Source organism: Parasutterella muris (assembly GCF_943193095.1).
In the GTDB taxonomy this organism is placed as follows: Bacteria; Pseudomonadota; Gammaproteobacteria; order Burkholderiales; family Burkholderiaceae_F; genus Parasutterella; species Parasutterella muris.
The window spans coordinates 1-92,143 of record NZ_CALPCV010000007.1; the positions used below are offsets into that span (position 1 = coordinate 1).

A 92,143-nucleotide genomic window follows, 5' to 3' on the forward strand; every position below is an offset into this window, starting at 1 on the left:
AAGCACTTTTCCTAATAAATTCATGCAATTATCAGAAATTTTCGCAGATATTATTCAGATTTTTTATTAATATCGTGCGTCGAACCTGGGTACTGACAGCGTCTATCGGCTGTACGTCAATAAAATTTCCTTTGGAATTGCTATACGTCAATCTATACGTCAATAAAAATTCCATTGGGAGCCGTTAATTGTCGGAAAGGTACAGCAGGGAAAAACCGCAAAGGCCTCGTACTTATTGGTCCGGGCAAAAAAATATCCGAGAGTCTTGGAGACTCTCGGATGGTAACTTGGTGGGGGCACAGGGATTCGAACCCGGGACCTACGGATTAAGAGTCCGCTGCTCTACCAACTGAGCTATACCCCCTATTTGGTGGGCTGTGCAGGACTCGAACCTGCGACCAATGGATTAAAAGTCCACTGCTCTACCAACTGAGCTAACAACCCTTTGTCGATCAAGACTTGCGTCTCAATCAATCGAGAAGTGAATACTACACACGTTTTTTTTAATCGTCAAATCAAGTGGACCCAATCCGAAACTGTTACCGTCGAGTAAGACATAAATTGTCGCACTAATTTTTAGAATAACTTCCAACAAGAAAATAATCTGAAATTGAAATCTGCCTTGTCAAATCTGATTTTTTCGCTACTATTACAGAACTTATGCGGCTTGAGCCGCCAAAATTTAGGAAGAATTAAATGGCTGAAAAGAAAAAAGTGAAACCGCCCGTAGAACAGATTGTTGATACGGATGCCCGCAAGAAAGCGCTCAAGGTCGCGTTGGATCAGATTACAAAGCAGTTTGGTAAGGACGCGATCCTAAATATGGGCGACGGTCCGGCCGAGCAGAACCTTGATGTCGTCTCCACCGGCTCTTTCACTCTGGATATGGCGCTTGGCGTCGGCGGTCTTCCCCGCGGACGTATTGTTGAGATTTACGGACCGGAATCTTCCGGTAAAACAACGCTGACGCTGCACATCCTTGCAGAAATGCAGAAACTTGGCGGAACCTGCGCGTTTATCGACGCCGAGCACGCTCTGGATATTAAATATGCTCAGGCGCTCGGCGTGCATATTGAAGATCTGCTCTTGTCTCAGCCGGACAGCGGAGAACAGGCTCTGGAAATCACAGATGCGTTGGTTCGTTCCGGAGCGGTTGACCTCGTCGTCATCGACTCTGTCGCAGCTCTTGTGCCCCGTTCTGAAATCGAAGGCGAAATGGGCGAAGCTCTCCCCGGTCTGCAGGCCAGACTGATGAGCCAGGCGCTGCGCAAGCTCACATCCAGTATTAAAAAATCCAACACACTCGTAGTCTTTATTAACCAGGTTCGTCAGAAGATCGGCATCACTTACGGTTCTCCCGAGACAACGACCGGCGGCAATGCGCTGAAGTTCTACGCCACGATCCGTATGGATATCCGCAGAATCGGCGGCATCAAGAAGGGCGACGAAGTACTCGGCAACGAGACACGCGTTAAAGTTGTGAAAAACAAAGTTGCGCCTCCCTTCAAACAGGCTGAGTTTGAAATCATCTACGGCGAAGGCATCTCCCGCGAAGGCGAAGTCATCGATCTCGGTACCGATATGGATATCTTCGGCAAGTCCGGCGCTTGGTACTCCTATCAGGGCAATAAGATTGGCCAAGGCAAGGCGGCTGCCAGAGAGTGGCTCAAAGAACATCCTGAAGAAATGAAGCTCATCGAAGATCAGATTCGCGCCAAGATCAGCGGTGAAAACGAAAAACATAAGAACGATCCGGTTACAGAGACTTCATCCGTGACCGAAGAGGTCTATGAAGACGCACCATGATGAGTGAGTCTGACGAGCGCAGACAGCAAATCAAATTCAAGGCGGTAGCGGCTCTTGCAGCAAAAGAGCGCTCTCGCCTTGGTCTTTTTAAGAAGCTGTCGGACCAATTTGAAGAGCCCGGAGATGCCGAACTGATTAATTCGGTACTCGATGAGCTTGAGAAACGTAAATATCTTTCAGACGAGCGCTTTGCAAAAAGCCAGGTCATGATCAAAAACTCACGCTTTGGCGATCAGAAGCTTCGCTGGGAACTTCGTAGACAAGGCGTGTCAAGCGAATTGGCTGATGAGGCAATTCGCGAAAACGAAGTGTCCGAACTGGATCGGGCAAGAGTTCTGTGGGAGCGCCGCTTTGGTGAGCCTCCTCAGGATCCGAAAGAAAGAGCCAGACAGGTTCGATTCCTCGCGTATCGGGGATTTTCTTTCAGAACAATCGAAAAGGTTCTTCGCTGTCGACTCGATGAAGAAGAGTAATGCCCGGCAATGCTTAGAGCGGCTCTGGGTTTATACTCGTAAGATTGCTTTAGGAACAATCTCACAATCTCTTTTTCATTTACGCCGATGAAAATTCATGAATATCAAGCGCGTCGTATTCTTCAGAATTTCGACGTGCCCGTTCCCGTTGCGGAAGTTGCCTCCAGTGCTGAAGAGGCAGAACAGATAGCTAAAGAAATCGGAGGCCGCGTTTGGGCTGTCAAGGCTCAGGTTCATGCGGGCGGCAGGGGAAAAGCGGGCGGCGTGAAGCTTGCCCGAAGCCTCGGGGACGTCTCCGCCCTGGCTTCCTCCTTAATCGGTTCCCGCCTTGTGACCAAACAAACCGGCGCGCACGGCGCTCCGGTCAGCAAGGTTCTGATTCAGGAAGGGCTTAATATCGCTCAGGAATTCTATGTTGGACTCCTGATTGACCGTCAGGCGCAAAAACCGATTCTCATCGCTTCTGCAGAGGGCGGAGTCGAGATCGAACGCGTTGCGGCCGAATCTCCTGAAAAAATTATCAACACCTATATCGATCCGGAAAGCGGACTGAGCAGAGAACAGGCGCTTGAAGTCGCCACTAAGCTCGGTGTGGAGCCGGCGGTTTGCCCGGAGTGCGCCGATGTTTTGGTGAAACTCTGGAACACGTTCAATTCAATGGACTGCTCGCTTCTGGAAATTAATCCGCTGATCGTAACTGCCGAACATAAGGTCTATCCGCTGGACGTGAAGATGACCTTTGATGACAACGCGCTGATGCGCCATCCGGAACTCGAAAGCCTGCACGATCCCGAACAGGAAGATCCGACGGAACTTACTGCGCATCAGGCCGGACTTCAGTACATTCAGCTTGACGGCAATATTGCGTGCTTGGTAAACGGCGCCGGCTTGGCCATGGCCACAATGGACACCATCAAGCTCTTCGGAGGCGAACCTGCCAACTTCCTTGATATTGGAGGCGGCGCCTCGGTTGAAAAGGTGACGGCCGCTTTCGAAATCATGCTCTCCCGCCCCGAAGTCAAGGTGATTTTGGTCAATATCTTCGGCGGCATTATGAAGTGCGACATTATCGCCGAGGGCATCGTTCAGGCCTGCCATAAAGTCAAACTGACGGTGCCGCTCGTCGTTCGCATGAAAGGAACGCACGAGGAACTTGGCAAACAGATTCTCAAAGACAGCGGACTGCCGATTCTTTCTGCCGAATCACTCGGCGAGGCAGCAAAACTTGCAGTAGAAAAGTCTCGGGAGTAAGCGATGAGTATTTTGGTTAATAAAGATTCCCGTGTGATTACTCAGGGTATGACCGGGAAAACCGGACAGTTCCATACACGTCTGTGCAGAGAGTACGGATTTGGCAAAGACTGCTTTGTGGGCGGCGTGAATCCGCGTAAAGCGGGCCAGGTATGGGAAGGTCTGCCGATTTTTGCCTCGGTGAAAGAGGCTAAAGAAGCTACCGGAGCAAACGTCTCCGTGATTTATGTTCCGCCCGCGGGCGCGGCTGCCGCAATTCAGGAAGCGAGCGACGCAGGAATCGAACTGATTATCTGCATCACGGAAGGAATTCCCGTTCTCGATATGGTCCGCGTTCGTGACCATATGAAGAAGACCGGCTCCAAATCACTGCTTCTCGGACCGAACTGCCCGGGCGTCATGACGCCGGGAGAAATTAATGTTGGCATTATGCCTGAGCACATCCATCGCAAGGGTCATATCGGTGTGGTTTCCCGCTCCGGAACTCTGACATACGAAGCGGTTGCGCAGCTTACCGCGCTCGGTTACGGACAGTCCACCGCCATCGGTATCGGCGGCGATCCGATTAACGGAATCAAGCACATCGACGCGCTCAAACTGTTCAATGACGATCCAGATACAGAGGCCGTGGTCATGATCGGAGAGATCGGCGGAAGCGACGAAGAGACCGCCGCAGAATGGGCGCGTGACAATATGAAGAAGCCCGTAGTGGGCTTTATTGCCGGTGTGACAGCGCCAGCGGGTAAGAGAATGGGGCATGCGGGCGCCATTATCTCGGGCGGCAGGGGAACAGCCGAAGGCAAACTCGCGGCGCTGGAAGCCTGCGGGATTCGTACGACGCGCAATCCCTCCGAGATCGGCGAGCTTCTTAAATCTGTGCTGACATCCGTCAAGGAGTAATTTATTTTGGAAACATTGATTGTCTGGTTTAACGAAATACACTGGGTCGCCGTTCTTCAGATCATTATGATTGACATCCTGCTTGGCGGAGACAACGCCGTGGTCATTGCATTGGCCTGCAGAGATTTGGATCCACATCTGAGACGGAAAGGGATTTTCTACGGCGCGGGCGGTGCGATTGCGCTTCGAGTGATTCTGATCGCGTTTGCCGTGACGATCATGACGATCCCATACCTGAAGTTCTGCGGCGGACTCCTTCTTCTTTGGATCGGTATCAAACTGATCGTTCCTCATGACGAAGGAGATCAGGAGGTACACGCAAGTAAAAAACTTTGGGGCGCGGTTAAGACAATTATTATCGCCGATCTGGTGATGAGTATCGACAATGTCATCGCGATCGCAGGCGCAGCCGAACAGGCACCAGGGCATCATCAGATGGCGCTGGTTATTTTCGGTCTGCTTGTCAGTGTTCCGTTTATTCTCGGCGGAAGCCAGTTTATCTTGAAAATTCTGGATCGCTTCCCGATCATTGTGTATGCGGGTGGCGCGCTGCTCGGCTGGATTGCCGGCACGCTGATGGTAGACGATCCGGGAATTTCTCCGCATTTCCCGAATCTGCCGGAGCTTCACATGGAGGGTGGAATCGCGGGAATTGTGTTCGTTCTCGGGGTTGCGCTGCTGATTAAGTTCTTCAAGAGTCGCAAGTCATCTTAAGGCATTTACTTAAAAAAAGAGGCGGTGATCTGTTCACCGCCTTTTCCTTTATGCGCAGGAGGAAATAATGGCGCCTCCGAGACAGACATCACCGTCATAAAGTACGGCGCTTTGTCCCGGTGTTACCGCCCACATGGGTTCTTCGGAAGCGAGCATCAGGCTTTCGCTGTCGGCCGATAAAATTTCACAGGCCTGATCCGGCATGCGGTAGCGCGTTTTCAGCCCGAGCTTTGTTCCGGCAAGCGGGGCTGAGCCGCTGATCCAGTTGGGACGAGTCGCCGTCAGCGTGTAAGACTTGAGCCAGGGATGATCATGTCCCTGAACAATGTAGAGCGTGTTATCCGGAATATCTTTGCGGGCAACAAACCAAGGTTCACCGTTTCCTTCTTTAGAGCCGCCTACGCCGATGCCTTTTCTCTGGCCGATGGTGTAGTAGGAAAGACCGATGTGTTCCCCGACGACCTTCCCGTCAGCGGTTTTCATCGGACCGGGTTTGTTGGCAAGATAGCGGTGCAGGAATTCGCGGAAAGGTCTCTCTCCGATAAAGCAGATACCCGTGCTGTCTTTTTTACGTGCGTTGGGCAGGCCGATTTCTTCAGCGATTCTGCGGACTTCCGTCTTGCAAAGCTCTCCTACCGGGAAAATGCTTTTGGAGAGCTGATACTGATTCAGACGATTAAGGAAGTAGCTTTGATCCTTGGCCGGATCAAGCCCCTTTAACAGTTTGAACAGACCGTTGTCTTCCGTAACACGTGCATAGTGGCCGGTCGCGATTTTGTCCGCGCCAAGCCGCAGAGCGTGGTCAAGGAAGGCCTTGAATTTGATTTCGGAGTTGCACAGCACGTCAGGATTCGGCGTGCGTCCTGCCTCGTACTCACTGAGGAACTCGGAAAACACGCGTTCCTTATATTCCTTGGCAAAGTTGACTGCTTCAATATCAATGCCGATCACATCGGCGACGGCCGTCGCATCAATCAGATCCTGACGGGAGGAACAGTATTCGCCGTCATCATCGTCTTCCCAGTTTTTCATGAAGAGGCCGATGACTTCATAGCCCTGCTGCTTGAGCAGGTACGCGCTGACCGCAGAGTCGACTCCGCCGGACAGCCCGACGACAACAGTTTTTGTGCTCACTTATAACTCCTTTTTGAGCTCCTAATTTTAGCCAACTCAAAGCGGTGTCGGACGATTTAGTTGTGACAGAACGGGTCAAAGAAAGGATTAAAAACAATTGATTGGGAAGCGATAGTTGACGCAGTAATAGAATGACGTATTGTTTAAGCCTGAGTCGTAAAGAAGGAGACCGCATGCCAGAATTTGTGTACACCGAAAACAAAAAATCACAGATTTTTTTAAATGATTTCGGCATTGAAATTCCCATCATCGGGCTTCCCGGCTTTGGCTGGGGAACTCCTGAGCTGACAGCCGCAGTCTCTAACGCCGGAGGTCTCGGTGTTTTAAATGTCGGATTCATGAATGAAGACGAGATTGAGAAATCGGTCGCAGCGGTTCGCAAACTGACCGATCGGCCCTTTGCAGCCATGCTGTTCCCGCCGAAAAAAACACTTTTGGACAGTCGGAAACTAAAGCTTCTGTATATGGCGCTTTCTCCGCTTCGCGAGGATTTGGGACTTGAGACAAGCGCTGAAACACTGCAGCTTCCTGATTTTGACCGGCAGTTCAAGAAAATTATTGACCTGAGAGTGCCTGCGGTCGGGCTTCGTTTGGGTGGTCTTCGCGAACCTTACATGGAGGAGCTGGAAAGGTGCTGTATGCCGGTCTTTGGACTTGCTTCAAATTTGCGCGACGCCAAAGTTCTGGTCTCTAGCGGGGTGAAGGCGGTCGTTGCGGTTTCGTGGGCTGAAGGCGGACTGCTTTCTTATGAAGAAGTTCCGGCTTACGGTGCGGAAGTGGATTCTCTTGCGTTGTGGCCTGAGTGCGCACGAGCCTTGAAAGTTCCGGTTATCGCGGCGGGCTCTGTAATGACCGAGGCGCATGCAGAGGCGGCAAAACTTTTTGGCTGCGCGGGCCTCATGCTCACAGATGCGCTGCTGTGCGCAGATGAGTCACCGCTTCCGGAAGCCTGGCGCACGAAGCTCCGCTACACAACGGACGCTTCAACTGAAATGTCCTCTGTTTATTTGGGACGTCCCTCCCGATTCCTTGCCAACGGTCTCTCTCGCACGATTCAGGAAAACGAACTTCCGGTTCTTGATTTCCCGTTCCAGTATTTTGCGCTCAGGGATATTTTTGATTCAGCGCTGAAGCAGAACCGAATTGATCTTGCTTATCTGGAAATCGGTCAGAACGCCTTCCGGGTCCAAAGCCTTCCGGTTCAGAGTATCGTAGAAGCTTTTACGGACTACTGGACACGTTAAATGAAGAAGAATCAGGCCCTGGTTGTTGTTGATGTGCAGAATGATTTTTTGGAGAAGGGAGCGCTTCCTGTCCCGGCTGCAAGTGAGGTTGTTCCCGTTATTAATAAGATTGCTCCACTGTTTGACACCGTAGTTTTTACTCAGGACTGGCATCCTCAAAACCATATTTCTTTTGCTTCTCAGCATGAGGGCGGCCGCGTTTATGAGCTCGTTGACGTATCTTACGGGAAACAGGTTTTATGGCCGGATCACTGCGTTCAGGAAACGGTCGGATCTGAGCTTGCCCCGGGACTCGATACAAGTAGGTGTGCCCTTAATATAAAAAAAGGAACCAATCCCGAGCTTGATAGCTATTCAGCCTTTATTGAAGCAGATCGAAGTACTCTCACAGGTCTTGCCGAGCAGCTGAAGGAGCGGGGAATTGACGAGGTGTTTGTCTGCGGTCTTGCGACGGATTTCTGTGTTTATTGGTCGGCTTTGGACGCGGTAAAGCTCGGTTTCAAGACGAATCTCGTGGAAGACGCCTGCCGCGGCATCGATATTGACGGCTCGATTCAAAAAGCGATCGAGGACATGAAAGCGCGCGGCATTCATATCCTCACATCCGCAGAGCTTAGCTGATCAGAAGAAGAGCTTCATCAGAAGCGGTGTCAGAGCCGGCGCGAGCAGCGCGGTTGTCAAGCCGGTTAATCCGATCGCGAGACTTGCGTAGGCGCCGGCGTCCGCATCGATCTGGAATGCTCTGGACGTGCCCATGCCGTGCGCTGAGAGCCCAAGCGCGAAGCCCTGAGCGGCTGCACCGTTAATATTTAGGAACTTGAAGAGCGGGCCCGCGGTGATAGAGCCGAGTACGCCGGTTAGAACCACAAGAGCGGCTGAAAGCGCAGGCAGACCGCCGAGCTTTTCTGCTACCGACATGGCGATCGGAGTGGTTACGCTCTTAGGCGCAAGACTGATGATCGTTTCCGGTGACGCGCCAAGTGCGCCTGCAATCAGTACGGTCGATACGATTGCTGTAAAAGCGCCCGCAAATAATCCGAGGATAACCGGAAGCCAGTTTTTAGCCAGCTGAATTCTTAGGTCGTACAGAGGAATAGCCAGTGCAACGGTCGTCGGCCCTAAAAGAAAATGAATAAACTGCGCACCTTGGAAATACGTCTGGTAGGGCGTTTTTGTCGCAAGCAGCAGCGAGACAACCAGAATGATCGACACCGCCACGGGATTGAGCAAAGAATTCCAATTGCTCCAGGCGTAAAGCTTCTGCGCAATCAGATAGGCAAGCAGCGTGACCGTGAGCCACAGCAGTGACGAGGTCGAAAGCGAAGCCCAGATTTCATTGACTTCATTCATGGCACGGCTCCTCAGATTTACGTATCCTGCGTTTCTCAAGCCAAATTCCGGAATATTTGATCACAAGTCCGGTAACCGCAATCGTAAGGATGGTGCTGAGCACCAGTGAGACACCAATCGGCAGCGCTTCATTTTTGATTCGCTCAAAGTGAAGGATGATGCCGACGCCGGCAGGGACAAAGAGTACGGCGAGGTAAGAAATCAGTACGAGCGAAATCGGTCGGGCATATGCGGCGAGTTTATCGTAGCTGATGAGTGCGATCAGAAGCAGGAACATTCCGAGAACAGGACCGGGTACGGGCAAATGGAAATACATTTCTGCCACATTCCCAAGAATCTGGAATATTAGAAGCAACACTAAACCGGCAATCATGATGAAAAAAATTATGGGTGAAAAGGAGGAGTCATAATTTATGACTAATTTTTTCAAAAAAAAGAAAAACGAGTACTTTTTTTCTCAAAATGGAAAATATGTTCGGTGTTAACTCGAATATAAAGAGATAGGGCGGTTCATTAGAATTTTTCAAAATCATTCGGCTAACAGCCGCTTTACTATCTAAGGAGTTCTAATGAGCGTACTTGAGTCTTATATGAAGGATCTTGCAGAATTGGTCAACTTGGACTGCGGATCCCACAACGTCGCCGGTGTTACCAAAGTCGCAGAAATCATGAAAAAGCACTTTGAATCGATCGGATTCAAAGCTGAGCTGGTTGATCTTGGTCCGGGAGCTGGAAACGGCATGTTCGCCTGCAATAAGCCTGACGCGGATCATTACGACGTTCTGTTCAATGCGCACATGGACACAGTCTTCCCTGACGGTGAAGCCGCAGCTCGTCCCCTTACCGTAAAAGGCGACAGAGCCTATGGTCCCGGCTGCAGCGACTGCAAGAGCGGTGTTCTGGCTATTTACTACGCACTCAAAGCCGCTCGTCCGGAAGATCTTGAAAGACTTTCCATCGCTGTTGCGCTGAATCCGGATGAAGAAACCGGTTCCCGTGCTTCGAGCGCCTGGCTCAGAGGCATTGCCGCCAAGTCTTCCCGCGCTCTGGTTTTTGAAGCCGCTCGCGAAGGCGGTCAGCTGGTTCGCTCCAGAAAGGGTTCTTCCAACTACGTTGTCACATTCAAGGGCGTTTCTTCTCACGCCGGCAATGCTCCGTATCGCGGTGCTAACGCCAATATCGCCGCCATGCGCTTTGCTCTGGCTGCCGCAGGCCTGGCTGATGTAGAAAAAGGCACAACAGTGAACCCCGGTGTTATCGAAGGCGGAAAAGCTCCGAACATTATTTCCGACTGCTGCGTCGTCAAACTGGACACCCGTTATTGGAACAATGAAGACGACAAGGCTCTTCATGAAGGTATCATGAAGCTTGCTGATGCGGTTTGGGCTCCGCGCGTAACTCAGACCATTGAACGCGTCAGCCACAGCAACTCCATGCCGCTTTCCGAAGCAACTAAGGAACTCGTTGCTCAGATCACTGAAGCCGCCAAGCTGGAAGGCTTTGACATTGACTGGGTTGACGCGGGCGGTGCTTCCGACGGCAACCACATGGCTGAAGCCGGTCTGCCCGTTATTGACGGATGCGGCCCTGCCGGCGGTGAATTCCACTGCGATCGCGAATTCCTTCGTATCGATACGATTGAAGAACGCATTCGCATGATCACTCGCTTCCTGACGCTGATCTAATCGATCTTTCTTCTCTGCCTGAGCTGCCGTTCTCTTTAAGAGCCGGCGGCTCTTTCGCATTTTCAGCGCCTAAATTTAGGATCGCGGCGGAATTCTCTCGGAAAGAGGCCGATAATGGCAGGAATCGAAAAGGAGCAGTTATGAAATTTGAACTGGAAAACGAAGAATATATTCGTCTTGGAGATCTTCTGAAAGCGGCCGGTGTGCTTCAGACGGGAGGCGAAGCCAAGCAGGTGATTCAAGCCGGAGAGGTAAAAGTGGACGGAGCCGTGCGTACGGAACGCGGCGCCAAAATCCGAGCCGGACAGATCGTGACTTACGCCGGCAAAGAGATTCAGGTTGAGGCTAAAGCCTAATCTTTTGCAATTCTCGGCGAAAACAAAAAAAGCCTCTTGCGAGGCTGGCAGCTGCTTTCGTTCCATCAGCAAACAGAACTCGGGCCACTCGGATCTTGTACTTTGCGCGTCAGGCAACAGCGACAGCTCTGACAATGCCGCAGCGCATTCTCAGAGCTTTTATGCTGCTTTGACTTTAATAATTACTTGCGCTTGTTCTGAGGCGCTGCAGGCGGACGTCCTTCAATATGACGGAATGTGATGCGTCCTTTGGTCATATCGTAGGGAGAAATTTCAAGAGAAACTTTATCGCCGGCGAGAATGCGAATGTGATGTTTGCGCATTTTACCGTTAGTGTAAGCGATAAGTTCATAGCCGTTGTCGAGTTGAACGCGATAGCGGGCGTCTGGGAGCACTTCTGTAACAGTTGCGCTGGCTTCAATCAGGTCTTCTTTTGCCATATAAATGTAAATGAGTTCCTTTGTTTTTTCAGAACTGAGTTTTAAACGCTGTGATTCTACCTTAGGCGGGGCGCAAGATTCTGATTAATTGCTAGATAACCGCCGATACTGGGTAACAAAAATCGATTTATGCCGCTTCAGATTGTTAAGAATGTGGCATCAGGATTGTGTTTAAGCGTAATTTGCTACAATCGGAACTTCGAAAAAATAACGAATCGCCCCGGGAAACGGCCGGGCCTTGGAGTCAGCCATGAAGAATATCCTGATTGTTTACTATTCTCGTATGGGCCATACTGCCCGTATCGTCCGCCGTATCGCTGAACAGCTTGAAGCAAAGGGCGATTCTGTCGAACTCATGCCGGTGGCCGAAGCGCTGCGCGAAGGTGTGGACTGGGACAAGCATGATTTTGTTCTCTGCGGTTTCCCGGTCGTTTACGGCACCTATCATCCGAACGTTTATGAGTTTGTCCGCAATAACTGCACGCGTCTTGACCACAAACCCAACGCAATGTTCAATGTGACGGTGGTCGCGCGCACGCCTTTTAAAGCAACGGTGGAAGGCAACCGCTACATGCAGAACTTCCTGAACCGCTCTCCGTGGCGCCCTCGTGATCTGAAGTGCTTTGCCGGCAAGATCGACTATCCCAACCTGAATTTCTTTGATAAGAAATGCATTCAGCTCATTATGAAGATCACAAACGGGCCGACCGATCCGTCCATGTGCATCGACTTTACCGATTGGGATGACGTCAAAGCTTATGCGGCTCATATCCACGAGCTTGCAAATCAAGCCTAAGGTCACGTTTTTTAGACTGTTTTTATCACAGCTAACCCGCTAAAATTAGCGGGTTAAGATTTTTTTGGGAAGAGCAAAAAATGACAGATGCTCAGCAATATCCGTGGCTGAGGAATTACCCGGAAGGGGTCCCGGCCGAGATTAATCCCGATATCTACGAGTCTCTTGTGGATTTCCAGGAAAAAATGTGTGAGGAGTACGCCACTGCTCCGGCGTTTTCAAATCTGGGCTCCAACATGAGCTATCGGGACTTTGGTGCGAAGGTCACGGCGCTTGCCGCGTATCTGCAGTCTCTCCCGGGCGTCGAGCAGGGCGACCGAGTCGCGCTGATGATGCCGAATTTGTTCCAGTATCCGGTGGCTTTATTTGCCGTACTGAAAGCCGGACTGATTGTTGTGAACGTCAATCCGCTCTACACAAGCCGTGAGCTTGGCGGAGTACTGAAGGATTCGGAAGCGAAAGTTCTGATCATCATCGAGAACTTTGCCAAGACCTTTGAGAGAATCCAGAAGGAAACTTCGGTCGAGCATGTGATCACGACTCAGGTTGGCGACCTGCTCCCGACTCCTAAGCGCATGCTGGTCAACTTCATGGTGAAGCGTGTCAAGAAGATGGTGCCAGAATTCCATCTCGAGCATGCGGTTACGTTTACCGAAGCGCTTGCAAAAGGCGCCTCTCTGGAATACAAGAAACCCAAGATTGATCGCTATGACATCGCGCTTCTGCAGTACACGGGCGGCACAACCGGCGTCTCTAAGGGCGCCATGCTGACACACCGCAATGTGCTGGCCAATCTGCAGCAGACCGGTATTTGGATTTCTTCCGACTTCAAGAAGGCAAGTGAAGTCGTGATGACAGCGCTTCCGCTTTACCATATCTTTTCACTTACAGCGATGTGCAGCTTCATGCAGTGGGGCGCCCGTATGGTGCTTATCACGAATCCCCGCGACATGAAGGGCCTCGTTAAAGAATGCGCAAAGCAGCACTTCACTGTTATTTGCGGCGTCAACACGCTCTTTAACGGACTGCTGAACACGCCGGGCTTTGATCAGGTTGATTTCTCCATGCTGAAGCTCACTGTCGGCGGCGGAACTCAGGTGCAGAAAACCGTGGCAGAGCGCTGGAAGAATGTGACAGGAGGAGCTATCAGCGAGGCTTACGGTTTAACGGAAGCTTCTCCGGGTGTGGCCGCAAATCCGCTGAACACCCCGTGGAACGGCTCAGTCGGCTTTCCGTTCCCCTCAACGATCGTGACCATCCGAGGCGAAGGATTTAAGGATCTCGGGCAGTGGACAACTCCGCAGGAGATTGAGGAGCACACCGGCGAAATCTGTGTCAAAGGTCCGCAGGTCATGCGCGGCTACTGGAATCGCCCAGAAGAAACGGCCGCCACGCTGCGCGACGGCTGGCTGCGTACCGGAGATATCGGCAATATGGACAGCAACGGCCGTATTACGATTACCGACCGTCAGAAGGACATGATTCTGGTTTCCGGATTCAATGTTTATCCGAATGAGGTCGAAGCGGTGCTGCAGAGCATGCCGGAAATTCTTGAGTGCGGCGTCGTGGGTGTGCCGAGCGAAAAATCCGGTGAAATGGTCAAGGCTGTGATCGTTAAGAAAGATCCGTCCCTGACGGCGGATCAGGTTAAAGCTTACTGCCGCCAAAACCTGACCGGTTACAAGATGCCGCGTGAAATCGTATTCGTGGAATCGATCCCGAAGACACCTGTCGGCAAGATTCTGCGCAGAGAACTTAAAGATATCGTGAATCCGAAGAGTGAATAAACTCTGATCGCGCACAAAAGAGGCCCGCTTCACCGCGGGTTTTCTTTTATTCGGAGTCTTTAATGAGCTGCAGGCCTACTGGTTCAGGATAAATTGCGAAGCGATAGGGTGTTTTTTTTCAAACGCGGCCTAGGCTAGAGAATAAAAATAAGGGTTTATGCGATGGGGGATTGAGCAATTTTTGCTCTCCTGATATTGTTTGATCTCAAATAGATTTGCAATGAAGTATGAACGGGCAATGAACATGGACGCTCGTTCATACCGCTTTTATCTTTACCCAAGGAGAATTCTATGTCCTGGACCGTGTGGGCGGCCGTCGTTGTGGTTATCGCAACGGTTTATGCCCTGATTAAACGATATGAAACACGTCTTGTCCTTCTGACATCCGGTTTCGTAATGGCTTTTATTTCACTTCAGCCGATGGTGGCTTTTAAGCAGTTTGATAAGTCGATGACCAACGGCAGTCTGATCATCGCTATCTGTTCAGCGCTCGGCTTTGCGGCTGTGATCTCACTGACAAAGTGCGACGTGCATTTAGTGAGTCTTCTGATGAAGCCGCTCAAAAGATTGGGTGTCTTTCTTCTGCCCTCATGCATGATCGTCACCAGCGTGATCTCGACAGCGATCCCTTCGATGGCAGGCCTTTCGGCGGCGGTCGGTCCGACCATGATTCCGATCATGATTCGCTCCGGTTTCAAACCGGCGATTGCCGCTGCGGCAGTCGGCGGCTGCATGATGCCCGCCTACCTCAACCCCGGTGTTTCTCACAATCCGTTCATCTCTAAACTTGCCTCGATGGAGATTATGCAGTTTATCGGCGCGCATGCGGTGACAACGGTCACGTTAGGCGCGATCAGTATTCTCATCATTACGATTACGTGCTTCGCTTACGGCGACTTTAAGAAAAACGACACCGCAGTTAAAGAAGCCGTGGAAGAGGCAAGCAATGAGATTGCCCGTCCGAATATTTTCTTTGCGATTGCTCCGCTGGTTCCGGTGGTTCTTCTTGTCTGCGCTTCGCTTTGGGCCCCTCAGCTCAAGATGTCGGTGGCGACCGCGATGCTGATCGGAACGTTCTACGCGCTTGCTGTCACACGTTCCAACCCTGAGGAAGTCACAAAGAAATTCTTTGCGGGCATGGGCAACGGTTACGCCAAGATTCTCGGCATCATTATCGCAGCGGGTGTATTTGCGGCAGGTTTACGTGCCGCTGGCGTCATTGACGTTTTTGTTCAGTATCTGACCCATACCAATGAAGTGGCGAAAATCGGCGGTGCCTTCGGCCCGTTTATTTTGGCCGTGCTGACCGGCTCCGGCGACGCAGCGGCGTTCGCTTTCAACGAAGCGGTGACTCCCCATGCTCCGACATTCGGTATGACGATTGACGGACTCGGGTATATCGCCATGATGGCGGCCGGTATCGGCAGACAGGCTTCTCCGCTTGCAGGCGGCATCATTCTTCTGTCCGGCATTGCCGGCGTCTCTCCGGTGGAGGTTGTGAAGCGCACGGCACCCGCGGCTGTCGTCATGGTTATTTGCCTCTACTTCTTGGTTTAAGGAGCTCTTGATTTATGAAGAATATTCCTCAGGTCAATGAGAAAGTTCTGGAATTCGTTCAAACAGTCGCCAAGGAGCCTGCAGTAGCGGACGCGCTGAAACTTATCGCCGATCAGACGGAAATAGCGATGCAGGAACAAATCGAGCTCTGCGAAATAGAAGCGCCGACTTTTCATGAAGAAAAGCGCGCGGCTTCTGTAGCGGAGCGTATGAAACGCTATGGACTGTCTAACGTTCATATTGACGAAATCGGCAATGTGATTGGGGTTCGCAAAGGCAGTGGAAACGGCCCTGTACTTGCGCTTGGAGCGCACATGGACAGCGTTTTCCCGGCCGGTACCGACGTTAAGGTTCGGCAGGAAGGCAATATTTACCGCGCGCCGGGAATCGGCGACAACTGCTCCGGACTGCGGGCGATTCTGCAGGTGCTTCGTGCGCTTGAAACTCAGAAGATCGAAACGGTCGGAGACATCTGGTTTGTCGGAACTGTGGGCGAGGAAGGAAACGGCGATATCCGCGGCTCTAAGCATTTATGTGCCAACAATAAGCTTGACGGCTTCATCGCAGTTGACAGCACCGACGTCGGCCGTGTTCTTTACGGCGCGGTTGGCTCTCATCGCTGGCGCCTTTCGATTGACGGCCCCGGAGGACATTCCTTTGCCGAATTCGGCAAAGCGCCGAGCGCGATTCACGCGGTGTGCCGTGCCGGCGACAAGGTCGCGGATATTCAGGTTCCTGCAGATCCGAAAACAACCTTCACTATCGGCACCATTAAAGGCGGAACAACCGTGAACACCATTGCCGCGCACTGTGAGGTTGATGTGGATATCCGCAGCGTCTCCAATGAGGAGCTTCTGCGCGTTGAAGCGGAAATTCTCAGCGCCTTTGAAGGAGCGGTTAAAGCGGAAAACGCTCGCTGGGGCGTGACCGATGAGACTAAGAAGCTCAGACTGACAAAAACTCAGATCGGTAATCGACCGGGCGGCATGCGTCCGCATGATTGTCCGGTTCTTCAGGCCGCACGCAGCGCTCAGAAAGTTCTGGGTATTGAACTGACTAATTACGGCATGTCTTCAACCGATGCGAATGCCCCTATGAGTCGGAATATTCCGGCCACATGTCTTTGCTCAGGCGGTAAGGGTATCGGAGCGCACACTGTCAACGAATATTTCGTTATGGAGCATGCGGAGCTTGGGCCGCAGCTGATTATGCTGGCTGCACTCTCGCTTGCTGGTACGAAGAACACAGAGCCGCTTTTGTAAGCAGTCACTTTTTTCCCAAGGCCCCCGCTCTCTTAATGCGGGGGTTTTTTGTCTGGTTGTAACGGAAGGAGGTTATAAGGATTGCATACTTACCTATGCTTAGGTCTATTGGGTCGAAGCTCCGTGCAGAGCAGGAAAGACAACGAACACAAGAGATAGGAAATACTTTTGTGTTCATTTATCGATACAAGAAAGCTATTTAATATCTAAGGGAAAACCCTTGAATATAAAAATAAAATACTTCTCTGAATGAATGTTCATTCAGAAAATCGTCTAGAATCTTTAAGTCTCATTAGTAAGCAAAAATAAATTGAGGATCCCATGATTTTTCAGAAGGTAAAAACCATAACGGTAGTCTCTGTTTTGGCGCTGGCCGCATTAACGGGATGCGACGACCAGAAGAAGGGCGGCGCCCCTGCCAACGCTATGGTCCCTCAGGTATCGGTGGTTGAAATTCAGCCTGATACAAGGGCGCAAACCACAATTCTTCAAGGAAGAACAGCTCCTTTCCTTGTTGCTGAAGTTCGTCCTCAGGTTTCAGGCATTCTGCAAAAGCGTCTGTTTAAAGAGGGCGAGGAAGTCAAAGAAGGCCAACCGCTTTATCAGATTGATCCGGCGGTTTATAAGGCTGCAGTCGAAAGCGCAAAAGCTGAAGTTGAAAGAGCCAAATCTTTGGTCATGCAGACTCGCAATAGTGCGAATCGCTATGCGCAGCTTGTTAAGACTGAAGCAGTGAGCAAACAGATGAACGAGGATGCTCAGGCAGCCTACAAGCAGGCGCAGGCTTCTTTGCTCGCTGCCCAGGCTCAGCTTAAGAATGCTGAGATTAACTTCGGCTATACCACGATCACTTCACCGATTACCGGAAAGATCGGTCGTTCTCTTGTGACGCCCGGCGCACTTTTGAGCGGCTATCAGGCCAACAACATGGCAGTCGTTCAGACGCTTGACCCGATTTATGTCGATGTCAATGAATCGAGCCGTGATCTTCTGAAGCTGAAGAAAGAGATTGCCGAGGGCCGCATCAAAGTGAATGAAGGTGCCATTCCCGTCTCTCTGACTCTTGAAGACGGAAGTGTCTATCCTCTTGAAGGCAAACTTGAACTTTCAGAAGTTTCTGTTGATGAAGGTACCGGAACAATCACACTCAGAGCGGTTTTTCCGAACCCTAATCAGACACTGCTCCCCGGTATGTATGTTCGCACGAAGCTTCCGCAGGGTCTGCGTGAAAATGCGATTTTTGTTCCGCAACGCGCAGTGCTTCGTGAATCCAACGGCTCTCCTTACGTCTATGTTGTTCAGGACGGAAAGATCGCCATTAAGAAAATTAAGACAATTAAGACTGAAGGTACTGACTGGCTTCTGGAAAGCGGACTGGAGCCCGGCGACAAGGTCGTCATAGAAGGCCTGCAGCGCATTCGCCCCGGAGTTCCGGTCAACATCGTTCCGACTATGGCCGAACAGGCAGCTCAGCAACAGAAGAAGTAACCGCAGGGTAGCAAGATGGCAAAGTTTTTTATTAATCGTCCGATTTTTGCTTGGGTGATTGCAATTGTGATCATGCTTGCCGGCACACTCTCGATTCTAAATTTGCCGGTTTCCATGTATCCGCAGATTGCTCCGCCTCAGGTGAGTATTTCCGCAACCTATCCGGGTGCATCTGCCAAGACTATTGAAGATACTGTCGTTCAGATTATTGAACAGAAGATGACCGGTCTTGACGGGTATCTGTACATGAGCTCAACCAGTGAGTCGAGCGGAAGAATCAATATTACGCTGACTTTCGCTGCCGGAACCAATCCCGATATGGCTCAGGTTCAGGTGCAGAACCGATTGGCGCAGGCACAGTCCTCGCTGCCGGAAGTGGTCCAGCGACTTGGTATTACCGTTATCAAGACGACCGCGAGCTTTCTGAAAGTTGTCGGTCTGACGTCTAAGAGCGGCAAGGTTTCTGAAGCCGAACTCGGCGACTATTTGGTCTCGCGAGTGCAGGAGCCGCTGAGTCGTGTTGAAGGTGTCGGTGAAGTTCAGGTGTTTGGTTCGGCCTTTGCGATGCGTATCTGGCTGAATCCGGAAAAGCTCTATGAATACGGATTGACACCGTCGGATGTGACAGCCGCGATTCAGGCACAAAACGTTCAGATTTCTTCCGGTCAGGTGGGCGGTCTGCCAGCTGCCAAAGGGACGGAACTGAACGCGACCATTACTTCGAGTTCGCTCCTAGAGACGCCTGAGCAGTTTGGCAATATTTTTCTGAAGACTCAGTCGAGTGGAGCTCAGGTATTCCTGAAGGATGTCGCCCGAATTGAAAAAGGCCCGCAGATGTACGAGGCGACAGCCTTTTTTAACGGTAAACCTTCTTCAGCTATCGCAATTAAGCTTGCTTCCGGCGCAAATGCTTTGAGAACTTCCGAGCTCGTCGACGAGAAGATGAAAGAGCTCTCGCAGTACTTCCCGCAGGACTACGAATACATTATTCCGTTTGACACTACTCCGTTCGTTCGTATCTCCATTAAGGGCGTGATTCAGACGCTGATGGAAGCGATTGTGCTGGTGGTTCTGGTTATGTATCTTTTCCTTCAGAACTTCCGCGCGACACTTATTCCGACGATTGCTGTGCCGGTGGTTGTACTTGGTACGTTCGGTGTACTCGGAGCTATGGGCTACTCGATCAACATGCTGACGATGTTCGCCATGGTGCTCGCGATCGGTCTGTTGGTAGATGATGCGATTGTTGTGGTGGAAAATGTTGAGCGTGTGATGGATGAAGAGCGTCTCTCGCCGCATGACGCAACAGAAAAATCAATGAAGCAGATCACGGGTGCGCTGGTCGGTATTGCGATGGTGCTTTCTGCCGTGTTCGTTCCGATGGCCTTCTTTGGAGGCTCTACCGGTGTCATTTACCGTCAATTCTCTGTCACGATCGTGGCGGCAATGGGTTTGTCTGTACTAGTTGCTCTGACGCTGACTCCGGCTCTGTGCGCGACAATTCTTCGTCCGATTAAGCACGATAAAAAACAAACAGGTTTCTTCGGCTGGTTCAATCGCGTGTTTAATTCCGGCGCGCAGTCCGCGACACATGCCGTCGGCTACATGACCAGCCGATGGAAGCGTTTCATTGTGATTTACGGTGTCATTATTGCGGGCGTGGTTTTTGGCTTTTTAAAGATTCCGACTGCATTTATGCCGGATGAGGATCAAGGTTCTTTGATGGTTCAGATTACGCTTCCGGAAGGATCGACTCGCGAACAGACTCTTCCGGTCATTGAGCGAATGCAGAATTACATGCTGACGCAAGAGAAGGAAAATGTGGAAAGCGTGATGACGGTCGCAGGCTTTAGTTTGGCCGGTATGGGCCAGAATTCTGCCATGGCCTTTGTCAAACTGAAGGACTGGAGCGAGCGTAAGCGTCCGGACCAGAAGGCTCAGGCTATTGCCGCACGTGCCAATCGTACGCTGATGAGCTGGAAAGACTCCTTCGCGTTTGGTTTTGCGCTTCCGCCGGTTCCCGAGCTTGGTATGGCTGACGGTTTTGACCTTTATTTGCAGGATCTGGGGGGCGCCGGTCATGCCGCTCTGATGGATGCCAGAAATCAGATGTTGGGTATGGCTCAGCAGAATCCGCTGCTCTATAACGTGCGTCCGAACGGTAAGGAAGATGCGCCGCAGTTACAGCTCAATATTGACTTCAGCAAAGCCGCGGCGCTTGGAGTGAGCGTTTCCGCTGTCAATAGCGCGCTTTCTACGGCTTGGGGTTCGACTTACGTTAATGACTTCTATGACAACGGCCGTATTAAGCAGGTTTATGTTCAGGGCGACGCCGATTATCGTCAGAGACCCGAGGATTTAGACAAGTGGTATGTGCGCAATGATCAGGGCAAGATGGTTCCGTTCTCCGCTTTCAGTTCTGCTGAGTGGAAGTTCGGTTCCTCCAAACTTGAACGTTTCAACGGGTTAGGTGCAGTGAACATCCAGGGCGCGCCCGCTGCAGGATTTACGACCGGTCAGGCAATGCTGGCGATGGAAGAGATCGCCAAGAGTCTGCCTTACGGATTCGGACTTGCCTGGAACGGCATTTCTTTCCAGGAACGTCAGGCCGGAGCTCAGGCCGGAGCGCTTTACGCACTGTCTATTTTGATCGTGTTCCTCTGCTTGGCCGCGCTTTATGAAAGCTGGTCAATTCCGATTGCGGTCATTATGGTGGTGCCGCTCGGTGTTATTGGAGCGCTTGGTATGACCGGCGCATTCGGAATGAATAACGATATTTACTTCCAGGTTGGTCTTTTGACAACAATCGGTTTGGTTAGTAAGAACGCGATTTTGATTGTGGAGTTTGCTAAAGAGCTCCATGAGAAAGGCATGTCGATCGTAGAGGCAGCAGCTCAGGCCGTTAAGCTCAGACTTCGACCGATTCTGATGACCTCTCTTGCGTTCGGTCTCGGCGTTCTTCCGCTTGCTAAAGCGGCTGGCGCAGGTTCAGGTGCGCAGAACGCGATCGGTATCGGTGTTCTCGGCGGTATGCTTACGGGTACTTTCCTGTGTATTTTCTTCGTACCGCTTTTCTACGTATTGATTATTAAACTGTTTGGCGACAAGACGCATAAACCTCAGACCGACGGAGAATCCAAATGAGAATCATAAAAGTTACAACATTGGCTTGCGCAGTTCTGCTTGCGTCGGGCTGTACGATGGCGCCCAAGTATGAGCGTCCCGAAGCGCCGGTTGCTCAAACGTTCCCGAGCGGAGATGCGTATGCCGATGTTGAAAAAACGGCTGCGCCGCTGCCGCTTTGGGAGGATTTCATTACTAATCCCAAGGCTCGCCAGGTTGTTCGCCTCGCGCTTGAAAACAACCGAGATCTTCGTGTTGCGCTGTTCAATGTTGAAAAGGCCTATGCCGCTTACGGCATTCAGCGCGCACAGCTTCTTCCGTCAGTTGCGGGCGGTTTAAACGAGACGGCGGGAAGAACTCCTCGTTCTGTTTCTGCGACTGGATCCGGCTATGTTTCTCACACCTATCAGGCCAATCTTTCATCCACCGCTTGGGAGCTTGATCTCTTCGGTCGAGTAAGGAGTCTCTCTGAAGCGGCATTACAGAGCTACTTTGCTGTAGAGGAAAACAGAAGTGCTGCACAAAATACGCTGATTGCCTCTGTGGCTAACGCTTGGATTAACCTTGGCGCGCAGAAGGAGCTTTTACGTCTGCAGAAGATTACGCTTGAGAGTCAGGAAAAGAGCTATAAGCTGATGGAGCAGAGTCACCGTCTAGGCGCAAGCTCGCTTCTTGAACTCGAGCAGGCCAAAACAACGGTTGCGACCGCAAGAGCAGCGGTCGCAAGCTACGAGCGCACAGTGGCTCAAGCGAGAAATGCATTGAATCTTCTCGTAGGCGCTGATGTGCCAGCGATGTTGGAGCCGGAAAAGCTCGAAGATGCGACGAACTTCGGAGCGATAGCTCCAGAAGGACTCTCAAGTGACATTCTTCTCAATCGACCAGATATTCGTGCGGCGGAAAATAATTTGAAAGCAGCAAATGCCAACATTGGCGCAGCTCGTGCAAACTTTTTTCCGAGAATTTCTCTGACGGCGGGCATCGGTTCCACGTCTCGTCATCTGAGTGATTTATTTGATGCCGGTACAGGTCTTTGGACATTTGCGCCTTCAATTTCACTTCCGATCTTTACGGGCGGAGCGAACTTGTCTACGTTGCGCCAGGCTGAAGCTCAGCAGAAGATCATGGTCGCGACTTACGAGCAGACCATTCAGCAGGCCTTTGCCGAAGTTAGTGACGCGCTTGCGACAGTAGGTACCGTGAAACAGCAGACTGCTGCGTTAAAAGATTTGGTGACGGCGACAGAACGCGCCTATACGCTATCTCAGAACCGTTACAAGAACGGTCTTGACGGATTCCTGACGGTTCTTGAAAGTCAGCGTCAGATGGTTGCAGCACAGACTAATTTCATCAGCGCTGAGTCTATGCGCCTGAGCAGCGGCATCAATCTTTACCGTGCGCTCGGAGGCGGAGCTGTTCGTGAAGAACAGACCGTCGCGGCAGCTTCTGTGAAGGGAGAGTCTTAATGGGCAGCCCTCTCAACTTAACACGTCAGGATGAGAAAAGACTGAAAATTCTCGCGGCTGCGGAGGAGACCTTTTTAGAAAAAGGTTTCCACGCTGCGAGCATGAGCGACATTGCTCGTAAAGCAGGCATCAGCACGCCGCATTTATATAACTTTTATGAGAATAAAGCGGCGATTGCGTTGTCAGTTCAGGAAAAGATGGCTGAAGAGACCTTCACGCTTTTGACCGGAGCAATGAATTCTGAACCGGAAGAGCAGGAAAAGTTTATCAAGCACCTGCTTGATCCTCGTCGAGCCTCGCTGACTCTGACGATGATGACGGAAGCGACTAGAAATCCTGTTGTCATGGAGCGTGTCGTTGAAAACGGCGAGAAACTCATGACTCAGCTTAGGGAGCACTATCACATTAAAGAGGATGACGAGGATCGACTTTTCCGTCTTGAGGTGTCGATGAGGCTGTTTCTTGGAATCAGCATTGGCAGCGTTTTTTGCGGAATCGTCGAAGGGGGAAAGCTTCGTAATATTCTTATGGAAATCAATCGTTGGCTCGTAGATAATAAATCTGAGACTAATTGTTTAAATGGTGAGGAGAAAACGAATGCTGTCTAGTCAGGAGCTCGTCCAATTTCGTCGTGATCTTCACTCCTATCCGGAGACCGGATGGTGTGAATTTGTGACAACTTTCAAGGTTGTCCAAAAATTGAGATCGTTTGGAATTGAACCTAAGTTTGGCCGTCAGATTATTAATCCGGAGTTTGTTGCAGGCCGCAATGAAAAGGCTGTAGAAGCGGCACAGAAGGCAGCGCTTGACAAAGGCGTTTCCGCAGAATTTCTGGAGCAGATGGGCGGTTATACAGGCGTACTTGCAACGATTGAAACTGGCCGTCCCGGCCCCGTACTTGCCGTTCGATTCGATATGGACTGTGTGGACGTACAGGAAGCTCTGGAAGCAGGCCATAGACCGTTTGATGAAGGCTGGGCCAGCACCAACCCGGGCCACATGCATTCCTGTGGGCATGATGGTCACACAACGATGGGTATCGGCCTTTGTTCTTGGCTTGTTGAGAACAAGGATAAGTTGTGCGGTACGATCAAGGTTCTTTTCCAGCCTGCGGAAGAGGGTGTAAGAGGTGCTCGGCCGGTTGCTGAATCAGGTGTCCTGGATGACGCGGATTACTTTTTCGGTAACCACTTGGGATTTAATCTGCCCACCGGCACGATTTCACCTGAGCCCGGACTTTTTCTAGCTTCTACCAAGCTGGATGCGGAGTTCGTTGGTTTAGCCGCACATTCAGGTGCGGACCCGCACAAAGGAAAGAATGCGCTTTTGGCTGCCGCAACTGCTGCATTAGCGGTACATGGTATCATTCGACCGGTTCAGGAAACAACTGCGCTGAACGTGGGGACGCTGCATGCTGGTCAAGGCCGCAACGTGGTTGCGCCGAATGCTTTTATGCAGCTTGAGGTTCGCGGGGAAACCGAAGAAGTCAACAGCTACATGCGTGAGGAAGCTATTCGCAAGATCAAAGCGAGCGCAGATATGTATGACTGCGAGGTGAAGATCGTTAAGGCCGGAGAAGCGACCGAATTTAAACCGGATCGTAAAGCCATTGATTTGGTTTACGAAGCGGCGATTCCGGTTGTCGGCGAAGAGATGATTAAGAAGATGGATCTGAAGCTTGGCAGCGAAGACTGTACGATTCTGCTTCGCAGAGTTCAGCAGAGGGGCGGAGTCGGTACGTTCATCATCTTTGGATGCGAGACCAAAGCAGGACATCATCAGAGGCTCTTTGACTTTGACGAGCGGGTTCTGGATATTGCAGTGTCCTTCTATAAGAATCTGGTACCGATGATTTGCGGTTTTAAATAGACTACTTATTTAAACCATAGCAAGAAGCCTTGTTCTTTGCGGAGCAAGGCTTCTTCTATATTCTCGTATTAGCGGTTGCGGTCCCTGCGGTCTTTAACCGCATGTGCGAGAGACTCAACTGCTTTAACCGTGTCGTCCCATCCAAGGCAGGCGTCCGTAATAGACTGACCGTAAACCAGTTCCTGTTCTTTGCCTTTGACGAGAGGCTGGTTGCCTTCGACAAGATTAGACTCGAGCATAACGCCCATGATGTGGCAGCTGCCGGAAGAAATTTGCCGGCAGATATCCTGTACGACGGCCAGCTGTTCCTTATGTTTCTTATGGCTGTTGGAGTGGCTTGCATCGATCATGACGGAGGGTCTCAGTCCTGCAGCCTGAAGTTTTTCGCAGCACTCGGACACGCTCTTTTCGTCGTAATTGGTTGTTTTACCGCCGCGAAGAATCACGTGGCAGTCTTCATTTCCGCCCGTAACGACAATAGCGGAGTGGCCTCCCTTGGTTACAGAAAGGAAAACATGCTCATGGGAAGCGGCATTAATCGCGTCGATAGCAATTTTCACGTTGCCATCGGTTCCGTTTTTGAATCCCACCGGGCAGGAAAGGCCGCTGGCGAGTTCGCGGTGTACTTGGCTTTCTGTTGTTCTTGCTCCGATCGCGCCCCAGGAGATTAAGTCAGCGATGTACTGAGGCGTGATCATGTCGAGGTATTCGGTGCCTGCGGGGACGCCGAGTTCGTTGATATCGAGCAGCAGCTCCCGCGCAACGCGCAGTCCGTGGTTGATGTGGTAGCTGCAGTCCAGGTCCGGGTCGTTGATCAGGCCTTTCCAACCGATTGTGGTTCTCGGTTTTTCGAAATATACGCGCATGATGATTTCGAGATCATCAGCAAACTGTCTGCGAAGGTCGACGAGTTTTTCTGTATATTCGACCGCCGCTTTCGGGTCATGGATTGAGCACGGACCAACGATGACTAGCAGGCGGTCGTCCAAGCCGTGAATGATTTCATGGCCCGCGGTACGGGCAAGGTGTACGGTTGTTGAAGCAAGCTGTCCGCAGGGAAATTCTCTGATCAGGTAAGAAGGTGGAGTAAGTTCTCTTATTTCTTTGATTCTGACGTCATCGGTATTGAAAGCCATTATTTATTCTCCGTTTATCCGCGATATCCGAGGTTGGCAATAAAAAACCGCCGGGACCTTTTGGTACGGCGGTTAAGTTTAAGTGACTCCTGATTATGCGTGCAGAGTATCCTTTTCCGCCGACAGCGAAAAATAAAAGCTAAAGTAATAAAAGAAAAACTGTGCTGCACGCATGATTCAGTATTCAATGATTGAAAAATGATTGATATAGATAAAATTTACTTCAAAAATTGCTGTTATGCGGAATTATTTGCAGACTTTTTTAAAGACATATCGTTTCCCCTACAGTCGGAGGAAACAGATTTATGACTAGAATAAATGCTTGGGGGGAGTTTTCTGTAGCGCTAATTGGCAGGATCAGGGAAGAAAATTAAGAGAGGGGTGAGTTACTGGTTTGGGTGAGATATCCTCGCTAACTTTATTTGTGAGTATGTGTTTTTTAGAAACGAATCATCAGGGACGGAAATCGAGAGATACCTTCGAGAATGAAATTTCTTATTGCGTGTTTATATGTAGCCTATAATTTTTAGTTGAAATATGAAGGTAGATTTTTATAATAAGTCATACAAAATAAAGAAACCTCGAGGATAAAATGTCTAGAATGCAACCCCCCCCCTATATAGGATCCCAACGGAAATATAACAACAATCCCCATAGCAATCATAGATTAGGCTTCGGTAGCTTTGGCCATTTTTTGTTGACTGGGAAAAAATCTCATCATTCTATACATCCCCTCGCAATAGCTGTACTTGCGACGTGTGGTTTGGCTGTCACTGCTCCGAATGTGATTGATCCAGTTTTTGCCGCGGACTGGGACGGTACTAATCCCGATGTGCTCCAAATCGTTACTCCCAATCTGGGTGACGTTCACTCCGTCGTCAAGGACGTCGGAACTACTGGGGATCGTTACGATTTGGACACTGGCAACCATAACTGGTTGTGGACAGTGCAGGGAACGGAGGTTGAGAATCCGCAACTTGAAATAATTGTCAAGGATGTTGTAACAGACACGCAGAATGAGAATAAATTCTCTGACACCTATGGTAAAACTAAGGCATTATGGATTACAGCAAGTTTACAAACGATTTTAACTGACACTAAATATGAGAATTATGGGCAGTACATGACGTTAGCAAACGCAACGTCGGCAGGGCCAAATTACAGTTCAACAACAAACAAATCTAGTGTAATTCTTAATTTTAAGAAAGGGTCTGCTATTCTGGCTAAAGTATATGGCGCTAGAAATGATCTTGGCGGAGGAACTTCGCTAGATGGTTACGATGTGGACGCGGGTAATGCGAACGATAACTCTGTTGTCGTGAATATGGCTGAGAGTTCGAAGTTCTATGCGAAATTAGTTTTTGGGGGTCGATCTTCCCAGCTTGATTGTGTTCAGAATGTAGTACATGCAGGGTTTGAGACAAATCGCAATTCCGTTCAAATCAATGGCACTATTGTAGAGGGGGGTGCGCGAACCCTAGAAACGAATAATGCATCTTTGGGTTTGGTCATTACGAAGGGAATTTTTGGTGCCGAGGGATACCAGGCAAATAACAATCGAGTAAATCTGAATAATGTTGCCGTAGTAGCAGGGATGGCAGATGCGCGTAAGCTGGGCTTGGTAGGCGGCCGTGGGCTCTATTACTACCGAATTAATTCAACTGATACCGGTGAATATAAAGAAGTCGTTTACGGATCAGATGAATTTTACAAAGATGATGGGGATAGGTCTGGTCAAAGGGTTTCTGCTATCGCGAATAACAACATAGTTACTATAAAAAATAGTTATTTAGGTTATTATGTTGACGCAAAAAACAACGATATGTCGTGGCACGATTATCCCGATGAAGAAGGCTCTGGCGTCGGTTTTAGTGTGTACGGAGGTTGGTCTACAGGTGTTGCAGCTGACAACATAGTTGCAGCAGAAGGCTCAGTAATTAATGGCAATGTCATTGGAGGCCTGGAATTTCAGGATCAGCTCAAGATTCAAGAAGAGGATGGTGTATATCAATTCAGAGATCTGCATACTAATCTGGTTTCATTGAAAGATACGACAATTAAAGCTGGAGCCATATACGGCACTACAACGGCGGAGGGTGAGTTACAACCAGATAGTGCCACAAGTTATTATCAGACGAACTCTCTTAATGAGAAGACAACACAGGCAGTCAATCGTAGGCGGGGTGCTGCGTATATTGCCGGAGATGTTGAAGCTGATTCCGCATATGTTCGGTATATCACTTTTGGACAGTATGTAGACACTAAGGCTTTGGATGGAACTTTTGATGTTTTCCGAAACTATTATCCTGGTTCAAACACTGAAGGGGTTGACGGAGTAGGAATTCCATTGGATGAAGATCCACTTGAAAAGGCAACTCGTCGTTTTGCAGAGGATGCGAAAGAAAGTATCCATCTTGGTCAACAGGTTGCTGGTTCCTACCTTATCAATAGGAAAGGATATCATTCCAGCTTAAAAGCGACTGATAGCTCTCAAAGTAATGTTACAGATAAGCTGCACAACTTCTGGGTAGGCGCTTACGCAAATTTATCAGATGGAATCTCTGGGGACGGGAAATCTTTTAATACAAAGGTAAGTCTGTTTAATAAAGATGACGGAAGCGTTAATCATGGTTATGTAGGCGGAGAATTATCTCTTCTGACTCATGACGACGGCATGTGGTATAGCTACGTCACCGATACTAGTGTTGGGGGTGAAGTTTCCAACCACAGACCGGCATTAATGCACCAGTTTAGGTATCACTACCAAGGTCTTGTACTTTATTTAGGTATGAACGATGGTAGTGGTGACGTCCCGGCGGTCCAAATTTCTTTTGATGAAATTGCTAACTTCAGGGAGAGTCAGGGACAAAACACCAACGCATTTGGAAACACTTTTGTCGGAATTATCAAAGATGGCATTGTGTATCAAAAAGTGTCAGTAGAAGATGGCGATAGCTCCGTCAAAGCGAGTGAAATGACGTTTGACGTCCCGTTTACAATCTATCAAAGCAAGCCAAAAGACAAAGCTTCGGAGGAGACAGTGCCTGTCGCTGTTGCAAAAGCTACTTATGGCTTCTATAAATATCTACATTTTGACGGGCACGACGGTGTACTCGATGACGGGACAATAGGTAAGGTTTCAGATCTGGGAACGGAAGCAGGTATCGGGCTAAAGTACTGGCTAAAGAGCCTGGATATTACTAAGGGCGAAAGTCTTGTTTTGAACGGTTGGAATAAAGAGGTTGATCCCAATGGTCTCGTTATTGAAAATTTCGAGTCAGGAGATACCTCAAAACCCAAGCAGGAACTCTTTACTTTATCAGCTGAACTTACTGGTGAGGGAGGTGTCACTATCGCAAAGGACTCTACGGTGATTATCGGTAGTCCTAATACTATTTACAATATTGATACTGAAAAAACAGACACTAAACCAAAAGTTCCCGGAGAGGGAAAAGCGCTTTATGAAGTCGTATACAAGACACCTCAGCCAAACTCCTACACAGGGGCTACGATAGTCTCAGAAGGTGCGATGCTGGTTCTCGGTATCGATGGAGCTTTAGGGAAAAATGATACTAAATATACCTCACAACTTCATATAGGCTCTCCTGAAGCAGGTACTAAACCTGCAAACGTATATCTGCAGGGGCATGTACAGACAGTAGGTGCCTTGCAGGTTCAAGCGGGATCAGTGCTTGACTTTAACCAAGCTGCTGCGATTTCATTTGGAGAAACTGATCCAGACGAATATCAGGCGAATATGGGCTCAACAGGCGGGGAACTTACAGTCAAGAATCAAGCTGGTAGTGTAGTGAGTAACGATAATATTGCCGGCAGTCTTAAGGGCAGTGCTTCTTCGAAACTGACATTTATCGACAGAGCATCTTATATTCGATCTAATAACCCAGATTTCAGTGGCACAGTTGAGCTGAAATCTTCGAGTATCTATCTTACTTCTCCGGAAGCTTTGATTGGCGCAGCCGTTCATGTAGATAAAGATTCTTCTTTGTATTTTGATATTACGAAGAATGTAGGCGCGCGAGCAAGTGCTTTAGGTGCCGCAGAGAAAGTCGTTGATGAAAATATTTATACGGCATCTATAAAGACAATTGCGAATAACGGATCTGTGTATTTGTCTCATCAGGTCAGAGGAGATGCTGCAATACCGTTGAATGTTTCGTTAAATAAGGTTCATATAGGTACTTACACCGGAGGATCAGATTCAAAATTGTTCTATCAAGGTTTTGTACAAGGGTTGATGAACTCTGATGTTGACGTAGTTTATGCGGATACGGCCTCTGGTAAGTCAACCGTTTACTTTACCAATGAACAGGGGGGATTTGGAGCGCTCAATAATTCGAGAGGAGAGTATGTTGGTAAAGACGGGATTCTGATTTTCGAGGTTAAGGATCCAGTTGCGAAAGTCACGCTTTCTTTTCCGGCGGAAAAAGGAGAAGTTCTCAGAGTGGTCGCCAGAGATAATGAAAAATTTGTATGGGGATATCATCTTGTGGAACAAGGAGAAGATGGTAACGACTGGTACCTGGTGAATAGCCACGAGGATCTAAAGCCTAAAGATGACCTGCGCCCCGAGGGCGGGGCCTATATGGCTAACTCTCAGTCTTGGGCGAAGATGCATATGCGTCTGCATGATCGATTCGGTCAGGCTTATTACCTTGATCCGTTCGATGGCAAGGAAAAACCAGCGGCGGCTTGGGTTCGTCAGGTCGGAAGTCATTCTCACTTTAAGTCCGGCGGCGGAGCAAGCAAGACACATGCCCGCACTGCAGTTACTCAGATCGGCTCGGACTTGATTCGCAATGAGATTAACGAGGACTGGAAGTACATTGGCGGCGTCTTTGCAGGCGGTCTGTATCACAGAGCTGATACGAGAACATTTGATGTTGCTAAATCACGATCAGACGGTTATGCGACCGGTATCTACGGAACCCTTTATACAGGCAACAGTCCGGATGATGGCTTTTATGTAGACACATGGCTGCTGTACGGTCGCTATGACAACAAGCTGTGGGGCGGGATGACGTCGACGTTTGATTACAAGTCTCATGGCTGGGTTTGGTCGGTGGAAAGTGGGTACACGATTCCTATTGGCGAATCCGGCACAAAGGATTTCAATAAGGTGATTTGGACCTTCCAGCCAGAAGTACAGTTGGTGTGGGACGGAGTTAAAGCCAAAGACGGCTATGATTCAACCGATACTAAGTACAAGCAGCTTGGTAAGGACAATGTGTCGATTAGAGTTGGCGCAAGAGTTCACGGTAATTACATGAACAAAGGTCTTGGATTCATCGAAGGGAACTGGATCCACAACACTAAGAAGACCGGTGTTCAGATGGGCAGCTCGAAGACTTACATGGACGGCGGCCGTGATCTGGGCGAATTCCGTATGGGTCTTGAAGGGCATATAACGCGTAATACGCTTGGTTGGGCGAGTGTCGGGGTTCAGGCCGGTAAAGCCGGATACCACAACGAAACCGCGCAAATTGGTATCAAGTACATGTTCTGATCTTTGGGAAGCTAAGGAGGATTCCTTCTCCTTCTCCCGGAACATCTAACGGAATCCATATCATGAAAAAAGAAAGCAAAATATTTGGAATTATCATTCTGTCAGCGGCTGTACTTGGTCTGAGCGCCTGTGCTTCTTATGATCATAAGGACTACCCGCGAGAGAGCTGGTTTGCGCAGCCGACTCAGGTTATCGAGGCAGATCAGTTTAAAAAGGCTGAAGAACCCCTGAAAGTCTCTCTGGTTGTTAACTACCTCTGGGAGGGACGCCCTATCGTGACAGAGCCCTTTGAGGAGCGTCCTGCTGACTGGCGTGAACAGTACGGATTGTGGTTCGCGGCAGAACGCTATTTAGAGGAAACTGGCCTCTTTAAGATCGTTAAGGAGGACGATAAGGAAAAACAGGGCGTGATGACGATTGACGTGACTCGCGCCATGAGTGGGAAGACGAAAGCGGCAGTTGCGGCTAAAAAAGCGGATCCGGATAACCATCCTGAGAAGATTGTCTACGAGTACGACATGACGATGAAGATGGACCTTTCGCTTGCGGACGGCAAGAAGTTTGAAGCTGTGCCCAAGACGGACCATATGTTTGTCGGCCACGAAGATTCGAAGGAAAAAGAATTAGGTCAGGATCCGAAACGCTTTACGTTCTCGTACTTTAACAACATGGACTTCCATACAGAGTTTGTCCGTCGTTTCTACAAACAGATGATTTTTGAAGGGGTTAAAAAGCTGGAAAACAAATTGCCTTGATGGAACAAGGCAGTTGAAAGATTTTATCTTTTGTAGTACTTAGACCATCCAAATGTGAAGTCATTCCTCAGTAGGCTTCGCTGGTCGGCTCCTCGTTTCTTTTAAAGATCGAGGAGCAATTTTTATTATAGAGACGAACGAAGCCAAGGGATAGAGCTTTTAGAACAGACGGATGATCGCAAATACAGTAGGAATCGTTCGGGCTTACCCGGTAAAACTGTAGATCCATCTGCCGAAGTTCTCTTTGAGTACGTCAGCTATAAAAAGAACTCCGGCGCCGTTTGAGGCGCCGAAGTGTTCGGAAAAATCTTCAGAAGGTTAAAGCCCGGATTCTTCGAGGAGCTGAAGGATTTACTTTTGACGTTTGCCGAAGAGACTGTCTGAGTGCTTCAGGCTCCTTTGTATGAAGAACCAATCCCCGATTTAGAAGTTGTGACTTAATCCGCTGCTGATTGTCCAGCTGTTGTAGTTATCCACCGAGCTGACCGCTTTCTTACCTCTGCCGTAGCCTGCGTACGTATAGAACAGCGTGCGCTTGCTGATCGGATATTCGTACGCAGTCGCAACGGACCAAAGACGATAATCGTCGTCTTCCGCGCCTTTAATCTTGCCGATGCCGTAGTTGCCCTGCAGCTTGGCTGTGCCGCCTGCGGCCGGAATGCCGATAGAAGCGGAGAAGCCGTGCTGGTTGGCACCGTCCTTGCCCATGCTGTCCGGTCTGACGTAGTCAGAAAGACGGGAAGAATGGTTGGCATACTGGTAAGCGCCGTAGAGCGTCGCCCATCCGAAATCGTAAGAACCGCCGACTGTGAAGACGTTGGAAGCTTTATAGCCCAAGGTCTTGTTGTCGTACATTTCCCAAATCGCGCTAAAGAGCGCTTTGCCGGCAGCATACTCATAGCCGACACCGTAGTAGTGATCGTTCCTGGACCATTTTTCACTGTCTCCTCCGATGCCGTTCGAGTACATCAGAGTGACAGTGGAGCCGTTGAAAGACGGAGTCTTGTAAACGGCCATATTGTCATAACGGTCGGAGAGAATGAATGTCCCGTAAATATTGCCGTTGTTGTAGTACGAGGTCCAGAGGGAAGAGCCGTGAAGGATGGTGTAGGTGCCGCAGTCAGAAGAAAGACCGCCGGTGCGGCCGAAAGCGGCTTCACCAAAAGGAGCAGTGATGGAAAGCGTGGACTGACGGGCAAATGCTTTGCTCAAATTCATCGCTTCGCCGCTGAAGGTCTTAAAGCCCTGCTCCAGGATAAAGCCGATGCTGTAGCCGCTGCCAAGATCTTCTGTTTCGCGGATGCCGAAGCGGGACCCCGCCCAGATGCCGTTGTCAAAGCCGATGCGTGTGTCGCCGCCTCTGACTTTGGAGACCGCAATCGCGCCGTCAATGACACCGTAAAGCGTGACATTGGACTGAGCGTAAGCTGCCGGAACTGAAAAGGCGCACAGCAGAGCAGACATGATGAGTGATTTTTTCATGATTTGTCTCCTCCCTGATCAGCGCTTTTCGCCCATGATGAGTTTCTTGCCGTTTTCAATGTCGGTCGTGTAGACGCGGTCGACATTGACGTACGGAACGATCGAGCGGTAGTCTTTATAGAGCTTTTCAGATCCTTTACCCATCTTGAAGTCGCCCTTCAGATTCTTTCTGAGGTCGATTGCTTGGGCGGCGTGAAGCAGTTCAAGACTGTAGATGTAGCCCATGTTGTCTGCGATCTTGCCGAGACGCTCTGCAACCAGAGGAAGATTGGTGTAAGTGTCTTCAATGTCGCCGGCGACCGGAGTACCGAGAACGGATACAGGGTTGCTGAGCGCGATGTTTTCAGAGTGCAGCGCGACAAACGGTTTCTGGATGGCGCCGAATGCGTGTCCTTTGTTGCTCGGGTCACTCAGAAAACGAGTCAGACCGGTGAAGTGGTCATCAGAGAGATGAATGGTTCTCTGAACACTGTTGTGAGACAGATGGCTCATTGCCATGCCAAGTCTCTGGGCAGCGATCGCGACCGGCAGCGGCTCGAAGTTGGCTGTCGGAATAATGGCGCCGGCAGCTTTCTTGTCACCGACGAAATACTGAGCAACCTGATCATGCTCAGCGTAGTCTTTGTCCGCATTCAGGATTGTGGCGGGATTGTCGTCGGAAGAGTTGATCTGAACAGCGAGTTCTCGGTCAAGATGGTTAAGTGCGTTTCTGGCTTCACGAATCGTGTATACGGTGGTTCTGAAGGAGAGCGGATCCTGCAGCGCGCGGGAAGCGTCTTTCTTCCAAAGGTAGGAACCTTCAAGATTAGTGCGGATTTTTTCCGCTTCTTTATCCAGTCCGTCAAAAGGATGTACTTTGACAGCCTGAGGGAGTACCGGAGCGATGTTGCCGTTAAGACCTTCAAGGCTCAGCGCAAAGACAGTCGGAGAAACGTCGATAACGCGTCTTGCGTCCTTGGCGGCTTTCATAATCTGCGCAGCCGCGGCCGCATTGGTAGAAAGAATGGCGAGCGCATCCTTGCCTTCCGGATCAAGCGGCTTGATGCCGGCTTTATCAAGCGCTTCCTTGCCGGAGACTTCTTTTCCGTTCACTTTGGCTTTCCACTCGCCCATCATGACCGCACCGATGTGCGAGGAGAGTGTGATGTCGGCTTCACCAACCGAACCGCGGGAAGGAATCTGAGGCGTAATGCCTTTATTCAGGAATTCTTTATAGAGTTCGGCGACATAAGGCTGAGCACCGGTCTGGCCGGCAAGCAGCGTGTTCAGGCGAATAACCATCTGCAGACGAGTCAGTTCATCCGACATCATCGGTCCGATGCCTGCAGAGTGACTTCTTAAAGCGTTGCGGTTAAAGGCCTTGGAGGCGTCAATAACCTCTTGGGAGAGTTCTCCATGAGAGTTAAAGAGCGGTTTGTCTTTGTTGAGACCGACGCCTACCGTCAGACCGTAGACCGGAGTACCGCGCTTGGCAGCCGCAAGTACAAGCTCATGGGCGTCTTTAAGACGCTGCATGGCTTCCGGAGCAATTGCAACAGTATCTTTGCCTTCAGCGATGGCCCAGGCTTGATCCTGAGTAAGGTGCGCACCGTCAAGAGTGACGACGCCTGCGTTGGCGGTAGCTGACATAACAAGGAGAGCAAGAAGAGAATATTTCATGATTGTACCTTTGAGACTGAGTTTGATTTTGTCGGTGACTACTTCTGCTGATACTTGAAGGAGTGGCAGTTGTTGCAGTAAGCCTGCTGTGCCGGTTTATGTTCGCTGTGGCAGGCAGTGCAGGAAATGCCGCTTCCGTAATGATGACTTGCATGCGGATTAGGTTCTCCGTTGGGTAGCTTGGCCGTTCTCTGTGCGAGAGCTTCATAGCTCTGATGACAGGTTAAGCAGGCCTTATTGTCCGGAGTGACAAAAGCGTTTCCATTGACGGCGTTTCCCCGTGTATGGCAGACGGCGCAGTCTTTAGCAGCGGCCTGATGCTGCGGTTTGAGCTGCTGAGCGCCGGCAAACGCACCGGACAGCGAGAAGGCGATAAGAAGAGCGGAGATGATTTTTTTCATGTTCGTTTCCTTGAGTTGAGTTCTTAGAGGTCAGCGGCAGGAGCTTTAGCAGCAGCGGCACCTGCGACGCGTCCGGTGACAAGACCGTCAGCGATGGCGCATCCGCCGAGACGGCTTGCACCGTGCGTTCCGCCTGTCACTTCACCTGCGGCATAAAGACCGGGGATCGGCTGCTGAGTGCGAACATTGATGACTTCAGCGTCCTTAGTGATACCGACACCGCCCATGCAGTAGTGCACTTTTGGCCAGACGCGGGCGGCATAGAACGGAGCCGTTTTAATTTCAATGGCGATATCAAGAGGACGGCCGCACTGGGCGTCTTTCTTAGCGCGGATATAACCGTTGAATTCTTCAACTTGCTTAATAAGCGCTTCTTTGGGAATTCCGTAGTGGTCGGCGAGTTCTCCGATCGTGTTGAATTTCTTGATCACGCCGTATTTGAGACCGTTGGGCAGTGTCTGGGCGAGTTTGGCGCCTTCGCTGTCTGTAAAACAGATCGGATAGACTGGTTTTCCGTTTTCATCCAGTTGCTGAAGGATTGCGTCTGCGCGGGCCTTGCGGTCGGCAAGCTCGTCCACAAAGCGGCGGCCGGTACGTTTATCAACCATGATGCCTTTCGGGAAGCCGGCAATAGTGTTGAACTGAGAGACCAGGCCGAAACCTCTTTCGTCGGGAGAAGACCATGGTCCGAGCTGAATCTGATCAAGCTGAACAGGCAGAGCGCCAAGTGCGAGCATGGCCTGAAGCACTTCACCGGTGGCGCCGGGATGGTTGGTCGATTCAAGGTTCGGCCCGAGCAGCGGGTCCTGCTGCATGCGGAAAGCGACGTTCTGAGAGAAGCCGCCCGCGGCTGCGATGATGCCGCGTCTAGCGCCGTAGACTTGGGCAATGCCGGAACTCGGTTTTTCATAATTGTGGCGCTCAAGCACTTTGACACCGATCACTCGGCCGTCTTTGTCCTGGACGAAATCCGTTACGGCGCAGTTTAAATGCATGTCCACGCCGAGTTTGCGCGCGGCTTCGACAAGCGGACGGGTAATGCCGCCGCCGGTACTTTCAATGGTCTGCATAATGCGCGGAACGCTGTGGCCGCCGAAATGCTGAACAAACGGCTTGTACTGCACTCCGTACTTCACGGTAAAGTCAAAAGCGGGACGTGTGCCGTAAACAATGTTCTTGAGAAGATCAACGTGACTTAGGCCGCGGCCGGACTTGATCATGTCCTGAAGCATCAGTTCGGGAGAGTCTTTAATGCCTTCTTTTGCCTGAAGGGGAGAACCTGCGACAGCGAATGCTCCTCCGTTAATGGCAGAGTTGCCGCCAAAAGCGGGCATTTTTTCGAGCAGCATGACGGAGCGTCCCTGCTCAACCGCTTCCAGAGCGGCGGCAAGACCGGCAAAGCCGCTTCCGATGACGATGACGTCGGCGACTTTGTTAAATTGCGGTTTGTTTCCCTGTGCGCGAAGCGGAGCGGCCATACAGGCAAGAGCGGAACCACCTAAAGCCGAAAGCTTGAGAAAAGAGCGGCGGGATTGTTGTTTCATATTTTCTCCAAGGATTAATGTATTGGGATTACTTGGGAATATGCAAACACCGTGCCAACTTTTTCGATGACATATAACCTATTGATAAATAAGAGATAAAGTTTATATCAGTATTTTCCGCATTTTGCATTCACGATATTTCGGAGAATAAAATTAACGAAATATCATAAAAAAACGAAATGTCGTGAAAGAAGATCTCTATCTCAAGTGCATTCTGTCGATGATTTCGACATTGGACGCCAACGTGTCGCTCAAGAACGTGTTTAACGAACTGAATCCGTATTTTCATGCGGACGGAGCGTTTATCAATGTTTTTGACCAGCAGAAGCGCGAGGTTGTGTTCGTAGCACATTGCCGTGAGGACGGAGAGACAGCTCCGCTCGGCTCTGTGAAGCCTCCGCCGGGGCTTGTTCCGCTTCGAGCGGACCGCTCCGCCTATATCGGAAGCGATATTGAAACCGATCCGTTTACCAAATATGTGGTGCAGGCAAAGGTCGGAACAGTGAAATCTTTTTTGATGCTGAGTCTCGATCAGGACGGAGCTCATTTGGGCGTCGTCTGCTTTTACAGCCGCTTCCTGGATAATTTCAGCGAGGAGCAGCGAGTGTTCCTGGCGCGCCTTCATGACATGTTCTGCTTGGTGACGAGCAATGCCCTGAACAAAATTCTCTTTTGCAACAATGCCGAGCTTGAGTACGAGAACAGTGCTCTTAAAACCTCAGAAGAGCAGGGCCGCAGGAACCTTATCCGAGCCTTCGAAGAAACCACGCCGGCTCTCTCGCCGCTCGCAGCAAAGATTCGGCAGATCGGGCCGACCGAGGTCACGGTGCTGATTCTCGGCGAGACCGGCACCGGTAAGGAAGTCATCGCGGATTTAGTGCACCGCTTGTCTAAACGCAGGAACGCCCCGTTTATTAAGGTTAACTGCGGCGCGATCGCTGAGACATTGATGGATGCCGAGTTCTTCGGTTACGAGAAAGGCGCTTTTACGGACGCTAAGGCGGCAAAAGCGGGAATTTTTGAGCAGGCAGACGGCGGTACGCTCTTTTTGGATGAAATCGGAGAACTCTCTCCAGCCTCTCAGGTTCGCCTGCTTCGCGTGCTTCAGCAGCGGGTGGTACGCCGGCTTGGTTCGGAAAAAGATAAGAAAGTGGACTTCCGCCTGATCGCAGCGACGAATCGAGATTTATCGGCGATGGCGCAGGAGGGATCTTTTCGACAGGACCTCCTCTATCGCCTGAATTTGTTTCCGCTCGAAGTGCCTCCGCTTCGGGAGCGCAGGGCAGATATCGCTCCGCTTTCCAAGCTGTTTCTCTCTCGGCTTGTCGGCAAATACGGTTTAACGCAAAAGCCGCTCCTTTCCGAGCAAAGCGTTCTGACAATGACTTCCTATGACTGGCCCGGAAATGTGCGTGAATTAGAAAACACGCTGGAGCGCTCGCTTCTGCTTTCTAATGATTCGCGAGAAATAGAGGTTGTGCTGTCTTCGGTGTCAGAGCCCGCTTTCAGGCGCGTGCCTGCCGACGGTATCGGCGGAGCGAGGACGCTTCCCGATTTTGAGACCATGCAGAAGGACTACTTTGTCCGATTGCTTCGGTCATGTTCCGGCCGTATTTCCGGTGAACATGGAGCAGCAAAAGCCGCAGGCCTTCACCCGAATACCTTGAGAAGCCGCCTGGAAAAACTCGGGATCGATTTTAAAAACGTCGGACACGAATAAAAAATCCCGGGTTTTAAACCCGGGATCGTAAAGCGTTTCGAGCGTTTAGACGTCCATAAAGAAGAAAATGATCGAGTGATAGAAGACCGGAGCGGAGAAGAAGAGCATCTCCATGCGGTCCAGAGCACCACGAGTCAGAACCATGCTGGTGTCAAGCCGTTTGGCGCCCAGCGAGCGTTTAATACTGGACATCACCAGGGCGCCAAGGGTCCCTGAAATAATAATAACGAGCGACATCAAAGGAGCCTGCCAGGCGCGGAACGGTGTCATCCAGAAAAGTGCTGAGCCCATGATCAGAGCTCCCACACTGCCGATAATGATGCCTTTGTAAGTCTTATACTGATTACTCCAGCTTGGTCTGCCGCCCCAGATCGCAGATGCCATGATTTGGAACAAGTCCGCAAAATACAGGACTAAGAGGAAATACAGCATCATAAGCGGTCCGCTCGAATTAAAGCGGGAGAGATTCAGTGTCGCGATTGCGGGCGCGTGACTCACACAGAAGATCGCGATCATAATGCCCCACTGTACTTTGGCGACACGGTCAAGGAAACGGTCCGTATCTTTAGCAAGCGCCATGACAACCGGAAGCAGAAGGAATAAATAAACCGGGATAAAGAGTGTGAAAAATCCGATTTCTTTGAAGCCCAGCAGCAGGTACTGCACCGGAATCGCGATGTAAAAGGCAATGATCAGAATCAGGTGGTCGAGCCTTCGCGTTGGAGTCAAGGAAATAAATTCCCGCAGCGCAAAGAACGATGCAAGCGCAAAGAAAAGCAAGAGCGCGGCGTCCCCAAGCCAGAAAGCAATAACAAATACGAAGATTAGCGGCCAGGACGCGCGAACGCGAGAGTTGACGACCTGAAGACTGTTGAGTCTTGCTTCATTGCCTTCGGCTTTTTTAACGAGCAGGTTGCCAATAACGGTGCCTGCCGCCGACAAGAAGATCAAGACCGCCAGGATCGTGAAATAAGCTTCATTGGTAGAAAATCCCCATCTCATTTTTATAACTCCCTGGCTAAGCTGATAACGGACGCTCTGGCCTTTTCTAGAAACTCTTCCTTGCCTTCGTCAGGCGAATGAGGCAAAGGCGCGCCAAAGCGCACGGAACATAAGGTCGGTACCGGAAGCAGGGCTCCCTTTGGCATCGAGCGGTGCAGATTTTCTAAGTAGACGGGAATCAGTTCCACCTCCGGGAACTCTCGCATCAGTCTCCAAATTCCGCTCTTAAAAGGTCCGGGAAGCGGCTGAGGTGTTCTTGTGCCTTCGGGGAAAATGATGAGGGAGGAGCCATCTGCAAGTGCTTGTCTCATTGGATCCAGCGGATCGCTGCCTTCTCTGCGCTTACGGTCCACCAGAACGACGTTGAGTTCGTCAACAGCGATGCGTCTTCGAATACCGGTTTCCCAATAATCTTTAGCGGCGACCGGACGGGTGAGCGGTCGCAGGGCCTGAGGAAGCGCCGACCAAATCACAATCGTGTCCAGGTGACTGGAATGATTGGCGAAATAGATTCGCTGTTTTTTCTCCGGTGAACAGCCGATCCACTGAGGATAAGCGCCGACGAGCAGACGTGTCATCCAGACCATCGGTGTCATGAATTTGAATGCGTGTTTCACTTGAGATCCAAAATAAAAGAGATATCCGTTAATTATGCCTCTATAACTACGGCTCGTGCAGAGCAAAAATACAGAGAAATACGGAATTTCGTATGGAAGAGAAGAGGTGGAGGATCCTGGATACAGCCTGCTATTTCTTGATTTTTAAAAGAAAAGGGACAATATTTTGCAGTGATTTGGAGATATTTGTCCGCCAACTTAGTTAGACTGATCGCTTCTTGTAAGCACTCATTTTCTGGAAAGAATCGGAATTTATGTTTCACCCGCTGCGCTCCAAGGCGGCTTGCGCCGTTTTCTTCTTTCTGCCGGGACTCTATTACGGCCTTATCGTTTCTCGTCTGCCGGCAATCAAGATGCATGTCGGTCTCAGTGATTCTCAGATCGGCCTCTGCCTCTTTATGTTCGGCTGCTTTGGTTTGCTCGGTCTGCTTTTCAGTCCCAAGCTGATCAGCCGCTTCTCCAGCCGGATGGTGCTTTGCGTCAATGCGGTTTTATGCTTCCTCGGTCTTTTAGGCATCGGCTTTGCGCAGACGGTCCCGCAGATTTTTGTCGCTTTCGGGATATGCGGATTCTCAGTCAGTCTGCTTGACGGAGCGATGAACACGCAGGGTGTTCTTTACGAGAAAGCGTCCAAGCGTCCCACTTTGAATCTGTTCCATGCTTTTTACAGTCTTGGAGCGGTATTTGCGTCTGCAGCCGGGTCTGTGTGTGCTGCGCTTGCCATCGGCAGCGGCATCAACTTTCTTGTCGCTTCTGCCGCGTTCGTGGTGCTGAGTCTTTCTCTCAGCGGCTATCTCCTTTCGGACCGTACAGCTTTAACCTCGGCCTCGACGGGTTCAAAGAAGCATCGTCTGCCTGCGGTTGTGATGATCTGCGCGGTTTGCTCTCTGCTCGCTTACGCGTCTGAAGGCACCGTAGGAGAGTGGGGCGGCCTGTACCTTACGGGCGACAAAGGCGCGGATCAGTCTGTAGCGGCGCTCGTGTACGGATTGTTTTCGATTGTGACCTTCTTTGCGCGTTTGGCGGGAGACCCGCTTCGCACGAAGTTTGGCGAAAACAATCTGATGCTATGCGGTCTTGCGCTGGCACTTGCCGCAATGGGTGTTGTCCTGAAAGCCGATTCCGCTTATACGGTACTTGCGGCATATGCGGTCATGGGACTTGGTTTCGCGCATGTGATTCCGACGCTTTTCAGCATCGCGGGTCGCAACGGCATAATTCCGGCTGCAAGCGCAACGGCGGCAGTCGCGTTTATGTCCTACGCCGGCCTTCTTTTTGTTCCGCCCTGCATCGGCTGGGTCGCGCAGCATTTCTCGCTGCACGCGGCGCTCTGCCTTGTGCCCGTGATGATCGCGGTCACTTTTATTCTCACGCTGAGACTCAGATCGCTCTCAGTCCGGAATTCCGAGCTTACGCCGTAGCGGTTCCGCCGACGGTCAGACCGTCAATACGCAGTGTCGGCATACCGACACCCGTCGGTACGTGCTGACCGTTCTTGCCGCAGACACCGTTGCCCTGATCAAGCTTCAGGTCCGAGCCGACCAAAACAATCTTGGTGAGCGCGTCCGCGCCGTTTCCGGTCAGAGTCGCGCCTTTGACCGGAGCCGTGAGCCTGCCTTTTTCAATGAGCCAGGCTTCACTCATGGAGAATACAAAATTGCCGTTGGTGATATCGACCTGGCCGCCGCCGAAATTAGACGCGTAAATGCCGTAGTCAACGCTTTCGATAATTTCCTGCGGATCGGTCTCGCCTTCGAGCATGTAGGTGTTGGTCATACGCGGCATCGGAAGATGCGCAAAGCTTTCTCTTCGGCCGTTTCCGGTAAGCGGAAGATTCATGAGACGGGCGCTCATTTCGTCATGCATAAAGCCGCGCAGCACACCTTCGTCGATCAGCGTCGTGCAGGCGGCGAGGTTGCCTTCGTCATCAATCGCCAGAGAGCCTCTGCGGCCAACAATGGTGCCGTCGTCAATTACTGTCACAAGCGGCGAAGCAACGCGCTCGCTCACTCGGCCGGTGAATACGCTCGTGCCCTTGCGAATGAAATCCGCTTCAAGTCCGTGTCCGACCGCTTCGTGAAGCAGTACACCCGGCCAGCCGCTTCCGAGCACCACCGGGAAGGAGCCCGCCGGAGCAGCGATCGCTTCGAGATTGCGCACCGCCGCGTCAACCGCCTGAGCGGCGTAATTGCCGAGAATCGAATCCGTGAAGTAGGACAGGCCGAATCGGCCTCCGCCGCCCGCAAATCCGGTCTGCGTGTTGTCGCCCTTGCGGACAATGACCTGAAGTCCCATACGCACAAGCGGACGAATATCGCCGATCAGCGTGCCGTCCATCTTGGCGATAAGAATCATGTCGTGCGAAGAGGCGACATGCGCGGTCACCTGCGTGATAAGCGGGCTTCTTGCGCGCGCAAACTGCTCAAGCCGCTTAACGAGCTCAATCTTCTCGGAGGTTTGCGCAAGTTCAATTGGGTTGATTGGCTCATAGAGATGACGTTCGGCTTCCTTGGGAGTGACTTTGACCGTCGTCTCACGCTCAGCAGAGGCGCCGATAGCCCGCACCGTCTTTATCGCCTCAAAAAGCGCTTCTTTACTGATGACATCCGAATACGCAAGTGCATGCTTTTCTCCCGAAACGGCTCTTACGCCGACACCGATATCCGTACTGTAGTCGCCCGTCTTGATGATGCTTTCCTCAAGCACATAAGACTCGGCAACGGTGCGCTGAAAATAGAAATCGGCGTAATCGATGTCAAAACCGGAAAAAAGCGCAAAGGCTTCTTTCAGCATGTTCTCATCAATTCCATTGGCGTAAAGCAGTTCTTTGACTGCGGTGGAAGTATTCTCAAAGCTCATATTCAACACGATGGTTTAAAGCGGGCAGGGACTCGCGGACCCGACGCAGAAAAAGCGGATCGACCGTAGAGCATAACACTCCGGTTTCGTGTCCGTTGAGCTGTCCGATGACCGTTCCCCATGGGTCAACCGCGGTGGAGTGGCCCCAGAACGCCCGACCGCATGAGGAGCGGCCGGCCTGAGCCGAAGCAAAGACATAACTGAGGTTTTCAATGGCGCGGGCGCGCAGCAGAACTTCCCAATGCACCTTGCCGGTTGTGGTCGTAAAGGCGGCCGGAAGAAGGAAACAATCCACGCCCGACTGCAGGCGGAAAAGCTGAGGGAATCTCAAGTCATAACAGACCGCAAGCCCGACTCGGACGTCGGTGCCGTTGTCAAGCGGAATCGTAAAGGAGACCGGCTTGTGTCCGGGCGTGTAGAGTTCGGACTCGTCGTAGCGCTCGTTTGTTCCTTCGTAAGAGAATAGATGCACTTTGTCGTAGCGGGCTGCTTCCTGACCAAACGCGTCGTAAACCAAAAGCGAGTTTGTCACATGATTGGGTTCCGGGCTCTTCAGGGGGAGGGTGCCGGCGGCAATCCAAATGCCTAAGCTGCGGGCAAGCGCGGACATCACGCTTTGAATCGGACCGTCCTGGTAAGTTTCAGCGTTTTTAAGCACCTCTTCACTGCTGCCGGTCACCAGAGAAAACAGTTCAGGTAAAACAACCAGATTGGCGCCCTCGCGCGCGGCCCTGCGGATCAGCATTTCTGCGGTCTGTAGGTTCGCCGCGGTATCTGGCCCTGAAGTCATCTGGCAAGTTGCGATGCGAAGCATAGTTAAATAAACCTAAATTTAAAACTTATGAGAGTCGACTTTGGTCACAATCGGATCAGCCCACGTGCCTGTGACGTTGTATTCAAAGGAGAAAAGCTTGCTGAGCGGATCCTTGAAGATCAGCTGCGCGAGGAAGCTGCCGATGCCTGCAATCGGATTGGCGATGGCGAGCGCGATCGAGGCGCCTGCGGCGTTGACATCCGGAAGGACCAGCAGATGGAGATTTTCCGTCTCCTTCTGTGTATTGATGGTGCCGTTCATGACCACAGTCGCGCTTCCGCCGACGAGCGTGAGTCCCTTGATGTTCATGAGGCCGTTGTTAATGTCCGCTTTGCCCTGAATCGTCGTGAAGTTAAAGCCGGAAGAGTAGAAATCGCGGAAATCAAGCGTCAGATAGCGTGTCAGCGACTGAAGCGAGAGCAGCGAGAGCAGCTTGGCCGCGGGGCCCGGCTGGATCTTCAGGATTTCTCCTCGGCGCAGATCGATATTGAGGGTGCCGTCGAAACTTTCCGTATTGAAGCCGAGCGGCGTGCCCTCCCAGGACAGATCGCCTTTGATGGAACCGCTTCCGGCGCTGATCAGGTTAGGCATGTCCAGTCTTGTCAGCATTCCGCCAAGACTCTTGATTTCATTGTCGAGCAGCAGATGCGTTTCGTTAAATCCGTCAAAGCGTTTGAGCCAGCTTCCGGAAGATTTCAGCGTCGCGGCCGGATTTGTGACGTTGAGCTTCTGAATCTGCCAGAGGTGTCCGTTGGCCGCAACTGTGTTGCGTGCGACGAGCTCAACGTGTCCGAGGCGTCTCTTGCCGTAAGTCAGATCTCCGATAACCGCATTAATGGCAGGCCATCCGCCTTGAATTTCAACCGGCTTGGTTTCTTCCGCAACGGTCTCAGCCGCGTCCGGAATATAAAGCTTGGAGAGGTTGGCGGTGAGATGAGGCTCAACTCCTTTGCCGCCCTTTCTCCAGTTAATCGCGCCCTGGATCTGATTGCTTCGAATTGAAGCCGAGAGCTGGCCGTTGACGCTCTTACCGATGATCGTCAGATTGTTCTGATTGAAGTTCTCCAGTTCAAGCTCTCCGATCGAGATGCGCGCCGACGCGATATCGGGCAGCTTGATGACCTTGTTCTTTTGATTGGCATTGCTTTCAGTTTTATCAAGCGCGTCAAAAACTTTGGTCCAGGCAGCCGCCGATAGGAACGACGTGTCAAAAGCGACGGCATAACCATGCTGCGGAAGAGACGGAAGGGACTTATTGCCGATGGCGCAGCGATCGATCTCTCCGTTTTTCAGGATAAATTCCGTGCTGAGGTAGTCATCGACCATGACGGAAACGTCGGTCAGACTTCCGGAGGAGTTAATCGTCAGATGAAGCGGGGAAGTCTGCGCGGCCGGTTTTGTCATCGGAGAGGGCAGTGCACTCTCAAGACCCTTGAGCGGGCTCTTGATATCAACGTTCACATCGCTGCCGTCGATTTTGATGTTCGCAGCGAAGGTCGCTGAGCCGCGGAAGTAATCTTTGGAAATGAGTGCGAGCTCTTCATTCGGAATGATCTGCGGAAGCGCTTTCGCAGGGACCGTTCCCGAGGCTTTGACTTCGATCGCGCCTTTGCTGTTGGTTACGATCGAAGCAGTAACCGGTTCGTCAAAACAGAGTGCTTTAATGTTCTGCGCATTCGCGCCTTTTTCAGAGAACTGAACCGTACCGGAAACCTGTGTCAGATCGGGAATCTGATAGTGACGGAAATTGATGCTGTCGTTTTCTGCCGTGAAGGCGCCGTTCACGGCGACGCTGCCCGGACCGTCAAGCGGGATTTTCAGTCCGAGCTGAAGAGTTCCGCTGCCGCTTCCCTCCGCCTTGCTGAAGAGCTCAGCGGTATAGCCGTTTACCGGCGAGGCTTTAACGTAAGCCAGATAGCTTGGGATGTCGCCCTTGGCGGACGCGTCCACATCCAGCCATACGGTATCGGCGCTGAAGGACGGAATATCCACCTTCGCGGAAATCAAAGAAGCGTTCTTGTAGGAGCCTTTATCGGCCGTGATATGCATTCCGTCGCCGACGAAGCGCACCACGCCTCCGACCTTGGTGAATACCGGCCAGATGCCGCCCGCTTTGTTCTGAGCGGACGGTTTGTCAAACTTGAGCGGATAAACGTCCAGCGTGACGTCGTCGGCATTGACCGTGACTTCAAATTTTTCGTTTTCCGAGCCTTCGAACGGGAAGTTGTGGAGCTGACCGAGGATACGCGCAGAGCCGCCGGTCGCTTTCCCTTTCAGCAGGCCGTAACGAAGCCAGTTGATCGTGTCGGTACCGACGATAAGCGGCATGTATTTCCACACGGCAGCCGCGTTGCCGCGATTGATACCGGCCGTGATATCCATAAAGCCGAAGGGGGATCCGTCTGTGCGGTAGGTGCCGTTTACTGTGACGGAAGCGTCCGCGTTTTCCAGCGTGACGTCTTTCAGGTTTATAGAGAAGCGATCCTGCGTGCTCCATTCAACCGTGCCGGTGAGATTGTCCAAACGGAAAGCGGCTGAAGAGAACAGTCCCGGGAACGCGAAATCCGCGCCCTTTGTCTGCAGAACCGCGGTCCCGACACCGTTCTTCATCGAGACGTCGGCCGTCATGTTCTGAAAGCCCGGAAGCCACAATGTATTGTTTTTGCCCTGGGCGCCGAAAGAGCTGAAATTAACAATCTTGAGCGAACCGTTGTATTCCTTCGGGGCGTCAGGAGAGCCCTGCCAGCTGATATCGACATTGCTCAGGTTTCCGGAGAGCCTGCGCGCTGCGATGAAGGACTTGAATTCTTTCGGAAGCGGCAGAGACGGCAGAAGAGCCGAGAGGCTCTTGAAGTCAACTTCGTCCGCCTTAAAAGAGCCGCCCGAGAATGAATTGTTTTCCGTACGATTGAGCTTAACCGCTAAATTCAGGGGCGGAAGCACTTCGCCGCTTTCAAGCTCGAATCCGAAATCTTCGGTAGAGACCGAGTAATCCTGCGGACTCATAGCGCCGGAGATTTTGCCTTTGACGTATTTTAGCTTCAGCGGCTCCATATCCGGAAGCTGCACGTCCACGTTGGAGAGCGCGCCGATAAACGAAGCCGAAGAGGGTTTCCATTTGGCGAGCGTGAGCCAGGCAGAGCCTGAGCCGATGCCGCGGTATTTGACCTGGAAGTCCGGGAACCATTTGGCAAGTTCGCCGAAGTTCAGATAATCCGTCTGCGCGAAAAATTCCGCATCCCAGTTGGCCAGAACAGCGGCATCCAGCAGCGGCGGCTTCAGCGTCGCTTTAACTGTGATGGGCGAACCGATAAAAGAGGGCGGCGTAAGCGTAAAGGCAAAGAGCTTCTCGCCGGAGCTGCTCTCAAACGCAGCGTTGAAATCTTTAATTTCCAGAGTGTTTCCGGAAGCGTCGTCCACTAATCTAATCGTGCCGTCCTTAATTTCCAGAAGACGCTGTTTTAAAAGAAGCTGAATATCTTTAGGAAGCTTTGCCGATGCGCTCTCAAGATCAGCCTCCCCTGAGAGAAGTTTGTTGAGATCAATGGTTTTTCCAAGAATCGAAAACTTCATCGGTCCCTTGCGTTCCACAGTGACAACCGGTTTGTCCAAAGTGACCGTTTCAAAAATCGGTTCCATGGAAGGGATGGAGCGCAAAGAGAGTTTTGCGCTGAGGGATTCGACTTCGATCGGGTTCTGCCCGGAGCCGCCCAGCTGAATATTTTTGAGCGTCACCTCAGGCTGAAGTCCGGACCAGCCCGCGTCAACACTTCCGAAAGTGACCGGAGCGGAGACGGTTTCAGAGATCTTGTTTTCGATTTGAGCCTTATGCCCCTCTATATAAGGAGCAAGAAAATATCGAGCGGCCAGCCATGCGCACCCTAATATTAGATAGACAATGACGATGAACCAGATGATCCATCGAAGCAGTTTTCTCAGAAAACTCTCGCTTTTCGGCGTGCCGGGCTCTTCTGCAGGAGCGGCGTTATTCGAAATATCACTCATTTGTCGGCTAGGCTCATTTTTCAGCTGTAGTTTCCTAGTATGCAGCAAAAACAACGATCCTTGAAACGATTCTGACAAGCTTATTGAAAAATTTTCCTGCGCACGCGGCCAAGCGGGACGGTACGGCGTTCATGATTCGGGATTGTTCTTAATCGCTCCTTCGCCTGCGCCGTCGACGTCATGTCTAAGATTAAAATATTCCTCACGTTACAGAACAAAAACAGGCGACTGCCCGCGGCTTGCGCACAGCGTTCCGGAGAGCAGCCGAAAGAGCGAAACAACTATGACAGCGAACCAATCCCAGAGCGCACTTTCTCCCCATTCCAGCCGAATCGGTATTGAAGAGGTTCCGAAGCTTTCTCAGTTTGTGAAACGGTCCCTTCAGGCGTTGTTTTCGGACGCCGAGAGCGCAGAAGCAGCAGAATTCCTAAAGCAGCTGACGTTAGAGACGTGGAATAAAGAAAAGATGTACGAGCGGCTAGCCTCAGCGGATACGCCCGAGACGCTCGCAAGCGGAGTACGCAGGCTTCGCCGTGAGGTGCTTCTGACGCTGGCGGCTAAGGATATGACAGGAGCTGCCGACTTCGAGGAGGTGGTTTCTGCGATGACGGCTCTCGCTGAAGCGGTGGTGGATCGAACCGTGAGTGTGCATGCGAAAGAGCTCGCAAAGCGATTCGGTGTACCTCATTCTCCGTTAGGTGTTCCGCAGGATCTTCTGGTTGTCGGCATGGGCAAGCTCGGAGGGGCTGAACTCAATGTTTCCAGCGATATCGATCTCATTTTCTTTTATGACGAAGACGGAGAGTGCCGAGCGACCGAGCAGTTCCCTTCGGCCCGCAAAATCATCAGCAATAAAGAATTCTATGAGCGGCTGGCAAAAAAGATCATTCCGGCGATCTCCGAACTCACTTGGGAAGGTTTTGCGTTTCGGGTGGACATGAGACTGAGACCGAACGGAGACTCCGGTCCGATCGTCGGCTCAAGCGAGATGCTGGAAGAGTACCTGATGATGCAGGGCAGGGAGTGGGAACGGTTTGCGTGGCTCAAGGGCCGCATTGTAAACGGTCCGGTGTTTGCGTCTCAGGAAGAATTTGATATCCAGAAAAAAAATCTCTGGGACATCGTGCGTCCGTTTGTTTACCGCAAATATTTGGATTTCGGCGCGATCAGCTCTCTTACGGATCTGCATGCGAAAATCCGTCTGGCCGCGCAAAAGCGGGAAGCGTCCGCGCTTACCGAAGGCAGAAATATCAAGCTTGGCCGCGGCGGGATTCGTGAAATTGAATTTATCGCGCAGACCTTTCAGGTGATCCGCGGCGGAAGAAATCCGTTTCTGAGAGAACGATCAACGCTGAAAGCGCTTTCTGCGCTCGCCTCTGAAGGCGTACTCGCGCCGGAAAAAGCAAAGCGGCTATCAGAAATCTATGTCTTTCTGCGCAATGTGGAGCATGCGCTGCAGTACGAGAACGATCAGCAGACGCAGCTTCTCCCGGAGGATGAGGCGCAGCAGGCCAAAATCGCCCGCATGCTCGGGCTAAAGCGCGGGGAGCTTTTGTCCTGCCTGAGCGAAAGTTCGGAGTACGTCGCCGCGCGTTTTGATGAAATCTTTCAGACCAAGGCCGAAGCGGTGTCCGAGGATTGGCCGCTCGGCTGGGAGTCCGGTTCCGTACAGGTGCTTCCCGCGGTGGCGGATCTTCTGCGAAGGAAAGGTTTTGCCGACTGCGAGGGACTCGCAGGCGCGGTTCTTAACCTGATGTCTCTGAGGCCGCTTCGCCTGATCAACGCGGGCGCAAGAGATCGAATGATTCTTCTTGTGAAAAAGACGTTGGACAAGCTCGGCGCGCTCGAGCTTAAGGAGGATGCGCTCATTAGTAAAGATCTTCTGCTTGAGCGCTACCTGCACTTTTTGGAAGTTATCGCGGGGCGCCCGACTTATGTCTCGCTTCTGCTTCAGTATCCGTCCGCGGCCGAGCGCCTGATCCATGTGCTTGGCGCCGGCAAGTGGGCAGCCGAGTATCTGAATCGCCATCCGCTGCTGCTTGATGAGCTTTGGGATGAGCGCCTCAGCCAGATTGACGACTACACACCGGTGGATTTCTCAGGCTATATCGAGAGAACCCGAGCGCGCCTTGCCGATATTGAAGAGGACGATCAGGAGACGCGGATGAATTTGATCCGCGAAGTGCATCATGCGCGGCTTTTCCGCTTGTTTCTCGCTGACTTGGCCGGCCGCCTGACCGTCGAGCGCCTGGCCGACCAGCTCTCAGCTCTGGCAGACGCGACGCTGGAACTTGCGATGGAAGAGAGCTGGAAGACCGTTCCGGGGCGCCATCTGGAGCGGCCGAATTTCGCGGTCATCGCCTATGGCAAACTCGGCGGCAAAGAGCTCGCTTATGCGAGCGATTTGGACTTGGTGTTCATTTACGAAGACGACGCGCCGGAGGCGGAAAAGATTTACGTTCGCTTTGCGCGCCGCCTGATTAATTGGCTTACTGTCACGACGAGCTCGGGCACGCTCTTTGATGTGGATCTGCGGCTGCGTCCGAACGGTGAATCCGGAATGCTGGTGAGCAGCCTTGAAAGCTTTAAAAAGTATGAGCGCAATGACGATGGTACAGGCGCTTGGCTTTGGGAGCATCAGGCGCTCACGAGAGCGCGCTTCAGTGCGGGAGATCCCGCGATCGGCGCAGAATTTGAAAAGCTGCGCGAAGAGATTCTGAGACGCGACAGAGATCCCTCCGTTACGGCCGAAGAAGTGCTGAAGATGCGCGAGCGCATGCATGAGGGACACGTCAATAAGACGGATCTTTTTGATCTGAAGCATGATGCGGGCGGCATGGTGGATGTTGAATTTATTGTTCAGTATCTGGTGCTTCGATATGCGGCCGAGTATCCGCAGCTCGTCAACAACTTCGGAAATATCAAACTGCTGGAAATGAGCGCTGAGGCAGGCCTCATTCCTAAGGAAGACGCTCTTGAAACCGTTAAGATTTATCGACGCTATCGAAAGGTGCAGCATGAATTCCGTCTGAATTCGCCGAGCCTTCCGGTACGGCGCCCCGCTCAGGAGTACGAGCAGGACGTTGAACGCGTGAAATCTCTTTGGCAAACGGTATTTGGAGATCGGGCCGCATCTGAGATAAGCGGCACGACAGAAGGTTAATGAGTCTTATTGAATCGGAATACAGAGCTCCATGGTGGCTGCCGGGAGGGCATCTGCAGACCATTGTGCCCGCGGAGTTTATGCCGTCCCCTAAAGTCGATTATCGGCGGGAAATATGGGATACGCCCGACGGAGATATCATCGCGGTGGATTTTTCCACACCGGAGCCTGCGGATATCGCCGCGCCTGTCATGGTGCACTTTCACGGACTTGAAGGCTCGTCTCAGAGCCATTACGCCCGAAAACTGATGGCGAAATGCGCAGCTGAAGGCGTCAGAGGCATGGTGGTCCACTATCGCGGCTGCGGCGGAATCAATAACCGAAAGCCGAGGGCGTACTTTGCGGGCGACGCCTGCGAACTCGACTGGATCTTTGCAAGAATCAAAGAGCGCTATCCGCTGTCTCGGATTTACTCTATGGCGGTTTCTCTCGGCGCAAATAATCTGCTTTTCTGGGCGGGAACCCGCGGCTCAAAAGCGGCCTCATATGTCGATCGAATGGTCGCGGTTTGCTCGCCCCTGGATTTGGTTCGCTCAAGTGAGGTCATTTCCAAGGGCTTCAGTCGGGTGTACGAACTCAATTTTGTGATCACGCTTAAACAGAAGGCGCTTCAGAAGGCGAAGGAGTATCCGGAGCTCTTTGACGCCGAACGCATCAGAAAAGTTAAACGGCTGAACGAGTACGACGATGTGGTTACCGCGCCGATGCACGGCTTCAAGAACGCACTGGATTACTGGACGAAATGCTCGAGTCTGCCGGTTCTGTCCTCAGTGACGATTCCGACGTTATTGCTGAACGCGCGCAACGATCCGATTGTCGGCTACGAAATCTTACCGAAAGTTTGCGATGTGCCCGCCTGTATGGCATTAGAATATCCGGACACTGGAGGTCACTGCGGTTTTCCGCAGCGGAAATATGAAGGCAGCTTCGGATATCTTTCGAAACGCACCTTCGATTTCTGTTTCAACGACCGTTAATTAACTTTATTTCCCCCGATCTGTGATGTCGGAAAGGAGAAAATATGCCGCTTCGCGTTTCAAAGAATTATTCCCTCGGACTGCTTTACTTCGTTCTTTTCATTTTGACGATTCCGGTCATGAACTGGGTCGTGATGAATGTCGGAACCGTCTGCACTCCGGACGGCCCGTGCCTTATTCCGGTTGCTCCGGGACTGATGGCGCCGAGCGGCGTTTTAATGGCGGGCATCGCGCTCGTTCTTCGTGACGGTCTTCAATCCAAACTCGGCGTTCGCTGGTCGCTCTACGCGATTATTCTCGGCGCCGGTCTTTCCGCGTTTTTTGCCGAGCCTTCACTTGTGATCGCCTCTGTCATGGCTTTCTTCTTTTCCGAGCTTGCCGACCTCGTGGTCTACACGCCGATGAGAAAGCGTTATCCGGCTTGGGCTATTATGGTAAGCGGCCTGGTCGGCTCTTTTGTCGACAGTGCGATCTTCCTTTCGCTTGCCTTCGGATCCATAGAATTTATTTTCGGACAGGTTCTCGGCAAGTTCTGGATGTCGCTCGCCGTCGCGCTTCTGATCGGCTTTATGCACTATCGCCGCAGCCGCGCTTCCGATCATCATCAGGAACTGCTTAACTAATACGCTATCGTGAATAAGACAAAAACTGCCGTTCTGCTCATTAACCTCGGTTCTCCGAGTGCTCCGACCGCTCAGGCGGTTCGCCCTTATCTGCGGCAGTTTTTATCGGATCGCCGTGTGGTTGAAGTAAATCCGATTCTCTGGAATCTGATACTGCGTCTTGCGATTCTCCCCTTTAGAAGCCCTGTCTCCGCTAAGCGCTACGAGTCCGTTTGGCTTCCCGAGGGCTCTCCTTTGATTGTGTACACCGAGCGCTTGGCGAAGAAACTTCAGAAGGCCTTTGATGAGGAAGGCAGCGCGGTCAAAGTCGCTTTTGCCATGCGTTATGGAGAGCCGGATCAGGATCGCATCTTCCGAGAGCTGCATGAGAAAGAGGGTTTTGACAATATTGTTGTTCTTCCGCTTTATCCGCAGTATTCCGCGACGACGACCGCTTCTGTCGCCGATATCCTCGGCGCGTCTCTTGCCAAAATGAGAAGCCAGCCGCACTGGCATCTGATTCGTGATTATCACGACAATCCCGAGTATGCGCGCGCGATCGCCGCTTCAATTAAAGCGCATTGGAAAACGAAGGGTGAGCTTGGAGAAAAGGATCGCCTCGTTCTTTCTTTTCACGGGATGCCGAAGCGTTACTGCGATTTAGGCGACCCTTATGACCGTCAGGTCAGAAAATCGGCTCAGATGATTATTGATGAGCTCGGTATTGCGCCGGAAGAAGCGGTCATCGCCTATCAGTCCCGATTCGGCAAAGAAGAGTGGCTTCAGCCGTATCTGACGCCGCAGCTTGAGCGTCTGGCTGCGGAAGGCGTTGAGCGGGTTGACATCCTCTGTCCGGGATTTTCCATTGACTGTCTGGAGACTTTGGAAGAGGTTTCAGACGAAGCTCGTCAGACGTTTTTATCCAAGGGTGGTAAAGAATATAACTACATCGAATGTCTTAACGATTCCTCGGATGCGGTATCACTCATTAAAAATCTTGTATCCAAACATCTCTAAAACCTGAATTTAGGTGGGTAGAAAACAGCGGTCGAATTGAATTTTCGGCCGTTTTTGCTTTTCCGGGCAACATACTTAAATCGGGGCATTCTTATTCACGTTTCTACCTATATTTTTCATAATGCTCGACAGAGAGGTTGAAAAAAGGTCGTGCGACCTCATATCAATCAATAAGGGGCGCAGAACGGCAAAGCGCTCTGATTCTCGAAAAGATAAGGAAAGCTTGATGCAAGAGAATGATTTGAAAAAGGAAATGAATCTCGGTGAAGACGCCGAGGTTCAGACAGCACAGGAGGAGACGCCGGAATTGCCGGATCAGAGTCTCTCGGATGAACTCGCAAAAGCCCAGGCGAAGGCCAATGAAAATTATGACCTTTATGTCAGAGCCGTCGCGGAAGCCGAAAATGTGCGTCGCCGTTCAGCCGAAGATGTGGCCAAAGCTCGCAAGTTCGGTATTGAGAAATTTGCAGAAGCTATGCTGCCCGTGGTCGACAGCATGGAAAAGGCGCTTGAAGCGTCAGCAAATGAAAGCGGCCCTCTCAAAGAGGGTCTGGAGATTACCTACCGTCAGCTGCTCAGCGCACTTGAACACAACGGAATGAAATGCGAGAACCCTGTGGGCCTCAAATTTGATCCGAATTCAATGCAGGCGATCACTATGGTGAATGATCCCTCGGTCCAGCCCGGATGTGTCGCTCAGGTATTCCAGCGCGGCTGGAAAATTGCCGATCGGGTTCTTCGTCCGGCAATGGTTGCGGTAGCTCAGTAGCCGGGCCTTGTTTTTTCAAGAATCGACTCAATATACATACTTAACAGCATGGCGGAATGATCCGCTTGCAAGAGAGGAAAATTTAAAATGGCAAAAATCATTGGTATTGACCTTGGAACAACAAACTCCGCGGTTGCGGTCGTTGAAGGCGACAAGGTTCGAGTAATTGAAAACAGCGAAGGCGCCCGCACAACTCCTTCCGTCGTCGCTTACCTTGAAAAAGAAGTTCTTGTCGGCGCTCCGGCAAAACGTCAGGCTGTGACCAACCCGGCCAACACGCTTTTCGCGATCAAACGTCTGATCGGCCGCCGCTATGACGATAAGGAAGTCCAGAAGGACATTTCCCTGATGCCGTACAAGATTATTAAGGCCGCTAACGGTGACGCCTGGGTTCAGGTTCTCGGCGACAAAGACCTCGCTCCGCAGCAGGTTTCCGCTGAAATTCTCCGCAAGATGAAGAAGACCGCTGAAGATTATCTCGGCGAAGAAGTCAAAGAAGCGGTTATTACAGTTCCTGCTTACTTCAATGACTCTCAGCGTCAGGCTACTAAGGACGCCGGCAAGATCGCAGGTTTGGACGTTCGCCGTATCATTAACGAACCGACTGCAGCTGCTCTGGCTTTCGGCCTTGACAAAGGCGGCAAAGGCGACCGAAAGATCGCTGTGTATGACCTCGGCGGCGGCACATTCGATATCTCCATCATCGACCTGGCTGACGTAGACGGTGAAAAACAGTTCGAAGTACTCTCCACCAACGGCGATACATTCCTTGGCGGCGAAGACTTTGACCAGAGAATCGTTGACTACATCATCAAAGAATTCAGGAAGGATACCGGTATTGATCTGAGCACCGACATTTTGGCTCTGCAGCGTCTGAAGAACGCCGCTGAAAAGGCCAAGATCGAACTGTCGAGCCGTCAGGAAACCGAAATCAACCTTCCTTACATCACAGCCGACGCTACCGGTCCGAAACACCTGAATATCACTCTGACTCGCTCTAAGCTCGAAAGCTTGGTTGAAGATCTGATTGAAAGAACCATCGAACCGTGCCGCAAGGCTCTGAAGGACGCAAACGCCACAACTTCCGATATTTCCGACGTTATTCTCGTTGGCGGCCAGACACGTATGCCGGCTGTTCAGGAAGCTGTAAAGAAGTTCTTCGGCAAGGATCCTCGCAAGGACGTTAACCCGGATGAAGCTGTCGCTATGGGCGCTGCGATTCAGGGTGCTGTTCTCTCGGGCGACCGCAGCGACGTTCTTCTGCTCGACGTCACACCGCTTACCCTCGGTATCGAAACTCTGGGCGGCGTGATGACTCCGATGATCAAACGCAACACAACGATCCCGACAAAACACTCTCAGGTGTTCTCTACAGCTGAAGACAATCAGCCTGCTGTGACCATTAAGGTTTACCAGGGTGAACGTGAAATGGCTGCAGACAACAAGTTGCTCGGTGAATTCAACCTTGAAGGCATCGCTCCGGCTCCGAGAGGACTGCCGCAGATCGAAGTGACATTCGATATTGACGCTAACGGTATTCTCCACGTTTCCGCTAAGGATAAGAACACCGGCAAAGAAAACCAGATCACCATTAAGGCGAACTCCGGTCTGACCGACGCTGACGTGGAAAGAATGGTTGCCGATGCTGAAGCCAACAAGGAAGAAGACCGCCGCCGCGCTGAACTGGCTCAGGCCCGCAACGCTGCCGACACCAGCATCCATCAGGTTCAGAAGACTCTGAAGGATCTGGGAGACAAGGTTGACGGTTCTGACCGCGCTGCCTGCGAATCCGCGATTAAAGACCTTGAGGACGCTCTGAAGGGCGAAGACAAGGATCTGATCACAAAACGCACAGACGCTCTGATGACCGCTGCCCAGAAGATTGGTGAAAAACTCAATCAGCAGCAGGCTCAGCCGGGCGCACAGCAGCAGGGTGCTCAGCAGTCTCAGAAGAAAGATGACGACGTCGTCGATGCTGACTTCAAAGAAGTCTAATCAGTCATCTGACGCTGATCAGTAAAAGAGCGTTAAGCTTTGACACAAAAATAGGGTCGCCTTTGAAAAAGGGCGGCCCTATTGAATAATTGATTTATTAAACTCTAGGGTTATCACTAGATTCACGAAACAACGAAAAGTATGGCTGAAGAGGAACTTGATTACTACGAGGTTCTTGGCGTAGAGCGGACTGCAACTCAGGAAGAGATTAAGAAGGGCTATCGCCGTATGGCGATGAAGTACCACCCTGACCGCAATAAGGGAGACAAGAGCGCTGAAGAAAAATTCAAGCAGGTTGGAGAAGCATATTCCGTACTCGGAGACGAGCAGAAGCGCGCTGCCTACGATCGCTATGGCCGTTCAGCCTTTGAGTCCGGCGGTGCCGGCGGATTTGGCGGAGGGTTCGGCTCCTTCGATCCGTCGCAGTTTGGTGAATTCAGTGATATTTTCGCGGAGATTTTCGGTGCTCGCGCGGGCGGCAGAGCCGGCGGCAACAAGCAGATGTTCCGAGGTGAGGATCTGGTTTATGACCTGGATATCACGCTTGAGCAGGCCTCCGAAGGTCTCAAGACAAAGATCAAGGTTCCCTCTTGGTCCAAGTGCGAAGCATGCGAGGGGACCGGAGCGGAAAAGGGCACGCATCCTGAAACCTGCCCGACCTGCCACGGAAGCGGCTTTGTTCGCGCCGGTCAGGGCTTCTTCCAGATTCAGCAGACTTGCCCGCGCTGTCACGGCACCGGCAAGATTATTCGCCACCCCTGCAAGGTTTGCGGGGGCACCGGTATGAAAGAAGAGAGAAAGGAAATTGAAATTTCGATTCCTGCAGGTGTGGACGACGGCAACCGTATGCGCATTTCCGGCCGCGGCGCGCCCGGACAGAACGGCGGCCCCGCTGGCGACCTTTATGTCCGCATCCATGTGAAGAGACACGATCTCTTTGAACGTGACGGACAGGACCTGCACATCGAGATGCCGATGAGCTTCACGATGGCGGCTTTGGGCGGCGAGCTTGAAGTGCCGACGCTCACCGGAAAAGTCAAACTCAGAATTCCGGAGGGCACTCAGACGGGACGCACATTCCGTCTGAAAGGACACGGCATTGTCGGCCTGCGTACCACAGACAAGGGCGACTTGTACGTGCACACCAATGTCGAAGTTCCGGTCAATATGACGGCAAAACAGAAGGAGCTGCTGCAGCAGTTTGAAGAATCATTGCTTGGCAGCAAGCGAAGCCATCATGCGCCGGAGAAACAGGGTTTCTTCGATAAACTCGGCAAACTCTTTCAATAAACGCTAGTGTTTCGGCTCTCTTAGGAGAGCCTTTTTTCTTATGTGCACTGATCAAAAACCGCTCTTGAAGGTCCTATATCAGGACGACTGCCTTGCGGTTGTCTCAAAGCCGGAGAAGCTGCTGACGCATCGCACGGAGATCGCCAACGGAGACCAATATTTCGCGCTGCAGCTTGCGCGGGATTTGTTTGGGAAACGGGTCTGGCCGCTCTACCGACTGGATCGGGGCACTTCCGGCGCCTTGATGTTCGCCTTTGATCCGCAGACTGTTTCAGCGCTCGCTCAGCAGACGCATGAGACGTTTCAGAAGCAGTATTTTGCGATTGTGCGAGGCACTTCCGAAAAAACAATGCTGATTGATCACGCGCTGAAGCCGCCCGTGGACCCGTATCTTCGTGTTCAGAAAACTGAAGCGCAGGAGGCGAAGACGCTTTTGACAACGCTTGCGAGCGCAGAAGTCCCGGTTTCAAGCGGCAAATACGAAACCACGCGGCTTTCATTGGTGAAACTTGAACTTTTGACCGGGCGGCGACATCAGATTCGACGTCATATGAAATTTATTGCGCATCCGATTATCGGTGATGCGACATACGGTAAAGGTCCTCTGAATCGCGCTCTTGCAGAGTATTTCGGAAGGGATCGACTGTATCTTCACTGCTGCGGGATTTCATTTCTGCACCCGCGGACCGGAACGCGTGTCAGCATTACCGATCGTCTTGACGGAGACTTTGCTGAAACGGTAAAACAGCTTAGGTGGGTAAACTACATTTAAACCATACTTAAAAATCTTTCTTCTTTATATTTATATTGACTCGTTTGATAGAATATTCGGCTGTTTTGAGATAACTCTGAGAGATTCTTTAATTTAACCGATAACAGTCGGATTTGAGCGAAGAAATGAGAATTAATCCCTATTTAGATATAAAAATAGGGAAATATTCTATTTTCGACGTTTGATTCGTTATACTGAATGAGCGATAGGGAGAATGATTTTATGAAACACAAGAAGGTAGTAACCGCCGTTCTGGTCAGCTCGCTTGCAGCCGTGACCCTGACATTTGCCGGCTTGTCCGAAGCTCGTTCTCTTCAGGAAATTAAAGCGTCGGGCGAACTGCGTGTCGGTTCAACCGGCGATTACAAACCGATGAGCTACCTCAACAAAGAAACCGGAAAATATGAAGGCTTTGACGCCGAGATGGCAGATTCTCTTGCCAAGTACCTTGGCGTGAAACTGGTCTATGTTCCGACAAGCTGGCGTACGCTGCAGGATGATACTCAGGCCGACAAATTTGACGTCGCGATGAGCGGTATTACTGTGACAGACGCGCGAAAGAAAGTCATGACTATGTCCGACGGTTATCTGACGTTTGGCAAGACAGTGCTTGTCACCAAGACGAAAGCCGACAAGATTCGCGGTCTGGATGACATCAATAAGCCGACGGTTCGCGTGATGTACAACCCAGGCGGAACGAATGAGAAGTTCGCCAAAGAAATGACACCGAAGGCCGAACTCATTATGTATGAGCATAATGCGGAGATTCCAGGCCTGGTCGGCGAAGGCAAAGCCGACGTCATGATTACCGAGACGATGGAAGCTCGTCGCTATGTCAAAGATAATCCCAAGCTTGCCGCACCTCTGGTTGACAAACCCTTTACCGAGAACCACTTCGGCGTTCTGATGAAACAGGGTTATCCGCACCTGGAAGCCAGCGTTAACGACTGGATGAAGAAGATCAAAGCAGACGGAACCATGGACAACTGGGAAAACAAGTACATCAAGTAAACTGCTTTGATTCATAAGCAAAAGGCGCCGAATCGGCGCCTTTTGCGTTAGTTCTTATTGACGTCTCTTTGAATTCTTGGCAACAAACCAGGTAAAGAAGACCGGGATGAAGATTGTCGCGATAAAGGTGGCCGCAATCATGCCGCCCAATACGCCGGTACCCATGGACTGACGGGCGGCAGCGCCCGCGCCTGTCGCCGTGGCAAGCGGAATCACGCCGAGAATGAAGGCGAGCGACGTCATCACAATCGGGCGTAAACGCAGCTTGGCGGCTTCCAGAGCTGCGTCTTTAAGCGCCAGACCTTCCTCAAGCTTCTGAGCCGCAAATTCCACAATCAGAATGGCGTTCTTCGCGGTCAGACCGACAAGGACCAGCAGACCGATCTGGAAGTAAATGTCGTTGGTGAATCCTCGGAAATAAATCGCGATTAAGGCGCCGAGAATAGCGTAAGGCACCGCAAGCACGACTGCGATCGGCAGCGACCAGCGTTCAAACTGCGCGGCAAGAATCAGGAACACGATAATCAGACCGAATGCAAAGGCGTAGGCCGATGTGGTACCGATGCGTTTTTCGTGGAAGGCCTGACCGGTCCAGTCGACGTAGTAGCCGTCCGGAAGTTCCTCCGCGCTTTGTTCAACCGCGCGGATCATGTCGCCCGTCGAATAGCCGTGCGCCGCGTTCGCGGTCATAGAGGCGGCAAGGAAGCCGTTTTCTCGTTTCAGAGACTCAGGTCCGGAAATACGGGTAATGTGGGTCAGAGAGGAGAGCGGCACCATTTTTCCGGAGTCGGAGCGAACATAGAGTTCACCGATGGATTCGGGTGTCATGCGGAACTGATCGTCCGCCTGAATAATGACTCGGAAAATCTTGCCGATACGCGTGAAGTCATTCACGTATTTACTGCCCATGAAGTATCCGATCGTGTTGTAGACGTCGGAAATCGCAACGCCCATGGCAAGTGCTTTGGCTTCGTCAACCGTGAGATAAAGCTGAGGTGCGTCTGCCTGGAACATGGCTCGGCTTGAAGAAATCTCCGGCAGGATTTCAAGCTTTTCCTTGAACTCCTGAGAGACCTGCTGCAGCTGGATCGGATCGTCCGATTCGCGGGACTGGATGTAAAAATCCAAGCCGCCCGAACGTCCTAAACCGCGGATCGGAGGCGGATTGACCGACTGACCGACAAGGTCGGTTCTCTTGTTGAGCAGTTTCTGGATTTTCTGTCGAACCTCTTCTGCAGTCTCGGTGCGCTCTTCCCAAGGCTTGAGCTGTACAACCATGGAAGCCGCGTTGGACTTGGTGTCGTTTGCGACCGTGTCATTGGCGACCAGAGCGGTTACGTTATCGACAGACTCCAGATCTCGAATTTCTTTATTTAACTCCGTAACCGCTTTGCCGGTGCGGACCAAAGAAGAGCCTTCGGGCAGCTGCATGGAAACACGAAGCAGACCTTGGTCTTCGCGCGGAACAAATGAGGTCGGGATAATATCCATGAGTTTCCAGCATCCCACAAGAACGACAGCCAGAAGTACTGCGGTAATCCAGCGGTTGTTCAGATTAAAGTGCACGCCCCGGATGAAGAATTCCCGGAAATGATCAAACCCAAGATTAAACAGCTTGAAGACCGCCATCTTCTTTTCATTCTTGCGCAGCAGAATGGCACAGAGGGCGGGAGTCAGCGTCAGGGCGACAAAGCCCGAAAGAATAACCGAGATACCGATGGTGACTGCAAACTGACGATAAAGTTCGCCCGCGATGCCGCCGAGGAAGGCGACCGGCGTAAATACCGTCGTCAGCACGAGTACGATTGCGATCAGCGCGCTGCCGACTTCTTTCATGGCTTTCTGAGACGCTTCATACGGATCAAGATCATCGTCTGACATGATTCGTTCGATGTTTTCAAGTACCACAATCGCATCGTCGACGACGATACCGATGGCGAGCGTCATTGCAAACAACGTCAGGGTATTGATCGAGAAGTTCAGAACCCAGAGACCCGCCATTGTGCCGATCAGCGATACGGGAACTGCCAGCATCGGAATGAGTGTCGCGCGCCAGCTCTGCAGGAAAACAAACACGACGATGAGCACCAGGAGTCCCGCCTCAAAGAGTGTATGAAGGACTTCATTCAGCGCGGCTTCAACAAATCGTGAGTTGTCGTCTGTGATGACATAGGCCAGGTCATCCGGAAAGTGCTGAGAGAGTTCGGTCAGACGTTTTTTTACATCAATCGCGGTCTGCATGGCGTTGGCGCCGGACTGCAGATAAACCGCGAATGTGATTGAAGGTCTTTCGTTCAGCTGGTTGTACGCTTCATAGCTGCGGTTGCCGACTTCCACGCGCGCAATATCTCGGATGCGTACGATACCGTCAGCGCCCTTGGATCGAACGGTAATATTGCCGAACTCGTCCGGTGTGAGAAGTTGTCCCTTGGTGCGGATGGTATAGACGAGCTGCTGTTCTTCAGGGGTCGGCGCAACACCGACTTTACCAGTCGCATACTGGTAGTTCTGTTCCTCAATCGCCTTTCTGACGTCGATTGCTGTGACGCCGAGTTTGGCCATTTTCTTCGGGTCAAGCCAGATACGCATCGCGCTCTGCGAGTTGCCGAAGACTTCCGCGTCTCCGACACCGTGCACGCGTTTAATCGCGTCAATAACGTTCTGATTGACGTAGTCGGCCAGCTGAATCGGTTTATATTTGCCGTTCGGAGAGTAAAACGGCACCAGCATCAGTGTCTCTTCGCTTCGTTTGCGAACGTTGACGCCGTTCTGACGAACCGAGTCGGGAAGCCTGCGTTCAGCGGACCGAACTCGGTTGTTGATTTCAAGCATCGCATCGTTCGGGTTGGTCCCCACTTCGAACGTGCAGGTAATGCGGACCATACCGTTGGAGCGGATGGCGGTTTCATAGTAGAGCAACCCGTCAATACCGGAGAGCTGATCTTCGATCGGAGCCGCGACCGTCTTTGCCAGAGTTTCGGCATCCGCGCCCTCATAAGAGGCGGTCACGAAAACAGTCGGCGGAGTAATTTCCGGATACTGCGAAATCGGAAGTGCACGCCAGGCTAAAAGACCCGCGATGACGATAAGGATGGATAAGACCGAAGCGAAGATGGGACGTTTGATACAAAATTGCGAAAGCATGAACTTCTCTCCGAGGGATTTTGAACGCGGGTTTTATTTTTTCTGAGCCGCTTCTTTTTTATTGACGGCGGCTTTATCTCGAAGTTTCTGTATCTGGTCAATAATTACTTCGTCTCCGTCATTCAGGCCGGATGTGATAATCCAGTCAGTACCCTGCCAGCGGCCAACCGTAACCGGTCTCTGACGCGCTTTTCCGTCACTGTAGACATAAACGCTGTAGGTGCCGTCCGAAAGCTGTCGAACCGCGCTCTGAGGAACGAGAAAGACGCCGTCCTGTTCACCGAGCGTGAGATGAACTGTGACGTATTGTCCCGGAAGTAAACCGCTGCTTTGCGGAATCACAGCGCTTAGAGAACGCGCACCGGTTTCCGGGTCGATCTGCGTGGCGGTGAATTCAATAACGGCCGGTGTCTCCTGCCCGTTTCTGTCATCAACGACAGAAACCGGAGAATAATCATTCACGGAGTATCCGTGCAGATCGTTGTCACTCAGAGAGAATCGAACTTTAAGCAAATTGTCCTGTGTGATATCGGTAAGCGCAGTGGAGTTAGCGCTTACTAACGCACCCGGATTCACTAAGGCTCGGCCTGCAATACCGTCGACAGGGGCCTTAACCTCTGTATATCCAAGCGTGATTTCCGCCTCTCTTTGTTTGGCCTGAGCCGCCTGCAGATTCGCTTTGCACAAAGCGAGTTCGCTGACAGCGTCGGTATATTCCTTCTCGCTGACCGCTTCCGATTTATGCAGCTTGGTGTAGCGGGCGGCTTCTCGAGAAGCCTTTGCTAGACTGACCTCAGCCTGAGCAACCGCGGCTTTTGCGCTTTGCAGCGCGGCATCAAAGGGTGCCGGATCAATCGTGAAGAGTTTGTCGCCTTTTTTTACGAGCGCGCCTTCCGTATAGTCTCTGGAAATAATCGGCCCGGTTACCTGAGGATAAACAATCACGGCCTGCTGACCTTCCGTCTGGCCGAAAAGATCGACGACATAGGGCTGGCTGCCTGAGACTGCCGTGAGCGTGGTCACGGTCAGCTGAGTCTGCTTAGGGGCACTCGCTTTTTTTTCTCCGCAGCCGCCGAGCGCGAACAGAACGGCTAGGGAACAAAGAATGATTGAGGTCGGCTTGAGAAAATGCATTTTTTATTTCGGATCCATCCTGATAGTTTAAAGATAACCGAAAGCCGTAGAACTTTGTACTGAAGCTCTCGGGATATCCCCAACAACATTCTGAAATATAAACATTATTTTTCAAAAAAATCGCTTATTCGACGACGTCGGCGTGGCGGATCTGTCCCGTCAGGCGGCTGAGAATCCAGAAAGCGATGGAGACGGCGGTGCAGATTGCAAGAGAGACGGACATTTTCACGAGTGAGCCGAAGAGCAGCGGAGCGATCAGACCTGAGATCACGGCAAAGACGACCGTCTGGCAGAACGCTACGAGCGAGCTTGCCAGACCAAGGGTCTTGGGACGCATGCTGAGTGACATGATCGTCATGCCCGGACGGGCAATGGACATGCCGAAAATGCACAGCGTGACTGGGAAGAACATGTAAGGTACGCCCAAATAGTCGTCCAGCCAAATCGAACAGGCCAGGTCGGCAGCTGCGCCGATGGTCATAAAGGTCAGACCGAGATTGACAATCAGGGGCGTCGAGAATTTACGCGCGAGTCGGCCCGAAAGCCAGCTGCCGAAAACCGTACCGGAAATCATTGGGATGAACAGCCAGCCGAACTGCGTGACCGGCATGCCGAGGATTTTGACAATGATGTTGCTTGCGCAGGCGATATAGGTTGCCTGACCGCCAAAGGAAAGTCCGGTGCTGAAAGCGGCAAACATGAAGGACTTGTCTTTTAACGTATCCCGATACTGTTCGGCAAGATTTTTGAAATTCACCGGCTGACGTTTCTCAGGCGGAAGGCTCTCAGGAAGTGCGCGCCAGGTCAGCAAGATCATAGAGGCGGCGTACAGCATTATGAACACGAAAACAAAACGCCAGCCTAAGTGGTCCGAGATAGCGCCGCCGAGAATCGGAGCGATCGCAGGCGCAAGCGAGAAAACCATCGCAATATTAGCCATGAGCTGCTGAGCGGTTGATCCGCCGTACAAGTCCCGCACGACGGCTTGTCCGATCACAATACCGGCTCCCGCGGTTAGTCCCTGCAGCCCTCGGGCAATCAGCAGACATTTGAAATTCGGCGCGCAGGCCGCAAAAAGAGACGAGCCGAAAAACAGCATGAGTCCGCCGATGATAATCGGCTTGCGGCCGAACATATCGGAGAGCGTTCCGTAGATGAGCGTCATGACCGCAAAGGTAATCAGATAGATGGAAAGCGTCTGCTGAACCAGCGCCTCCGGTGTGCCGAACTCGACTTCAATTTCCTGAAAGCTCGGCAGATAAGTGTCTGTAGCAAAAGGGCCGATCATACCGAGACCGGCCAGCGTAATAGTGACAAGCCAAATAGAGTTCTTTTTATTCATATGCGTGATTTGAGATTTATGGTGAGAATTGTAATCGTTACGGACAGGGATAAAAAAGACCCGAATAATTTCGGGTCTCTGTACTGCACGGGTTTAAATCAGCCTCTGATTAAGAAGATGCCGATGATGACCCAGAGGAGAAGGAAGATCGTGTCGATGGACATGAGAACGATCGGAGTCCAGCCGACTTCTTTCAGTTTGCCGAGCGAGGTCTTAAGGCCGAGGGCGGAAATTGAAATCAGAATAAAGAGTCTGGAGATTTCGCCCAGCGCGTTGGAAACTTTGACCGGAATAACGCCAAAGCAGTTCAAAGCGGCAAGTGCGATAAAGCCGAGCAGGAACATCGGAATATTCTTGTACCAGGGCTTTGCCTTTTCCTCTTCTTCACGGTGCTGTTTATTTGCGAAGATAAACATGAAGATAATCAGGATCGGGATCAAAAGCGCGACACGAATCATCTTCGTCAGACTCGCGATCTCAAGCGCGTCCGGTCCGATCATGGCGCCCGCACCGACCACCTGGGCGACGTCATGAATGGTGCCGCCGAGGAAAATACCCGCGTCCACATGATTGAATCCGCACCACTGGGAAATGAACGGATAAAGCACCATCGCAAGCGTTGAGAGCGCAGTCACGGTAACAACAATCGCAAGAAGCGCCTGTTCACGAAGCTGTTTTTTATCCAACGTCGCCGAAAGCGCAATCGCGGCGGAGGCGCCGCAAATCGCAGTAGCGGCAGCCGCTAAGGTACCTTCGGTAATCGGCCACTTGGAAAAGCGTGTGATAAACGCGCCGAAAAGCAGGGTGGCAAAGACGCCTCCGATAATCATACAGAGCAGCGCGGGCGAGAGAAGTCCGAGTTGGTCGGCGGTGATTTTGGCGCCGAGCAGACCGACACCCCAGCGCAAAATCGTGGTGGAGCTGAAATTGATGCCGGCAAGCGTTCTCTTATCCTCAGAAAGGAAATGAAAAGCCATACCGATCAAAAGCGCGAAAAGAACTGCAGGACCGCCGTAGTGCTCAGAGACAAACAGCGATGCAGCGCCGATGATGACGGCCATCAGGGTCCCGCGCCAACGGGTTTCCAACCAGGTTTTTAAATTTGTTTTTTCAGACATTCGCATAAATCCTTAGTCTTGCCCTCCAACCATTGCGCTGTTCTCTCGTCGAGGAAGGGAGACAAAGTGTCTCGAACAGTCTGATGGTAGGAGTTGAGCCAACGTACTTCTTCGGGTGAAAGAGCTCCGACATTGACAGCCCGGAGATCTATCGGGCAAAGGGTCAGAGTCCTGAACCTGAGGAAACGACCGAACTCATTTTCGGCGGTCAGCTCATTGGCAAGGAGGTTTTCTATGCGGATACCCCATTTTCCGGGACGGTAGAGTCCGGGCTCATCGCTCGTGACCATTCCCGGGAGCATGGCGCTGTATCTGGATATCAAGCTGTCCCCGACATTGATTCTCGGATAACTAATCCTTTGCGGTCCCTCGTGTACATTAAGGAAAAAACCTACACCGTGTCCTGTCCCATGCCCAAAATCGGCAGTATTTTGCCAAATCGGACGACGGGCGATCGCGTCAATTGCCTGTGAGGAAACGCCTTCGGGGAAAATTGTTGTTGCAAGACAAATAGTTGCACGCAAAACAGATGTGTAGTCTGCTTTCATCTGTTCGCCCGCTTCACCGACCAAAATGGTACGGGTGATATCAGTGGTTCCTTCAGCGAACTGAGCGCCCGAGTCAATCAAAAGGAAACCGCTGCCTTCGATTTTCGCACCTCTGCCCTCAGGCTGATAGTGCGGCAGAGCGGCATTGGGGCCGAATGCTGAAATCGTCTCGAAGCTGAGCGAAACAAAGCCCTCAAGCTCGCTTCGGAATTCATTTAACTTCTCAGCCGCGTCCGCTTCAGTCAGACCCTCATGGATGTGATCGTCAAGCCAGGCGTAAAAGCGCACGAGTGCAACGCCGTCTTTAATCATGGCTTTTTGAATCAGCTCAATCTCCTCGGGTGTCTTTTGGGCTTTAAGAAGTTCAATGGGATTGATATCCTCAATCACCCTGACGTGCTCCGGAAAGATTTCAAAGAGCGAAGCATTGAGTTCTTCAGGATCGGCTAAAACGGTACACGGATCAGAGTTCGAGAGAATTTTTTCGATTTCTTCAATCGCGCCCTGATAATTGCAGAGGGTTACGCCGTCCTGCTCGAGTTTTGTGCGCAGCTCCGGTTTGATTTTGTTCAGCGCGGCAAAGAGAAAGGCTTTTTGATCGCTTCCGATCAGCGCGTAGGAATAGAAGACCGGATTGCAGGGGACGTCAGAGCCTCTGAGATTAAAAACCCAAGCGATATCGTCGAGTTTGGACGTTAAAAGCCAATCGGCGTTTTTTTCTTTGAGGGCTTTTGCGGCAGCGGCAAGTTTCTGAGCGCGGTTTCTCGGAGAGACGGAGTGCTCGTAAATTTCCGTGCAGGCCGCCTGAGGCCGGTTATCCCAAATCACGGCCGCAGGATCCGAGTGCAGAATTGAAAGAAAGAGCTTCTTTTCTCTGAGTTCCGAGGATAATTTGTTCACAGCTGCTTTCGAGATGTTTTCTCCGAAGATGCCGATCACGCAGTCGCTTGCGCAGTTTTGAGCAAGCCAATCGGCGATCGCCTTTGCATAGGAGCAGTTCAGACGAACTAATTCGATTTCTGTCCCTTCGAGCTGCCTTTGCGCCTGCTCCCAATAGCGGGAGTCTGTCAAAAGCGCGCAGCGATCCGATGTGACCACAAGGGTGCCGGCGGAACCCGTAAATCCGGAGAGCCACTTGCGCAGCGCATAATGTTCGCCCACATACTCGGAAGCATGCGGGTCGGCTGTGGGAACGATCCAGCCGTTAAGCCCTAAGTTCTGAAAAAAAGAACGAAGTTTGCTGAGCCGCACGGCTGTCATGCTGTCCACTGCCGGATCCTCCTAAAACAATTAATAGACTTTGCGCATGGTCACGGTCAGCTGAGAGCCGCTTTCTTCACTATCGACTTCCTGATGACCGATACGGATGGTTTCCACTCTCCAGCCCGCGTCGCGAAGCTCGTTCATGGTCGCGACCACGTCCAGGTCGGGGCATTCAAATGAGAAACCGCCGAGCTTCATGCCGGCGGAGAACAACCCGGTTCCTTTGCAGACGGCCTGAGTTCTCAGCGGCGCGTCAATCAGAGGGTCGAGTCCATCTCTATCGGCTTTCGCTTCAAAAGGGGAGCGGTGCGACGGAGCAGAGGTACAGCCTGCGAGAATCGCCGCGGCAAGCGCCGCGGTGAGAAGAAGAATGCGTTTAACCATTTAATTTCTTATCCAAAAGACGACGGTGCATGGTTCTTAAAGCATGTTCCGTGGCCTCCCAGTCAATACACGCATCGGTCACGGACACGCCGTATTTCAGCTGACTCAGATCATCCGGAATCTTCTGATTGCCGGCAAAGAGGTTGCTTTCCAGCATAACGCCGCAAATCGCCCGGCTGCCGTTGATGACCTGTGTGATGACGTCGCGCAGCACGAAGGGCTGCAGGTCCGGATTCTTCATGCTGTTGGCGTGAGAGCAGTCGATAATGAGGCGCGATGCGACGCCCGCTTTCTTCAAAGCCTCTTCGGCAAGCATGACGCTCACCGTGTCAAAGTTCGGACGTCCGCCGCCGCCTCTGAGAACGAGGTGGCTGTAGCGATTGCCCTTAGTGCGGACGATGGAACTTCTGCCGTCTTCATAAATACCCAGGAAGAAATGGCCCTGACGACTCGCTTTGACCGCATTAATTGAGGAATCAAGCTGACCGTCGGTGCCGTTTTTAAAGCCGACCGGTGCGGAAAGCCCGCTCGCCATTTCTCTGTGCGTCTGACTTTCTGTGGTTCGCGCGCCGATAGCATACCAGCTGACCAGCTCGCCGAGGTACTGCGGACCGAACGGATCGAGCGCTTCAGTGGCGACCGGAAGACCCATTTCATTGATCTTGATCATCAGTTCGCGTGCCCGCAGCATGCCTTCGGCCATCTTGAACGAGTTGTCCATGTGCGGATCATTGATAAAGCCTTTCCATCCGGTGACGGTACGCGGCTTTTCAAAGTAGACGCGCATCACAGGCAGAATGGTTTCGGAAACATGCTCGGACAGCTTCAGAAGTCTCTCCGCATATTCGAGCGCGGCCTTCGGGTCGTGGATCGAGCACGGACCGGTAATGACAAGAAGCCGATCGTCGATATTGTCGAGAATCTTCTTAATGTCTGTTCTGCTTCTATTGACGGTTTCAGCTGCCGCCTCGGTCAAAGGAGCAAGACGCTTGATTTCTGCGGGAGAGGGCATCGGAGAAAATCCTTCAATATTGATGTCTTCTAAAGAAAATCCCGCTTGAATTTTTACTTCGTTCAGATCTGGAGTCTTCATAACCTATTGTTCGTCGATTTGTCTTTTAGCTGAACTTCAATTCTAAGAGGATAGGCACACCCTGCCCGAATTCTGAAGAAGGAATTGTTAAATTTGCTGTTTTCCTGACTTTCTCGGAGCGGACCTGCGAGAATTCTTTGCGGGACGACGCTTCTGGGACGCACGCTTAATCGCTTTTTTCTTGGGCGGCTCCTGCTGAGGTTCGTTCTCTTTCGAGTAGTCCATTCCGGGAAAATCGGTCAGGCGAAGCGGCTTCTTAATGAATTTCTCGATCGCTTTAAGGCGGTCAAGCTCTTCGGAGGACACAAGAGAGAAAGCCTGTCCGCTTTCTCCCGCGCGTCCGGTTCGGCCGATTCTGTGGACATAGTCTTCTGCCTGCTGAGGCAGCTCATAATTTACAACCTGAGGCAGCTTTTCAATATCGAGACCTCTGGCAGCGATATCGGTCGCGACCAGAATCGGCAGTTCGTGATTCTTGAATTCTTTCAGCGCGGTGGTTCTTGCCGCCTGAGACTTATCGCCGTGAATCGCGCGCGCCTTCAGGCCGTCTTTGGTGAGCTGCCGGCAGAGTTTATCTGCGCCGTACTTCGTGCGTGTGAAAACCAGCACCTGATCCAAGCCGTTGTCGACGATCAGATCGCGGAGCGCAGTATGCTTTTCTGATTTGGGAACGCGGTAGAGCGTCTGATGAACTGAGGCGGCATCCTGATTTCTTGCGATTTCAACTGATCTCGGCTCTTTCAGGAAGTCGCCTGCGAGTTTGCGGATTTCCAGAGAGAACGTTGCGGAAAACAGCAGTGTCTGACGATCTTGCGGGAGCGCTTTGACGATTCTCTTCAGATCCGGCAGAAACCCCATGTCGAGCATGCGATCCGCTTCATCAAGAATCAGTGTATGCGTCTGAGAGAGATCTGCCATTTTCTGGCTCATCAGATCAAGGAGTCGGCCCGGGGTAGCCACGAGAAAGTCGAGCCCTTTAGCGATAGCGGCTTTCTGCGGGTTGATGCCGACCCCGCCAAAGACAACGGCCGATCGAATGTTCATGTGCGCGCCGAGCTGGTCAATCGTCTCAAGCACCTGAGCGGCAAGCTCACGAGTCGGAGTGAGAATCAGAACTCGAGCAGACTTCTTTTGATACTTTGTGGGATTTTCCGCGATATCCTGAAGAAGCGGCAGAACAAACGCGGCGGTTTTCCCGGTTCCGGTCTGAGCTGCCGCAAGAAGATCGTGTCCGTCTCGGACTAAAGGGATCGCCTTAACTTGGATCGGCGTCGGTTTTGTGAAACCGCTGTCTTCGATCGCCCGGACAATCAGCGGATGGAAATTAAATGCTTTAAATGAGTCTGACAATTGAACACCTCCAAACGCATTAGAGTGTATCGCAGCGGGAGGGGCTCAAACTGAGGGAGACCCCGAGTTCGGGTAATAAGAAAGGTATAGATTGGTAAAACTAAATAACCGAAATCAATTGGAGGTTAGGTAAATGTTTGGTATTGATACGCAAGATCTGAAAGAACTGAAGATTGTGGACGTAAAAGTCGGTACCGGCGCTGTTGCGACACCCGGTGAACTGGTTCGCGTTCACTACACCGGCTGGCTGGAAGACGGAACAAAGTTTGATTCGAGCGTCGACCGCAATCAGCCGTTTGAATTTCCGCTCGGCGCCGGATATGTGATCCAGGGCTGGGATAAGGGCGTTGACGGAATGAGAGTCGGCGGAATCCGCCGTCTGTTTATTCCGGCCCAGTACGGATACGGCTCCAGAGGCGCCGGTGATGTGATTCCGCCGAATGCGACTCTGATTTTTGAAGTTCAGCTTCTTGGCGTCAAAGACAAAGGCAAATGGCAGCTGGCAGAAGACGTGATTGAGCCGGTTTCCGCTCCGAACGTCGCTAAGTAACCATTTACTTTCAACAAAAAATCCCGGTCGCGCGCCGGGATTTTTTTGTTAGGGCCTGATGAGCTAGATTTCTTCAGCCTTAAAGATAGTGCTCGGTGTGAGGATTTCCTTCTGAGCGTCAATGAGCGGCAGATCTAAGTCATTGTCAGGCGCGGCGCTGACCAGACCGTAAAGCGTACTGACAGCGCCTTCAAGGGCCGCTTTGGCGGAATGCGTGTTGAGATAAATACCGAAAGAAGAAGCGGCGAAGACATCTCCCTGGCCGTTGGGCACGGCCTTCTGAGAGATAAACGGCGTGCGCACCGTCCAGGCTTTGTCAGCCGTGACGGCAAGCGTCTCAATGAACCCCTGCGGAACGTCCTTGGTCAGCAGGCTGGTCACAAAAACGACTTTGCATCCTTTTTCAATAAACAGATTTCTTGCCGCTTCCACTGCATCCTGACGCGAAACAACGGGGCGTCCAAGCAGAAGCTCCAATTCAAACTGGTTCGGCGTAGTGATGTCTGCAAGTCCGTTCAGGAAATGCGCTTTCATGAATTCCGGAATTCCGGGACGAACAAACACGCCCGAGTCCGTGTCGCCCATCACAGGGTCGCACAGCCATATGGCGTTCGGATTCACTCGTTTGATCTCTTCGGCTAAATGAAGGACAACTTTGCCGATGCCTGCGTCACCTAAGTAGCCCGAGAGCAGTCCTTCGCATTTTGGCAGTACGCCAAGCTCTCTGACACCTTCAATGACTTCTTCAATCATTTCGGCGGTAAACACCTGACCTCTCGTCTGAGGATGACCGGTGTGATTGGAAAATTCGACCGTGTTGATGACGATCGGTGTAAATCCTCTCAGCTGCAGAGGGAAGACTGCGGCGGAATTTCCGACAAAGCCGAAGGCGACATGGGACTGAATGGTGAGTACAAAACGCGGCATCTTGAACAACTATGGAGTAATCGAATCTATAGGAATCATATAGACAATACCTAGGTTGTTTCGCATTTTCCGTACAATTTTCCGCAAGTTAGGCAAAGACGCCTAATGCACCCAACACGCCGCCCGCGGCGATCAGAAGGATGAGCGGAAACTTTGTGCGCCACACGATCAGTGTCACGACGGCTGCCCAGCAGACGGACTTCCAGTTGGTCAGATCTCCGCTGAGGAGCAGATAGGCGGTTGCAAAGAGCAGGCCGATGGCGACGGGTGCCATGCCGGACTTGTAGGCGCGGACAAGATAACTTGTCTTGTGTTCGCGCACGTAACGTCCGGCCGCAACCGCTATCAAAGAAAAAGGAATTGCTGTTCCGCTGAGCGTGGCAAGCGCGCCGAGAGGTCCGCACGCCGCCCATCCGAGTACGCCCGCGATCAGCATATTGGGGCCGGGAAGCGACTGCCCGAAAGCGACCGTCTTGGCAAACTGCTCCGGAGTGAGCAGCGCGGCAGTGTCGACAAGGTACGAATACATACCGGGAAGTGTGGCCATGAAGCCGCCGATCGCCATTATGGAGATGAGCGCAAAGTGAATGAACAGTCCAGCAAAAAGAGAGGCGGGAATCATTTGTGATGCTCCTCGACTTTAAGGAAACGGTACCAGGCCCAAAGCGAGAGCGGAATACCGAGAATCGGCAGAATGAAAAGCATGGAGATTTTCATGACGCCGACCGTGACGAATGTCAGTACAAGGCCGAGGATCCAGACAGGCGGTGTAATGATATTTTCCCGACAGTTATAGACGAGCTTGAGCGCGGCTCCCGCGACCATTCCGGCAGCGGAAGCGGCCATGCCGACAAGCGCCTGAGAGACAAGAGGGTTGTCGGAAAACTGCTGATAAAAAACGAAGACGCTCAGCATCAGCGTGCCGGGGACTGAGACCATGCCGAGAAAAGAGGCGAGCGCGCCTTTCCAGCCGAAATTGCGGTCACCGATCAGGATGGTCAGAATCATGATGTTCGGCCCGGGAAGTACCTGCGAGACGGTCAGCAGATCCAGGAACTGCGACTGGGTGAGCCATTTTTTCTGATCCACGAGAAACTGCTGAGCGATTGCAGTTGATCCGCCGAAGGCCTGAAGCGCCATCAGCGTGAAAGAGATATAGAGGTCCCAGCAGTTTTTGGGGCGGCAGATGAGACTGTCGGGACTAATGTCGGAAGCGGACATATCAATAGGACTGTTTGGAAGAGAGCCTATTATTATGGTTCGCGCTAAACACTAAAAAAGAATTTGACGTTTAAAAATATGGGAATCCTGCGGCCTGCAGCAGCTGTACAGTTTCCATTTGAGGCAGCCCCATGATGCCGGAATAACTTCCGCAGATCTTTTCTACAAACGCGCCGGCTTTGCCCTGTATGCCGTAGGCGCCGGCTTTATCCATCGGTTCTCCGGTTGCGATGTAGGCAAGAATCTCCGCTTTTGTCAGCGGTCTGAATGTGACGTATGAGCGGGAAAGCGCTTCAAGCTTCATGTCATGCGAGACCGCGATCGCAACGGCGGTCAGCACTTCATGGGTTTTACCGCTGAACGCGGATAGAAAATCGTACGCCTGCTGCGTGTTTTCCGGCTTACCGTAAATGATGCCGTCCATGACGACGGTAGTATCGGCAGCGAGCACCGGGTGTACCGGCAGGCCGAGCCGGCTGAGTTCCTTAAAGCCCCATACAGACTTTTCCGAAGCGATTCTCTGAACGTAGTGATCCGCGCTTTCGTGTTCCAGCACATTTTCATCCACCGAGTCCGGCTGATCGCTCAGAAGCGTTTCAAAGCGATAGCCCCAGCGGGTGAGCAGCTCCTTTCTGCGGGGAGACTTGGACGCTAAATAGAAGTACGTCACGATCGTTAAGCTCGATGATAGGGATGGTTATGCAGAAGCGACCAGCTGCGGTAGAGCTGCTCGAGCAGCAGAACCCGCGCCATGGCGTGCGGAAGCGTGAGAGAAGAAAGCCGCAGCATGTATGAGCACTCGGCTTTCAGATTTGGATCGATCCCGTCAGCGCCTCCGATAATGAAAGCGATAGGGCGTCCCTGATCTCCCCATTTATTAATTTGCTGCGCAAGTTTCTGACTGGTCAGGTCGTGACCTCGCTCGTCCATGATTACGATAATCGCGTCACGCGGAATCGACGCGCGGATTCTCTCGGCTTCGGCTTCCATTACCTTAGGAATGGATTTGGTGTTTCGGTCTTCCGCCTTTACGGTTTTCAATTCAACCTTCCAGTCCGAAGGGAAGCGATGCAGATAGTCTTCGGAGGCCTCGGAAGCCCAGGCGGGCATTTTCAGGCCGACGGCGATAACGGTGATTTTCATGGTTGGACGCGATTCGGACGAAATTAAGCCTGAGCGCTTTCTTCTTCGAGGAGCTTCATGCGAACGGGATTGCCGCCCCAGAGTTCCTCCAGGTTGTAATAAGCGCGCAGCGTCGGCTGCATGATGTGAACGATGGCGCTTCCGCAGTCAACAAGCACCCATTCTCCGGTTTCAAGACCTTCGATGCCGACTGCTTCGCCGCCGTTCTCCTTCACTTCCATGAACACATGATGGCCGAGGGCGCGGGTCTGACGGTTCGAGTTGGCCGTAGCGACAATAACACGGTCAAAGAGAGCTGTCTGCTTGGAGGTGTTGAAGACCTTGATGTCCTGAGCTTTAACGTCCTCTAAAGCGTTGACAATGACTCTCTGAAGTTTGCGAATATCCATATATAAGTAGCCTTTTCTATTGACGAGGTTTCGTGTTTGTCGGGCAGAAACTGCTCGTCTTATTAATTCTGAACATAAACGAGATATTCTAAACATAGACGGTCGAACGAAACGCCGGAATTGAAACAAAAACTAAAATTCTCTGAATAATCAGACAAGTACCCGGAAATTCGCATTGATATAATTTTCAGCCTAAACACCATAGCGCTCAGACCATGTTTTTACTTTTTCCTTCGCTTTTTCTGGCGATTTATTCTATATGCAGCGGCGTTCTGCCTCTGAAAGTCTCTTGGCTGTGGAAGGCTGTGCTTTCGCTCATCATTTTGGCGATCGCTCTGAAATATCAGGCCTACTCCATCGGAGGAGGAACGTTTTTTGAGCCCTTTGTTAAGGGTAAGGCACTGCTTATTTATGAAGCGCTTTACGGCGCCTTAGTTGTTTTGACGGCTCTTCTTTTCTTCAAAGACGTTTGCTCTCTTGCACTGTGGCTCTTGAAAAAGTGGGGCGTTTCGGTCGGTTTCAGCTTTAACAACAACACGATGCTTGCTGTGCTGATGGCCGTATCGGCAGCTGCGGGCTTTTGGGGTATGTGGGAAGCGATTCGCGTTCCCGATGTAAGAGCAGTCACACTTAAAGTTAAAGGGCTGCCGGCTGCCTGGAAGGGTACAAAGATCGTTCAGCTGAGCGATCTGCACATCGGACCCGTGCAGGGTGCTGAGTGGCTGAGCGAAGTGGTGAAGAAAACCAACGCACTTCACCCAGACATGGTACTGATTACCGGAGACTTTATCGACGGAAGCGTGCCGAAAACTCTTTTTAAGCTCGAGCCTTTAAAGGAGCTGAAAACCAAGTACGGTGTTTACGCGATCCCGGGCAACCATGAATACTATTCCGGTTACGCCAACTGGATGAAAGCACTGTCTCAGCTGGGGCTGAATATGCTTCAGAATCAGAGTGCGGTTTTGAAGAAAAACGAGGCGGCTCTGATTGTGGGAGGAACGACAGACCTGGGTGCCTCCCGATTCGGATTAGAGGGGCCTGATTTGAAAAAGACGTTTGCCGGCACACCCGAGAATGCGACTAGAATTTTGCTGACGCATCAGCCGAAAACGACCAGCGGCAGCAGCGAGCGCGTGGACTTGCAGCTTTCGGGACATACGCACGGCGGGCATATTTTCTTCATGTATCCGATCCTTGCCTACTTTAATGACGGTATGGGTTCCGGCGCATACCAAAGATCCGATAAATTGGTTTACGTCAATCGCGGAACCGGCTTATGGAACGGCTTTTCAATTCGTATCGGTGTTCCCTCGGAAATCACCGGCATAACTTTGGAGTAGTTCAGTCAAATAGAACGAAGAACAGACCCGCGTCAAGCGGGGCTCTTAGTTTTCGGCGCGGTAAAGGCCGTGTTCAAGAATGTATTGGTGAATTTGAGCGCTGAGCCCGGGAATCGGCCGATCGCGGGTCATTTCATTTGCGAGGGCTCTGCGGATTTGAGTGGAAGAGTAGGCGGCCGGTTCAAATTTTGCGACGCAGATTGAACCGGACGGCTCTTCGGAGCAGGCCGCGTCACTTGGCGGAACAATGGGAAATTTATCTCCGTAGGGATTCTCGCCCAAGCTGCCGTCCCGGGTGACAACAAATAAATTGGCCAGCAAAGGAAACTTTTGCCAGAGAATCCACGTCGTGAGGTTTTTCCACTGATCGCTGCCCATGACAAAAAAGATAGGAGTTTGCTCTCCGTATTCCCGTCTGAATGAGTAGAGCGTGTCAATGCTGTAGGAAGGGCCGCCTCGGGTCAGCTCTCTTGTGTCGGCGACCAGCTGATCTCTATAAGGTTCAAGCGCGGTCTCAAGCATGCGGAGCCGGTCTTCTTCGCCTGCTCTGGCGGTTTTTTGCCAGGGACGCGTCGGAACATAGAAGAGTTTGTCGAGCGAGAGCTCACGCACGGCATCGAGTCCCATTTCAACATGGGACTCATGAATCGGATCAAAGGTACCACCGAAAATTCCGATGCGCAAAGCTATTTATCCTTGAATTCAATTTCAACAGAGAACAGCTTAAGGATTTTCTGTTTGTCGTTGAGCTCGGCGCCTAAAAAACCGTAACGAAGATTAAAACGATCCTGAGCTTTGTTCGCAAACCAGAACTTCCAGGGAGAGTCTTCCTCAGAGGCGCTCATCTGAGGAAGATTTTCTTTCTTCATTGCTGCCGCTGAAAGCGTGGTCCCGATCCGCAGGGGGCCGAAAGAGACATCCTGAAAGTTTTCCGCAAGGGCCGGACAAAGCTCACCGTCTTCTGTTACTGCTTCAGCTCGGGCTTCGGAAATCTGTCCGCGGGGGCCGACAATCAGCCAGATATTCTGTCCGATATAAACCGGTTCTTGTTCTTCGTCCGCTTTCTTTCTGCGCTTTGGTTTCGGAGCGTACGGATCGCTCTGAAGAGGAGCCGAGTAGCAGAGATAGTCCGTTCTATCGGGCAGGTGGTGCAGTTCTCCGCCGAACACTTTGGTGACAACTGAGAGCGGCGTTTGATCGAGAATGACCGGGAAATCGCCGAAGTTAATGACCGCTGCGGGATTTTCTTCGAGCGTAAATGTAGGAGAGTTAAGGCCCTCCGGGTAATTGAAGGGCCTCGGCGTGTTGTCCTGCGGATAAGGGGCGGGCAGAGGCGATGTGGTCTGCGCGAAGCAGGCCGCAGCCGAGCCCGCGATCAATGAAGCAGCAAGGGCAAACGTTGCAAATTTCATAAAGATTAGAGCGCTCTGTGTCCGATGTCTTTGCGGTACTGCATTCCGTCGAAACGGATCTTTTCCGCGGCGCTGTAGGCTTTGTCCTTAGCGCTGCGAAGCGTATCGCCGAGACCGACGACGCAGAGTACGCGGCCGCCGCTTGTCAGCAGGTTGCCGTTTTCATCGAGTTTTGTGCCCGCATGGAACGTCATGCTGTCCTCGGTCGGCGCTTCGATGCCTGTGATGACATCGCCCTTGCGCGGAGATACCGGATAGCCGTGAGAGGCAAGTACGACTCCGAGCGCGCTGCGCGGATCCCACTCGGCAATGACTTTGTCGAGCGTGCCGTTAATGCCGGCTTCAACAAGCGCCGGGAAATCGCTCTTTAAGCGCGACATGATCGGCTGTGTTTCAGGATCACCGAAACGGCAGTTGAATTCAAGCGTTTTGACTGTCGGTTTACCGTCAGAATCGCGGTCAATCATGAGGCCGGCGTAAAGGAAGCCTGTAAAGACGGTGCCGTCTTCCTTCATACCTCGGACGGTCGGAAGAATGATCTGATCCATCACGAGTTGGTAGACTTCGTCGGTTACGACCGGTGCGGGAGAGTAGGCGCCCATGCCGCCGGTATTGGGGCCTTCGTCGGCGTCAAGCAGGCGTTTGTGGTCTTGGCTTGTCGCCATCGGAAGCACGTGCTCTCCGTCCACCATCACGATAAAGCTCGCTTCCTCGCCGGTGAGGTATTCCTCGATAACGATGCGGGCGCCGGCAGAACCGAGTTTGTTGTCCTGAAGCATGAAATCAACAGCTTCATGGGCATCCTCCTCAGTCATTGCGACAACGACGCCTTTTCCGGCGGCAAGGCCGTCGGCTTTAATGACGATCGGAGCGCCTTTTGCACGCACATACGCATGTGCGGCTTCCGCGTCTGTGAAGGTTTCATAATCAGCCGTCGGAATCCCGTGGTGTTTCATGAAAGCTTTGGCAAAATCCTTGGAGGATTCGAGCTGAGCGGCTTCTTTTGTCGGTCCGAAGATCGGCAGGTTTTTCTCTCTGAAGAGATTGACAACGCCTTTAGCCAAAGGAGCTTCCGGCCCGACGAGGGTGAAAGCGATGTCGTTGGAAGCGGCGAATTCTGCCAATTCCTTCAAGTCGGTGACTGCGAGGTTTTGGAGTTTTTTCGTCCGCGCGGTGCCGGCGTTGCCGGGCGCTACATAGACCGTCTCTACACGAGGCGATTGGGCAAGCCGCCATGCGAGTGCATGTTCTCGGCCGCCGCTGCCAATTACCAATAGCTTCATAAGGGATTCTCTCGGTTGATTATTGAGGGGTTTATTTATTCGATGACGGCGGTGGTGTACACCTGCTGAACGTCGTCCAGATCTTCAAGCGCGTCAAGCAGGCGCTGCATGCGTTCGCCTTCGTCGCCAGTAAGGACGGTTTCAGTGTCGCTGCGCCACGTGACTTCAGCTACTTCGGGTGTCCAGCCTTTATCTGCAAACGCTTTGTTCAGCGCTTCAAAAGCGGAAGGATCGCAGATGACCTCGATAGAGCCTTCATCTTCTTTGATTACGTCATCAGCTCCGGCGTCCAGAGCGACTTCCATGACTTCGTCTTCGCTCAGACCAGGCGCAAAAAGGAAGTAGCCGCAGTGCTTGAACATGAAAGAGACGCTGCCGTCTGTACCGAGATTGCCGCCGTTTTTGGAAAGGATATGGCGAACATCGGCAACGGTACGTGTACGGTTGTCGGTTGTGCAGTCAATGATGAGCGCAGCGCCGCCGACTCCGTATCCTTCGTAGCGAATTTCTTCGTAATTGGCGCCTTCGAGCTGGCCAGTACCCTTAAGGATGGCATTTTTAACGGTATCCTTCGGAACGTTGGCTCCGCGTGCCTTCAAAAGAGCAAGTCTGAGACGCGGATTCATGTCCGGGTCTCCGCCGCCCAAACGAGCGGCAACAATGATTTCACGAATTAATTTGGTCCAGATGTTGGAACGTTTTGCATCCTGACGGCCTTTTCTATGCTGAATATTGGCCCACTTGGAATGTCCTGACATTATTGAGTCCTTAAAGCTATAAAAGACAATCCTCCATTTTAGCAAATGGAGCCCTTATTCCTGTGTTTTTGCCGCTCGGGTCAGGCTCGAAACATCAGAAATTGAGTAACAAGCCGCGATGCAGCTCTCCTTTTGGAGAGAATTCATCTAACGAGCCCGCTAAAACCTGGTAGAGCCATTCATTGCGACCGGCATATCCCCGGCCTGCCTAAAGCACCGGTTTAGTCGGCGCCGCTTAGCCTGTTGTCTCTTCCAAGCAGGTTTGAATTTGCGCCGTACAGTTACGTCATCTGGTTAAGCAGCGATTTTTCGGCCGGATACTGAATGTTTGTGTACTGAAGTCTGTCCCGATTAAAGGCTATATCTATCGTCCGATGTCCTTTTAATCGATACTCTGCGGGCCGGTTTGTCGAATGAAGCTATCGGCCGAAAGTGTCTGCGAAGACGTGCAGGAAAAGATGTGAGTTTTGCGACGCCCAAGATGGTTTAGCTAATTTCAATGACCATATAGGAATTAACCCTGACTAATAATGCAAAATCCTGTTACTAGTGTCATGATTCACATTCGGTTACGTTTACTTAGCCGTGTCAGGAGAAATCAATGAAGAAATATGAATTTGCCTACGGAAAAGGCAAGAAAGAGATCGAGCTTGACGAGTCTCTCGTTCTCAAAGAAGTTAGAACTAATGATTTTGAAACCATTAAGGACATCCCTTATGAAGTACTCGAAGCGATCTACCATCCGATTGGATGTGCTCCGATCAATGAAATCGTTAAACCGGGACAGAAGATAGCCTTTATCTGTAACGATCCGACTCGAGTAGCAAATTCCTATGACTTTATGCCTGTGCTGGTCAACGAGATGAATAAGCTCGGCGTGAAAGACGAAGACATGCACATTGTTTTCGCACTGGGTACGCATCGTGAGATGACGCATGAGGAAATGGTTCAGGCCGTCGGAGAAAACGTCGCCTCGCGCCTCAGAATGTATAACAGCGTCAGCACCAATCAGGAGGACTTTAAATATTTCGGTACAACCTCTCGCGGTACGCCCGTGTGGATTAATCGCCATCTCTGTGATGTTGACCATGTCATTCTGACCGGTACTATTGTTCACCATTACTTCAGCGGATACGGCGGCGGAAGAAAGGCGATTCTTCCGGGCTGTGCTGCAATGGAAACAGTTCGCGTCAACCACAGTTTCATGCTTGATCCGCACGCCGGTCTTGGCAAGACCGAAGGCAATCCCTGCTACGAGGATCAGATGGAAGGTGTTGCTCTATTTGCAAAAGGACGCTCTCTCTTTCTTTTCAATGCAGTACTTAACGCCAAACATCAGTTCCTCAAGATGTTTGCAGGTGATTATGTGAAAGCGCATCAAGTTGCCTGTAAATTCGTGGATGAGGTTTACGGCAGTGTCATTCCGAAAGAAGCCGATCTAGTGATCGCTTCCTGCGGCGGCTGGCCGAAAGACATTAATGTTTATCAAATGCAGAAGACGATGGATAATGCGGCCTGCGCGGTGAGAAAGGGTGGCGCTGTGATTATGGTGGCCGAATGTGTCGAAGGCAGCGGGTCGGCTGTTCTTGAACAGGCCTGCCGCAGACTCGGTTCTCCTCAGGCGATTCGCGCCGAGCTTGAAAAGGATTTCCGTATTGGCGCAAATAAGGCTTATGCCGTGACGCGCCTGATGGAAAAAGCGAAGTACTACCTCGTGACCAAGCTTGACCGCGATATGGCCCGCGATATGCTTTTCTCCGGTGCTTTTGACACGATCGAAGAAGCGCTTGCCGCCGCAGAAAGCGAAATCGGCAAAGTTGAAAGCATGATTCTGATGCCGGAGGGTTCTCTCACCGTTCCGCGCGTGGAATAACAGGCTGAAAGCTGAATAAACAAGGGCGCCCGCGGCGCCCTTTATCATTTGCGGTCAAAAAATCCGGAAAGTTTGTCCATGGGGACGATCGGAACCGGACCGAAGTTATTCTGCCGCTCTTTAACGAGCCGCTCTAATAGTGAGCGCTCTTCAGAAGATAAACGTTCATACTCCTGCGCCTGTACGTGCAGCTCGTACGCTTTGCCTCCAACCTTGCGGAGACGAAATGCGATCTGCGGATTCGAAGACTCAGCGAACGCTTCAAAAATTTCTCTCTCAGTTTCCGCGATATTTTTCAGGTCTTCGGCCGACACGGCTGTGTCATAGGGCAGTCGGGTCAGTATGCAGGGGCGGGCCGCCTGATCAGGGTTGTCAAAGCCGAGCGCTCTGCCGAGCTCTCGGATTTCCGGTTTGGAAATCTGCGCCATTGCCAGCGGCGAATTGATCTTGAGTTCGCGCAGCGCAAGAAGCCCGGGGCGATAATTGCCGAGGTCGGAATGGTTGGTTCCGTCGCACAGCGGAAATGACGCGATTCGAAGGAGTTCTGTAAACAGCATGCGTTTGCAGAAGTAGCATCTTTCCCGACAGTTGCGGCTGACTTCAGGAGCTTGAAGCGGATTTAATTCGACAATCTTAAGTTTGAATCCGTGTGAATCGGCCCATGCCCGAGCTTCAAGCGTTTCCTGTTCGTTGACGTGCGGGCCGTGCACGTGCAGAAGTTCGATCTCAAAGTCCAGGCGCAGAGCAAAGAAACTCAGAAAGCGGCTGTCGAGGCCGCCGGAAAACGCGATGGAAACACGCCGACCAGGCGCGGCCGTTAAAAGAGCGTTTTTAAGCCGCTCAATTCTTGCTTCATCAGGCTCCAAGCTCTTCTCCAAAGGCAAAAGTGGCTCCGTTGGGGACGCCTTCATAAACATATGTGCCGTAAACTGTTTCGATAGTCTTAACCGTCATTGCGGGCCAAGGGCCGAATTCTGCGTCAAACGCCTTGAGAAGCGCCAGACCGGTTGGCGTCACGGTTTCTCCTTCTGCGAGGAAGGGACGAACGGGGACGTCTTCTAAAAGCGCTTTAACGGCAGGTGCCGGAGACGGGATAACGCCGTGCGCGCAGACAATGCTGCCGTCAGCGATCGGGAGAGGGCTTACGATCAGACGATCAGGGTTCAGACGTGTGTAGAGCTCGCAGGTAAAACAGATGTCAAGAATACTGTCGAGCGCGCCAACTTCATGGAAATGCACTTGTGTGAAGGGCAGACCGTGAACTCGGCCTTCCGCCTCCGCAATTAAAGTAAAGGCTTTTTCCGCATAACGTTTAGCGTTGTCTGATATGTCCGCGTTTCTGATAATGGCGAACACATCGGCAAGATTTCGGTGCTCATGCTCGTGCGGCAGCTCGACGCTGCAGTGAGCGCCTCGAATCCCGTTGACAAACTTATCCGTGAGCTTGATGCTGCCTTTCAGTGCTGGAAGGATTCCGTTGAGGATTTCTTCGGCCTGTTCATTGTTCATTTTCAGCATGCACATGAGACCGCAGAGAAACATGTCGCCGGCGATCCCGGAATGCAAACGAATAGTAAGGACCTTAGCTCCGGCTCTTGTGTGTCGGCAGTGCGAATGCTCGTGATGATGACCGCAGCCGCAATGGTCATGACCGTGCTCATGGCCGTGGTCGTGATGATGTTCCTGATGGTTGTTCATTGGCTTTTACTGATTGGAAAAAGAAGAGAGAATCTTATAGGCGAAGCAGGCCGCGCCGAACCCGTTGTCAATATTTACCGCTGAGACGCCCGGGGCGCAGGAAGCGAGGATGCAGTTCAAAGCGGTTTTACCGCCTTCACAGACGCCATAGCCGTTTGAGACCGGAACGCCGATGATAGGGCGGCTGGATAGTCCCGCAAGCACACTGATGAGAGCGGCTTCCATGCCAGCGGCCGCGATGATGACATTGTGGCGGTTGATTCCGTCAAGCGCTTTTTGCAGGCGCCACAGTCCGGCAACGCCGCAATCCTCGAACATTTCAAATTCTGTGTTCATGAATTTCAGCGTGGCGGCGGCCTCGTAGAGAACACGAGCGTCCGAGGTTCCTGCTGAAACCAAAGCGACGGAGCCTGCGACTTTATGTTCTACCGGACGATTGAAGGCGCAGCGGGAAACGGGGCAGTACTGATATTTTGCCGCGGCCTCGGCGCTGAGACCGGAGAAAAGTGTTTGATCCAAACGCGTGAATAAAACAGGATCAGCGTCTTCAGCAGCGAATTGTGCTAGCAGAGAAAGGACTGTATCCGAAGGCTTGCCTTCGCAAAATACGGCCTCCGGAACCGAAGTTCGGTTCCGTCTTTCGTGATCGAATTTAACAGTGAGAGACATAATTTGTAAGAACTGCGCAAACTCGGCGGAGAGATTTTTAGCGATGAATTTACATGAAAAAAAAATCAATGATGGCCGAAAAATCTGAATTTTATTTCAGATAGGTCTAGCCGGTGTTACATTTTTTTAAGATTTAAATTAGCGGAAACCCTAACATTTTAAATAATTGTTGTATTTCAGCAAAAACCCGAAATTTCTATCAAATAATCGTTGAATAACAATATGTTATTTGAAACACTGATTTATTTAAAAAATAGGTGTTTTCACCAATAATGAATAAAATTTTGTATTTCCACTTGTTTCAATACGTAAAAAAGAACATTATTCATATGTCTTACGACAATCAAATCAGAGTTTTACAACAAACGGGGATATTCAAATGAGTATTTACTTTTGGTTTCAGTTCTTTTTACTGATTGCCTTCTTATTCGTATCCGCCCCGAGAGGCGGTATGTTCCTCGGCCTGTTCAGTGGTATTGGTCTTATCGTTATTATGTTCGGACCGAAGCCCTGGCTTGGTCTGCCCCCGGGCAAACCTCCGGTCGACGTTATTCTGACGATTATCGCGGTTGTAGCCGCAGGCGCCACTCTCCAGGCTTCCGGCGGTCTTGACTGCATGCTTCAGATTGCTGAAAAAGTCCTACGTAAACGTCCGAAGATGGTGACATTCCTTGCACCGCTTTGCACATTCACGCTGACAATTCTTTGCGGTACAGGCCACACTGTTTACACGATGCTGCCGATTATTTATGACGTAGCGATCAAGACCGGTGTTCGTCCGGAACGTCCGATGGCAGCTTCCTCTATCGCTGCTCAGATGGGCGTTATCTGCTCTCCGGTGTCTGTTGCCTGCGTTTCCATGGTTGCTCTTATCGCCGGCCACCCGATGGCCAACGGTACAGATGTCGGCCTCGTTGAACTGCTCAGCCTGACAATTCCTGCCGGCCTGATCGGTCTTCTCGTTATGGCCACATACTCCAACTTCCGCGGTAAAGACCTCGACAAAGATCCTGTCTTCCAGGCTCTTATCGCTGATCCGGAAGCTAAGAAGTATGTTTACGGCGACTCTCTCACTCTCCTTGGCAAGAAGCTTCCCGCCAGACAGTGGACCGCTATGTGGATCTTCCTTGGCGTGGTTGCTGTCGTTGCCCTGCTTGGTGCCTTCAGTGATCTTCGTCCGATGGTTGGCAAGAAACCGCTGTCCATGACTCTGGTTATTCAGATGTTCATGCTCGCCTGCGGTGCCCTGATCTGCTTCTTCACAAAGACTCCTCCGAAGTCCGTCGGCGGTACAGCAGTGTTCCGCTCCGGTATGGTTGCTGTGGTCTGCGTGTTCGGTGTTGCTTGGATGTCCGACACAATCTTTAAGGCTCACCTCAACGAACTGAAAGAAGTTCTCGTTGAATACGTCAGGCTTTATCCGTGGGCATTCGCCATCGTTCTGCTCCTCGTTTCCAAGCTGGTTAACTCCCAGGCTGCTTCTGTCGCGATCGTTGTTCCGGTTGCTCTGAGCATCGGTACACCGGCCGGTGTTGTCGTCGGCTGCATCTCCGCTTGCTACGGCTACTACATTATCCCGACATACCCGTCTGACCTGGCTTCTATCGAATTCGACCGCTCCGGTACAACCCACATCGGTAAATTCGTTATTAACCACTCGTTCATCCTCCCGGGCTTGATCGGCGTTATCACTGCGACTATCGCTGGCTACTTCATGGCCCTGGCTAGAGGCTGGATCTAATTAGATCGCTTAGCATCTAACTAATATCTCAACTTAGGGGAAGCTCGTAAGGGCTTCCCCCAAGTTTTTATTAATCTTATAGTGGTATTCCGTGGACATCCTCACCGCCCGTTGATAACGTGAGGCTCAGTCGGAGAATACATAACAGAGGAACAGCTTCATGAATTATTCTGCGCTCGTTGTTTCCAGTGCTCCCGGTCGATTTCCCGAGATGCTGAAGGCGATTGAGTCTCTTTCCAACGTTGAGATCCACCATAAAGACGAGAAGACATGCCGCTGCATTGTCATTATTGAAGGCGAAGATATCGGCGTTGAAATGGACAAATTTAAGGAAATTTCCGCACTAGACGAGGTCGTCGACGCGTCCCTTGTCGCACATAACTTTGAAGAGAGCGCGGAGATTACTCCCATTCAAGATTTAACCCGGCTCAACTAGGGTTCATTTTTAATCTAACTCGCAAAGAGTTAAATACAGGAGCGAAAATGACGATTAATACACCCCAAATTAAACGTCGTGAGTTACTGAAGAGCGGTCTTGCAGCCTCGGCAGCCATGACCGTCGGTATCCCGGTATCAGAAATAGCTAAGGCAGCAGTACAGTCGACTGAAGGCACCGTTGTATGGACCAAAGGCGTCTGCCGCTTCTGCGGAACCGGCTGCGGTCTTTTGGTCGGAACCAGAGACGGTCGCGTAATCGCAACAAAGGGTGATCCGGATGCGCCGGTCAACCGCGGTCTTAACTGCATTAAAGGCTACTTCAACGCAAAAATTCTCTACGGCAAAGATCGTCTGACTCAGCCCCTGATGAGACGCACAAACGGTAAGTTTGATAAGAACGGTAAGTTCGAAGCAGTCTCCTGGGACGAAGCGCTCGATGAGATGGCAAAACAGTTCCTGCGTGTCTACAAGAAAAAAGGACCGACAGGTGTTGCGATCACAGGCAGCGGTCAGTACACCATCCCTGAAGCTTACGCGGCGAGCAAGCTCGTTAAGGCCGGTTGGCGCTCCAACAACCTCGATCCGAATGCTCGTCTTTGTATGGCGAGCGCGGTCGTCGGTTTCTATCAGGTGTTCGGTATTGATGAGCCTGCAAACAACTACAGCGATATTGAGAAGTGCAACACCATGATCCTGTGGGGCAACAATATGGCCGAAGCCCATCCGGTTCTTTGGTCACGTGTTGCCGACCGTAAGCTTACGCACAAAGATACGAAGATTATCAACGTCACGACGTACAGGAACATGAGTTCCAACCTCGCTGACCAAACCATCATTTTCAAACCCAATACCGACCTTGCGATTCTGAACTACATCCTGAGAGAAATCGTCAAGCGCGACGCGGTCGATCACGATTTCGTGAATAAGCACTGCATTTTCGCGGCCGGCGCGATGGATATCGGCTACGGCATGCGTCCGACCGACAAGTACGCATTCCCGGCAGAAAAAGATGTTCAGGCCAAACAGAACGAAATCAAACTCGACAAGTGGGAAGCCATCGCACAGGGCCGTAAAGAGGGTCAGGTTGTTAAACAGACTCAGCAGGGCGGAAAAGCCGGTGCCCACTGGAGCATCACTTTCGAAGAATTCAAGAAAGGGCTGGAGCCTTATACCCTTGACTTCGTTGCGGAACTCTCCAAGGGAGATCCGGACGAACCGATGGAAGAATATAAGAAGAAACTCGTTAACCTTGCCGACACAATGATCGACAAGAAGAACGATGTCCTCAGCTTCTGGTGCATGGGCGCCAACCAGCATCAGCGCGGCGTATGGGTGAACGAGCAGATCTATGCGGTTCATCTGCTGCTTGCCAAACATGCTCGCCCGGGCAACGGCGCGTTCTCTCTTACCGGTCAGCCCTCTGCCTGCGGTTCTGCACGCGAAGTCGGAACGTTCTGCCACAGACTGCCTTCTGACCTGCTCGTTGCCGCAAAACCGGCGCGCGTCAAGAGTGAAAAGATTTGGGGTGTTCCTGAAAAGACCATTAACCCGAAAGTCGGTCAGGCCTTTATGGGAATTCTTCGCGGGTTGGAAGACGATTCCATTAACTTCCTTTGGACTCAGGTTGTGAATCCCTTCCAGGCGGCTCCGAACTCCAACCACTGGCTGAAAGCGGCCCGCCATCCGGACAATTTCATTGTCGTAGCGGATGCCTATCCGACATTCTCCTGCCAGTATGCCGACTTGGTTCTTCCGGTTGCCATGATCTTTGAAAAATGGGGTCTCTACGGCAATGCCGAAAGACGTACTCAGGGCTGGCAGCAGATGGCTAATCCTCCGGGAGAGGCAAGAACCGACCTTTGGACCATGATGGAATTCGCCAAACGCATCAAGATCAAAGACTGCTGGGGCGAACAGCCTGTCCCGGGCCTTAAGGTCGAAGGATATGAAGACGGCAAGCTGCCGAGCGTTCTTGACGCAGCGAAAGAAATGGGCATCGATCCGGAAGCCACGCTCTACGATGTTCTTTACGCTCGTGACGACTACACCAAAGTCGCCTGGCCTGATCCCGATCTCGAAAGCAAGATCAACAGTACAGCTGCTCCTGCCAAACTGAACTGGTTCCCGGAAAAAGCGCTCTTTAACGAGTACCGTCAGTTCACGCTTGGAGACGGCCATGACCTGGCTGACTTCAATACCTACATGAATTCGACAACGCGCGGCCTGATGTGGCCTGTCGTCAACGGCAAGGAAACACCGTACCGCTTTAACCAGGACTATGACCCGTACGTTAAGGAAGACGGTTATCAGTTCTACGGCAAGCTCTTTAAAGCGATTCCGACAGGCAATCTGTACGGAGTGACCGATCCGAAACCGGTTCCACTGCCCAATAAGGCGAAGATTTTCTATCGTCCGTATGCGGCACCTGTTGAGCAGCCTGACCAGAACTATGATCTGTGGCTCTGTACCGGACGTATTCTTGAGCATTGGCATACCGGTTCAATGACCATGCGCGTACCGGAACTGGAAAGAGCTCAGCCGAACGCGTTCCTGTATATGAACCCCGATGATGCGGCTAAGCGCGGCCTCAAGAACGGCGATTACGCCACGGTTGAAAGCCGCCGCGGCAAGATCAGCGCGATTGTTCAGACTAACCAGCGCAACTTCATGCCGAAGGGAACCACCTGGCTTGCGTTCTTTGACCGTAAGGTTCAGACCAACCAGGTTGTGATCGACGCGACGGATCCGATTTCTGAAGAACCGGATTTCAAGAAGTCCGCGGTCAAGGTTTACAAAGCAGGTTAATTCCTTAACGGAGGAGGGCGCTTCTAAAGCGTCCTCCCAAGCTCATTTTCTATGACTACACACTCGAGACGCGATGTGCTCAGAAAGGGCGTGCAGATCGGAGCAGTCGGAGTCGGCGCCGGTCTTCTGTGGGGACTTTTTCTGCAGAAGACGGGGCGGGCCCAAGGCTTTGTTCCTCGTCCTCCCGGAGCTTTGCCGCCGAATGAATTTGAAACCGCCTGCTCTAAGTGCGGGCTCTGTGTGGAAGCGTGCCCCTATGACACACTGAAACTTGCAGGCTTTAAGGATATCGCTGCTCCGGGAACTCCGTTCTTTGAGCCGCGAGAAATTCCCTGTTATATGTGCAGGGACATTCCCTGTGTGAAAGCGTGTCCCTCCGGGGCGCTTCCTCATACTTTCGAAGACATTACCAAAGCAAAAATGGGCGTCGCGGCGATTGACCATAATTCGTGTCTTTCCTGGCAGGGGCTTCGCTGCGAGATCTGCTACCGAGACTGTCCCGAACAGAATAAGGCCATCATTATTGAGAACCATCCGAGGCTTCTCAGCAAGCATGCGATGTTCGTTCCGGTTGTGATGCCTGACAGCTGCACGGGCTGCGGTCTCTGCGTGCACAGCTGTCCGACGGATCGGCCCTCTATCAACATCGTCGATCCGGAAAAATTCCTGGGCAAGATTGGTGATCACTACCGTCTTGGCTGGAAAGAGAAGCTGGATGCTCGAGCAGTCCCCGAGGCTCCGATGAAGGACGCAGGAAAGCCCGGCGGTCTTGATTTTCTGAATTCGGAGCTGCCATGACGGAAAAACAGAAAAAGATACGCCACCTTTCTCAGCCGAAAACGGCAGCCGAATGGATTTATCGTCTTCGGTTTACGATCGCGAGAAGATTCGTGCAGTTTTGTCTTCTGGCGTTTTTTTTCGGTTCTGCTCGATTCGGATTCAAGGTCGCGGATAAATTTATCCTATCCGGTGATTTATCAAGTTCCAGAATCTTGGACATGATTCCGCTTGCAGACCCGTTTGCCGCGCTTCAGCGTCTGTGCGCACAGTACTGGCTTTCTCCGGAAACGCTGATCGGTGCAGGTTTGGTTCTTGCGTTTTACTGGGTTGTCGGCGGCAGAAGTTTCTGCGCCTGGGTATGCCCGATGAATCTCGTGACTGACTTTGCATTTTGGTGTCGGGAAAAGCTCGGTATCAAAACCAATGTGCTGTCCCTCAGTTCAAATCTGCGTTATTTGCTTTTGGCGGTGTCATTGATTCTTTCGCTGTGCACTGGCATTGCGGCGTTTGAGGCGATTAGCCCGCAGGGAGTTCTTTGGCGCGAGATCGTTTTTGGCGGAGTCTATGGTCTGCTGAGTGTGATATTCGGTATCTTTGCTCTGGACTTAGCGGTATCGAAACGCGGCTGGTGCGGCCATCTCTGTCCGCTTGGAGCGTTTTGGGCGTTGTGGGGCCGCCTCAGCGCGACGAAGGTTAAGTTTGACAACGATACCTGCACTCGCTGCGGCGACTGCCTAAAGGTGTGTCCGGAGCCTCAGGTGATCAGTTTTAAGGACGCCGCCAAGGTCGGAATGATTCGCTCGGGAGAATGCACAAACTGCGGAAAATGCGTAAGTGTATGTCCGGAAAATAGCTTGAAGTTCGGAATTCGATTTATTAAAGATACAAAGAAAACTCAATAGGAGTTCCTATGAAAAAACTTTTATTCATCTCATTGTTCCTGATGGCTGCCGCGCCGACAATGGCTCAGAATCCTTCGGATAACGCGATAGAAGATAAATTTGTTCCGCCGATGATTCCTCATCCGGTGGCAAACTTCTTGCCGATTACACCGACGAAAAATGCCTGCCTGATGTGCCATCAGCCGGCTAAACCCGGAGTTGAGGCAAAGAAGGGCCAGCCGACACCGCTTCCTGCCAGTCATGTGACCGGAGATAAAGTTAATCCGAATCGCTATGAATGCATGCTTTGCCATGCGGAAGTTCTTCCCGCGAAGAAGTAATCGCATGAACGCATAAAGAAAAATCCGGGCGAGTGCTCGTATTTTTCTTTTAGAGGTTGTTTTCGCTGGCCCAGACCGCCGCTTCGACTCGTGATCGGAAGGAGAGTTTGCGAAGCAGGTGCTTTACGTGAACCTTTACGGTTCCGTCCGATATGGAAAGGACTCGCGCAATTTCCTTATTAGTTTGACCATGCGCGATAAGTTTCAGAATTTCGAGTTCCCGGTCGGTCAAATCGGACATTCTTCTTTCTTTTCCGAATCCGTCTTCTTTCAGGCATTCCGCCAGCACCTGATTCATGGGTCCGGAGAGGACCGTTTGACCGTTAAGGCCGCGTCGGATGTCTTCTAAGATTTGATCAGGTTCCTGATCTTTAAGGAGGTAGCCGTCGGCGCCGTTCTGGAAACACTGCAGCAAATCGGCCGAGGAGTCGGAAACCGTCAGCATAATGACTCGAATGGACGGGTCTTCCTGTTTTACAGCCGTTAAGATTTCCACGCCGCTGGTGTTTTTCATATTCAGGTCAAGGAGTACCAGATCCGGTTCGGATTGGCGAACGGCAGCCATTGCGCTTTCAAAATCGCCGGCTTCGGCGACCACTTCAAATATCGGGTTCATTCCCAGCAGCTGGACAACGCCTCGTCGGAAAAGAGGATGGTCGTCAACGACGACAACTCGATAAGTTTCTGCCATACCGTTCCTATC

74 protein-coding genes, 2 tRNA genes and 2 pseudogenes are annotated in these 92,143 nt (G+C 51.7%); 40 read left to right on the forward strand and 38 right to left on the reverse strand.

Going from position 1 to position 92,143, the window contains the following annotated elements:
• Positions 1-288: 288 nt before the first annotated feature.
• Together NFR90_RS03940 and NFR90_RS03945 are read right to left on the reverse strand one after the other, a co-directional pair.
• Positions 289-364, reverse strand: a tRNA-Lys gene (locus tag NFR90_RS03940).
• A 4-nt stretch (positions 365-368) separates the two neighbouring features.
• A tRNA-Lys gene (locus NFR90_RS03945) sits at positions 369-444 on the reverse strand.
• 252 nt (positions 445-696) lie between these two features.
• Between NFR90_RS03945 and recA the strand changes: the two genes are divergently transcribed.
• From recA to NFR90_RS03970, 5 genes are all read left to right on the forward strand, one after another.
• Positions 697-1,806 carry a recombinase RecA gene (gene recA / locus NFR90_RS03950; protein ID WP_160336299.1) on the forward strand — a complete coding sequence of 370 codons (1,110 nt, stop codon included), beginning with the start codon at positions 697-699 and terminating at the stop codon, positions 1,804-1,806.
• Complete coding sequence (locus NFR90_RS03955) at positions 1,806-2,279, forward strand: regulatory protein RecX (protein ID WP_251450897.1); 474 nt, start codon at positions 1,806-1,808, stop codon at positions 2,277-2,279. Before recA ends, NFR90_RS03955 begins: the two co-directional genes overlap by 1 nt.
• 87 nt (positions 2,280-2,366) lie before the next feature.
• Positions 2,367-3,530 (forward strand): ADP-forming succinate--CoA ligase subunit beta, encoded by a 1,164-nt coding sequence (sucC, locus tag NFR90_RS03960; protein WP_251450899.1) that lies wholly within the window; start codon positions 2,367-2,369, stop codon positions 3,528-3,530.
• Positions 3,531-3,533: 3 nt separating this feature from the next.
• Positions 3,534-4,430, forward strand: coding sequence for a succinate--CoA ligase subunit alpha (gene sucD, locus NFR90_RS03965; RefSeq protein WP_251450901.1), 897 nt, complete (start codon positions 3,534-3,536; stop codon positions 4,428-4,430).
• Between the two features lie 6 nt (positions 4,431-4,436).
• Entirely contained in the window at positions 4,437-5,144 is a 708-nt protein-coding gene (locus NFR90_RS03970) for a TerC family protein (RefSeq protein ID WP_160336302.1), read from the forward strand.
• A 48-nt stretch (positions 5,145-5,192) separates the two neighbouring features.
• Here the strand turns inward: NFR90_RS03970 and mnmA are convergent, their stop codons facing one another.
• Positions 5,193-6,278, reverse strand: a complete 1,086-nt coding sequence (mnmA, locus tag NFR90_RS03975; RefSeq protein WP_251450903.1) for a tRNA 2-thiouridine(34) synthase MnmA — start codon at positions 6,276-6,278, stop codon at positions 5,193-5,195.
• A gap of 173 nt (positions 6,279-6,451) precedes the next feature.
• Between mnmA and NFR90_RS03980 the strand changes: the two genes are divergently transcribed.
• Positions 6,452-7,522 carry an NAD(P)H-dependent flavin oxidoreductase gene (locus NFR90_RS03980; protein ID WP_251450905.1) on the forward strand — a complete coding sequence of 357 codons (1,071 nt, stop codon included), beginning with the start codon at positions 6,452-6,454 and terminating at the stop codon, positions 7,520-7,522.
• Positions 7,523-8,143, forward strand: coding sequence for a bifunctional nicotinamidase/pyrazinamidase (pncA, locus tag NFR90_RS03985; protein ID WP_160336305.1), 621 nt, complete (start codon positions 7,523-7,525; stop codon positions 8,141-8,143). It begins immediately after the preceding gene.
• Here pncA and NFR90_RS03990 read toward each other — a convergent pair whose 3' ends face one another.
• Entirely contained in the window at positions 8,144-8,872 is a 729-nt protein-coding gene (locus NFR90_RS03990) for an LrgB family protein (RefSeq protein WP_160336306.1), read from the reverse strand.
• On the reverse strand, positions 8,865-9,245 hold the full coding sequence (locus NFR90_RS03995; RefSeq protein ID WP_251450907.1) for a CidA/LrgA family protein: 381 nt from the start codon (positions 9,243-9,245) through the stop codon (positions 8,865-8,867). Before NFR90_RS03995 ends, NFR90_RS03990 begins: the two co-directional genes overlap by 8 nt.
• Positions 9,246-9,441: 196 nt before the next feature.
• Between NFR90_RS03995 and NFR90_RS04000 the strand changes: the two genes are divergently transcribed.
• Positions 9,442-10,557, forward strand: a complete 1,116-nt coding sequence (locus NFR90_RS04000) for a M20 family metallopeptidase (RefSeq protein ID WP_251450909.1) — start codon at positions 9,442-9,444, stop codon at positions 10,555-10,557.
• A gap of 140 nt (positions 10,558-10,697) precedes the next feature.
• Entirely contained in the window at positions 10,698-10,913 is a 216-nt protein-coding gene (locus tag NFR90_RS04005; protein WP_160336309.1) for an RNA-binding S4 domain-containing protein, read from the forward strand.
• A 182-nt stretch (positions 10,914-11,095) separates the two neighbouring features.
• On the opposite strand, the gene infA is transcribed toward NFR90_RS04005, so the two are convergent.
• Positions 11,096-11,353 carry a translation initiation factor IF-1 gene (gene infA, locus NFR90_RS04010; protein WP_160336248.1) on the reverse strand — a complete coding sequence of 86 codons (258 nt, stop codon included), beginning with the start codon at positions 11,351-11,353 and terminating at the stop codon, positions 11,096-11,098.
• 250 nt (positions 11,354-11,603) lie between these two features.
• Between infA and hemG the strand changes: the two genes are divergently transcribed.
• From hemG to NFR90_RS04055, 9 genes are all read left to right on the forward strand, one after another.
• Entirely contained in the window at positions 11,604-12,149 is a 546-nt protein-coding gene (gene hemG, locus NFR90_RS04015) for a menaquinone-dependent protoporphyrinogen IX dehydrogenase (RefSeq protein ID WP_251450911.1), read from the forward strand.
• Between the two features lie 80 nt (positions 12,150-12,229).
• The gene (locus NFR90_RS04020; RefSeq protein ID WP_251450913.1) at positions 12,230-13,936 is read left to right on the forward strand and encodes an AMP-binding protein; all 1,707 of its coding nucleotides are present in this window, start codon (positions 12,230-12,232) and stop codon (positions 13,934-13,936) included.
• 291 nt (positions 13,937-14,227) lie between these two features.
• A complete protein-coding gene (gene dcuC / locus NFR90_RS04025; RefSeq protein WP_160336245.1) occupies positions 14,228-15,493 on the forward strand; it encodes a C4-dicarboxylate transporter DcuC in 1,266 nt (421 codons plus the stop codon).
• A 14-nt stretch (positions 15,494-15,507) separates the two neighbouring features.
• Positions 15,508-16,755, forward strand: a complete 1,248-nt coding sequence (locus tag NFR90_RS04030) for a M20/M25/M40 family metallo-hydrolase (protein ID WP_251450915.1) — start codon at positions 15,508-15,510, stop codon at positions 16,753-16,755.
• A gap of 321 nt (positions 16,756-17,076) precedes the next feature.
• Entirely contained in the window at positions 17,077-18,243 is a 1,167-nt protein-coding gene (locus NFR90_RS04035) for an efflux RND transporter periplasmic adaptor subunit (protein WP_160336243.1), read from the forward strand.
• 15 nt (positions 18,244-18,258) lie between these two features.
• On the forward strand, positions 18,259-21,387 hold the full coding sequence (locus NFR90_RS04040) for an efflux RND transporter permease subunit (RefSeq protein ID WP_251450917.1): 3,129 nt from the start codon (positions 18,259-18,261) through the stop codon (positions 21,385-21,387).
• Entirely contained in the window at positions 21,384-22,832 is a 1,449-nt protein-coding gene (locus NFR90_RS04045) for an efflux transporter outer membrane subunit (protein ID WP_160336241.1), read from the forward strand. The genes NFR90_RS04040 and NFR90_RS04045 overlap by 4 nt, the downstream gene beginning before the upstream one ends.
• Positions 22,832-23,440, forward strand: a complete 609-nt coding sequence (locus tag NFR90_RS04050) for a TetR/AcrR family transcriptional regulator (RefSeq protein ID WP_160336240.1) — start codon at positions 22,832-22,834, stop codon at positions 23,438-23,440. Before NFR90_RS04045 ends, NFR90_RS04050 begins: the two co-directional genes overlap by 1 nt.
• Positions 23,430-24,701 (forward strand): amidohydrolase, encoded by a 1,272-nt coding sequence (locus NFR90_RS04055; protein ID WP_251450919.1) that lies wholly within the window; start codon positions 23,430-23,432, stop codon positions 24,699-24,701. The genes NFR90_RS04050 and NFR90_RS04055 overlap by 11 nt, the downstream gene beginning before the upstream one ends.
• A 68-nt stretch (positions 24,702-24,769) precedes the next feature.
• On the opposite strand, the gene aroG is transcribed toward NFR90_RS04055, so the two are convergent.
• Positions 24,770-25,840: a 3-deoxy-7-phosphoheptulonate synthase AroG gene (aroG, locus tag NFR90_RS04060; RefSeq protein WP_277612792.1), complete on the reverse strand. Its 1,071-nt coding sequence runs from the start codon at positions 25,838-25,840 to the stop codon at positions 24,770-24,772.
• 781 nt (positions 25,841-26,621) lie between these two features.
• Here aroG and NFR90_RS04065 point away from each other — a divergent pair.
• Both NFR90_RS04065 and NFR90_RS04070 read left to right on the forward strand, forming a co-directional pair.
• On the forward strand, positions 26,622-31,361 hold the full coding sequence (locus tag NFR90_RS04065) for an autotransporter outer membrane beta-barrel domain-containing protein (RefSeq protein WP_251450921.1): 4,740 nt from the start codon (positions 26,622-26,624) through the stop codon (positions 31,359-31,361).
• A gap of 62 nt (positions 31,362-31,423) precedes the next feature.
• Positions 31,424-32,116, forward strand: coding sequence for a hypothetical protein (locus NFR90_RS04070; RefSeq protein ID WP_251450923.1), 693 nt, complete (start codon positions 31,424-31,426; stop codon positions 32,114-32,116).
• 423 nt (positions 32,117-32,539) lie between these two features.
• Here the strand turns inward: NFR90_RS04070 and NFR90_RS04075 are convergent, their stop codons facing one another.
• Genes NFR90_RS04075 through NFR90_RS04090 form a run of 4 tightly spaced genes read right to left on the reverse strand, consistent with a single transcriptional unit; the run spans position 32,540 to position 37,202 of the window.
• Positions 32,540-33,598, reverse strand: coding sequence for a porin (locus NFR90_RS04075; RefSeq protein ID WP_251450925.1), 1,059 nt, complete (start codon positions 33,596-33,598; stop codon positions 32,540-32,542).
• 18 nt (positions 33,599-33,616) lie between these two features.
• The gene (locus tag NFR90_RS04080) at positions 33,617-35,257 is read right to left on the reverse strand and encodes an HAL/PAL/TAL family ammonia-lyase (protein ID WP_251450928.1); all 1,641 of its coding nucleotides are present in this window, start codon (positions 35,255-35,257) and stop codon (positions 33,617-33,619) included.
• Positions 35,258-35,295: 38 nt separating this feature from the next.
• A complete protein-coding gene (locus NFR90_RS04085) occupies positions 35,296-35,658 on the reverse strand; it encodes a cytochrome c3 family protein (RefSeq protein WP_251450930.1) in 363 nt (120 codons plus the stop codon).
• A 23-nt stretch (positions 35,659-35,681) separates the two neighbouring features.
• A complete protein-coding gene (locus NFR90_RS04090) occupies positions 35,682-37,202 on the reverse strand; it encodes a flavocytochrome c (RefSeq protein ID WP_251450932.1) in 1,521 nt (506 codons plus the stop codon).
• A 184-nt stretch (positions 37,203-37,386) separates the two neighbouring features.
• Here NFR90_RS04090 and NFR90_RS04095 point away from each other — a divergent pair, with 184 nt between their 5' ends.
• Complete coding sequence (locus NFR90_RS04095; RefSeq protein ID WP_251450933.1) at positions 37,387-38,922, forward strand: sigma-54-dependent Fis family transcriptional regulator; 1,536 nt, start codon at positions 37,387-37,389, stop codon at positions 38,920-38,922.
• A gap of 45 nt (positions 38,923-38,967) precedes the next feature.
• On the opposite strand, the gene NFR90_RS04100 is transcribed toward NFR90_RS04095, so the two are convergent.
• Positions 38,968-39,924: a phosphatidate cytidylyltransferase gene (locus NFR90_RS04100; protein ID WP_160335346.1), complete on the reverse strand. Its 957-nt coding sequence runs from the start codon at positions 39,922-39,924 to the stop codon at positions 38,968-38,970.
• 2 nt (positions 39,925-39,926) lie between these two features.
• Positions 39,927-40,520, reverse strand: coding sequence for a lysophospholipid acyltransferase family protein (locus NFR90_RS04105; RefSeq protein WP_370267279.1), 594 nt, complete (start codon positions 40,518-40,520; stop codon positions 39,927-39,929).
• A gap of 275 nt (positions 40,521-40,795) precedes the next feature.
• On the opposite strand from NFR90_RS04105, the gene NFR90_RS04110 reads away from it, so the two are divergent.
• Positions 40,796-41,962, forward strand: coding sequence for an MFS transporter (locus NFR90_RS04110; RefSeq protein WP_251450937.1), 1,167 nt, complete (start codon positions 40,796-40,798; stop codon positions 41,960-41,962).
• Here NFR90_RS04110 and tldD read toward each other — a convergent pair.
• The 3 genes from tldD to NFR90_RS04125 are packed head-to-tail and all read right to left on the reverse strand — an operon-like array spanning position 41,952 to position 48,219.
• Positions 41,952-43,400 carry a metalloprotease TldD gene (tldD, locus tag NFR90_RS04115; protein ID WP_251450938.1) on the reverse strand — a complete coding sequence of 483 codons (1,449 nt, stop codon included), beginning with the start codon at positions 43,398-43,400 and terminating at the stop codon, positions 41,952-41,954. The two genes, NFR90_RS04110 and tldD, sit on opposite strands and share 11 nt — an antisense overlap.
• Complete coding sequence (locus NFR90_RS04120) at positions 43,390-44,214, reverse strand: carbon-nitrogen hydrolase family protein (RefSeq protein ID WP_160335349.1); 825 nt, start codon at positions 44,212-44,214, stop codon at positions 43,390-43,392. Before NFR90_RS04120 ends, tldD begins: the two co-directional genes overlap by 11 nt.
• A gap of 18 nt (positions 44,215-44,232) precedes the next feature.
• Positions 44,233-48,219 (reverse strand): YhdP family protein, encoded by a 3,987-nt coding sequence (locus NFR90_RS04125; protein ID WP_160335350.1) that lies wholly within the window; start codon positions 48,217-48,219, stop codon positions 44,233-44,235.
• Between the two features lie 283 nt (positions 48,220-48,502).
• On the opposite strand from NFR90_RS04125, the gene glnE reads away from it, so the two are divergent.
• The 9 genes from glnE (at position 48,503) to NFR90_RS04170 (ending at position 59,815) form a co-directional block, all read left to right on the forward strand.
• Positions 48,503-51,382 (forward strand): bifunctional [glutamate--ammonia ligase]-adenylyl-L-tyrosine phosphorylase/[glutamate--ammonia-ligase] adenylyltransferase, encoded by a 2,880-nt coding sequence (gene glnE / locus NFR90_RS04130; protein WP_251450939.1) that lies wholly within the window; start codon positions 48,503-48,505, stop codon positions 51,380-51,382.
• Complete coding sequence (locus NFR90_RS04135; RefSeq protein WP_160335352.1) at positions 51,382-52,359, forward strand: YheT family hydrolase; 978 nt, start codon at positions 51,382-51,384, stop codon at positions 52,357-52,359. The genes glnE and NFR90_RS04135 overlap by 1 nt, the downstream gene beginning before the upstream one ends.
• A 44-nt stretch (positions 52,360-52,403) precedes the next feature.
• The gene (locus NFR90_RS04140) at positions 52,404-52,982 is read left to right on the forward strand and encodes a VUT family protein (RefSeq protein ID WP_160335353.1); all 579 of its coding nucleotides are present in this window, start codon (positions 52,404-52,406) and stop codon (positions 52,980-52,982) included.
• 9 nt (positions 52,983-52,991) lie between these two features.
• Positions 52,992-53,978 (forward strand): ferrochelatase, encoded by a 987-nt coding sequence (hemH, locus tag NFR90_RS04145; RefSeq protein WP_251450940.1) that lies wholly within the window; start codon positions 52,992-52,994, stop codon positions 53,976-53,978.
• Between the two features lie 121 nt (positions 53,979-54,099).
• On the forward strand, positions 54,100-54,747 hold the full coding sequence (gene grpE, locus NFR90_RS04150; RefSeq protein WP_160335354.1) for a nucleotide exchange factor GrpE: 648 nt from the start codon (positions 54,100-54,102) through the stop codon (positions 54,745-54,747).
• A gap of 87 nt (positions 54,748-54,834) precedes the next feature.
• Positions 54,835-56,742, forward strand: coding sequence for a molecular chaperone DnaK (dnaK, locus tag NFR90_RS04155; protein WP_251450941.1), 1,908 nt, complete (start codon positions 54,835-54,837; stop codon positions 56,740-56,742).
• Positions 56,743-56,883: 141 nt separating this feature from the next.
• Positions 56,884-58,032: a molecular chaperone DnaJ gene (gene dnaJ, locus NFR90_RS04160; protein ID WP_160335356.1), complete on the forward strand. Its 1,149-nt coding sequence runs from the start codon at positions 56,884-56,886 to the stop codon at positions 58,030-58,032.
• 40 nt (positions 58,033-58,072) lie between these two features.
• Positions 58,073-58,804, forward strand: coding sequence for a pseudouridine synthase (locus NFR90_RS04165; RefSeq protein WP_160335357.1), 732 nt, complete (start codon positions 58,073-58,075; stop codon positions 58,802-58,804).
• A gap of 222 nt (positions 58,805-59,026) precedes the next feature.
• Positions 59,027-59,815: a transporter substrate-binding domain-containing protein gene (locus NFR90_RS04170; protein ID WP_160335358.1), complete on the forward strand. Its 789-nt coding sequence runs from the start codon at positions 59,027-59,029 to the stop codon at positions 59,813-59,815.
• 54 nt (positions 59,816-59,869) lie between these two features.
• Here the strand turns inward: NFR90_RS04170 and NFR90_RS04175 are convergent, their stop codons facing one another.
• The 8 genes from NFR90_RS04175 to NFR90_RS04210 form a co-directional block, all read right to left on the reverse strand.
• On the reverse strand, positions 59,870-62,959 hold the full coding sequence (locus tag NFR90_RS04175; RefSeq protein ID WP_160335359.1) for an efflux RND transporter permease subunit: 3,090 nt from the start codon (positions 62,957-62,959) through the stop codon (positions 59,870-59,872).
• A 33-nt stretch (positions 62,960-62,992) separates the two neighbouring features.
• The gene (locus tag NFR90_RS04180; RefSeq protein WP_251450942.1) at positions 62,993-64,093 is read right to left on the reverse strand and encodes an efflux RND transporter periplasmic adaptor subunit; all 1,101 of its coding nucleotides are present in this window, start codon (positions 64,091-64,093) and stop codon (positions 62,993-62,995) included.
• A 124-nt stretch (positions 64,094-64,217) separates the two neighbouring features.
• The gene (locus tag NFR90_RS04185) at positions 64,218-65,435 is read right to left on the reverse strand and encodes a multidrug effflux MFS transporter (protein WP_160335361.1); all 1,218 of its coding nucleotides are present in this window, start codon (positions 65,433-65,435) and stop codon (positions 64,218-64,220) included.
• Positions 65,436-65,533: 98 nt separating this feature from the next.
• Positions 65,534-66,553, reverse strand: coding sequence for a YeiH family protein (locus tag NFR90_RS04190; RefSeq protein ID WP_160335362.1), 1,020 nt, complete (start codon positions 66,551-66,553; stop codon positions 65,534-65,536).
• Positions 66,532-68,361: an aminopeptidase P family protein gene (locus NFR90_RS04195; RefSeq protein ID WP_202074575.1), complete on the reverse strand. Its 1,830-nt coding sequence runs from the start codon at positions 68,359-68,361 to the stop codon at positions 66,532-66,534. Before NFR90_RS04195 ends, NFR90_RS04190 begins: the two co-directional genes overlap by 22 nt.
• 30 nt (positions 68,362-68,391) lie before the next feature.
• Positions 68,392-68,748 (reverse strand): hypothetical protein, encoded by a 357-nt coding sequence (locus NFR90_RS04200; RefSeq protein WP_160335364.1) that lies wholly within the window; start codon positions 68,746-68,748, stop codon positions 68,392-68,394.
• Positions 68,741-69,841, reverse strand: a complete 1,101-nt coding sequence (locus NFR90_RS04205; protein WP_251450943.1) for a 3-deoxy-7-phosphoheptulonate synthase — start codon at positions 69,839-69,841, stop codon at positions 68,741-68,743. The genes NFR90_RS04200 and NFR90_RS04205 overlap by 8 nt, the downstream gene beginning before the upstream one ends.
• An 87-nt stretch (positions 69,842-69,928) precedes the next feature.
• Positions 69,929-71,191, reverse strand: a complete 1,263-nt coding sequence (locus NFR90_RS04210) for a DEAD/DEAH box helicase (protein ID WP_160335365.1) — start codon at positions 71,189-71,191, stop codon at positions 69,929-69,931.
• Between the two features lie 133 nt (positions 71,192-71,324).
• Here NFR90_RS04210 and NFR90_RS04215 point away from each other — a divergent pair.
• Positions 71,325-71,669, forward strand: a pseudogene (locus tag NFR90_RS04215) (FKBP-type peptidyl-prolyl cis-trans isomerase); the annotation flags it as partial.
• A 135-nt stretch (positions 71,670-71,804) separates the two neighbouring features.
• Here the strand turns inward: NFR90_RS04215 and pdxY are convergent.
• The 6 genes and pseudogenes from pdxY to rsfS form a co-directional block, all read right to left on the reverse strand.
• Positions 71,805-72,668 carry a pyridoxal kinase PdxY gene (gene pdxY / locus NFR90_RS04220; RefSeq protein WP_251450944.1) on the reverse strand — a complete coding sequence of 288 codons (864 nt, stop codon included), beginning with the start codon at positions 72,666-72,668 and terminating at the stop codon, positions 71,805-71,807.
• Positions 72,669-72,756: 88 nt separating this feature from the next.
• The gene (locus tag NFR90_RS04225) at positions 72,757-73,290 is read right to left on the reverse strand and encodes a chromate transporter (RefSeq protein WP_251450945.1); all 534 of its coding nucleotides are present in this window, start codon (positions 73,288-73,290) and stop codon (positions 72,757-72,759) included.
• Positions 73,287-73,889, reverse strand: a complete 603-nt coding sequence (locus tag NFR90_RS04230) for a chromate transporter (RefSeq protein ID WP_251450946.1) — start codon at positions 73,887-73,889, stop codon at positions 73,287-73,289. The genes NFR90_RS04225 and NFR90_RS04230 overlap by 4 nt, the downstream gene beginning before the upstream one ends.
• 70 nt (positions 73,890-73,959) lie before the next feature.
• Positions 73,960-74,559 (reverse strand): Maf family protein, encoded by a 600-nt coding sequence (locus NFR90_RS04235; RefSeq protein ID WP_308645412.1) that lies wholly within the window; start codon positions 74,557-74,559, stop codon positions 73,960-73,962.
• A 5-nt stretch (positions 74,560-74,564) separates the two neighbouring features.
• Entirely contained in the window at positions 74,565-75,032 is a 468-nt protein-coding gene (gene rlmH / locus NFR90_RS04240) for a 23S rRNA (pseudouridine(1915)-N(3))-methyltransferase RlmH (RefSeq protein ID WP_251450947.1), read from the reverse strand.
• Between the two features lie 50 nt (positions 75,033-75,082).
• A pseudogene (rsfS, locus tag NFR90_RS04245) lies at positions 75,083-75,421 on the reverse strand (ribosome silencing factor); the annotation flags it as partial.
• 215 nt (positions 75,422-75,636) lie between these two features.
• Here rsfS and NFR90_RS04250 point away from each other — a divergent pair.
• Positions 75,637-76,761: a metallophosphoesterase gene (locus NFR90_RS04250; protein ID WP_251450948.1), complete on the forward strand. Its 1,125-nt coding sequence runs from the start codon at positions 75,637-75,639 to the stop codon at positions 76,759-76,761.
• Between the two features lie 45 nt (positions 76,762-76,806).
• Here the strand turns inward: NFR90_RS04250 and nadD are convergent, their stop codons facing one another.
• From nadD to NFR90_RS04270, 4 genes are read right to left on the reverse strand one after another with little or no spacing between them, the layout of a single operon-like run.
• Positions 76,807-77,445 carry a nicotinate (nicotinamide) nucleotide adenylyltransferase gene (gene nadD, locus NFR90_RS04255; protein ID WP_251450949.1) on the reverse strand — a complete coding sequence of 213 codons (639 nt, stop codon included), beginning with the start codon at positions 77,443-77,445 and terminating at the stop codon, positions 76,807-76,809.
• Positions 77,446-77,447: 2 nt separating this feature from the next.
• A complete protein-coding gene (locus NFR90_RS04260) occupies positions 77,448-78,173 on the reverse strand; it encodes a hypothetical protein (protein WP_160335373.1) in 726 nt (241 codons plus the stop codon).
• Between the two features lie 5 nt (positions 78,174-78,178).
• Positions 78,179-79,456, reverse strand: coding sequence for a phosphoribosylamine--glycine ligase (purD, locus tag NFR90_RS04265; protein ID WP_251450950.1), 1,278 nt, complete (start codon positions 79,454-79,456; stop codon positions 78,179-78,181).
• A gap of 35 nt (positions 79,457-79,491) precedes the next feature.
• Positions 79,492-80,214, reverse strand: coding sequence for a YebC/PmpR family DNA-binding transcriptional regulator (locus NFR90_RS04270; protein WP_251450951.1), 723 nt, complete (start codon positions 80,212-80,214; stop codon positions 79,492-79,494).
• A gap of 601 nt (positions 80,215-80,815) precedes the next feature.
• Between NFR90_RS04270 and NFR90_RS04275 the strand changes: the two genes are divergently transcribed.
• Positions 80,816-82,087: a nickel-dependent lactate racemase family protein gene (locus NFR90_RS04275; RefSeq protein ID WP_160335376.1), complete on the forward strand. Its 1,272-nt coding sequence runs from the start codon at positions 80,816-80,818 to the stop codon at positions 82,085-82,087.
• Between the two features lie 44 nt (positions 82,088-82,131).
• Here the strand turns inward: NFR90_RS04275 and larE are convergent, their stop codons facing one another.
• From larE to larB, 3 genes are read right to left on the reverse strand one after another with little or no spacing between them, the layout of a single operon-like run.
• Positions 82,132-82,953: an ATP-dependent sacrificial sulfur transferase LarE gene (gene larE, locus NFR90_RS04280; RefSeq protein ID WP_251450952.1), complete on the reverse strand. Its 822-nt coding sequence runs from the start codon at positions 82,951-82,953 to the stop codon at positions 82,132-82,134.
• On the reverse strand, positions 82,943-83,785 hold the full coding sequence (larC, locus tag NFR90_RS04285) for a nickel pincer cofactor biosynthesis protein LarC (RefSeq protein WP_160335378.1): 843 nt from the start codon (positions 83,783-83,785) through the stop codon (positions 82,943-82,945). The genes larE and larC overlap by 11 nt, the downstream gene beginning before the upstream one ends.
• 6 nt (positions 83,786-83,791) lie before the next feature.
• On the reverse strand, positions 83,792-84,454 hold the full coding sequence (gene larB / locus NFR90_RS04290) for a nickel pincer cofactor biosynthesis protein LarB (RefSeq protein ID WP_160335379.1): 663 nt from the start codon (positions 84,452-84,454) through the stop codon (positions 83,792-83,794).
• Between the two features lie 379 nt (positions 84,455-84,833).
• On the opposite strand from larB, the gene NFR90_RS04295 reads away from it, so the two are divergent.
• From NFR90_RS04295 to NFR90_RS04320, 6 genes are all read left to right on the forward strand, one after another.
• Positions 84,834-86,195 (forward strand): anaerobic C4-dicarboxylate transporter, encoded by a 1,362-nt coding sequence (locus NFR90_RS04295; RefSeq protein ID WP_160335380.1) that lies wholly within the window; start codon positions 84,834-84,836, stop codon positions 86,193-86,195.
• Between the two features lie 160 nt (positions 86,196-86,355).
• The gene (locus tag NFR90_RS04300) at positions 86,356-86,631 is read left to right on the forward strand and encodes a chaperone NapD (RefSeq protein ID WP_160335381.1); all 276 of its coding nucleotides are present in this window, start codon (positions 86,356-86,358) and stop codon (positions 86,629-86,631) included.
• Positions 86,632-86,678: 47 nt separating this feature from the next.
• A complete protein-coding gene (gene napA, locus NFR90_RS04305; protein WP_160335382.1) occupies positions 86,679-89,438 on the forward strand; it encodes a nitrate reductase catalytic subunit NapA in 2,760 nt (919 codons plus the stop codon).
• 51 nt (positions 89,439-89,489) lie between these two features.
• Positions 89,490-90,236: a ferredoxin-type protein NapG gene (napG, locus tag NFR90_RS04310; RefSeq protein WP_160335383.1), complete on the forward strand. Its 747-nt coding sequence runs from the start codon at positions 89,490-89,492 to the stop codon at positions 90,234-90,236.
• Positions 90,233-91,120 (forward strand): quinol dehydrogenase ferredoxin subunit NapH, encoded by an 888-nt coding sequence (gene napH, locus NFR90_RS04315; protein ID WP_160335384.1) that lies wholly within the window; start codon positions 90,233-90,235, stop codon positions 91,118-91,120. Before napG ends, napH begins: the two co-directional genes overlap by 4 nt.
• A gap of 8 nt (positions 91,121-91,128) precedes the next feature.
• Positions 91,129-91,440: a nitrate reductase cytochrome c-type subunit gene (locus NFR90_RS04320; RefSeq protein WP_160335385.1), complete on the forward strand. Its 312-nt coding sequence runs from the start codon at positions 91,129-91,131 to the stop codon at positions 91,438-91,440.
• Between the two features lie 49 nt (positions 91,441-91,489).
• Here NFR90_RS04320 and narL read toward each other — a convergent pair whose 3' ends face one another.
• Positions 91,490-92,131: a two-component system response regulator NarL gene (narL, locus tag NFR90_RS04325; RefSeq protein ID WP_251450953.1), complete on the reverse strand. Its 642-nt coding sequence runs from the start codon at positions 92,129-92,131 to the stop codon at positions 91,490-91,492.
• Between the last annotated feature and the right edge of the window lie 12 nt (positions 92,132-92,143).

What these genes read in the sequence shown, in the direction of transcription:
- recA (WP_160336299.1), top strand. Translation starts at nt 697, where the DNA reads ATGGCTGAAAAGAAAAAAGTGAAACCGCCCGTAGAACAGATTGTTGAT.
- NFR90_RS03955 (WP_251450897.1), top strand. Translation starts at nt 1,806, where the DNA reads ATGAGTGAGTCTGACGAGCGCAGACAGCAAATCAAATTCAAGGCGGTA.
- sucC (WP_251450899.1), top strand. Translation starts at nt 2,367, where the DNA reads ATGAAAATTCATGAATATCAAGCGCGTCGTATTCTTCAGAATTTCGAC.
- sucD (WP_251450901.1), top strand. Translation starts at nt 3,534, where the DNA reads ATGAGTATTTTGGTTAATAAAGATTCCCGTGTGATTACTCAGGGTATG.
- NFR90_RS03980 (WP_251450905.1), top strand. Translation starts at nt 6,452, where the DNA reads ATGCCAGAATTTGTGTACACCGAAAACAAAAAATCACAGATTTTTTTA.
- pncA (WP_160336305.1), top strand. Translation starts at nt 7,523, where the DNA reads ATGAAGAAGAATCAGGCCCTGGTTGTTGTTGATGTGCAGAATGATTTT.
- NFR90_RS03990 (WP_160336306.1), bottom strand. Translation starts at nt 8,872, where the DNA reads ATGAATGAAGTCAATGAAATCTGGGCTTCGCTTTCGACCTCGTCACTG.
- NFR90_RS03995 (WP_251450907.1), bottom strand. Translation starts at nt 9,245, where the DNA reads ATGATTGCCGGTTTAGTGTTGCTTCTAATATTCCAGATTCTTGGGAAT.
- NFR90_RS04000 (WP_251450909.1), top strand. Translation starts at nt 9,442, where the DNA reads ATGAGCGTACTTGAGTCTTATATGAAGGATCTTGCAGAATTGGTCAAC.
- NFR90_RS04005 (WP_160336309.1), top strand. Translation starts at nt 10,698, where the DNA reads ATGAAATTTGAACTGGAAAACGAAGAATATATTCGTCTTGGAGATCTT.
- infA (WP_160336248.1), bottom strand. Translation starts at nt 11,353, where the DNA reads ATGGCAAAAGAAGACCTGATTGAAGCCAGCGCAACTGTTACAGAAGTG.
- hemG (WP_251450911.1), top strand. Translation starts at nt 11,604, where the DNA reads ATGAAGAATATCCTGATTGTTTACTATTCTCGTATGGGCCATACTGCC.
- NFR90_RS04020 (WP_251450913.1), top strand. Translation starts at nt 12,230, where the DNA reads ATGACAGATGCTCAGCAATATCCGTGGCTGAGGAATTACCCGGAAGGG.
- dcuC (WP_160336245.1), top strand. Translation starts at nt 14,228, where the DNA reads ATGTCCTGGACCGTGTGGGCGGCCGTCGTTGTGGTTATCGCAACGGTT.
- NFR90_RS04030 (WP_251450915.1), top strand. Translation starts at nt 15,508, where the DNA reads ATGAAGAATATTCCTCAGGTCAATGAGAAAGTTCTGGAATTCGTTCAA.
- NFR90_RS04035 (WP_160336243.1), top strand. Translation starts at nt 17,077, where the DNA reads ATGATTTTTCAGAAGGTAAAAACCATAACGGTAGTCTCTGTTTTGGCG.
- NFR90_RS04040 (WP_251450917.1), top strand. Translation starts at nt 18,259, where the DNA reads ATGGCAAAGTTTTTTATTAATCGTCCGATTTTTGCTTGGGTGATTGCA.
- NFR90_RS04045 (WP_160336241.1), top strand. Translation starts at nt 21,384, where the DNA reads ATGAGAATCATAAAAGTTACAACATTGGCTTGCGCAGTTCTGCTTGCG.
- NFR90_RS04050 (WP_160336240.1), top strand. Translation starts at nt 22,832, where the DNA reads ATGGGCAGCCCTCTCAACTTAACACGTCAGGATGAGAAAAGACTGAAA.
- NFR90_RS04055 (WP_251450919.1), top strand. Translation starts at nt 23,430, where the DNA reads ATGCTGTCTAGTCAGGAGCTCGTCCAATTTCGTCGTGATCTTCACTCC.
- NFR90_RS04070 (WP_251450923.1), top strand. Translation starts at nt 31,424, where the DNA reads ATGAAAAAAGAAAGCAAAATATTTGGAATTATCATTCTGTCAGCGGCT.
- NFR90_RS04075 (WP_251450925.1), bottom strand. Translation starts at nt 33,598, where the DNA reads ATGAAAAAATCACTCATCATGTCTGCTCTGCTGTGCGCCTTTTCAGTT.
- NFR90_RS04080 (WP_251450928.1), bottom strand. Translation starts at nt 35,257, where the DNA reads ATGAAATATTCTCTTCTTGCTCTCCTTGTTATGTCAGCTACCGCCAAC.
- NFR90_RS04085 (WP_251450930.1), bottom strand. Translation starts at nt 35,658, where the DNA reads ATGAAAAAAATCATCTCCGCTCTTCTTATCGCCTTCTCGCTGTCCGGT.
- NFR90_RS04090 (WP_251450932.1), bottom strand. Translation starts at nt 37,202, where the DNA reads ATGAAACAACAATCCCGCCGCTCTTTTCTCAAGCTTTCGGCTTTAGGT.
- NFR90_RS04100 (WP_160335346.1), bottom strand. Translation starts at nt 39,924, where the DNA reads ATGAGATGGGGATTTTCTACCAATGAAGCTTATTTCACGATCCTGGCG.
- NFR90_RS04105 (WP_370267279.1), bottom strand. Translation starts at nt 40,520, where the DNA reads ATGACACCGATGGTCTGGATGACACGTCTGCTCGTCGGCGCTTATCCT.
- NFR90_RS04110 (WP_251450937.1), top strand. Translation starts at nt 40,796, where the DNA reads ATGTTTCACCCGCTGCGCTCCAAGGCGGCTTGCGCCGTTTTCTTCTTT.
- tldD (WP_251450938.1), bottom strand. Translation starts at nt 43,400, where the DNA reads ATGAGCTTTGAGAATACTTCCACCGCAGTCAAAGAACTGCTTTACGCC.
- NFR90_RS04120 (WP_160335349.1), bottom strand. Translation starts at nt 44,214, where the DNA reads ATGCTTCGCATCGCAACTTGCCAGATGACTTCAGGGCCAGATACCGCG.
- NFR90_RS04125 (WP_160335350.1), bottom strand. Translation starts at nt 48,219, where the DNA reads ATGAGTGATATTTCGAATAACGCCGCTCCTGCAGAAGAGCCCGGCACG.
- glnE (WP_251450939.1), top strand. Translation starts at nt 48,503, where the DNA reads ATGACAGCGAACCAATCCCAGAGCGCACTTTCTCCCCATTCCAGCCGA.
- NFR90_RS04135 (WP_160335352.1), top strand. Translation starts at nt 51,382, where the DNA reads ATGAGTCTTATTGAATCGGAATACAGAGCTCCATGGTGGCTGCCGGGA.
- NFR90_RS04140 (WP_160335353.1), top strand. Translation starts at nt 52,404, where the DNA reads ATGCCGCTTCGCGTTTCAAAGAATTATTCCCTCGGACTGCTTTACTTC.
- grpE (WP_160335354.1), top strand. Translation starts at nt 54,100, where the DNA reads ATGCTCGACAGAGAGGTTGAAAAAAGGTCGTGCGACCTCATATCAATC.
- dnaK (WP_251450941.1), top strand. Translation starts at nt 54,835, where the DNA reads ATGGCAAAAATCATTGGTATTGACCTTGGAACAACAAACTCCGCGGTT.
- dnaJ (WP_160335356.1), top strand. Translation starts at nt 56,884, where the DNA reads ATGGCTGAAGAGGAACTTGATTACTACGAGGTTCTTGGCGTAGAGCGG.
- NFR90_RS04165 (WP_160335357.1), top strand. Translation starts at nt 58,073, where the DNA reads ATGTGCACTGATCAAAAACCGCTCTTGAAGGTCCTATATCAGGACGAC.
- NFR90_RS04170 (WP_160335358.1), top strand. Translation starts at nt 59,027, where the DNA reads ATGAAACACAAGAAGGTAGTAACCGCCGTTCTGGTCAGCTCGCTTGCA.
- NFR90_RS04175 (WP_160335359.1), bottom strand. Translation starts at nt 62,959, where the DNA reads ATGCTTTCGCAATTTTGTATCAAACGTCCCATCTTCGCTTCGGTCTTA.
- NFR90_RS04180 (WP_251450942.1), bottom strand. Translation starts at nt 64,093, where the DNA reads ATGCATTTTCTCAAGCCGACCTCAATCATTCTTTGTTCCCTAGCCGTT.
- NFR90_RS04185 (WP_160335361.1), bottom strand. Translation starts at nt 65,435, where the DNA reads ATGAATAAAAAGAACTCTATTTGGCTTGTCACTATTACGCTGGCCGGT.
- NFR90_RS04190 (WP_160335362.1), bottom strand. Translation starts at nt 66,553, where the DNA reads ATGTCTGAAAAAACAAATTTAAAAACCTGGTTGGAAACCCGTTGGCGC.
- NFR90_RS04195 (WP_202074575.1), bottom strand. Translation starts at nt 68,361, where the DNA reads ATGACAGCCGTGCGGCTCAGCAAACTTCGTTCTTTTTTTCAGAACTTA.
- NFR90_RS04200 (WP_160335364.1), bottom strand. Translation starts at nt 68,748, where the DNA reads ATGGTTAAACGCATTCTTCTTCTCACCGCGGCGCTTGCCGCGGCGATT.
- NFR90_RS04205 (WP_251450943.1), bottom strand. Translation starts at nt 69,841, where the DNA reads ATGAAGACTCCAGATCTGAACGAAGTAAAAATTCAAGCGGGATTTTCT.
- pdxY (WP_251450944.1), bottom strand. Translation starts at nt 72,668, where the DNA reads ATGCCGCGTTTTGTACTCACCATTCAGTCCCATGTCGCCTTCGGCTTT.
- NFR90_RS04225 (WP_251450945.1), bottom strand. Translation starts at nt 73,290, where the DNA reads ATGATTCCCGCCTCTCTTTTTGCTGGACTGTTCATTCACTTTGCGCTC.
- NFR90_RS04230 (WP_251450946.1), bottom strand. Translation starts at nt 73,889, where the DNA reads ATGTCCGCTTCCGACATTAGTCCCGACAGTCTCATCTGCCGCCCCAAA.
- rlmH (WP_251450947.1), bottom strand. Translation starts at nt 75,032, where the DNA reads ATGAAAATCACCGTTATCGCCGTCGGCCTGAAAATGCCCGCCTGGGCT.
- NFR90_RS04250 (WP_251450948.1), top strand. Translation starts at nt 75,637, where the DNA reads ATGTTTTTACTTTTTCCTTCGCTTTTTCTGGCGATTTATTCTATATGC.
- NFR90_RS04260 (WP_160335373.1), bottom strand. Translation starts at nt 78,173, where the DNA reads ATGAAATTTGCAACGTTTGCCCTTGCTGCTTCATTGATCGCGGGCTCG.
- purD (WP_251450950.1), bottom strand. Translation starts at nt 79,456, where the DNA reads ATGAAGCTATTGGTAATTGGCAGCGGCGGCCGAGAACATGCACTCGCA.
- NFR90_RS04270 (WP_251450951.1), bottom strand. Translation starts at nt 80,214, where the DNA reads ATGTCAGGACATTCCAAGTGGGCCAATATTCAGCATAGAAAAGGCCGT.
- NFR90_RS04275 (WP_160335376.1), top strand. Translation starts at nt 80,816, where the DNA reads ATGAAGAAATATGAATTTGCCTACGGAAAAGGCAAGAAAGAGATCGAG.
- larC (WP_160335378.1), bottom strand. Translation starts at nt 83,785, where the DNA reads ATGAACAACCATCAGGAACATCATCACGACCACGGCCATGAGCACGGT.
- larB (WP_160335379.1), bottom strand. Translation starts at nt 84,454, where the DNA reads ATGTCTCTCACTGTTAAATTCGATCACGAAAGACGGAACCGAACTTCG.
- NFR90_RS04295 (WP_160335380.1), top strand. Translation starts at nt 84,834, where the DNA reads ATGAGTATTTACTTTTGGTTTCAGTTCTTTTTACTGATTGCCTTCTTA.
- NFR90_RS04300 (WP_160335381.1), top strand. Translation starts at nt 86,356, where the DNA reads ATGAATTATTCTGCGCTCGTTGTTTCCAGTGCTCCCGGTCGATTTCCC.
- napA (WP_160335382.1), top strand. Translation starts at nt 86,679, where the DNA reads ATGACGATTAATACACCCCAAATTAAACGTCGTGAGTTACTGAAGAGC.
- napG (WP_160335383.1), top strand. Translation starts at nt 89,490, where the DNA reads ATGACTACACACTCGAGACGCGATGTGCTCAGAAAGGGCGTGCAGATC.
- napH (WP_160335384.1), top strand. Translation starts at nt 90,233, where the DNA reads ATGACGGAAAAACAGAAAAAGATACGCCACCTTTCTCAGCCGAAAACG.
- NFR90_RS04320 (WP_160335385.1), top strand. Translation starts at nt 91,129, where the DNA reads ATGAAAAAACTTTTATTCATCTCATTGTTCCTGATGGCTGCCGCGCCG.
- narL (WP_251450953.1), bottom strand. Translation starts at nt 92,131, where the DNA reads ATGGCAGAAACTTATCGAGTTGTCGTCGTTGACGACCATCCTCTTTTC.